Below are 111,049 nucleotides of genomic sequence, written 5' to 3' on the forward strand. Positions count from 1 at the left end.
CCCGATCGCGCGGCCCGCTTCTGGGACTTCCGGCTGCTCGACGAGCCGGGCGAACGCGGCGGCGGCACGGCCCTGCGGTACGCGGTGCACCACGAGCCCGACGGGACGGTGACGGGGTACGCGCTCTACCGGTTCGCGTCGGACGAGGAGGTCCGGGTCGAAGAGCTCGCCGCGACCTCCCGACAGGCGTACGCCGCGCTGTGGCGCTACCTCGCCGGGATCGACCTGGTGTCGACGATCACGTACGAAGGCGCGGTGGACGAGACGCTGCCGCATCTGCTCGTCGACCCGCGGGCGGTGGAGTCGAGCGAAGTGGACCGGCTGTGGGTGCGTCTGGTGGACGTCCGACGGGCGCTGGCGGGGCGACGGTACGCCGTGCCGGCGGGCACGGAACTGGACGTGGTCCTGGACGTGGCGGACGACTTCTGCCCCTGGAACACCGGGCGTTACCGGCTGCGGGCGGACGGGGACGACGTGAGCTGCGAGCGCCTGGCCGGGGGCGCTGGCGCTGCGGACCTGAGCTTGACCGCCGCCGAACTGGGCGCCGCCTTCCTCGGTGGGTCGACCCTCGCCGCGCTCGCCGCCGCCGGCCGCGTGACGGAACTGCGGCCCGGGGCCCTGGCCCGTACGTCCGCGGCGTTCAAGGGAGAACGGGAGCCCCACTACCCCTGCGGCACGGCGTTCCCCGCGTACTGACGTGTGCTGAAAGGGGCGCGCAGACCGTTGCCCCCGGGCGCTTTCGGCGGAATTCACCTGTCGGAAGCGGTAAGGCAAGTCAAGTCTTACTTCTCCGGGACCTCTTCCCTACCGTGAAGTTCGAGAGGAGCGTGAAATGCAGCAGCAGAAGGTGAGCTGGAAAACCCTCCCATTCCCTCGGTGTGGGAATGTGCGCGAAGCGCCGCGCGGCCGGTGCTGGCGGTGAGGCCGCCCCGCGTCACGGAAGGCCGGATCGCGGTGCCGGGCGGCGCCGTCTGGTACCGCAGGGCGGGCGGCGGCGGAGTGCCGCTGCTCCTCGTCCACGGCGGGCCCGGCTATCCGAGCGACCCGCTCTTCGAGGCGTTCGAACCGCTCGCCGGGGAGCGCGAGGTCATCTGGTACGACCAACTCGGCGTGGGTCGTTCGGACCCGGTCCACGACACCTCGCTGCTGACCGTGGACCGCTTCCTCGACGAACTCGGTGCGGTGCAAGAAGCGCTCGGCCTGGAACGGCCGCACGTGTACGGCCACTCCTGGGGAGCGATGCTCGGCCTCCAGTACGCGGCGGAACGCGCACCGCGGTGGACCAGCCTCGTCTGCGCCAGCGGGCTGGCGAGCGTGCCGCGCTTCCAGACCGAGGTCCGGGCCCTGCTGGCGGCGCTCCCGGGCGACGTGCTGGACCGCACGTACGGGCGCGAACTGCGGGGCGAGACGGCTGACCCCGACTACCTCGTCGCCCAGGACGAGTACCTGCGGGCGTGCGTCCTGCGCACGTCCTCGGCCCGACTCGCGCCGGAGCTGATGGACGGGACGACGTTCCGGACGATGGTCGGGCAGGCCGACTACCACGTGACCGGAAACCTCAAGGATTGGGACGTCTTCGACCGGCTGGAGCGCATCCGCGTCCCCACGCTCGTGCTCGGCGGGGAATTCGACGAATGCACCCCCGCGCACCTCGCCGACATCGCCGCCCGCATTCCCGACGCCGAGCACGTGACGCAGCCGGGGGCGGCGCACATGGGATATCTGGAGGCGGAACCGTTGCGTCGCCAATACGTCGACATCGTCCGCGACTTCCTGAAACGCGTCGAAGGCCGCCCGCCGTCCGCCGCCCGCGCAGGACGGTAATTGGCTGGTCGCCACGGGGCCCGGACGGGCACTGTGAAGGCCATGCCCGACAGTCGAAGCCCCTGGCGCGTCCCCGACTTCCGCATTCTGTACACCTCGCTGATCTTCAGTCATTTCGCGAGCAATGTCGGAATCGTTGCGATCCCGCTGGTGGCGGTCGTCGCGCTCGACGCCGGGCCGGGGGCGGTGGGGCTGCTCACCACCCTCGGCACGGGCGCGTTCCTGCTGATCGGACTTCCCGCGGGAGCGTGGGTGGACCGGCTCGACAAGCGGCGGGTGCTGATCTGGGCGGACTTCGCGCGGACCGCGATGTTCCTGTCCGTACCGCTCGCCTGGGCGCTGGACGGGCTCACGCTCGCCCATCTGTACGCGGTGACGCTGCTGACCGGCTGCGCCGCGGTCTTCTTCGACGTCGGCTCACAGAGCGTGCTGCCGGGCATCCTCAACACGGGTCAACTGACCAGGGCGAACGCCTCGGTGATCAGCTTGCAGGCGGCGGGGCAGGTCGCCGGGCGGGGCGCGGGCGGACTGGCGATCCAGGCGCTCTCCGCGCCGATCGCGGTGGTGGCGATGGGGGTGCTGTACCTGGGGTCGGCGCTGCGGCTGCTCGGCATGCGGGCGGAGTCGGGCCCGACGAAGAAGGCGCGGGCGGGGGCGGAGGCGGAGCCGGGGGCAGCGGGGGCGGACCCGGGGGAGGTCGCCCGTCCCAAGCTCTCCGCCGAGATCAGGGAAGGGCTGCGACACGTCCTCGGGACCCGGGAACTGCGGGTCCTCGTGCTCGCCGGCGTCCTCACCAACCTCGGCATCCAGTTCGTGAACACGCTGCTCCCGGTGCTCTTCACCCGGCACCTGGGCCTGTCGGCCGGCGTCCTCGGGCTGTACTGGTCGGTGTCCGGCATCGGGATCTTCCTCGGGGCGCGCTGCGCCCGCCCGTTGGCTGAGCGGTTCGGGCTCGGGCGCACCGTCGTCGGGATGGGGACGTGCCTGGCGCCCGCCGCGCTCGTCGTGCCGTTCGTCGACCGCGGGGCGTGGCTGTGGATCGCGATGGCGGGGTGGTTCCTCGTCATGACCCGGCTCGGCTGCGACAACGTGCTCGTCGTCACCCTGCGCCAACACCTCACGCCGCCTGAGCTGCTCGGCCGCATGAACGCCACGTTCCGCTTCCTGCTGTACGGGTCGATCGCCGTGGGGTCCCTGCTGGCGGGCCTCGTCGGGCAGTACGCCGGGATCCGGACGTCGATGTGGGTGGGCGCGGTGTGCGTGGCGCTGGTGGCGGTGCCGGCGACCGTCGGCCTGCGGAACGGGCCGTGGTGGCGCGGGATGCCGGGCAAGGAGCCGTCCCGACCGGCCGTGCCCGAACCGGATCCGGTGGCGCTCGGAACGGGCCCGGTCGTGCCCGAACCGGATCCGGCGGTGCTCGGAACGGGCCCGGTGGCTTCCGAACCGGATCCGGTGGCGCCTGAGTCCACGGCTGCTTCGGCGGACCCTCGCCCGGGCTCCGGAGGGGCTACCACCGGCTCGCGGGATTAAACCGGCGGGGGACACGTTGTCGACTACATGCCCTCTTCACGACCAGGAAACGGAAACCCGTTCTCGCGCTCGTATGCTCGAAACATGACAGCTGACCAGGGACGAACCGCTGCTGAGCGCCCCACTGCGAATGCGATGCGCCGCGCTCTGAAGCGAGCCCGCGACGGAGTCGCCCTCGACGTCACCGAGGCGGCCGTGTTGCTCCAGGCGCGCGGCGAGGACCTGGAGGACCTGTGCGCGTCCGCGTCCCGGGTGCGGGACGCGGGCCTCGAAGCCGCCGGCCGCCCGGGCGTGATCACGTACTCGAAGAGCGTCTTCATCCCCCTGACCCGCCTGTGTCGGGACAAGTGTCACTACTGCACCTTCGTCACCGTCCCCGGCAAGCTCCGCCGCGCCGGCCACGGGATGTTCATGTCCCCCGACGAGGTGCTGGAGATCGCCCGCCGGGGCGCGGAGCTGGGCTGCAAGGAAGCCCTCATCACCCTGGGCGACAAGCCGGAGGACCGCTGGCCCGAGGCCCGGGAGTGGCTGGAGGCCGAGGGGTACGACTCCACCATCGCGTACGTCCGCGCGATCTCCATCCGCATCCTTGAGGAGACGGGCCTGCTGCCCCACCTCAATCCCGGAGTGATGAGCTGGACGGACTTCCAGCGGCTCAAGCCCGTCGCCCCCTCCATGGGCATGATGCTGGAGACCACCGCGACCCGGCTGTGGAGCGAGCCCGGCGGCCCGCACCACGGCTCGCCGGACAAGGAGCCCGCCGTCCGGCTGCGGGTGCTGGAGGACGCGGGCCGCAGCTCCGTGCCGTTCACCAGCGGCCTGCTGATCGGCATCGGCGAGACGTACGAGGAGCGCGCCGACTCGCTGTTCGCGCTGCGCCGCATCTCCCGGACGTACCACGGCATCCAGGAACTCATCCTGCAGAACTTCCGGGCGAAGCCCGACACCGCCATGCGCGGCATGCCGGACGCCGAGTTGGACGAGCTGGTGGCCACGGTCGCCGTCGCCCGGCATCTCCTCGGCCCCTCCGCCTGCCTCCAGGCCCCGCCGAATCTGGTCGACGGCGAGTTCGCCCGCCTCATCGCCGCCGGCATCGACGACTGGGGCGGCGTCTCCCCGCTCACCCCCGACCACGTCAACCCCGAGCGCCCCTGGCCCCAGATCGACGCCCTCGCGGAGCACTCCGCCGCGGCCGGCTTCCGTCTCGCCGAGCGCCTCTGCGTCTACCCCGAGTTCGTCCAGCGCGGCGAGCCCTGGCTCGACCCCCGACTGCTGCCGCACGTGCGCGCCCTCGCCGACCCGGACACCGGTCTCGCCGCCCCCGGCGCGATGCCGGTGGGCCTGCCCTGGCAGGAGCCCGACGAGTCCTTCACCGCCGCCTCTTCCGGCCGCACCGACCTGCACCGCACCATCGACACCGAAGGCCGCACCACCGACCGCCGGGACGACTTCGACGTGGTCTACGGGGACTGGGAGGCGCTGCGCGAGGCCGCGGTGCCCGGCATGGCCCCCGAGCGCATCGACACCGACGTCCGCGCCGCCCTGCGCACCGCCGCCGACGACCCCACCAAGCTCACCGACGACGAGGCCCTTGCCCTGCTGCACGCGGACGGCCCCGCCCTCGACGCGCTCACCCGCATCGCCGACGAACTGCGCGCCGACGTCGTCGGCGACGACGTCACCTACATCGTCACCCGCAACATCAACTTCACCAACGTCTGCTACACCGGCTGCCGCTTCTGCGCCTTCGCCCAGCGCCGCACCGACGCCGACGCCTACACCCTCTCCCTCGACCAGGTCGCCGACCGGGCCGCCCAGGCGTGGGACGTCGGCGCGGTCGAGGTCTGCATGCAGGGCGGCATCCACCCCGACCTGCCCGGCACGGCGTACTTCGACATCGCCCGCGCCGTGAAGGAACGCGTCCCCGGCATGCACGTGCACGCCTTCTCCCCGATGGAGGTCGTCAACGGCGCGACGCGCACCGGCATGTCCATCCGGGACTGGCTGACCGCCGCGAAGGAAGCGGGACTCGACTCCGTCCCCGGCACCGCCGCGGAGATCCTGGACGACGAGGTCCGCTGGATCCTCACCAAGGGCAAGCTCCCCGCCGCCACCTGGATCGAGGTCATCACCACCGCGCACCAGCTCGGCATCCGCTCCTCCTCCACGATGATGTACGGCCACGTCGACCAACCCCGCCACTGGCTGGGCCATCTGCGCACCCTGGCCCGCATCCAGCAGGAGACCGGCGGCTTCACCGAGTTCGTCACCCTCCCCTTCATCCACACCAACGCCCCCGTCTACCTCGCCGGCATCGCCCGCCCCGGCCCCACCATTCGGGACAACCGCGCGGTCACCGCCATGGCCCGACTGTTGCTCCACCCCCACATCACCAACATCCAGACGAGCTGGGTGAAGCTCGGTGCGGAGGGCGCCGCGGAAATGCTCCGCTCCGGCGCGAACGACCTCGGCGGCACCCTGATGGAGGAGACCATCTCCCGCATGGCGGGCTCCCGCTACGGCTCCTACCGCTCCATCAAGGACCTGATCTCCATCGCGGACCTCGCGGGCCGCCCCGCGAAGCCCCGGACGACGCTCTACGGCGACGTCCCCGAGGAGCGCCAGCTCAAGGCCCAGTCGTCGGACGGCCACCTGCCGGCGCTGTTGCCGCTGGTGACGGAGTGAGGGGTGACAGGTGACGGAGCGAGCGGGTGCGGAGGTGACGGGGTGACGGAGCAAGGGAGGGAGTGACGGGGCGAGGGCCGTCGGGGGCCGGGTGAAGACGCGCTCCGCGGTGTTCGCCACGGCGCGGTGGATGCCGCCGGCGGTCCGGTAGCCGGCGACGGTCAGGGTGCGGCCGTGGCGCTGCTGCCACGTGGCGCGCAGCGCGTGCGCCAACTGCGGCAGCCGCCCCGCCTCGTACCCGGGCCGCTCGCCCTGCTGCCCGCTCCCTACGTCGGCGCCGGGCGTCGGCACGCCGAGGTTCCGCAGCAGGACCTCGACCAACCCCGGCTCGATCCGCAACCCGACCGCCTCGGCCGGGAACGCGATCGCCGCCCGCAGCTCCGCCTCGGTCATGGGCCCGAGCAGGACCTGCCGGGCCTGTGACGCCGCCCGCAGCCAAGGGTGGTCGACGCACGTGGTGCAGAAGTCCGAGCGCAGCCGCCTGAGTGCCTGCGCGGAAACGGACGGGGCACGTTGCGTGCGTTGCTCGGAGCTGTCTGCTGCCGGAGGAAACCCAGTGGCCTCTGCGCACCATCTGGGTAGAGTCGGGCGATGCCCGAGTTGCAGCGGCTGCATGCCGGCCATGCCCCGGCGGTCCTGGCCTTGGAACGGGAGAACCGCGCCTACTTCGCTGCCTCGGTCCCCGACCGTGGCGACGACTTCTTCGACCGGTTCACCGGCCGGTACGACGCATTGCTGGCCGAGCAGGAGGCCGGCATCTGCGCCTTCCACGCGCTCGTCGCCGAGGACGGCTCGGTGATCGGCAGGTTCAACCTGGTCGACATCGAAGACCACGCTGCGGAACTCGGCTACCGGGTCGCGCAGCACGTCGCCGGCCGGGGCGTGGCGACCGCAACCGTCCGGGAGCTCTGCCACCTGGCGGCGGACCGGTACCGGTTGCGCACACTGCGGGCGGCCACCGTCCACCAGAACGTCGCATCCCAAAAGGTGCTGACCAAAGCCGGGTTCGCCCCCACCGGCCCTGCCGACCCGGCCCACCTCGGCGGTGAGCCAGGTACCTGGTACCAGCGCGATCTGGTGCACCCGACTTCGCCGGGGGACCGGCTGCGGGAACGCCACGGCCACCGCTGAAGGCGCCCCGCTACGACGACTGGGCCGTCATCGACCTGGCCGCCCTCCCCACCCGTCAGCACCAGTCGCGCTCCAGCGCCCGTTCGTCCCGCTCGTCGTCGGGCCGATTCACGACGCAGTCCACTGGCCCAGATGGTCCGACTGGCGACGCAGCCAACATGCTCGGTCCCGCGCCAGCCATTTACCGGTGACAGGCCGCAGCCCGGACATGGAGCTCACGACCCACAGCCGGCGTATTAGGGGCACGTGCTCTTGTGTCAGCCGTTCCGTGGTGGTATGGATTTCGGATTTTTCTGTGAGGAATTTCCCCTCATGTTTGGCATCGTGGAACTCCGCTGCGTTAGCCTCGCCCGGTGTCGGTCACTTTTTGGCTCGTGACCCAGGGGGGCCTTTTTAAAGATGCCGGAATTCAATGCACAGCGATGGCAAGAAATGTTCGGTATCCCGACGGCGGACGAGTCCGCTCCCGCAGTGGAAGACCCGCGCATGAACCTTGCGTCGACGGCGCCGCTCGGCCCGGTCGCGCCCGGCTCGCCAGCCGGTACGGACGGCAACGTCGGCGGCTTAGGACGTCTGCTGCACGGCAGCGGCCCGTGGCGCAACGCTGCGAAGACGGCCGGCGAGCTGCGTACCCGCGCCGCCAGCAGTCATCGAGCGCTGGAGACCGGCCACCAGGGCGTCGCCCGGGGCGGTGCCGGTCTGACCAGCGTGCCCGCGTTGCAGGCCGTCCTCACGTCCTGGCAGGAGCGACTGGCCTCCTTGCGTGACGAGTGCGCCTACTTGGACGGCGCGCTCTTGAAGGTCGCACAGGACCTGCCGGGCGTGGACGGGGACGTCGGCGCTTCCGTCAGGTCCTCCGCGCGCACCGCGGACGGTGCCTGATGGCGACGGACTCCCTGACCTGGCAGGAGTTGCGGGACGTCAAACGCTTCGAGTTCGACGACGCGGCACGCGCCTGGCGAGAAGTCTCCAGCCGCTCCGCAGCCGATCGCGACACCGTCCGCAGGGGCATGAACAAGCTCATCGAGACCCAGGAGAGCGAGGCGTCCCACAGCGCGGTCAAGCGCTTGGACCGGCTGATCCGCAATTACGAGTACGTGTATCGAGAATGCGGCTTGATTCGGTCGGCTCTTTCCGGTCTCTCCGCCGATCTGGCCGAACCGCAACGGCGATTGAACGAAGCGCTGGAGGAGGCTGCGTCCCTTTCCCTCACCGTCAACCCGGACGGATCGGTCAGCTACCCTTCCGCGATCGTCGGTTCGCACGGCGGCGGGGGCTGCGTCTCGGGCGGTACGGCGCGGGCGGGCTTCCCCAACCCGCTGACACCGCCCGTCGCGGGCGACGGCAAACCTCCGCGGATCGTCCCCGACGTCCCCGACGGCGATCGGTTCCGGGTGGACTTCCACCTGAACCCCAAGGCGACGCAGGCGCAGGACATCGCAGATCGCATCGCCGGCGCCGTGCGCGCCGCGGCGGGTGTCGACCACCGCTACGCCCAGACGTTCGCCCGGCTGAAGGCCGCCAAGGGTCTGGACGTGACGGAAGCGATGATGAAGGACGTCCTCCACGACACCGCCGACGTGGGCGCCGCCGCCACCGGCCGCCTCGCCGCCACGGTCCCCGACGGCGCACCTCCCGCGGAGGTCCGGAAGTGGTGGGAGGAGCTGAGCGACGCGCAGCGCCGGGAGTTCATGGAGGTCGCACCCGACATGATCGGGATGCTGGACGGCATCCCCGCCGCCACCCGAGACGAGGCGAACCGTGCGCACCTGCCCGTCCTCATCGCCCAGTTGGAACGCCAGGGCGGCGAACAGGACATGGTGGCCGGACTGCGGAAGATCGAAGGCAAGCTGCGGGACTACAACCCCATCCCGATGTACCTGCTCGGCATCGGCGCCGAGGGCAATGGCCGGGCGATCATCTCCTACGGGAACCCGGACACCTCGCGGAACGTGTCCGCGTACGTTCCCGGGTTGCAGACGAGGCTGGACGAGAAATTCGCCGGGGGGACGGTGGAGCGTGCTTACGACACAGCCCAGGGTGCACAGGAGTTCGACAAGTCCACTGCGTCGATTATCTGGCTCGGGTACGACGCCCCGCAGAGCCTCGATGTCATGAGCACTGGGGACGCCGAGCGCGGGGCGCCGGCCTACAACCGCTTCATGGCCGGGCTGGCCGCGACGAGCCAGGTCGACGATCCGCACGTGACGGCCATCGGTCACTCCTACGGCTCGCTGACGGTGGGTACCGCGGCCAAGCAGTCAGGAGGCATCCCGGGTGTCGACGACGTCATCTTGGTAGGCAGTCCGGGTGTGGGCGTCGACAAGGCGGCTGATCTCGGAGTTCCGGCGGAGCGGGTGTACGTGGGGGCTGCGGACAACGACATCGTGACCAAGCTGCCATCGAAGGGGGAGGCTGCCACATGGCCGAGTCCCCCTCCACTCGCGGGCGCAGCTCTCGTGGGCTTTGTCGATGACGACATCTACTTCGGCAAGGATCCCGCCAGCGAGGCGTTCGGAGCGCAGCGCTTCGCGGTCGAGGACGGACCGAGTCCGCTGACCACGGGCAAGCTGTTCGCCGCCCACTCAGAGTATTTCTCTCCAGGAAAGGACCCGGTGTCAGCAGAGAACATCGCCCGGATAGTTTCGGGCGCGTACGACATCAAGAGGGAGGAACCTCGGTGAGGCACGTGCGTCGTGCCGTTCGCATGGCACTGGTGACGACGCTGGCCGGAGCGCTGGTCAGTGGTTGTGGACTACTGAAGGACGAGAGCGAGCCGAGGGGGCCAGTCATGGACATCACCATGAAGGAAGCGGCTGAGAAGGCCGACGCGATGCTGGACGCGACGCTGGCTCAGTACGTCCCGGAGGTCGAGTGGACCCACAGCAGGACGAGCCAGAGGGATTGTGACCTGTCCCGCTACCGCACGGTGATGACGATCATCTCGGAGGAGCGGAGGGGTAATTTCCTCGGTGTGACGGAACGGTTCTGGAAGAAGAGCGGCTACAAGATCATCTCTGTCAATCCGAGCAAGGAACACCCCTCCGTCATCGCCCGCTCCAGCGAGGGGTATGCCATCCGACTGACCATCGGGGACAAGGGGCAGGCGTTCTTCGAAGCCATCACTCCCTGCGTCAAGCCGTCCGACGTCCCGCCCCCCGCCTCCGACTCCAACGGCGAGGACTACTCGCACAACGGCGCGCCCTATCCCAACGTCCGCTCCGACTTCTGGTCCGCCGGTGCGCCGTCGTCGGGGAATGACTGGTCACCGCCTCCGCCGCTGTTCTCGTCGCAGTCGCCGTCGACCTGACGCCCGCCACGTCGGCTGAGACACTGGTCACATGAGTGGTGCGGTCGGTGGCGGGCGGCGGAGCGGGCGCGGGCAGGGGCGGGTGCGCGGGGGGTTCGTTGGGCGGGAAGGGGAGTTGCGGGCGTTCGCGGCGAACCTGGACGCGGGGGCCGACGCACCCGGGGCTCGCTTCCTGTTTCACGTGCACGGCAACGCCGGTGTCGGCAAGTCGTCCCTCGTGCGGAGGTTCGCGCAGCTCGCGCAGGAGCGCGGGGCGCTGACCGCCGTGCTCGACGAGTCGGCGGGCGGCGTGCCGGAGGTGCTGGCGGGGATCTGTGCGCAGTTCGGGGCGCAGGGGCAGCAGCTCAAGCCGGTGGAGAAGCTGTTGGCGACGTATCGGCAGCGGCGGTACGAGGCGGAGTCGGCGGCTGCCGCGCTGTACGCGCCGGACGCCGGGGCGCCCGCCGGGCCCAACCCCTGGGCGGTGCTCGTGGCGCAGGCGTCGCTGGTCGGGGTCGGGGCGGTGGTGCCCGGGGTCGGGGGAGCGGTGGATCCGGTGCGGCTCGTGGAGGGGGCGGAGCAGCTACGCGGGGTGCTGATGCGGCAGTTCGGCAGGGCTGAGGACGTCCAGCTCGTGCTGGACCCGGTGCGGGTGATCAGCCCGGTGTTCGCGGCAGAGGTGAACCGCGTCGCGGCCAAGGCGCCCTGGGTGGCGCTCTTCTTCGACACGTACGAGCGCACCGGGCCCCTCCTCGACCCCTGGCTGCGCGGGCTGCTGGTGGGGACGGGGCTGGGGCCGGGGACGGCACCGGGGCCGTACGGGCAGCTCCCGGAGAACGTCGTCGTCACCACCTGCGGGCAGCGCCCGCCCGCCCCGGCCGTCTGGGGCGACCACGCCGGGCTGGTCACCGAGGTGCCGCTGGCGCCGTTCACCGACGCGGAGGCCCGCGAGCTGCTGGCGGCCAAGGAGGTGCGGGACGAGGACGTCGTACGGGACGTGCTGCGGTTGTCGGGCCGGCTGCCGGTGCTGGTGTCGATGCTCGCCGAGAACGCCGCGCGGCCCGGCGGCTTCGACGACCCCAGCGCCACCGCCGTCGAGCGCTTCCTGAAGTGGGAGCACGACGCCCGGCGCAGGTCCGCGGCGCTGCACGGCGCGCTGCCGCGCCACCTCGACGAGGACGTCCTCGCCGTGGCAACACGGCAAGAGCACGAGGCGCACGAGGCGCACGAGGCGCACGAGGCGCAGGACGCCCTGGACGCGGCGGGGCTGTTCGACTGGCTGCTCGGGCTGCCGTTCGTCAGCGACCGCGGCGGCCGGGCCCGCTACCACGACGTCGTACGCGACCCCATGCTGCGGCTCCAGCGCAACCGTTCCCCCAAGCGTTGGCGCGCCGCCCACACCCGGCTCGCGCAGGCGTACGCGGACTGGGCGGCGGAAGAAGCGGACGGAGAGGACGCGGGCAGGGAGGACGCGGGCAGGGAGGAAGCGGGCTGGGAAGCGGAGTCCGAGCTGTGGGCGGTGGACGCCTGGCGGGCCGCGCGCGTCGAGGAGGTGTACCACCGGCTGTGCGCCCGACCGCGCACCGCGCTGCCCGCCGCCCTGCGGGACGGCGTCTGCGCCGCCCACGCGTCCCCGGCCGCGGCGCGCCAGTGGGCCGCGGCGGTCGCCGACGCCGGCACGGACGCCGACAGCGACGCCCTGCGCGCCCTGGGCGCCGCCTGCCTGGCGGCCGTCGCCGACGACTCCCGCCGTTCGACCGTGCTGCTCGGCGTCGTCGTCGAGCGCGCCGAGACGGACGACGCGACCCGCTGTCGCGCCCTGCTGGTGCGCGCCCGCGACCACCACCGGCTGGGCGCGTTCGACGAGGCCGCGGCCGACTGCCGGGCCGCGATCGCGCTCGGCGCGGACACCGTCGTCGCCCACCACGAACTCGGCGAGCACCTGCGCCTGGGCCGTAGGTACGAGGAGGCGCTCGCCGCGTACGACGAGGCCCTGGCGCGTGACCCGGACGCGCTGCGGACCTCCGCCAGCAGGGGCCTGGTCAAGCACCGGCTCGGCCGGCACGAGGAGGCGCTGGCCGACCTGGACCGGGCCGTCGACGCCGACCCCCGTTACGCGTGGGCCTTGGTGGCGCGCTCCGATGTGAAACGGGCGCTCGGGGACCGGGCCGGCGCCATCGCCGACGTGTCCGCCGCCAGCGGGATCGAGCCGGATCACGCCTCGGTCCTCGCGTCGTACGCCGAGACCCTGCGCCACTTCGAGCAGTACGAGGAGGCCGTCGCCCTCTTCGACCGCGCCCTGCTCCTGAACCCCGACTACACCTGGGCGCTGGGCAGTCGGGCCATGGCCCACCACCGCCTCGGCCGGGTCGACGCGGCCCTCGCGGACCTGGGGGAGGCGCTGGCGCGCAACCCCGGGTACGGGTGGGCGCTGCTGCGGCGGGCGGAGATCCACCGGGAACGCGGCGACGCGGAAGCCGAGTTCGTCGACCTGGACCGGTTGGTGGAGATCAACCCGGACCCCGCGCCCGCCCTGGCGCGCCGGGCCGCGGCGCACCTGCACCACGGCCGCACCGGCGCGGCCCTCGCGGACGTGCGCCGGATGGTGGAACTGGGGGAGGTGGCGGGGGCGCTGGCGGTCTTGGCGGAGCCGGCGTTCGCGGAGGTACGGGAGGCGCGGGAACTGGCCCAGGCGCTGGCGCCCACGCCCGCGTGCGACCCCGGCCCTGACGCCTGACGTCCGGGGACCCCCAACGTGACATGACGCTGCGGGGCGCCGCGGGACGTGACACCACGGAACGGGATGCCGCAGGACGCCGCGGGACGTGACGCTCGCGCGGTCGAGGTGCGGAGGAAAGCGTGAGGTGTCTCGCACTGAGGGTGGGGTTCCGCCTCGTTCGATTACAGTGCTGCGCCGGGCACGCAAACAGGTGGGTGCGCGTACGGGCACATCCGCACACGGGCTCGCAGCACGATCGGACGGGCACACGTCGAGGGAGGCGCACGGTGAGCACAGCGGTCACGGGCGTCTGGGGGCGTGCCGAACAGCAGGACTTCCGCTCCCGGGCGCGCGGCGGGCTCCTCGGCGCCGCCATCGGTGACGCACTCGGCGCCGGCGTGGCGGCGCTGACCTGGGAGGAGATCCAGCAGGCGCACGGCCAGGACGGCGTCACCGACCTCGTGCCGGCGTACGGCCGCCGCGGCGCGATCACCGCGGCGACCCAGCTCACGCTCTTCACCGTGGACGGGCTGATCCGCGCCCAGGTCCGCCGGGACACCGGCGCCTGGCACCCGCCGACCGACGTCCACCGCGCGTATCTGCGCTGGGCCGCGACCCAGCGCGACTGGGGCCCCGACGAGCGCCGCAAGGACAACGGCTGGCTGGCCCGCGAGGAGTGGCTGTACGCCTGCCGGGACGCCCCCAAGGCCAGCCTCCTCGGCCTCGGCGACGACACCTTGGGCACCTTGGAGACCCCGAAGAACCCCACCGCCCGTGACGCCGGGGCGCTCGCCCGCTCGGCGCCGTTCGGGCTGCTGGTGGGCTGGGAGCCGCAGTTGGTGTGCCAGTTGGCGGTGGAGTGCGCGGCGCAGACCCACGGCCACCCGGCGGCATACTTGTCGGCGGGCGCGTACGCCGTGGTCGTGCACGGCCTGGCACGCGGGGAGACCCTGGACGCCGCCGTCCAGCGGGCCCTGGCGCAGATCGGCTCCCGCCCCGGCCACCAGCCCGTCACGGACGGCCTGAAGCACGCGCTCGGCGCCGTGCGCCAGGGCATCCCGAGCCCGTCCCGCGTCGCGGAACTCGGCGAGGGCCACCACGCGGAGGACGCGCTGTCGATCGCGGTGTACTGCGCGCTGGTCGCCGAAGACGTCCGCCACGGCCTGCGCCTGGCGGTGAACCACGACGGCCCGTCCCAGGTCACCGGCGCCCTCACCGGCGCGCTGCTGGGCGCGTTGCACGGCGAGACGGCGCTGCCGCCCGCCTGGCTCGCGGAGTTGGAGGGCCGCCCCACGGTCCTGGAGCTGGCCGACGACTTCGCGATGGAGATGACCCAGGGCCCGGCGCTGCACAACCCCACGGTCACGTCACCGGGGTGGCTGGCCCGCTACCCGCGTACGTGACGCCCTTGCGTGACGCGCGACCCCCGTACGCGCGACCCCCGTACGCGCATCACGCCGTGCACGCCGCCGCGACCGAGAGGCTGTTCTCGTAGAGGTGGTGCCGGGTGATCCGGCCGTCCTCGACGGTCAGGCGCAGCGCGAACGGCCCTTCGAAGGTCTTGCCCGTCGCGCGTACGGTGCCGGACAGGTGGCCCATCAGGACGGCGTCGGTGCCGTCGACGAGGAACGCGTCGAGCGTGGTGCGGGCGTCCTCGGGGACGGTGTGCTCCGCCAGTTCCGCGGCCTGGGCCGCGCACTCCGCGGCGCTGGAACGGGGCCGGATCCACGGCACGGCCGGATTCTCCGCCAACAGCCAGTCGACCTCGTCGGCGAAGAGCGCGGTCAACCGCTCGGCGTCCCCGTCGAGCCGGGCCCGGATGAACTCCTGGACGACGGCGCGGGTGTGCTCGGCGACGGACTGGGCGGCGACGGACTGGGCGGTGCCGGTGGAACTCGTGGCCATGGTGTTCTCCCTCTGAACCCTTGAAACCCTCTGAACTCTTCGACGTGCCCGATCCTGCCAAGACGACGGCGAGCGGGCGATTACGCCGGAGGTAAGGGGCCGCCGGTCAGGACGTACGCCTGCGCAGTCGCCGTACGTCCCGCACCAGCGCGTACCCGGACACGAGCAGGATCGCGCTGCCCGCCACGACCCACAGGGGCGACGCCCCGGAGCGGTACTGGTCGATGGACCCGAGGAGCAGGAATACGCTGGCGAATGCGCCGAAGGCCGAGGCCAGGGCGCTGATGCGGTCGCTCATGCAGACATGGTCAACGGCGGCCCCGACCAACGGGCGTGCTCCAGATGAACAGTTGGCGACGGACTCAGTCGGACCGTCGAGCCGTCGCACGGCCCAACATCGTTGCCCCCGCCGCCCCGAGCAGCGGGAAGACCGCCAGCACCAGCACGATCCGGTCCGCGGCCAGCGACGTGGCGAGCGCGCCCGCGACCGCCGAGCCGATGCCGCCGCCGACGAAGAACGTCAGGTTCAGCAGGGCCAGCGCACCGCCGCGCCGCTCGGGTGCCAGCCGGGCCGACAGCACCCCCGTGGCCACGACCTGCGTCACGGACATCGCGGCGAACCCGAACGACGCCCCCGCCACCGCGACCCCGGGCCGGCCGTCGACGACACCGATCAGGGCGAGGAGTACGGCTCCGGTCAGCGACGCCGCCGCCAACAGCGCGGTGCCGCGGCCGACGTTGCCCCGCGCCAGCCCGGACCCCGCGTAGCGGGACAGCACCGCACCCAGCACCGCGCCCGGCAGCAGCCAGCCGCCGACCGCCAGTACGCTCCAGCCGAAGTCGCCGACCAGCAGCCGCGGCACCGCGTACATGGCGCCGAACAGGCCCGCGTACACCCCCGCGCCGGTGATCGCGGCCCGGACGAACAGCGGGTCGGCGACGGTCGCCCGCGGCACGAATCCGTCCGGCCGCGCCACGATCCGCCGCCCGAGCAACAGCGCGGCGACGACCAGCAGGGCCGCGGTCGTCGCCACCGCGACCGCGGACAGCGACAGCGCCGACGACTGGACGAGGACGAGCAGGGACCCCGCGGTCACGGTCAACAGGGCCGCCCCGAACCCGTCGACGGAGCTGACGGACCTCCCGCCCGCCGCCGCGACCCCCGTGCGCGGCACCAGCGGCAGGACGAACGGCAGGGCGAGGAGGGAGAGCACCGGCAGCACCAGGGTGAGCCGCCACGTCAGCCACTCCGTCACCACGCCGCCCGCGAGCGTGGCGCCCGCGGAGAAGACGGCCATCGTCGCGCCGAACACGACGAGCACCGGACCCCGCCGTTCGGGCGCGGACGCCGCGGTGAGCGCGAGCGCCGCCGCCGACAGCGCACCGGACCCGGCGGCGAGCAGGCCGCGCCCGGTGACGAGGGCGCCGATGCCGGGCGCGGCCAGGCAGACCGCGGTTCCCGCGGTGAGCAGCAGCACGCCCGCGAGCAGCACGTGACGCACGCCGCGGACGTCCGCGAGCCGCCCGGCGAGTGCGGTGCCGACGCCGAGCGCGAGGGCGTGCACGGTGAGCACCCAGGCCGTGGCGGACGGGCTCGTGCCGAGGGCCCGGCCGACGTCGGGCAGCGCGATCCCGGCTGCGGTCACACCGAAGACGGCGGGACCGAACAGCGCCCCGAGGCGTACGCCGACGGACACTGCGCTCGGACCGGAACGCGAACCGGACCCGGAACTCACCCTGTCGGGTTCGGGCGGATCGTGGGGCTGCGGTTGCGACGTGCGGGAGGATGCATCGACGGACATGAGCGGTGGACTCCGTTCCCTCAACTACGAGGCCGGTGGCTGGACACGGAGGAGTCTGCGGAGCGCACGTCGGCGTTCCCATCCCCCAATTGAGGGGTCGGGAAGGGCCGGTGCGGGGAATACCCGCCGCCGTGACCCTGTTGCGCCGGGAACACCGCCGACGGCCGGGAGGCTGCATGCGCCCGCACCCGCCACCGCACGGAGCGCCGCGTTCCGCCCGTCGACCGCTCGCCACCGTGCCCGCGGCCCGCACCGCCCGTACCTCGCGCTCCCGACCCGCGACCGCCGCCGCCCGCGCCGAACTGCTCCGACGCGTCGAACGCGCCCCGCACCCCCTCGCCCTCTTCGTCGCGGCGTCCACCCGGCTGCGCCGCCTCATGCCGTACGACGCGGCCGTGTGGCGGGCCACCGACCCGGAGACCGGCCTGATGACCGCCCCCGTCCACGCCGAGCACGCCGACGCCCACGGCTGCGCCGCGTACTGGGACATCGAGCTGTCCACGGAGCGGATCAACCGCTACGGCGAGCTGGCGCGGCGCGCCGTGCCCGTCGCCGGACTGCACCACACCACCGGTGGAGCACTCGAACGCAGCCCCCTGTACCGGCACTTCCTGCGCGCCCGCGGGCTCCACGACGAACTGCGCATCGTGCTGGCGCTCGACGGCCGGCCCCACGGCACCGTCAGCCTCTTCCGCGCCGAGGGCCACCGGCCCTTCGACGCCGCGGACACCGCGCTCGCCGCCTCGCTCGTCACCCCGCTGGCGCGCCGACTGCGCTCGTACGCCGCCCAGCGCCCCGAAACGACCCCGGACCCAGCCCCCTCCGGCCCCGGCCTGTTGGTCTTCGACGGCTCCGGCGCCCTCGTCTCCGCCAACGACGCCGCCCACCACCACCTCGACCGCCTCCCCGACGGCCCCCGCGAACCCGCGGCGACGCCGTCCCCGCCCGTCCCCGCCTGGCTGCGCGCACTCACCCTCCGGGCCCGCGCCGGCACGACCGACCCCGTACGCCTGCGGCTGCGCACCCGCGACGGCACCTGGCTGGTGTGCCACGCCACCGCACTGCGCCCGGCCGGCACCGCCGTCGTCCTGGAGCCGGCCAAGCCGTCCGACGTGCTGCCCCTGCTCGCCGACGCCTTCGACCTGTCGGAGCGGGAGTTGGAGGTCTGCGCCCGGATCGCCCGCGGCCTGCCCACCGCCGGCATCGCCGCCGAGCTGCTGCTGTCCCCGCACACCGTCCGCGACCACGTGAAGGCCGTGTTCGAGAAGACGGGCGTGACGTCGCGGGGCGAACTCGTCAGCCTGCTGTACCTCGATCGCACCACCGCCGGCCCGCCAACCGGCCTGCCAGCCGCGGAGGTTGGCTAGCATCCCGTCATGGATGCCTCCACCCTCGCCGTCCGCCTCGCGTCCAGCGCCCTGGCCCCGTTGATCAGGAAGCTGTTCGTACCGGGCCAGCCCGGCGCCGGGCTGGCGGACCGACCCGTGCGGCTGGCCGCCCTGGTGTCCTTCCGCGGCGAACAGCGCACCCTCGACGAGGCCGGCCTGCGCAAGCTCGCCGACGTGCTCGTCGCCCGCGCCGCCGACGCGTACGGCCCGCACGAAGCGCCCTCCGCGCGGATACGCGACGAGCTCGCCGACGCCCTGACGACCGCCCTGCACAGCCTCGGCGACCTCGACATGGACGACGTGCAGGCCGTACGACTCGGGCCGCAGGCGTTCGCCGCGCGCCTGGCCCGCCCCGCGGACCTGTCGGCCGACGCCGCCGCGTACTTCGACCCCCTGCTGCACACCGCCTGCCTGCACGTCCTGGACTTCTTCACCACCCGCTCCACCTTCGTCGCCCGCACCCTCGTCGAGCAGTCCCGCGCCGTCGAACGGCTCGTCGCCGCCACCGATCTGCTGCTGGAACGCAACCCGTCCCCGCTCGCCGAGGACACCCGCTTCGAGCAGCGCTACGCCGAGCACGTACAGCGCAAGCACGGCGAGCTGACGATCTACGGGCTCGACCTCAACCACGCCCGCGAGTGGCCGTTGGACGCCGCGTACGTCTCCCTGGAGGTCACGGCGGACGGCGCCGTCGAAGCCCCCGTGGCGCTGCCGGCCGAACACGCCCTCGCCGGCCAGGGCCGCGTCCTGCTGCGCGGCGCCGCGGGCTCCGGCAAGACGACCCTCGTGCAGTGGCTCGCGGTCGTCACCGCCCGCCAGGACCTCGCCGTACTCGGCGGGCACCTGTCGCACCTGATCGGCCGGGTGCCGTTCGTGCTGCCGATGCGCCGGGTGCTGCGCGACGGGCAGCCGCCGACGCCGGACGAGTTCCTGCACGCCGTGCGCTCCGCCATCGCCGGCTCCCAGCCGAAGGGTTGGGTGGACCGCGTGCTGCGCGCCGGCCGCGCGCTGCTCCTCGTCGACGGCGTGGACGAGATCCCGCAGCGCGAACGGGACGCCACCCGCCGCTGGATGCGCGAGCTGATGGCGGAGTTCCCCGGCAACCTGTGGCTGGTCACCACCCGCCCGCTCTCCGTCGCCGACGACTGGCTGACCGGCGAACGCTTCACGAGCCTCACCCTCGCCCCCATGCAGCGCACGGAGGTCGAACGCTTCGTCCGCCGCTGGCACGCCGCGGCCGGCGCGGACGACGCCCTCGCCACCGCCCTCGTCGACGCCGTCCACACCAACGACGACCTCGGCCGCCTCGCCGTCAACCCGCTGCTGTGCGGCCTGTTGTGCGCCCTGCACCGCGAGCGCCGCGGCTTCCTCCCGCACGGCCGCAAGGAGTTGTACGAGGCGGCGCTACGGATGCTGCTGGAGCGGCGGGACGTGGAACGCGGCGTCGCGACCGACGGCGAACTGCGCCTCTCCTCCGACACCAGCATCGCCCTCCTCCAGAAGCTCGCGCACTGGCTGGTCCGCAACGGCCGCTCGGAGATGACCCGCGAGGACGCCCTCGTCCAGCTCACCCGCGCCCTCACGTACATGAGCCACGTCCCCGAGCCCCCGGAACGCGTCCTGCGCCACCTCGTCGAGCGCTCCGGTCTGCTACGGGAGCCGGCCGCGGGCCGCCTGGACTTCGTCCACCGCACCTTCCAGGACTACCTGGCGGCGAAGGCCCTGGTGGAGGAGGGCGACTTCCCGCTGCTGCTGGACCGCGCGCACGACGACCTGTGGGAGGACGTCGTACGGATGGCGGTCGCGCTGGGCCGCCCGGCGGAGCGCAAGCGGATCGTGAACGGCCTCCTGGACCGCAGCGTCCCGACGGAGAACGCCCTGCGCCGCATCCTCCTCGCCGCGTCCTGCCTGGACCAGGCGCTGGAGATCGACCCCGCGGTGGTGGACCGGGCGCAGGGGCTGGTCGCCGACCTCATTCCCCCGTTGAACAGGATGATGGCGCAGAAGCTGGCCGAGGCCGGCGGATCCCTGGTGGTCCGGCTGCTGCCGGGCCCCGCGGGGCTGACGGACGAAGAGGCCCTGCACGTCGTGGTGACCGCCACCCGCATCGGCACGGACGCGGCGCTCGCCGTGCTCGTCCAGTACCGCGACCACCCGTCCCTGAACGTGCGCCGTCAGCTCGCCTGGTCGTGGGTCCGGTTCGACACCGAGCGGTACGCGGCGCTGATCCTTGCCCACCTCGACCCGACGGACCTGTACTTCACCGTCGAGTCCGTCGACCACCTCAAGGCGCTGCGGGCGCTCGGTGGCCGGGCCCAGGTCCAGATCTACTACGAGTACGTCGCCCGTGAACTGGTCGACCACCTCGACCCCGAACTCCTCACCCACCTCTGGCTGCCGTCCGGCTACGCCGACACGGGCGAGACCTGGCTGACGGCGTTCCCGAAGCTGCACACCCTGCTGCTGCCGGAGCACGGCACGCTCAGGGACGTACTGCCGGCAGGCGTCACCGTTAAGCACACGTGAACACGCTCCACTGGGCGGCGCTGGAAGAAGCCCTGGAGCGAGCGGAGTCGGAGGCCACGTAGCCACCCGCGTCAGCGCATCAGCTCGCCGGCGTTCACCAGCAGGGACTGACCGGTGATCGCCCGGGCGCGGTCGGAGGCCAGGAAGACCGCGGCGTCCGCCACGTCCCCGTCCGTCGCGAGCGCGGGCAGCGCCATCCGTTCCGTGAGCCGGTCCAGCACCGCGGACTCCGGCACGCCCTCCGCCTGCGCCGCGTACCGTACGTACGCCTGCACGGGCGGCCCCCACATCCACCCCGGCACGACCGTGTTCACTCGGATCCGGTCCGGCCCGAGTTCGTGCGCGAGCGAGTACATCGCCGAGGTGAGCGCGCCTTTGGACGCGGCGTACGCCGTCTGCCGCACCTGCGTCGGCGCGGCCACCGCCGACTGCGTCCCGATGAAGACGACCGCGCCGCCCCCCGCCTTCTTGAGCGCGGGCAGGCAGGCGCGGGTCATCCGCAGGGTGCCGAGCAGATTGACGTCCACGGCCTGCCGCCAGTCGGCGAAGTCCTCGTCGGCGTCGGCCAGTCCGCCGAGGAGGGTGTCCAGCGCGGCGACGTGCACGACGGCGTCGATCCCGCCGAACGTCTCGACGGCGAGCGCGACGAGTGCGTTGCACTGGGTCTGGTCCGTGATGTCCGTGCGCCGGTACGCGGTGCGGCCCCCCTCCGGGTCGATCTCCCGCGCCGCCGAGGCGAGGTTCGCCTCCGTACGTGCCCCGAGCACGGCCCGTCCCCCGTCCCGCACGACGGCCGCGGCGATTCGCTGCCCGAGCCCGGGACCGACGCCGGACACGACCACGGTCTTCCCCTGCAACAGCATCGGACACCTCCGGGCTCGGGAGCTGACCTGACGGCCCATCAGAGTAGAGCGTCCCGCTCGCAGAAGGAACCCACGAGCCCGCCCGGTCGCGGCCCTTGCCCTGGCGCGACCGAACGGGCGTCGTGGTGCCCGCCCCCGGGGCCGGGGCAGTGCCCTCGGGGGCGGGCGGGTCCGCCCGAGCCCTTTGGGGCGAAGGGCACGGACGGAGTCAGGGGGCGGTGAGGTTCAGGGATAGTCGATCTCGAAGGAGCACCGGCCGGTGTGGCCGAGGGGGAGGAAGCAGGTGTCGTCCTGGCCGGGGGGTGCGCCGTTCGGCGTGTTGCAGTCGGCGAGCATCACCAGCTCTTCCGGCTGGTCCTCACCGCGCCAACGGGCCCACAGGCTGCCGGGGTGGGGTATCGGCAACGGCCGTACGAGCGCGGCGTGCGCGTCGCCCGCGTGCTCGGCCTGTTCGGAGTGTTCGCCGAGTTCGCAGACGAGCACGGTGGCGACCTCCTCACTCCCGCCCGGCCCCCGCACTTCGAGCGCGTCCAGCATCAACTCGGCCGGCAGCGCGACGACCGCGGCGCAGTTCCGCTGCCGGGTCGGGCGCCGGGGCCTCACAGCCCCTGCCTGCTGTTGGCGTTCCGCTCGGCGAGAGCGGGCGCGATCTGATCGACGACCGTGGCGGGCCGGATGGCATCGCGCGGGGCGTCCCACTCGATCCCGCCGCGGGGTGGGCGGAGTGCGTAGTAGTTGCGGTACGCCTCCATGACGACGCCGAGCGCTTTGATCTCGGTGTCGTAGGCGAGCGCGCCGACCGGGAGTTCGGCGCTGGGGTCAGACATGACCGCTCCTCTCTGTAGCGAAACGACTACCAAGGGCTGTCAGCGTGACCTAGGCTGGGCTCACTCTTCAACGGAACCTCGGTGGGAGGGCACCTTGGTCAATCGCAAGGAGCTGAATCCGAATGCTTCGCCGCAGGCGGCGTTCGGGGCGCGGTTACGCAGTTTGCGTGAGGCGCGGGGATTGAGGCAGGACGAACTCGGGGCGCTGATGGGCTACTCGGGCAAGCACATCTCGGCGATCGAAACCGGACGCAAGACTCCAAGTCTCCCCTTTTCGCGTGCTACTGACGTCGCCTTCGGTCTCGAAGGAACCGGGGACACTTTCGAACGCGCGTGGCGCGAACTGAAGCACGGTGCGTTGCTGGAGGGGTTTCCCGAGTACGTGGGGTACGAGAGCCGGGCGGTTGAGATCCGGCTCTACGAAGTCGGTATCGTCCCGGGACTGCTCCAGACGCCTGAGTACGCTTCGGCGCTCGCGGAGGAGCAGATCAAGCGAGGTGCGATCACGCCTGCCCAGGCGCACGAGCGGGTGTCGCTCGTCGCGGAACGTCAGGTGGTCCTTGCCCGAACTCCACCGCCGCTGATCCTCGTGGTGCTCGATGAGAGTTGCATCCGTCGACCGGTCGGCGAACCAGAGGTCATGCGGGAGCAGTTGTCACGACTGCTTGAGTTCGCCGAACGCCCGAACACCGCGCTTCAGGTCGCAGACTTTGCGATGGGGGCTCGGCGACCATTCGACCTGCCCGTCACGGTTGCCACGCTGCCGGACCGCTCCCTGGTCTTCTACGCTGAGTCCGCTGCCCGAGGGCATGTGGAACGTGACGGAAGGTTCATCACGCCGATACTCACGGACTACCATCACATGCAGAAGTACGCACTTCCCCAGGCGCAATCCCTGACCATGATCGATCAGGTACGAAAGGGCACCCCGTAATGACCGAGTCCCACCGTTGGGTTAAGTCCTCCTACAGCAACAACGGCGGTCAGTGCATCGAGTGGGCCCCGTCGCACACGTCCTCCACCGGCGTCGTCCCGGTCCGCGACAGCAAGCGCCCCACGGGTCCGGTTCTGCTCGTCTCGGCCGACGCCTTCGCGGGCCTCGTCGCCATCGCCAAGACGGTCGAGGTGTAAGACACCAAGAAGGGGAACGTGATGACCAAGTCTCTCCGTTGGGTCAAGTCCTCCTACAGCAACAACGGCGGATCCTGCGTCGAATGGGCCCCTGACCACGCGTCCACCACCGGCGTCGTCCCGCTCCGCGACAGCAAGCGCCCCACGGGCCCGGTGCTACTGGTCTCCGCCGACGCCTTCGCGGGCCTCGTCGCCCTCGCCCGGTCCGCCGACGCATAGACCGTGGCAACGCTGAGCCCCGTACAGACGATTCCGTACGGGGCTCGGGCGCGCTGGGCTCAGTCATGCTGGTCTGGCGCCGACGGTGAGCACCTTCACCGCGATGCGGTTTCCGTCGATCTCGTACGTGGCGCGAAAGTTGCCGATCCGCAGTCGCCGCACGTTAGTTCCACCGAGTTTGCTGCTGGTAGGCGGTTCGGGATCGTTACTGAGGGCGTTCACTGCTCGAACAAATGGCTTGACGCTCTCCCCGTACTTGGCCCGCAGCCTCTTGAGCCCCTCGGCGGCTGCGTGCTCCCAGATGACCGTATGGCTCATGAGACCACCTTCTTGATCATCTGCTCGACCTCGGTCGAGGTATACGTCGGTCCGCCCTTGGCACGTACGTGGAGGGAGATCGCGAGGTCGGCAAAATCGATGGCATGTTCACGCGCATCCTCGGTCGGCGCGACGTCGGCGAGGGCCTGCGTCCACCAGTGGTCGAGGAACGCATCGAAGGCACCACCACCGTCGAGGGCACCGAGCTCTTGGTCGAACTCGGCATGACGTGCAGCAGATACCGCCTTGCGTACGGCTTCAACGGTGCGGACGACGACCTCTCCGCGAAAGCCCGTGGCTTCCTGTGCTTCGCGCACCGCGCCGGCCCAGTCCAGTGCAGTCATATCCATGTGCTCCTCTCGCAACGACCTCACGCTAGTGCTCGGCCCAGCGCTGGGGCAGGAACTCCGGCGGGGCGCAAAGGAGGCGCCCGAGGCGTGCGCGCGAAGGCGCGCGGCGCTGCGTACGCACCAAGCGCGGACCGTCGAGGTCCTGCGGGGCAACGGGCTCGTCGGGGACGATGAGCCGTGGGCCCCGGGCGCCGCGGAGCCCGCTCCGACAGCCACTGGCGCCGCCACCCCGTACGAGCCGACCGTGGAACCGAGGACGAACGTTGCCCGCTCGACACGACATCGCTTCCGAACGCGAACTCCGGGACACCTACGCCGAGAGCACGAAGGACAAGGCCCTGGAAGCCGACCCGGTGTTCTGCTGGACGCAGTACACCGGGCACGGCCCGGGCCCGGCTGAGCCCCCGGTGTTGAGCTTCACCTCGTCGAGATGACCGGCATCGGGTCAGGCCACCGGATTCTCCATCAGTGTGATCCGGTTGCCGTCCGGGTCGTGCAGCGCAGCGAACCGCGTGCGGATACCCCCGCTCTGTACCTGACCGGCATGCAGACCCCGCTGCTTGAGTTCCGCCAGTGCCGCATCCAGATCGGGCACCTCCAGATTGAGTAGTGACGATCCAGCGCGCTCGGCGTCCTCGAAGACATGGAGCCAGCCGCTTGCGGTGAGATGCCAGTCGGCCAGGGACGGCATCGGCCGGACATCCGCCGGACGCCCGAGCAGCCGCTCGTACCAGGCCACCGCAGTCTCCACGCTTTTCACAGGCGCAACCATCAGTACGCGCGCAATCTCCATCGGTCTCGCGTCCTCCCTCATAGATGCTTCATGACACCTGTGATAGACGGCTTGAGGCGACGGAACTCATCGCACGTCGCCCAAAGAGGGCACCAAGGCGCGACTCCTCTTCGTGGCTTCCAGCCCTCGGTTCCGTCCGTCATCCGGAGGGTGGGAGGATGCCTTTCATGACGTGCATCCGAAGGGGCCGTGCCGCGTAGGACACCGGGTTCCCTCCGGCCGCGGGATCGCGGCTGGAAAAGCCCCTGGGTGCGGTATCGCGCTGTCCCCGGCCTGTCGGGGGCGGCGAATGCCGCCGTCCGCGTACTTGAACGGGAGCGATTGTCGCCGGGCGTCGTGGCCGTGGCACTGAGCGTGTGGTCTGTGCGCGTTCACGGCACCGAGCGCCGGTGGAGGCCGTGGGAAGCCGAGTTCACCTGCCCGTGCTGCGGCGAGGGGTGGGCCCGGGACAAATTGCAGGACGCCCTGTTCATGCTGCCGCCGAGGGCCGCCGGCGAACTCCGGGTGCAGGTGGATCGCCTGGACCGGGTGCTGCTGAGGCGGACGCACCACGAACCCATGGCGGACCCGGAGTTGGCGTGGTGGCATCGCAGATGCTGACCGCACTCGTCTCCCGGGCCGACGAGTACGCGACGCGTCAGGGCGAGCCGGGTGCGCCGAGGCGCGTCCAGTGGGTGCCGTTGTTGGTCCAGCGGTGCACGGTGGTGCCGTCGGGGCTGAGGCGGTACAGGTGCTTGTCGCCGACGGTGAAGGTCCTGCCGGGGCCGCCGGTCAAGTGCCAGGTGCGGCGTGCGGAGTCGTAGCGGTAGAGCTGGCCGGTGTCCGGGTTGGTCGCGAAGAGGCCCGCGGCCCCGCCGTACAGGGTGCCGGCCGGGCCGCCGACCTTGGTCCAGGTGGCGGCGCGGCCGGTCCACTGGTAGACGCCGGAGCCGTCGGGGCTCAGGCCGTACAGGTGCTTCGCGTCGGTGGTGAAGGTCTTGCCGGGGCCCCCGGTCAGGGCCCAGCTACCGGAGCCGGGCAGGTAGCGGTAGACGTTCTTCGTCCGGGGGTGGACGGCCAGCAGACCGGCGGGGCCGCCGTGGATGGCGTGGGCGTCGTCCCAGATGCGCGTCCACTGGCGGGGCCGGTTGGTCCACTGGTAGATCCCGGAGCCGTCGGGGCTCAGGCCGTACAGCCGCTGCCCGTCCATGACGAAGGTCTTGCCCGGGCCGCCGATCATGCTCCAGGAACGAGCCTCGGGGTCGTAGCGGTGGATGTCGCCGGACTTCGCGTCCGTGGCGAACAGGCCCGCGCCGCCGCCGTACAACTGCTTGGTCCGGCCCCAGACCTTGGTCCACTTCTTGCCGCGCTCCGACCATTGGTAGACGCCGCGGCCGTCGGCGGAGCGTGCGTACAGACCGTTCTGGGCCGTGACGATCGTCGACAGACGCAGCGTCCTGGACTGCGCGCTGGGTGCTGGTGCCGGTGCCGGGGCGGTCGTCTTCGGCGTCGTCTTCGGTATCGGCTTGGGCTTGGGCTTGGGCGCCGGCTTCGGAGGGACGGCGGCGGGCGGCGCGGCGTCGACGACGTTCTTGTAGCGCAGAGCCGTGTAGCTGGAGGTGGGGTGGCCGGCCAGGCGTGCTTCGTGGATGCTCCCGGTGGCCTTGTGGGCGGGACGGCCCGGGCGGCTCTCCTGGTAGTACGTGAACGTGCCCTTGGCGGAGTCGACCCAGGCTCCGAACAGCAACGCGTGCTGGGTGGAGTTGAGCAGGTCGCCGGGCTTGAGGTCCTTCTTGTCGATGCGGTGCGCGCGGCCGGGAAGGGTGTGGGTGGTCTCGCTGGTGGGGAGCTGCCAGGCCATCGAGACGAAGCCGGAGCAGTCCTGGCGGTACGGGCCGCCGGTCGTGGGGTGGGTCCACCACTTGCTCTGGCTGTACATCACTTCTTGGTCCACCCACGCTTGAGCGCGCTTGATGACCTGCTCGCGGGTGACGGGCCCGCCGGGGCGGGCGTGCGCCCCGAGCGTTCCGGTCCCCGTGACCTGCGAAACCGCAGCTTCGGCGGTGTCGGGGCCGGTCGTGGAAGGCGGACTCGGGGCGGCGGTGAGACCAGCGGCGAGCACGCCGCCCAGGGTGAGCGTCACTCCCAGGGCGGCGAGGGTGCGCATGTGGAACAACGGAACCTCCGGCTGTGGACTGAGGCGGTCGGTAACGTGGGCTGTGGCGCCCGGTGTTGGCGCTTCACAGCGCTGCGCGACGCCGTACGCGAGGCGTCGCTCGATCACGTTCGTCCGACCACGTTGCTCCGAGGCCGAGTTGGCCGAGCGCGGTGGACAACGAAAGCACAGGTCAGGTGGGTGCCATCCGGTGGACAACGCGGGTTGTCCGCGGACACTTCGAAGGGGGCGGGGCGTGGCCGTTGGGGGACGTCCGCAAGGAGCGCCGAAGGGACCGACCGAGGAGGCGAACGCGGTCGTACAGCTCCTGCGGGAGCTGACCGCGGGGATGGGAGTCCGGGAGCTGGCCGAGCGCTACGAGGGCAGCAAGACCCTGTGGGGCGAGTACCGCTCCGGGACCCGGCTCATTCCCATGACCAAGCTGTACGGAGTGATCAAGGACCGCGTCCGTGATCACCGCGGCAGGGACATGATGTTGGCCAAGGCGCGCCGTCTGCACGAGGCCGCCGTGGCGGCCGAAGCCGAAGCGCAGCCGGCGCCGGGCGTCGAAGCGGCGCTGCGCCAGGCCGAACTGGACGTCGAGCAGATGAACCGCGTGATCAGCCAGCTCCTCGCCAAGATCGACGCACTGGAGCAGGCGGCCGCCGCTTCCGCGGCGGGGGCCGCCGACGGGGCAGGCGCACCCGTTGACGTACAGCTTGAGGAGTTACGCAGTCGGGTGACCGCGGCCCGGGAGATCCAGCTCGCGACCCGGCAGGCGTACGCCGACGCGCAGCAAGGCGGCCGGCCCGCGCCCGAACCGGCTGCCGAGGGGGAGGGGGACGGCGGCGGAGGTACGAGCCAGACCAGCGAGGCACTGGTGGAGGGCCTCGCGCGACTGCACGACCAAGTGGCCCGCCACCAGGGCGTACTGCGTGACGACGAGAACCCTGCTGGAGCGTCCCACGAGCCGGATGCGGAGACCTCACCGCGGGTGGTCGGGCCCCCGCCTGCCGACGAGCTCACGGACCCTGCCCCCGCCGCCCCCGCGAAGACCAGCGGCGAAGACCACGACCAGGAAGGCAAGAGCGGAGACAGGGAAGGGGACGGAGACGGAGACGGAGAAGGGAACGGAGACAGGGACGAGGGCGCCGGCACGGACACCGAACGGCGCCCGCTGCACGTGCGGCTGGCCACCCCGGGCGCCCTGCTCGGGGCCGCCGCCTGCGTGATCGGCGGCATCGTGATCGGGCTCAACCACGTCGCCGCGGACAAGGGGGCCGACCGGTCCCTGCGGCTGCCGACCACCTCGCCGTCCTCCGTGACCGGGCCCGACCTCCCCGTACTCCCCGGCCTCGCCAGCCCCAGCCCCTCCGTCAGCGCCAAGCCGACCCCGGGCGCGGGGGAGCAGGCGGCGAGGACCCCCTCGCCCTCCGGGGGCGCCGCCGCCCCCGCGCGCAAGCAGCCGCCGGGCACCCTCTACACCGTCTCCGCCGACCGCAAGTAGGTCCTGCAGTGGACCGCGAACCAGGGATGGACCACGGTCGGGGGCAAGGCCAAACAGGTCTTCGGCGGTCCTGCGGGCCTCTTCATGACCCACCCCGACAGCGGCGACATCTTCGCGCGCGAGCCCTCCGGGGTCTGGCGGCGGATCGGCGATCCCGGCGCGCAGTTCCTCGTCAACGGACCGTCGCTGTACGCGCTGACCCCGTCCAAGGACGCCGTCGCCCGCTTCAACGGCGTCACGTGGGACAACATCGGCGACGCGGCGAACGGGCTCTACGCGGGCGGCGCCGGCCTGTTCGCCACCTTCCCCGGCAAGGGCGACGACCTGTACCGGTACAACGGCGCGGGCCGGGAGTGGACCCTCGCCGGCGGCCCCGGAGCGGAGTTCGCCGTCGGCCCGGACTTCGTCGCCGGCCTGGCACCCGACTACAGCCAGGTGTGGATGGCCGACGGCAAGGGTGCGGGCTGGCACAAGATCAGCGGTCCGACCAAGCACATCTTCGGCGGTGGCGCGGGTCTGTTCGCCACCTCCCCCATCAACAACATCCTGTGGAAGTACACCGGCACCCCGCACTCGTGGGTCTCGATCGGGGAAGCGGGCTCGGCGCACCAGGTCGACGACCGGTCCGTATACCGCATCTCCAAGAAGAGCGGCGCGGTCGAACGCTGGACGGGCGGCACCACCTGGACCCCGCTCGGCAAGACTGCCAGCGCCCTCGACGCCCACTGACCCAGTCACTCCGGCCGGTTCGCACGCGGCCTGCCGTCCGCGGACAACCACCCCTTGTCCACCCCGTCACCTGGGCCTTCGCTCCGGTGGACAGTGGACATCCACGACGCTCGGCAGCGTGGGCCCCGTAGTCGAAACCGACGAGGGGAACCACGATGAAAGCGATGGAGAGGCTTTCCCGGTGGGGAAGCGCACGAGCCGCGGGCGGTACGCTCACCGCCCGGCGCGGCCGGCAGGCAGCGGCCCTGGCCGTGGTGAGCGCCCTGTGCGTGGGCGGTCTGGCCTGGGCGGGCGCCAACGGCGGGCTGCCCTCCGCCGGCGGTGCCGGGCAGCGTCCCGACACCGTGTCCCACGCGAACGCCACCGGCTCGACCGACCGGGTCGGGGCGCTGGTCGCCGCGGGCCCTGCGGTGTACGCGCTGGCCGCGGACGGGTCCGGGATCTACGAGGCTGCCGAGCGCGGCGTGTGGAAGAAGGTGGGCGACGGAGCCCGGGCCCTGTACGGCGGTGGAGCGGGACTGTTCAGGACGACGAAGGGCGACGGCAGCGTCGAGCGCTACGTGCCCGGCGCCGACGGGTCCCCGGGCACCTGGGCGTACGTCGGCGGGCCCGGCCTCGGATTCGCCGTCGGTCGGGACCGGCTGTACGCGGTCGGTCTCGAGGCCTCGGTGAACGAGTGGAGCGCTGAGGGCGGCTGGCGACGGATCGGAGAGGGGGCCAAGGAGGTGCACGCGGGCGGAGCCGGGCTGTTCAAGACCGCCACCGACGGGAAGATCCACGAGTACGACCAGGGAACGTGGCGCGAGATCGGCACGGCCGGCGCCGAAGTCGTCGTCACCGACCACCGCCTGTACCGGCTGGCTCCCGACCGCTCCGACCTCCACGAGTGGACACCCGGACGCGATTGGCGGCGCATCGGCGGGCCCTTCGAGCACGTCTACGGCGGCGAGGGCCGGCTGCTGGCCGTCGAGAAGGGCACCGGCGACGTGCTGTCCTACGGCTTCAAGGTCAGTTCGAACCGTCGCCAGGACCCCTACTACTGGCGGAAGATCGGCGGCCCCGGTGCCACCTTCGTCAGCTCCTCCACCCGCACCTACGGCGTCTCGCCCGATGGCTCCGCGGTCTTCAAGTACCTCTCGCCCCTCCGGTGGGAGAAGACCGCAGGGACCGCGACGTCCGCATCCGTGAACAGGGAACAGAAGCTCGCCAAGCTGCGCAGCTTCGTGCAACTGGGCAATCAGGCGTCGTACGACCTGGGTAAAGCCGCCGACGACCGGTCCCAAGGAATCCCTGACATCTACGCCTTCAACTGGACCAACGACGGCTGCAACTCGCCCGCCGTGGACGCCCCCGCCGGGTTCGACTTCAAGGGCGCCTGCAACCGGCACGACTTCGGCTATCGCAACTACCGCGAGATCTTGGGCGAGGAGGGCTTCCGCAAGGGGGTCATCGGCGTCACCGGCGTCGGGGCCGACAGCCCGAAGGCCCAGGCCGACCAGGTGTTCCTCCAGGACATGAAGAAGGAGTGCAACCGCCCGTTCGGCTCCGGCGTGCACGTCCAGGCCCGGCCGCCTTTGATGATCGCGATGTGCGAGAAGGCCGCCTGGCGGTACTACAGCGCCGTCGCCACCATGGGATGACCCGTCCCGCCCTGCCCACGGCCGAGTCCCGTCCTCCGCGGAGGACGGGACTTCGCCGCGGCCCCTGGCGCCCTAGCTGACGGACAGTCAGAGTAGGGCAGTCGACGACGGTGCACGGAGGGGCGGTCGCATGGGCGAGGGCACGCACAACGAGACGTACGCGGAGCTGGCGTCGGTGGGGCCGTACGGGACGCGGCCCGGGCATGCGCTCATCACCATGGTGGAGCCGGCGCCGGGGCACGAGTACGCGTACAACCGGTGGTACGAGGACGATCACTACTACGCCGGTGCCATGGCGATGCCCTGGATGTACGCCGGACGGCGCTGGGTCGCCACCCGTGACCTGCAACTGCTGCGGTATCCGACGGCCTCCGCCGTCGCCCAGCCGGTGACGAAGGGGTGCTATCTCTCCGTCTACTGGATAACCGAGGGACGCTACGACGAGCACATGAAGTGGACCGTCGGCATCAACAAGCGGCTGAACCGCGACGGGCGCGTCTACCACGAGCGGGAGCACGTCTTCACCTCCTTCCAGGACCACGAGGCGACGGTGTACCGCGACGGAGCCGCCGGGCCGCGGGACCGGCACGCGTTGGACCATCCGTACGCCGGGCTGGTCCTCGAAGTCATCGATGCCGAGGGACCGCAGCAGCGGGGCGAGTTGGTGGAGTGGCTGCGCGACCGACACCTGCCGAAGCGGCTCGCCGGGTCGGACGCGGCGATGGTGACGGTCTTCCGGCCGACGCCGCTGCCGGGGGACCGGATGACGTACGTCAAGCAGGTGGAGGGGGTGGGCACCCGGCTCACGCTGCTCTGGTTCCTGGCGGAGGACCCGCGGGTGCGCTGGCAGGAGCGGTACGGCGGGTTGGACGGCGAGGTGGCGGAGTCCGGGCTCGGCAGGGTCGAGCTGGTGGCGCCGTTCATCCCCACGGTGCCGGGGACCGATCGGTACGTGGACGAGCTGCGTTAGCCGACGCAGGCGCTCAATCCGCCGCAAGGCGGCGACAGTTGAGCGCGGTGATCGCGTCCGAACCCTGGCTTGGTCTAGACCATGCGGGGTACGCTGCCGTCGCTGCCCATGGCAGTCACTAAGGCCATGGAACCGCGGCGCGAGACGCACCCGTCCGCCACGCCTTGAGGTGGGCGGGCACGAACCCCCACACAGGAGCCCCGCGAGACCCCCGCTCAGGAGGTTCGGCCACGAGGGCGCTGTCGACGGCGACCACCCCGTCAGGTCCCCCGGCAGCCCGCCAGCAGGCCGACCCATCCCCCCACATCGAGATGAGGTCCCATGAACCGCCACAAAGTCACCTCCCGCGCCGTCGCCGTGACGCTGCTCGCCACCGGACTGGCCGCCGGCCTCGCCGCAGCTCCGGCCGCCGCGGCCGCGCCCGCGGCCGGCGGGAAGGCCCGCGTCGGCGCCGACTGGAAGAAGCAGTCGATCACCTTCACCGCGGCCCCCGGGCAGGCCAACAATCTCCACGTGATCTCCAGGGACACCGGCGCCGGCGTCCGGATGATCGGCTTCCGCGACTCGGTCCCGCTCGAACCCGGCGACCACTGTGCGTACCTCACGCCCGGCGACGAGACCTACGTGGTCTGCGAACTGCCCACCGACAGCACCCGGCCGGACCGGATCGACGTCTTCCTCGGCGACGGCAACGACAAGATCGCCACCAGCGACCCCGGCGTGGCCACCGTCCGCGGCGGCCCCGGCAACGACGAAGTGCACGCCCACAGCGCGCACACGGTGTTCGGCGACGAGGGCGACGACATGGTGATGGGCCGCGTGGTCATGCACGGCGGCGACGGCAACGACCACCTCATGGGCGACGACACCAACCAGCGCTTCTGGGGCGGCCGGGGCGACGACATGATCGAGGGCTACGGCGGCAAGGACTTCGTGCACGCCGGCTCGGGCAACGACCACGTCATGGGCGGGGACGGCAACGACGTCCTCTTCGGCGGCTCCGGCGACGACATGCTGCACGGCGAGGCCGGCGACGACTTCGTCAGCGGCGGCCCCGGCAAGGACACCGTCGACGGCGGCCCCGGCCGCAACGTCGTCCTCAAGTAGCCCGAGGGCGTACGGCGGGCAGGACGCGCTGCACCGCACCGATCAGGACGCGGCGGAGCCCCCTCGGCCAGGACGGCGGACCAGTCGAGAGGGCTCTGTCAGCGCAGGGCGCGGACGTCAGTCGGTGCCGAAACCGCCGCGGCCGGTCTCGGTCACGAACGCGTTCCACGCGTCGGACGCGAAAGCGATGCGCGCACCGGCCGGGACTTTCGAGTCGCGGACGGAAATCTCCGCGGTGACGGGGGACTTGACCTCGACGCAGGCGCCATTTCCTCCGGAGTAAGAGGACTTCGTCCAGGTGTCCGTGGCGCCCTGAATGATTGCCATGTTCGCTCCGTTTCGGCAGTACTCGCAGTGGGGGATTTTGCACCGACATTGCATTGATGCGCTTTGTTGGTGCTTTGTTGGTACGCCATTGACGCTACTCGCCGCTGCCGGTGCGCGTGGCACGCAATCACCCGGTCGGGTGATCTATCCCGCCGCCCTCTTCCTCATGTTCCTGGCCAGGGTGTACCTTGCCCGGTTTCACTTCAGGACCTCTCCGCGTACTGCTTCGCGATCTCCTCGATGAAGCACTTCGTCTGCTCCACATTCAGGGCCTGCGCCCGGAGGTGTTCGTACATCATCGTGTACTTGTGCACGTCGTGCGACTTCTCCAGATACAGGTCGCTCGTGACGCCCTCGATGTAGACGACGCTGGAGTCGGTGGCGTCGGGGAATTCCAAGATGGCGTACTGGCCGTTGATGCCCGGATGCGCGCCCATCTCGAACGGCAGCACCTGCACGGTGACGTGCGGCAGTTGCGCCACCTCGACCAGGTACTCCAACTGCTCCCGCATCAGCCGGGGGCTGCCGATCACCCGGCGGAGCGCCGCCTCGTCGATCACCGCCCACAGCCGCAGCGGCTGGTCGGACTCCTTCACCCGGCCCTGTCGGCGCAGCCGCACCGTCACGCGCTTCTCGATCTCGGCCGGGCTGCTCTCCGGCAGGGCGCCCGCGATCACGGCCTCCGCGTACCCCTGGGTCTGCAACAGGCCCGGCACCACCTGCGGTTCGTACACCCGCAGGTTCGCCGCGTCGGTCTCCAGGCCGATGTAGACGCTGTACGGGATGTCGCCGAACGCGTGCCACCAGCCCTGCTGGCGGGAGTCCTTGGCCATCTGCATCAGCGAGTCCACGACCCGCTGGTCCTCGACCTCGTACACCCCGCACAGATCGCGCACGTCGCGCTGGCTGATGGAGCGGCGGCCGTTCTCCAGTCGGCTGATCTTCGACTGGGAGACCAGGAGGCGGTCGGCGACCTCCTCGGCCGTCATGCCCTTGACCTCCCGGAGCCGGCGCAGCTCCTGGCCCAATCGGCGTCGCCTGACGGTGGGGTTGACACTGGACGCCACGGAAACTGCACCTCCGACAGAAGTAGCGGGAAGTAGCTGAGCGTATCTACTGCTCAGCAGACTGCCACCAAACGTCCGGGGCGCGCTGCGAAACGACTCACACTGATCGCCCGTTCGGCGAACTCCCGGCCACCGCTCCCTCGTTCCTCGCGCTGGCGTTCCCGGAGGCGTACGCACACGGATGCGCGGGGCAGCGTCTCGGCTGCCCCGCGCATCGCTGTGCGGCTCCCGATCCGGGTCAGTTCCGGGTCAGTGGGGGGTCGACTCGGAATGCTCGGGCGGATCTTCGTCGGAACCGGTGGTTCGCTGGACCGGTGGTTCGTTGGATCGATGGGTGGGTGGGTCGGTCAGTCGGTTCTGTTTGTTCGGTTGCCTTCGTTGGTTCGGTTGGAGTCGTGCGGCTGCGTGGTCGTCAGTGCGCGGCGACGCGGGCCATGCCCGAACGGCGCTGCTGCATCGAGACGCCGGCGCTCTGCCGACCGGCGCCGGCGGCGCCCGGGTTGCGGCGCGGCTGGGCGGCCACGCCGTTCTGGACGTCCATCACGGCGTGCGCCACGAGTCCGCCCATGGGGTCGTGTCGGATCAGGTCACGAAGCCTGGACCGTGAGGAACGGCCTTCGTTGCCCGGATAGAGGTGCTTGCCGAGGCCGACCGCGTGGGCCAGCGCGGCGAGCGCCGCGGTCCGCGGGTCCGGCGGCACGCCGGTGCGGATCGCGCTGTCCAGTCGGGCCCTGATGTCCCGGCTGATCGCCGTGTCCGTCGCCTGGTAGCGAGTCGTCGGCAGTACGCCGCACATCTGGCCGACCACGGCGTGGACCATGCCGCACCGCTCCAGGTGTGCGAGATAGATCTGACGCAGCCCCAGTCGGGGCCCGCCGATCCAGTGGACCGCGCGAACCGGGCTGCCGCGTCTGCGCAGCAGCTCCAGTGCGGAGTCCAGGGTTGGATCTCCTGTCGGCCGTGGCATCACCACGGCGATACGATCCCCGTCTGGGGCTATCCGCCCGGCCAGAGCCAGCTCCACTAGCTGAGCTCCGGCAAGGCCGAGGTCGAGCGACTGCGGCTGAGCTGTGGTACCCGTGGTCGGGTCCAGAGCTAGCAGCAGCAGCTCCTCCGGAAGTGTTCTGCGGCTCCTGCCCATCCATGCCTCCCCGCGTGGATGAATGACAGGGTGACGCCTCTCACATTGGTCTGTCGAGAGTGCCTGGGTGCTTTGTATGGGAACCGTTAGGTATGTCGTTCTCGTCTAGGCACGCGGGGCGCGTGCTCACACAGGACACTGGGAGATGGTTCGGACAACACGGGCCCCGTTCGGACGTGCGTCGCCACCCCCGTACTCGGACGCGGGACAGCCGCGTGCGGTTCTAGAAGTTCACGGTTCAAGATCATGGTTCATGGTTCATCGAGGAGGCACGGTGGCGGGCGAGTCCCCCGAGAAGTCGGAGCAGCGGAAGTCGTCGGGGGAGGCGGGTCCGGGGGAGCGTGACCCCCGACTGGCGCTGGCCGACCGCTCCGATCAGGCGACGGCCGTCTTCACCCTTCCGCCCGACCCGGACGCGTCCGACACCCCGGAAGAGTCCGTGAAGTCGAAGAAGGCAGAGGAAGCAGAAGTAGCGGAGGGCGCGACCGAAGAGTCGGAAAGGCCCGAAAGGTCCGAGGAGTCCGAGAAGTCCGAGGGGTCGGGGGAGGGCGACGAGCCGGCTGCTGCCGACGCCGATGACGCCGATGGCGACGACAACGGCGCCGATGGCGACGCCGACGACGCTGGTGACGATGAGGGTGAGGCCGACGACGCCGGAGTCGACACCGCGACCGCCGTGTACCGGCGTACGCCCGTCTCCATCGCGGACGACCCGACCGCCGAGACGACCGCGGTGATCCCCGAGCCGCCCCTGAGCGCCGCTCAGAAGCGCCAGGAGGCCGCGGACGTCCCTGCCCCCGGCTCCGCCCCGGAAGCGGCGCCGGAGCGCCGTACAGCCGGCTCCGGCCCGCGTTCCGCCGGAGCGTCGAAGGGCGAAGCGGAATCGGAAGCGGAATCCGGTGACGGCGACGGTTCCGTGGAGGACGCCGAGCCGACGGCGCAGTCCGGCTCGACCGACACCTCGACCACCGTCATCCGCAAGGAGACCGCGGAGGCCGCCCGCCGTACGGACACCGCCACCACCACCCTCCGCAAGGACGGGCCGTCCTGGGCGAAGGGCAAGTCCGCCCCCGCGAAGGACGCCGACGCCACCGACGCCGCTGACAGCGCCGACGCCGCCGATGCAGATGCGAAGGGTGAGTCCGCCGCCGAAACCGCCTCGAAGGGCGACGGTGGCGACGGTCCCGTGGACCAGGCCACGGCCGTCTTCGCCGCCCCGCGCAAGGCGCCGATCGACAGCCCGACCACCGCGCTCAAGCTGCCCCCGGCCCGGTCGGAGTCCGACGCCGAAAAGGACGCCAAGGGCGCCAAGGGCGCCAAGAAGGCCGCCGAGGCGGAGACCAAGGAAGCCGCCAAGAAGGACGGCGACGAGAAGGGCGGCGACGAGTCCGCGCAGGACGACGCCACCAAGGCGATCGCCAAGCCGGACGTGGACCCCGAGGTCAAGCCCGGTGCCAAGGCGGCGAAGAAGGCCAGCACCTTCGTTCCGCTGCGCGACACCGACGAGCCCAAGCCGACGCCCAAGTCGACGCCCAAGCCGGCGGCCGACGTCTCGGCCCCCGCCGCGGCGGCCTCCGTCGCCACTCCGGCCGCCGCGCCCGCCGACCTCCCCGAGGCCGAGCGGACCACGCAGCAGCCGATGCCGCCGCGCCCGCCCCTGGACCTGCTCGCCGAGCTCACCAACACCCCGGAGACCCCGGCCCGTGCCGCCCTGCGGCGCGTCAAGATCTGGACCCCGCTGGTCCTGCTCCTCTTGATCGCCTTTGCGGTCGCACAGATATTGCGCCCGCTGCCCGAGTCGAAGCTCGAACTCTCGGGCAAGCCGACCTTCACCATCCCCGGCAGCAAGCTCACCCTCCCCTTCCCGTCCGACGACGGTCAGGGCGCGGTCGCCGTCGAGGGCGTGGGCGTCATCGGCACGTACGGCCCGCAGAAGCCGGCGCCCACCGCGAGCGTCGGCAAGGTGATGACCGCCTACGTCATCCTGCGCGACCGCCCGCTGAAGGAGGGCGAGGACGGTCCGAAGATCACGGTCGACAAGCAGGCCGAGGAGGAGTCGAAGCGGACCGACACCGAGTCCGTGGCGAAGATGAGGGAGGGGCAGGAGTTCACGCAGAAGCAGATGATCCAGATGATGATGATCCCCTCCGGGAACAACGCCGCCCGGCTCCTCGCCCGCTGGGACGCCGGCTCCGAGGAGGCGTTCCTCAAGAAGATGAACGACGCCGCCAAGAGCCTCGGCATGACCAACACCAACTACACCGACCCCAGCGGCTTCAAGAAGACCAACACCTCCACACCGCTGGACCAGCTGAAGCTGGCCGAGGCCGCCATGAAGAACAAGGTGCTGGTGTCGATCACCGACAGCACGAGCGTCGACGTTCCGGGCAGCGACAAGTACCGCAACGGCAACGACAAGGCGCTGCTCAAGGACGGCGTGGACGGCATCAAGACCGGCTCGACCACCCCGGCCGGCGGCAATCTGCTCTGGTCCTTCCGCACCGAGATCGACGGCAAGCTGCACCGCGTCAACGGCATCACGATGAACGTCCAGGGCGCCGACGCGCTCTACAAGAAGACCGAGAAGGCGGTGGACAAGAGCATCGAGGTGATCACGGCGGCCCGTGCCGGCGTGGACTCCACCGCGGTCGTCAAGAAGGGCCAGGTCGTCGGCTACCTCGACAACGGCTTCGGCACCCGCGCCCCCGTCGTGGCCACGCAGGAGCTCAAGGCCGTCGGCTGGGCCGGCCTGACCATCGACCTCACGCTGACCGGCCCCGCGGACGGCGAGCTGCCGAACAAGGGAGTCGCGGGCGAGGTCGTCGGCGAGGTCTCCATAGGCACCGGCCCGGGCAAGACGTCCGCCCCCGTCGCGCTCCAGTCGGACCTGGCCGAGCCCGGCTTCGGCGACAAGCTGACCCGCCTGGGCTGACGCGGACCGGCACCCACCAGGAAGCCCCGGGAACCCCGGGGCTTCCTCGTGTTAGCGTCCGGAAAGCCCGGAAGGGCTCGGGAAGGCAACTCTCCCCAGGTGGCACGGCGTCTTTGTCACACGGGGACGGTCCGTCGAAGACCCGACGGACATCCGCAACGGACGAGACTGGGGGAAGAGCCGCAGTGACCACCGCAAAGCCGGCCAGCACGGACGGTGGCGGCCCTCGGACGGGGCCGCGAATACAGCAGTCGTCACCGGGCTCGACCAGAGAAGCCGGCTCGGGGGCCGAAGGCGCGGACCCGGGCTCCGGCTCGGGCCGGTCGGGCCCCGGAGTGCTCGCCGACGTCTGGGACCGGCTGAGCCGTCGCCCGGTCCTCGTCACCACGGTCGTCGCGGCGATCGGTCACCTGCTCTGGTTCTTCTTCTTCGCCAACACCGGCGGCGACATCGCGGCGCAGGACGCCTGGGCCGAGTTCGCCGGCCGCCACCCCGACTCCGCGTACAACCTCGCCTGGTACGGCGGGATGCACCCGGTGTCGTACAGCGTCGTCTCGCCGTACCTGATGTCCGTCATCGGCGTACGGCCCACGATGATGGTCGCCGGCACGATCTCCGCCGCCCTGACCGCGCTGATCCTGGTGCGGCTGCGGGCGGTGCGCAATCCGCTGCCGTGCGCCCTCGCCGGCGCCTTCGCCTTCCTCTGCAACGCGATGTCGGGCCGGGTCACCTTCGGTCTCGGCATGATGTTCGCGATCGGCGCGGTGGCCGCGGTCTTCTGCTGGCCGCACCGCTGGCGCACCAAGCGCTGGGCGAAGGCGGCCGTGGCCGCGCCGCTGGCGGCGCTGGCCACCGCGTCCAGCCCGGTCGCCGGCCTCTATCTGGGCGTCGTCGCCGCGGCGCTGTTCCTCAACAAGCGGCGCCCGGGGGCGTACGCGCTCGGGCTCGCGCCCGTCGCCGTCGTCGGCCTGTCCACCTGGCTGTTCCCCTTCTCCGGCACCCAGCCGATGTCGCTGGGGTCCACCTCGCTGCCCTTCGCGTTCGGAGTGCTGGTCTTCCTCCTCGTCCCGAAGGACTGGCGCACGGTCCGCACCGCCGCGGCGGTCTACGCCGTCGGCACCCTGCTGACCTGGGTGATCGACTCGCAGATCGGGTCGAACGTGTCCCGGATGGCGATGCTGTTCGCCGGGGTGGCGCTGCTGGCCGCGCTGCCGTACGCGGTGCCGCGCTCGCGCAGGTGGTACGCGCTGGTGGTGGCCTTCGCCGGGCTGAACTTCTGGATCGGCTTCAAGGGCGTCGACGACGTGCTCCGCACCGCGCCGACGGCCTCGTGGAACTTCGAAGTGGCCCCGCTGATCGACAAGCTCGAAGACCTGGACGCCGGGCGCGCCCGGGTCGAGGTCGTGCCCGCCAGCAGCCACCGGGAGGCGTCCGCGCTCGCGCCGTACGTCAACCTGGCCCGCGGCTGGAACCGGCAGGCCGACATGAAGCGCAACCCGATCTTCTACGACAAGGACAAGACGCTGACCGCGGCGGACTACCGGGCCTGGCTGGACCGGTGGGCGGTGCACTACGTCGTCCTGCCCAAGGGCAAGCCGGACTCCGGCGCGGAGCAGGAAGCGAAGCTGGTCGAGGCCGGGCTGCCGTATCTGAACCGGGTCTGGCGCGACGCGAACTGGCAGGTCTTCGAGGTCAAGGACCCGGTGCCGCTGGCCGACTCCTCCGCGACGGTGGAGACCGCGGACGCCAGCGAACTGCGGATCAAGGTCACGGACCCGGGCCGGGTGCTGATCCGGGTGCCGTACTCGCCGTGGCTGAGCATCGTCGACGAGCACGGCAAGCGGGTGAAGGGGCCGGAGGAGACGGAGGAGTCGAAGCGACGGGACGACGGGGAGCCGAAGTCCTACGTCAACCTGAACGGTTGCCTGATCAAGGCGGAGAAGGACGCGGAGGGTGACGAGTGGACGGAGCTGCTGGCCCCGCACGCCGGCACCTACCGGATCGCGGGCCCGTACGACGTCCCCCGGGGCACGCCGTGCCCGGACGAGCTCCGGTAGCGCCGCCGCGCCCCTAAATGCCCACGCCCTGCGGGCGTAGGGAACCCGCCGCATACGACCCGCAGATGACCGACGGGCAGAGCGAAACAGGGGCGCGGGGGGTCCCCCCACGCCCTGCGGGCGTAGGGGGCGGAACTGCGCGACAAGCCACCGACGGGCCGCAGAGACCAACGCACCGAGGGGCCGACGGCGAGATCGTCCACGGGCGTGGGCCGCAGTCGCCAAGGCAGCTTCAGTAGCACCGCGGCGCCGCGACCGCAGGTCAGGGCGTGAGGTCGGCCACTTCGCCGGCGACCAGGCCGAACAGGTCGGCGATCGTCGTGAGCGCCGCGGTGTGGAGGGTCGCCGCCGGGAGGACCGTGCCGTCCGGCGCGGTCAGGGCGCGCGTCGCGGTCGCTTCTGCGACGACCGTGGGGCGGTAGCCGCGGTGGAAGGCGCCCTGTGCGGTGGAGGCGATGCACATGTGCGTCATCAGACCGGCCAGCACCAGGTCCGGGCCCGAGCCCAGGTCCCTCAGGACCTGCTCAAGGTCGGTGCCGACGAAGGAGTCGGGGAGCTTCTTGACGATCACGGGCTCCCCGTCGACGGGGGCGACCTCGGGGCTGATGGCGCCGATCTCGGCGCGGACGTCGTACGGGGTGCCCTCGCCGCCGTCGTTGACGACGTGCACCACGGGCGTCCCCTGGACACGCGCCGCGGCCAGCAGGCGGGCGCCGGCGGCGAGGGCCTCGTCCACGCCCTCCAGCGCCATCACGCCGGTGCGGTAGGTGTTCTGGAAGTCGATCAGGACGAGGGTCGCGTCGGCGAGCGCGGGCAGCCGGCCGTCCAGGCCGACGACCTCGCGGAGCGTGGTGGAAGCGGACATGGTGAACCTCCTGAGGGAGTACGAGGGAGCGAGAGGGAGTGAGAGGGAGGGAAAGGGTGGACGGGCTCAGGGCGTCGCCGTGCGGAAGCGGCGCCGGTACGCCCCCGGGCTCGTCGCGATCTGCCGCTGGAACGCCCGATGCAGCGTCTCCACCGAGCGCAGCCCGGTGGATCGGGCGACCAGTTCGAGCGGCTGGTCGGTGGTCTCCAGGAGCCGCCGCGCCGCCTCCACGCGCAGGGCTTCGACGTACGCCGCGGGCGTCGTCCCGGTCTCCTGGGTGAAGACCCGGGCGAAGTGCCGCTCGCTCAGGCACATCCGGGCCGCCAGCGCGGGCGCCGACAGGTCCCGGTCGAGGTGGTCGGCGGCGTAACGGCGCAGTTCGTCGATGTCCCGGCGGGCCGCCGGGGGTCGGCTCATCGGCACGCTGAACTGGCTCTGGCCGCCCTGCCGCTTGAGGTACACGACCAACTGCCGGGCGACGGCGAGCGCCAGTTCCTCGCCGTGGTCCTCGGCGACCAGTGCGAGCGCGAGGTCCAGGCAGGCGCTGATGCCCGCGCCCGTCCACACGCGCCCGGAGCGGATGAAGATCGGGTCCGGGTCGACGGTGACCTCGGGGTGGTCGGCGGCGAGCCGGTCGGTCGTGGACCAGTGCGTGGTGGCCGTCCTACCGTCCAGCAGCCCGGCCGCGGCCAGCAGGTGCGCGCCGACGCAGACCGAGGCGATCCGGTGCGCGTGCGGCGCGGTGGTCCTGACCCACTCCACGACGTCGTCGTCGACCCGGGGCAGCGGCCCGTCCGGGTGCCAGTCCACCGCGCCCGGGACGAGCAGCGTGTCCACCGCGGACCCGACGTCGGCGAACCCGAGGTCGGTGACCACGCGCACCCCCGCCGACGTGGGCACCTGCTCCCCGGCCGGCCCGGGGCCGGCGAGGCTGACCCGGTAGCGGGCGCGACCGCGGGACTCCCGGTTGGCCAGCGCGAACACCTCGGCCGGCCCCGTGACGTCGAGCAGGTCGACATCGGGGAAGACCGCGATCACGACGCGGTGGCTGTGGTCGGACATGGCTCCATCGTCGGCCGCGGCGCGGACGACGGCAATGACGGGCTGGTGTCACATCCGGACACGGGAGAGGGGGCGCCCGGCTCCCAGGCTCACCCGAGGAGCCGGGCGCGGACCGGGCACCGGCTCCAAGGGGGTTCGGAGCCGGCGCCCGGGGTCTTCGTCAGACACGGCCTAGAACAGCGTCCAGCCGCCGTGTTGCAGGGCCACCGCCAACGCGCCCGCGAGAAGCGCCACCGTCCAGCAGAGCGCCAAGATCCGGGTGCGGCGCGCAGCGAAGGCGCGGTCCCAGGCGGAGGCGTCGCCCGAGTGGACCGCGGAGCGGACCATGAGGGAGCGGCCGAAGGCGAAGGCGAGGCCGCCGAGTGGTGTCGCCCACCACGGGCCCCCGAAGAGCAGGACCGCGATCGCCGCGTACGGCAGGTGCGAGGGGACGAAGGTCCGCAGGCCCGTGCCCATCTCGAAGCCGAACTGGAGCGCCCCGCTGCCGTCCGTGCGCACCACGATGTCGCTCGGCACCAGCCGGGCGTTCTGCGGCATGCGGAAGGGCAGCAGCCCCGACTCGATGGCGAGGAAGAGCACCGTCGCGAGCGCCAGCGCCGCGGTCAGCGCCGGCAGCGGCACCACGGTCTGCAACAGCACCGCGGGCAGCATGAGGAGCAGCCCGGTCGTCGCGCCCCCGAAGAAGAGTCCCCGGACGAAGTACTGCACGTTCTGTGTTCCCCGCCAGACCGACGAGGTCAGCAAGCCTGCTGAGTTGTGGCTTCAAACGGAGCCCGAGAGCGAGTAGCCGGCCAGGACGGCGACCGCGCAGGCCGCGAAGGCGGAGAACACCCCGTACAGCGAGGGCGGGCCCCATGCGGCGCCCGCCGCGGCCACCGCGGTGAGCAGCAGGGCGGCGCCCGCGGCGGTCAGGGCGGAGGCCCCCGGCGAGCGGGGGCGGCGCGCTTGGATGCGCTGGGCCAGGGCCATGCGGTGGTCCTTTGGGTGACGGCACGGGTGGTCCGGTGGCCGCCGCCGACGGGGGGCGGCGACGGCCACCGGCGTCTAGAGGGGCAGCGCCCCGGTCACTTGCTCTTGCAGCTCGTGGTGTGACGGGTCGTGCGGCCGTTCTTCTTCAGGTCGAAGTAGCCGTCCCAGCAGTGCACGGTGCGGCCGTCGCGGGTCTTCCAGTACCAACCGGCGTAGCCGTCGCACGCGGCCTCCCAGTTGTACTTGTGGGTGTAGGTGCCGAAGTTCTTGGTGTCGGTGCGGTGGTAGCCGTCCGCGGCGCAGTACTTGGCGGCGATGTAGTCCCGACCCCAACACGGCGTGTCCCCGGGCACGTTCACGTTCATGCAGTGCGCGGGGTGGCGGGACTTGCGGCCCACCGCGGCGTGCGCGGTGCCGCCGCCGCTGAGCCAGCCGAGGCCGGTGAAGGCGAGGGTGGCGGCGCCCGCCATCGTCGTACGGAGGAAGGAACGCCGGCCGAAGCCCCCGCCGGAGCTTGCGGAGCGTACGGGTGCGGGCTCCGCCGTCGCCGTGGCGCGGCTCGCGCCCGAGTCCGGGTTGACGGCCACTTCCGGGATGGACTGGAGGAAGGCACTGGTCATGATGCGACTCCCGTGGTGAGGGAAGGGTTGGTGGACTGCGCGGCGCCGGTGTGCGCCTCGGCGGCCGCGGCGAGCGTGTCGACGGAGCCGATGGGCTCCGCGGACAGCAGCGTCCCGTCGCCGTCGAGGACCAGCAGCGCCGGCTGGTAGGCCAGCAGCAGCGGCGCGGACAGCTCGCTGCCGCGGACGACTTCGCCGGCGCCGGCGCCGTGCCAGCGGCCGGAGTCGTCGATGTCGATCAGTACCGGGCGGTGGCCGGCGTCGCTGAGCGGTCCGCTCACCGCGGGCCAGGCCGGGACGACCTCTTCGCAGGTGGGGCAGGACGAGGAGACGACCAGCGCCAGGGTGCGCCCGCCGGTGCCGGCCGGCGCCAGCTCGGGCCACTGCCGCGACGGGCTCCCGGCCTGCGCGGCGCCCCCGGACTCCAGCGCCCGCACCTTGGCGACGAGTGCGGCGTATCCGAAGGTCAGGAACGCGATGGCCGCCCAGGCGAGGACGAGCAGCACCGTGAGGACGCTCAACACGGCCGGCTCACGCTCCCCAGCGCACGTCGAGGGTCTGGAGCAGCTCCTCCTGGTCGGCGGCGCCGACGCCGGTGTCCGAGGTCAGCTCGTCGTCGACCAGGCAGACCGCCTTGGGCCCGGAGTGCAGGAACTTGCGCCCCCGCTCCACGCCCGCGATCCCCATCGTCTTCACCCACACTTCCCCGTGGTCCACGGACTTGCCCGCGGAGCCCTCGGGGACGAGGCGGGCGGCGTCGGCCGCGGGGTAGATCGTCACGGAGCCGCCGGAGGTGAACTTCACCCCGTACAGGCTCCAGGAGGAGACTTCGGAGGAGCGGGGCTTGACGACGAGCCCGGCCGCGGTGTCGGTGAGGACGAGTTGGTCGAGCACGCCCGTGACGGCGCCCGCGTCGACCCGGTCGCCGGGGAACGCCATGATCAGGCAGTGGTGCGGGCCGGTCCAGATGCCCTGCCAGCCGTCGCCGTCGGGGTTGGCCAGCAGTTGCAGCGGCTGGTTGTCGTAGGTGAGTTGTTGGACGGGGCGATTGCCGAGCTGCTCTATGAGGACGCTCGGGTAGCCGCGGTCGGTGACGCTGACGCCGACGCCCATGGACCGGCTGGTCAGGCGGAAGTGCCAGTACCAGTCGTCCTGGACGGAGCGGGCGCGGCAGGCGAAGGACACCCAGCGCCCGTCGGGTGCCAGGGCCTTCGCGGAGTGTGCCGTGGCCTGCATGGGACCTCCAGGGGTGGAGCGAGCGACGTGGTCGGCGCGCCGGCGGCGTGCCCGGAACACACCGTAGGAGACGCTTCTGTCCTGAATCTGTCCTTTGTCTTTCGGTGGGCTGTGCACACACTGCGGGCCGGCTCCCCGCGCACTCGCCGCGAGCTGGCCGGGTGCTCACGAACACCTCGCGGACGCCTTACGGGTTCCTCCCGGATGCCTTATGCCCGGCCGCGCCGCTCCTTCCCGTCCGCTCTCGTTCCGCTGTCACCCCTCTCACCTGCCGCTTTCACCTTGCTCACGCCAACTGCCCAGGAGGCGAGGTTTCGTTGACAGACGGGAGTCCGGCTTGGAAGATCTTGTCCGGAGGTGTCCGTCGGCCGGTGCCGGCCCCGGTCTTCAAAACCGGTGGACGTTGTTTCCCTTACGCGTCAGCGGGTTCGACTCCCGTCCACCTCCGTCTCAACCTTCCGCTCGCCGACCCCGTCTCCACCGGCACCAGGCGAGCGCCGCACCACCGCCTCCGGGACACTGTCAGGAGTGACATGGGGAAGACCGACGTCCCCGGTCGGATACCGTCCGTCCGCATACCGTCCGTTCGCGAGATCATGGACGATCCGCGCCTGCGGGCCGCCGCGGTCCGCATCGGTCCCGACGAGGTGCGCGAGGCGGCCCGGGGCGTCCAGCGCTCCTTACGGGCGGGCGGCCGCAGCGTCGCCGAAGCCGTCGCGGACGCCGTCGTACGGCTGCCGCCCGCGCCCACCCGGCACCGCCGGGTGCTGAACGCCACCGGCGTGCTCGTCCACACCAACCTCGGCCGGGTGCCGCTGTCCCGGGCCGCCGTCGACGCGGTCGCCCACCTCGCCGGCACCTCCGACCTGGAACTCGACCTGGCGGCGAACCGCCGCGGGCAGCGCGGGCGGGGCGCGCTCGACGCGCTGCGGGCCGCGGTGCCGGCGGCCGGGGACGTCCACGTCGTCAACAACAACGCCGCGGCCCTCGTCCTCGCCGCCACCGCGCTCGCCCAAGGCGCGGAGATCGTCGTCAGCCGCGGCGAACTCGTCGAGATCGGCGACGGGTTCCGGCTGCCGGAGCTGCTGGAGAGCACCGGCGCGCGGCTCCGCGAGGTCGGCACGACCAACCGCACCACGGTCGCGGACTACGCCCGCGCCATCGGTGACCGCACCGCGATGCTGCTGCGCGTGCACCCCTCCAACTTCGCCATGACCGGCTACGTCAGCTCGCCCCCGGTCCGCGAACTCGCCGCGCTGGGCCGCCCCCTGGTCGTGGACGTCGGCTCCGGGCTGCTCACCCCGAACCCCCTCCTGCCCGACGAGCCGGACGTCTCCACCACCCTCGCCCAGGGTGCGCACCTGGTCACCGCGAGCGGCGACAAACTGCTCGGCGGCCCCCAGGCCGGCCTGCTCTTCGGCAGCCCCGAACTGGTGGAACGGCTCCGCCGCCATCCGCTCGCCCGCGCCCTGCGGACGGGCAAGCTGACCCTCGCCGCGCTGGAGGCGACGCTACGGGGCCCGGCCGCACCGGTGCAGACGGCCCTGGCCCGTACGCCCGAGGAGCTGCGGCGACGCGCGGAGACCACGGCGCGCCGGCTGCGGGGCGCGGACGTGGACGCGGCAGCCGTCGCCACCGAGTCGGTCGTCGGCGGCGGCGGTGCGCCCGGCCTCTCCTTGCCGTCCGCCGGCGTCACCCTTCCCTCGTCCCTCGCCGAACCCCTGCGCACCGGCCGCCGCCCGGTGTTGGGCCGGGTGCGCAAGGGCCGGCTGGTGCTGGACCTGCGCACGGTCGACGAGTCCGACGACGAACTCCTGATCGGCGCGGTGCTCACGGCGTGGGCGGGGCTGCGAGGGACGCCACCGGTCCCGTCGGAGCCGACGCCGCGCCCCGCGGATCGCGCCGCTGGGCACGACGCGGCGCCGGAGCCGGGCGCGCACGTCGGCACCGGCGCGGGCGTGGGGGCCGGGCCGTGATGGTCGTGGTGACGGCGGGCCACGTCGACCACGGGAAGTCGAGCCTGCTGCGGGCGCTGACCGGGATGGAACCGGACCGCACCGAGGAGGAGCAGCGCAGGGGGCTGACGATCGACCTCGGGTTCGTGTGGACCGACGTGCCCGCCACCGGGGGCGCGGACGGGGACGAAGACGGGGACGAGCGGGTCGCGTTCGTCGACGTGCCCGGACACGAACGGTTCCTCGGCACCGCGCTGGCCGGCGCCGGGCCCGCGCCGGCCGTGCTGTTCGCCGTCGCCGCCGACGGCGGCTGGATGCCGCAGTCCCGGGAGCACGCCGCCGCGCTCGACGCATTGGGCGTACGGGACGGGGTGCTCGCCGTGACGCGGTGCGACCTCGCCGACCCCGGCCCCGCCCTCGCGCAGGCCCGGGCCGCCCTCGCCGGCACCGGGCTCGCCGGACTGCCCGCCGTCGCCGTCAGCGCCCGCACCGGCGCGGGCCTGCCCGAACTGACCACGGAACTCGCAGCGTTACGCGACCGGACCCCGCCGGGCCGACCGCGGGCGCCCGTACGCCTGTGGATGGACCGGGCCTTCGCCCGTACCGGACACGGACTCGTCGTCACCGGCACCCTGCGCGAAGGGACGCTCAGCAAGGGCGACGTCCTGGAAGTGGCGCCCGACCAGCCGCCGTTGACCGTACGCGCCCTGCACGAGCTGGGGCGGTCGGTCGAGCGCTGCACCGGGCCCGCCCGGGTCGCGGTGAACCTCCGCGGCCCCGCCCCCGCCGAAGGGTTGCGCGGGCGGGCGCTGTGCAGCCCCGGCACGTACGCGCTCTGCGACACCGTCGACGTACGGCTGTACGGTCCGCTGCTCGCCCGCATCCCGGCCCGCTGCACCGTGCACATCGGGTCCGCCGCCGTGCCCGCGCGCGTCCGGCGCTTCGGGCGGGGCACGGCGCGGCTCACCCTGGCGAGGGCGCTGCCGCTGCGCGTCGGTGACCGCGCGGTGGTCACCGAGCAACGGCGCGTCGTCGGCAGCGCGTTGGTGCTCGACCCCGCACCGCCGCCCGTGGGCCCCCGCAGCGCCGGTGCGCTGCGTGCCGACGTCCTCGCGCGCCACCCCGGCACGCCCGACGCCGGGTACGAGACGGCCGCGCGCCGCTTCGTGCGCGCCGCCGCGCTGCGCCGCATCGGCGTGGACTGCGACGCGGAGACGCCCGTCGCCGGCGACTGGCTGGTGGCGCCCGACGAGCGGCGCCGGGTCGCCGCCGAAGCCTTGGCGGCCATGGGCGGCGAACCGGTCGACGCGGCCGCGCTCGCGCGCCGCCTGGAGTTGCCGGACCGCGCGCTGCTCGCCCCGCTGCTCCCCGCCGAACTCGCGCTGCGCGCCGGCCGGGTCGTACCCGCGGCGGCGGCGGACCCCCTGCCGAAGGCCGCCCGGCAGCTCGTCGAATCGCTCGAAGGGGCGCTGGCCCGCGGCGAGTTCCTGGCGCCGACCGCTGCGGAGCTGGCCGCGCTCGGCGTCGACCGGCGCGCCCTCGCGCTGGCCGTGCAGACCGGACGGCTCGTCAGGCTCTCCGACGTCGTCCACGTGGCCGCGCAGGTGCCCGCCGCGGCGGCCCGCGCCCTCGCGCCGCTCGCCGGGGGACCGTTCACCGTGTCGCAAGCCCGTCAGATGTGGAACGTACCCCGTCGAATCGCCCTCCCACTTATCGAGCACCTGGACCGCACCGGGGTCACCCGGCGCGGCCCCGACGACCTGCGCACTGTGCACCCCACAGGAGAAGAGACGAGGGAGAGACGCGCGTGAACGTGCCGAGGATGACCCGATTCGGCCAGGGCGGCGGCTGCGCCTGCAAGATCCCGCCCGGCGAGTTGGAGACCTTGCTCAGCGGTCTCACCGATCGGGCCGCCACGGACGGTGACACGCGGGCGGACGCCGACGGCGATTGCCCGGGGGCCCTGCTGGTGGGCCCCGAGCACGGCGACGACGCGGCCGTGGTGCGCCTGCGCCCCGACCTCGCCGCCATCTCCACCGCCGACTTCTTCACGCCGGTCGTGGACGACCCGTACACCTGGGGGCGGATCGCGGCCACCAACGCGCTCTCCGACGTGTACGCCATGGGCGGCACCCCCGCCATGGCGATCAACCTGCTCGCCTGGCCGCGGGCCGCGCTCCCGATGGAGCTGGCCCGCGAGGTGCTGCGCGGCGGGCTGGACGCGGCGCGCGGCGCCGGGTGCCCGGTCGCCGGCGGGCACAGCGTCGACTCGCCGGAGCCGCTGTACGGCATGTCCGTCACCGGCACCGTCCACCCGGACCGGCTGATCACCCTCGACGGGGCGGCCGTCGGCCGTCCGCTCACCCTCACCAAGCCGCTCGGCGTGGGCGTGCTGAACACCGCGCACAAGGCGACCGGCGAGGTCTTCCCCGAGGCCGTCGAGGTGATGACGACGCTCAACCGGGACGCGGCGGCCGCGGCCACCGCCGCCGGGGTCCGGGGCGGTACGGACGTCACCGGCTTCGGGCTCCTCGGGCACGCCCAGCGGATGGCGCGGGCCTCGGGGGTGACGCTCGCGATCGACGCCGAGCGGGTGCCGGTGCTCGCGGCGGCCCGCACCGCGGCTGCGGCCGGGCACATCAGCGGCGGCACCCGGCGCAACCTCGCCTGGGTCGCGCCGCACTCCGACCTGACCGCCGCGGACGAACTCACCGCCCTGCTCCTCGCCGACGCCCAGACCTCGGGCGGCCTCCTCGTCGCCGGCGAACTGCCCGGCCACCCGGTGATCGGGGAGGTCCTGCCGTACCAGGGCCACACCCTGGTGCTCCGTTGAGCAAGGGCGCCGAGCTGAAGGGTCGGGCCGAGCTGAAGTGTCGGGCGGAGACGAAGGGTTGGGCGGAATCGAGGGGTTGGGCTGAGCCGAAGCGCTGAACCGAGCCGAAGGACTGGACCGACGTACGAGACAGAAGAACCACAGGACCCATTAGTCACATGACCAACGACGAAACGGGGTCAACCATGCAGATCGCCGGCGACATCGACCAGGGGCTCGCTGACCACGGCCCCGGACAGCCGGACACCTTCGGGGAGGACACCTTCGGGGACGCGTTCGGGGAACCCCCGACCACGGCTCTGCCGGTGCACAGCGTCGGCATCCTGGGCCCCGTCGTCCTCCTCGGCCCCACCGGACACACGGCCCCCTCGGGGGCGGTCGTCCGCGCCCTGCTCGGCTCGCTCGCCCTGGCGCACCCGCTGCCGGTGAACGCCGACGACTTCGCCGCCCGGCTGTGGCCCGACCGTTCGACGTCCCAGGCCAAGCAGCGACTGCACACCGGGGCCCACCGGCTGCGGTCCTGGCTGCTGAACGCCACGGACGGCGGGCTCGGGGTGGTGACCCAGCCGTCCGGCTACGCGCTGACCGACTGCGCCGCCGCCGGTGCGGGGGCGGTCGTGGGCGCGGGCGGGCTCGGCGGGTTCGCGGGGCCCGTGGGCCACCCGGCCCGGCCGACCGCGGGCGGTGCCATGCTCACCGACCTGGCGAGGTTCCGGCACGCCGTCGAACGCGCCCGGCACCTCACCGACCCGCTGCACCGACTGCGGCACCTCCAGGGCGCCCTGGCGCTGTGGCGCGGCCGGCTGCTGGAGGGGGTGCCGGCGGAGTGCGTGGACCACCACACCCACCAGTCCCTGATGTTGGAGCACACGGGCCACCTCCAGGAACTGGCCCGCGCGGCGCTCGACGCCCGCCGCCCCCAGGAGGCCGTCGTCGCGGCGCGCCGCGCTTGCGAGGAGGACCACTTCAACGAGTCCTCGCACGCGATCCTGATGGACGCGCTGACGGCGGCGGGCATGCGGGTGGCCGCGCTCGACGTCTACGAGCACATGCGCAACCGGCTGAACAGGTCCCTGGGCATCGCGCCGGGCGAAATCCTGATGCAGGCACGGGGGCGCGCGATCGGCCGCTGAAGCGGGGGCGCGCGGGGCGCGGGGCTTGGGCCGGGGGTGCTCCGGCCCAAGCCGGTGTCAGGTGTCAGGCGTATGGGTGTCCGGGTGTCCGGGTGTCAGGCGTACGGTCGCAGGACCATCAGCGAGTCCTCCACGGCCGCCACCATGGCGAAGGGAAACCGGTCGAGTTCCAGGCAGAGCGCGACGTCGTCGGGGTGGGCTCCCTCGCGCACGCCCTGCGCCAACTCTTCGGCGGCACGCGACGCACCGGCGCGCCGCAGGTACTCGCCCGCGACCGCCTCCCCGTCCCAGGCGGCCCTGCGGGCGATGTACTGGGCGCACGCGAGGTCTTCGTCGGCCCGCCCGTCCTCCCCGGTGACGACGTACGTCACGCTGTCGCACCCCCGGGCCCGCAGGAGCTCCGCCGTCGCCTCCGCCACCACGAAGCCGGCGCACAGCACGAGCGGCGCGTCCTTCACCGCGAGGGCGCCGACCGTCCCGGCGGTGGTCTTCTGCACGACGGTCCGACCGCCCAGGTCCGCGGAGCGCAGCAGGCCCGGTGAGTTGACGGCGTCGAACCCGGGCGCGGGCGGGCCGTCCTTGAGGGCCACCCACTCCGGGTGGTCCTCCTTGAGCGCCAGGGCCTCGTCCAACGATGCGGCGAGCACGATCTTCTCCGCGCCCCGGGCGAAGGCCCAGGCGGCGACGGTGAAGGCGCGCATGACGTCGACGACGACCGCCGCGGACGGGGTCTCGACCAGTTCGGCGGTGCCGAGGAAGCGAGCGTCCATCCGGTCATGATCACCCACGCCCGCCCGCGGGGCACGGGAGTTTCCGCCCCTACCCGGGAGCGGGGGCGAAGAGCATGCGGAGCAGCGCCGCGGCGACCATCAGCGCCGGTACCGCGTACCACCAGGCCCGCAGCACGCCCCACCGCACGCAGCCGAAGGTCACCGCGGTGGCCGTCAGTTCCACCGTGGCGGAGGTGCCGGCGATGACGCGCACCGTGGTCGTGACCGAGTCGTCCCAGGGGCCCTCGGAGCGGGTCATGAGGGCGAGCAGCAGCAGATAGCCGCCGAGGGCGTGGAGCAGCAGCAGTACGCATCCCCAGGCGGTCGCGAGGTCCCGCCGCCGCGGGGGCGGTGCGGCCCAGGAGGGCACGGAGCGGGCGCCGGACGGGCTCGCGGGCGGTGCGGGCGGCGGGCCCGTCCCCGGGGGTGGCTCACGGTCCATGCAGTGCTCGCCTCGCCTCGTCCGGGGTTCTCGCGAACCGTCTTCCGTACGCCAGATTGTGCGGGCCGCGCCCTCGGACGTCCGCGAAACGCCGGATCTGGCTCCGCACCTCCGCAGCCCCTGGGACCTTCCCGGAGCGCGTACCGGAGCGCGTCCCTGATCCGCCCCTGACGCCGACCCTGACCTGACCCGGAAAGGCCCGGGCGGGACTGCCACGTGGGCCGTTGCGCACCTAACGTGAAGACGGTGCCCCGGCCGGCCCCGCACGCTCACACGCCCCAACTGGCCTGTTCACGAGGAGGATCCATGCCGTTACGAGGGAGGTCCGCTCTGCGGCGCGTCTTCGCGCGGGCCGCGACCTTGGCCGTCGTCGCCGGGCTCGCCGGCCCCGCCGTCGCCCCCGTGGCCCACGCGTCGCCGTCCGCTGCGGGCCCCCTGCGGTGGGTGGCGTGCGGCGACCCGGCGCGGCCGGGCGCCGAGTGCGCCGAGTTGTCCGTCCCGGTCGACTGGGCCCGCCCGGACGGGCCGAGGCTGGACCTGGCCGTGGCCCGGCGCAAGGCAGCCGATCCCGACGCGCGCGTCGGCTCGCTGGTGTTCGGGCCCGGCGGTCCGGGCGACTCGGGCGTGGCGACGGTGGTGGACCGCGCCCACCGCTTCAGCACCGAGGTCCGCCGCAGGTTCGACGTCGTGAGCTTCGACCCGCGCGGCGTGGGCGGCAGCAGCCCGATCACCTGCTCCCGCGACCTGCTCGCCGCGCGGCCCTCGCCGGAGCTGAAGAGCCAGGCGGACTTCGACGCGACCACGGCGTACAACAGCCGGCTCCGGGCGGACTGCCGCGCCCGCACCGGCCCGGTGTTCGACCACCTGGACAGCGCCCAGACCGTCCGGGACCTGGACGCCCTCCGGGCCGCGCTCGGCGAGCGGAAGCTGACCTTCCACGGCAGTTCGTACGGGACGCTGCTCGGCGCGCAGTACGCCGAGACGTACCCGCGGCGCGTGCGCGCGATGCTGCTGGAGAGCGTCATGGACCACAGCGTCCCGACCGCCCGCGACTTCCTGCGGTCCCAGGCGACCGCGGCACAGGACTCGTTCCGGGAGTTCGTGAAGTGGTGCGAGGACGCCGCGCAGTGCGCGTTGCACGACCGCGACGTGCGCGCCGTCTGGCAGGACCTGCTGGCCCGCGCCGAACGGGGCGAGTTGGCGGACCCGTCGAAGCCGGGCGCCTCGCTGTCCGCGTCTGACCTGGTCAACAAGGTGGCGTTCCGGAAGTTCTACGGTGCCGACTACGCGGGCCTGGCCGCGACGGTCGCGACGATGGACGCGAGCGTCCCGCTGCCCGCGTCACCCACCTCGGTGGAGCCGCTGCCTTCGGCCGCCCCCGTCTTCTGCTCGGACTGGCGTCTGCCGGTGCGCGACCACCGGGAGTACGCCTCACTCGTCGCCACGATGCGGACGACCGCGCCCGACCTGCCGTACCTGCTGCCGGTGCACATGGTCGCGGCCTGCCTGGGCGCGCCGACCGCGAACCCGCAGCACCGCCTGGACGCCCGCGGCGTCCCGCCGGTCCTGCTGACCAACGCGCTGCACGACCCCGCGACGGGCCACCCCGGGGCGGTCTCGGTGGCCCGTCAACTCGGCCGCAGCGGCGCGCTCCTCACCTACGAGGGCCACGGCCACGGCAGCGCGACGAGCGGCCCGTGCATGGAGGGCGCCGTGAACCGCTACCTCACCGACCATGTCGTCCCGCCACGGGGCGCCCGTTGCCCGGCGGCACCGTCCTGACCGCTGGACGTCGGTCGAACCGTTCGTCACCGCTCGAACCGTTCGTCACCGCGTCCACGCCGGTGACGGACGTGCGACGGGACCGTCACCGGGCGCAGGATCCGCCTGCGCACCGGCATCCTCCGCGGCTAAGGTGACCCGTCGGTGAGCGACGGGGGGCAACGGTGAACTGGGCCGCAGAGACAGCGCTGACGGAATTCCAGCGGAACCTGGTCATCGCCCTCGCGGGCGGGCTCGTCGGCGTGCTCGGCACGATGGTGATCGAGTACGTGAAGGCCCGCCGTGAGCCGACCAAACGCCTCTCCTACGAGGCCGAGACGCGGACGGCCGTCGTCTCCGCCGACGAGCAGGTGCGGCCCCGGCTCGGACTCACCTACGACGGCAGGCACGTCGAGGACCTCAGCTCCGTCGAGTTCACCGTGGAGAACACCGGGACCTGCGTCGTCCAACAGCAGCAACTGCGGTTCCGGTTCGCCGACGGCAGCGAGGTCCTCGACGCCGCCGCGACCTCCGCCCACGAGGCCGAATGGGGTGTGCGGCGGCGCCCGGACCTCGAACAGGGCCCCCGGGAAGCGGTCTTCGCCATCGGCCACCTGGAGCGCGGGCAGCGCGTGACCTTCCGACTGCTCACCTCCGGTCGGGACTCCGGCAGGTGGGAGGTCGTCCCGCACAACCCGCTGGGGGACGTCGATCTGCGCGAGCGGTCGGCCGCCCGCATGAAGGACGACCGCGAGCACATGCCCGCCTTCTTCTGCCTGTCCTTCCTGTTGTTCGCCGTCCCGCCGGTGTTCTCCGCCTTCGGGTTCGTCGGGGAACTGGCAGGGGCGTTCGTGCGGGCGGGCTTCATCGCCGCGGTCGTCCCGCACCTCGCCCCCACGGCCCGGGCGCTGCGCGACGTACTGGTCCGGCCCCATCGGCCCGGGCACACCTACCGTTTCCACGGTGGCGTAAGCGGCACGGCCCTCACCTTCGGGGACGGAGGCACGATCACCTACACCTCCGATGTGACCGGCCCGACCAGGCAGTCCGATCCGGCCGATGCCACCCGGCCGTGAAGCACCCCGGTCCCGCGACGGTGCGCTGCTGCGCCCTGATCGATCGCACCGGTCGGTCCCGGTGAACGTGCGCGGTCACAGACCTCAGCCGGCGAGGGCGGCGAAGTAGTCGCGCTGGGCGGGGTAGTAGTCGTCGAAGGCGGGCTGGTCCGTGCCGTCGTGGGAGGCGCGGAGCAGGTCGAGGTAGTACTCCCAGCCCGGCCCGATCTCACCGATCCCCTTCGCGTCCTTGAGGTGGTGGATCAGTTGCAGCTCCGTCGTGCCGCCCGAGGCGGACAGCCGGAGCTCCAGGTGCCAGTCGCCCGCTTCGTCGGACATGGAGACGACCAGGCGGTGGGGCGGCTCGCACGCTTCGATGCGCAGGTCGCACCAGGGTGCGTCCTCCTCGAAGGACAGCCGGACCTTGACGGTGCGGCCGGGGGCGGCGTCGCCTTCCCAGGGGCCGAACCACCGCGCCGTCCGCTCGGGCTCGGTGACGCTGGCCCAGACGTCGTCGATCGGGGCCCGGAAGGTGCGGGTGAGGGTCAGGTCGTGGCCGTCGGCGGTGGGCGCGAGCCGACCGGTGGGTACGGGAGTCATGCGGTGTCCTCCGTGCGCTCTCGGTGCTGGGTCGGGCGGTGCTCGGCCCGCTCGCGGCGGGTGCGGTGGACCTCGGTCTCCAGGGCGTCCAGCCGGTGGTCCCAGCCGGCCGGGGCGCGCAGGACGGAGATCCATTCGGCGAGTTCCGTCAGGGCTGCCGGGTCGAGCCGGTAGAGCCGCCGGGTGCCGGTGACCTCGTCGTGCACCAGGCCGCTCTCGCGCAGTACGCGCAGGTGCCGGCTGATCGCCGGGCGGCTGATGGGGAAGCGACGGGCGATCTCGCCGGCGGTGAGGGTGGTCCCGCGCAGCATGACGAGGATGTCCCGGCGTACGGGATCCGCGATGGCGTTGGTCACCTCATCCATGAGGGAAGTGTAACCCACAGGTTACGAATGAGGCCGAGCGCCTGGCGGCCGTCGCCCCTAATGCCTGGCGAAGCGTTCCTTGAGGGCGTCCAGGCCGGTGGCGTAAATGGTGTCGCCGAAGTGCTTCTCGATCTCGGGGACGAGTTCGTCGGCGGCCTCGTACGTCGCGGCCCAGCGGATCTCGGTGCCCGCGTCGTGCGGCTGCGCGGACAGTGTGGCGACGTAGTCGGAGACGGGAACGGCGGATTTGTGGATGGCGTACCGGAGGATCCTGCGCGCGTCGTCCTTCTCCAGGAGCCGTTCCCGGATGACCACGCGGCCGTTGACGGAGAACGCCTGGATCGCCCCGGGCGTCTCGGGATCGGCGTCGTCCTCGATCACCGACGGCGGCAGCAGGGGGTGCCAGTCGGCGAGGCCGCCGAAGGCGCCGATGACCTGCCAGACGTCATCGGGGTCGGCGGTGACGACGACGGCGCGGGTGAGCACGTGCACGGACGGGCCTTCGGATGCCGCGGCGCGTTCCTGGCCGTCCGCCGCTTCCCTCGACGGGCTCACCACGTGCCGTCGCCGCGCAGCACGGCGTCGGCGCCGCCGTCGATGAAGACGACCTGGCCGGTGACCAGGTGGTTCTCGGGGGAGGTGAGCCAGTCCAGGAGGGGAGCTATCTGCGCCGGCCGGGCGTGGCCGTGGAGCGGCATGGGGATCGCCTCGTCCACGATCTTGCGCAGGTCGGGGCTGGTCAGCATGGGTTCCGTCATGGGGGTGGCGACGGTTCCGGGGGCGATGGCGTTGAGGGGGATGCCGGCGCCCGCCCAGTCGGCGGTCACGGCGGTGCGGCGTACCCAGCGGGCGACGGCGGCCTTGGTCGATCCGTAGATCGCATAGCCCTCCCCCCGGTCGACCGCCGCCCGGGCGGCGGCCAGCGCCGCTTCCTCGTCGCCGGTGAGCGCCGCTTCGGCGACGGCCGTGTCGTGGGGGTGGACGGAGGCGACCGAGCTGATGACGACGGCGCGCGGGTCCGTACCGGCGGCCAGCAGGGGGCGCAGCCCTTCCAGGGTGGCGACCGCGCCGAAGTAGTTGACGCTCACCACGCGCGGTGCGAAACCGGCGAGACCGGCGCTCGCGATCACGGCGTCGAGCCGCCCGCCGCTCAACTCGCCCGCGCGCTCGACGAGATGGGCCCGGCCGTCGGCGGTGGCGAGGTCCGCGACGATGTCGGCGTCCTTGAGGTCGGCGCCGATGACCGTGTGCCCCTGTTCCTTGAGCCGGGTGGCGGTGGCCTTGCCGATGCCGGAGGCGGCTCCGGTGATGAGGTAGGTGCGGGACATGGTCGGCTCCTTCGCTGAGGTTGCTGCTGACGCTGTTCGTTCACCGGTCGGTGCGCGGACGGAGGGCGCTCATGCGCATGCCTGGATGAATCGGATGCAGGTGCGCCGACCGTTGGCGCCCCGCTGCCGATCGGTCGTGATCAGCATACGATTTTCTGGCATGTCGTGCCAGAAAATGCGTCTGTGACAATGGAGCCCGAGGCGAAGCGCGGCGAGGAGCACACCATGGCGGCAGCACGGGGCCGTCCGTCCCTGACGGAACAGCGGCGCCTCCAGACTCGACTGGAGATCGCGGAGGCCGCGGCGACCCTGTTCGCCGACCGCGGTTACGACGCGACGACGGTGGAGGACATCGCCGCAGCCGCGGGCATCTCGCTGCGCACCTTCTACCGCTACTGCCCGGCGAAGGAGGACGCCCTCACCCCCCTCTTCGCCGACAGCGTCGGCCAACTCGTGGACGTCCTCGCGGCGCATCCGGCCGAAGCCCCGCTCAGCGCCGTCGTCGAGGCGTCCTTCGTGACGGCGACGGCCGAGCGGCGACTGGCGGACGCGGCGCGGGCCCGTCGACTGGTCCGCGTCCTCGGTACCGTCCCCGCCCTGAGGGCGCGTTGGCTCGCCGCGGGGCAGGAGACGCAGGAGCGGCTAGCGCCGGCGCTGGCGTCCCGCACGGGCGCCCCCGTCGACAGCCTCGAAGTGCGTCTGCTGACCGCCGCGGTGCTGAACGCCTTCACCGTCACCATGGAGTACTGGGCCTGGCGGGACGAGCCCGAGGACTTCGCCGATCTGATGCGCCGCGCGCTGACGTTCCTGCGGCTCGACGAACTCCGGGCGTGAACGGGCGTGAACGGGCGAGAGCGAGGGGCGACGCAGTAAGGGTTGACGATCGGTCCAAAGCTGGAAAAGCTGTCCAGCGTGCCTGATCAAGTAGCTCACTACGTCGACGAACGCTCCGGCCGCACCTACCCCCTCACCGACCCCCTGCGCTGGCGCGGCGACGACGGAGCACCGCTCTGCGTCGCCCCGCTGCCCGGCATCACCCGCGACGACGTGGACACCGCCCGCCGCTCGCTGTGGCGCTACCGCGCCGCCCTGCCCGCGCCGCTCGACGAGGCGGCGCCCGTCTCGCTGGGCGAGGGCTGCACCCCGCTGCTGGACGGCGAGTGGAGCGGCCACCCGGTCTCCTTCAAGACCGAGTGGTCCAACCCCACCGGCAGCTTCAAGGACCGCGGCACCAGCGTCCTGATCTCCTTCCTCGCCCACCACGGCGTCACCGACGTCATCGAAGACAGCTCCGGCAACGGCGGCTCGTCCGTCGCCGCGTACTGCGCCGCCGCCGGCATCCGCGCCCGGATCCTCGTCCCCGAGGCCACCTCGCCCGCGAAGGTCCTCCAGGCCCGCGCGTACGGCGCCGAGGTCGAGCTGGTCCCCGGCGACCGCGAGGCCACCGCGGCCGAAGCGCTGCGCCGCGCCGCCACCACCCCCTACGCCAGCCACAACTGGCACCCCTTCTTCCTCCAGGGCGTCAAGACCCTCGCGTACGAGATCTGGGAGGACCTCGGCTTCCGCGCCCCGGACGCCGTCGTCACCGTCGCCGGCGCGGGCAGCACCGTCCTCGGCTGCGACCTCGGCTTCGGCGAGCTGCTGGCCGCCGGCCAGATCGACCGACTGCCGCGGCTGCTGGTGGCCCAACCCGCCAACTGCGCGCCGATCCACGCGAGTCACCGTGCCGGGGTGGAGACGCCCGTGCCGTACGAAGCGGCCCCCACCGTCGCCGAAGGCACCGCCATCCGGCACCCCGTACGCCTCCCCGAGGTGCTGCGTGCCGTCCGCCGCTCGGGCGGCGAGATGACCGCGGTCCCGGAGGCCGCGATCGAGGACGCGGTGCGCCGCCTCGCCGCGAAGGGGCTGTACGCGGAGCCCACCAGCGCCACCGCGGCGGCGGCCGTCGACGCCTTCGCCGCCCGCGGACTCATCGTGCCCGGCGAACGCACCGTCGTCGTCCTCACCGGCTCCGGCCTCAAGGCGGCGGGCGCGATGCAGCGCATCGTGAGCGGAGGGCGCGCGTCGTGAGCGACGAGGACGAACTCCTGCTGCGCGAGGCGGAGAAGATCGCCGGCGCGGTGGGGAAGATGTTCCCCGGCCTGTGCGAAGTGGTCCTCCACGACCTGCGGGACCCGGACCACGCCGTACGCGCGGTGGAGAACCCGCTCTCCGGCCGCCGCCCCGGCGACCCGGCGACCGAACTCGGCCTCGCCCGCCTGGCCGACCCCGACTTCCCCGACGTCGTCCAGAACTACCCGGGCCGCCTCCCCGACGGCCGCGCGGTGAAGAGCACGTCCATCGGCATCCGCAACGCCGACGGCGCGTACGTCGGCGCGCTCTGCCTCAACCTGGACGTGTCCCTCCTGACCGAACTCGCCGCCGTCGCCACCCGCCTGACCCGCACCGACGACCCCGGCCCCACCCCGCCGGAGACCCTGCGCCCCCCGGCGTCCGCCCTCCACGAAGCGGCCCGGGAGTACGCGGCACTCCGCGGCTGCACGCCCCGCGAACTCCCCACCCGCGACCGCACCGACCTGGTCCGTGCCCTGCGCGCACAGGGCCACCTGGACGTGAAGCACGCGACGCGCGTGCTGGCGGGCGTCCTCGGCGTCTCCCGCGCGACGGTCTACAACGACCTGCGGACGCAGGACGCGCCATAGGCGAACCGGGGGACGCTTCCAGCAGCGTCCCCCGGCCGCGGACCTAGGAGGTCACCTCACGGGAGGTCGCCCCCCCCAGGAGGTCAACAGGGCTTGGTGGAGCCGTTGTCCCGCAGATTGCCGTCCCAGATCCAGCCTTGGATGTCGGTGCCCTGGATCCGGGCGTGGGTCCAGGTGTTCCCCACCCCGTTCGTCATGTAGCAGTGGTAGGCGAGCAGCGAGGTGGTGTAGACCTGCGCGACGCTGCCACAAGCCTCGTGCGGGCCCTGGCGCAGCGGGGAGGTCTGCTTGACGCGCCCGGTGTCCCCGTCCTTGTTGGACCAGGAGTGGGAGCACGAGGCCGGACCCGCGTCGGCCGAGACCGCGGGCGTCGCCGCGGTCACGAGTCCTGCCATCGCGACCAGCGGCAGAACGGCGGCGAACAGGCGTTTGCGATTCTTCTGCATGGCTTCCTCCAGACGTCGAACCGATTCCCAGCAGGACGGCCCGGCCTCATGCGAAAAGCGACGCAAGGCCCTTGAGCGCCTTCACCGCCCCGACTGGCGGGCCTACGTTAAGAGCTCCCGTGGACTGGAGGTTCAAGGCCATGCGCGAGGGTGTGACGCGGAACACGTCCCGGAGCGGACGGGGCGGGTGGAGCATCGGCGAGCTGGCCGCACACGCCGGGCTGCCGGTGAAGACCGTGCGCTACTACTCCGACATCGCGCTGCTGCCCGCAACGCACCGGAGCGACGGGGGCCATCGACGCTACGAACCCGAAGCGCTCGACCACCTCCGGCTGATACGGCGATTACGGAGCCTCGGAGTCTCCCTCGCGGACATCTCGGAGGTCCTGCGCAACGGGACGTCGCTGGGCGAACTCGCGGCGTCCGAACAGGAGAAGGTCCGGGTGCGCCAGCGCGAACTGGCCTGGCGCGACGCCATCTGGCAGGCTCTCGGCGCCTCCCCGGGCCCCCAGCGCCCGCGCCTGCTGGACCGCCTCACCCGGGTGGAGTCCCCGCAGCGGGCGCACGCGGACCTGACGCGCGGCTGGCGGCAGTTGCTCCCCCCGACGCCACCGGGCTCCCCGATCGAGGCGATCGTCTCGTACGCCGCCCCCGCGCCTCCGGTGCGCCCGTCCGTCCGACAGGTCCTCGCCTACGCCGAAATGCACGCGCTCGTCTCCGGCCTCGAACCGGGAAGGGCCCCGACCCGGCCGCCCGACGACGGACGCGGCGGGCCCGCCGCGGTGTGGCCGAGCTGGGTCCGGGAGGTCTTCAGCAGGGCGCCGGACGTCGCGACCGCGACGAGGTGGTTGCTGCTGGGGCTCTCCCGTCACCACCTCCGCCAGCGGGAGGCGGCCGGCGGTGCGCCGGGGGAGTGGCACCCGGCGATCGAGCGCCAATTCGTCATCGGCCGCATCAGTCGGTACTCGCGGTGCGTCGTCGTCATGGCCGGTGGTCGCTGACCGTCGACCGCGCGTGGGGAGCCCCGGTCAGGCTCCCGCACGGCTCAGGCTCCCGCACGGCTCAGGCTCCCGCACGGCCGGTGGCGTCCAGAGCCCCCTCGACGTTCTCGATCACCCTGCGCAGCACCTTCAGCGCCGCCACGTACTCATCGTTCCCGATCCCTTCGTGCACCACTGCGCGCACCTCCGTCGCCAGCGCCCGCACCCGCAGCCGGGCGGCCTCGCCGGCGTCGGTGAGGTGGAGGCGCTGCCCGGCGTCGCTGCGGAGCCAACCGCGGTGCAGCAGTTGGTCCACGGCCCGCGCGATCTCGTGCGGCCCGTCGGCCAGCGGCGTGAGCTGCCCGACCACCTCTTCGACGCTCGGCGCCACCGGTCCGCCGTCCACCCGGTTGAGGACCCAGTACTGCGGCTGCGTGACGTCGATCCGCGCCATCGCGTCGCGCAGCTGCCGCGTGACGAGCGCATGGACGCGCCCGCTCCAGTAGCCGATGGGCTGGCTCGCCAACTCCTCATCGGTGGCAGCAGGGTTGGCGGGAGCCTGGTCGGTGGCGGAACTCGTCTGGTTCATGATCACCAAGCTAATCGGGGGAGCGGGCGGATGGCCACGGGGCATCGCGTGATCCCCGACCGGTCGCCGGTCAGACGCGTTTTTGCTACGCACTTGCCCGACCAGGTATCTTGCATCGCATGGAACCAGGTGATTCGACCAAGCAGGCCCGGGCAGCCGCCCAGCTGCGCAAGGGCGTGCTGGAGTACTGCGTACTCGCCCTGATGCGGGACCGCCCCCGCTACGGCGTGGAACTCCTCCACGCCCTGGAGGGCTCCGGCGCCCTGGCCACCAGCCAGGGCACGGTCTACCCGCTGCTCTCCCGGCTCCGCCGGGACGACCTGGTCACCACCACCTGGCAGGAGTCCACCGCCGGGCCGCCCCGTCGCTACTACGCGCTCACCGACAGCGGCCGGGCCGCGCTCGACGAGTTCACCCGCGTCTGGCCCGGCTTCCGCGACGCCGTCGACGCCTTCCTGACCACCCCCCACGCCTCCACCGGAGACCTCGTATGAAGACCCCTGCCACCACCGCCACCGACCCCGTACGCGACTACCTCTCCGCCGTCGAGCGCGAGACCTCCGTGCTCCCCGCCGACCGTCGCCAGGAACTCCTCGCGGACCTCGCCGAACACATCGAGGTGACGCGCGCCGAGCGCCCCGACGCCGCGATGGGCGAGGTCCTGGCGGAGCTGGGGGACCCGCGCACGATCGCGGCGACGGCGCTGGCCGAGGCGGGGAGCGGGAGCGGCGAGCCCGCTCCGGCCCCGGCCCGGCGCGGCAAGGTGCACCCCCTGGTCCCGCTCCTGATGCTCCCGCTCTCGCTGGCCTTCATCGTGGTCTTCCCCGACCAGCCCGGGCCGCTGTTCGGCGTCCTGTTCCGCATCGTCGGCGCGGTGCTCCTGTGCACCTCGGTGCACTGGACCGCCGTCCAGAAGACCACCGGCGTACTGCTCACCGCGGTCCTGCCGACCGTCGTCATCGTCACCTGGAACCTCTCCAGCGGCGGCCCGACGGGCGACGGCCCGGCGCTCCTGGCCAACGTGACGATGCTCGCCCTGCTGACCGGGGTGTCGGCGTGGCTCTGGCGGGTCCGCCGCGCCTGAGCCGCGGCCCAGCTCAGGCGTACCGCGTTACCGCCTCTCCGGACCACGCGGAACGGAGCCCGCCTCGCTCACGTGAGACTCCCGGCCGACGGCCAGGAGTGGGGTGCCGGCGGGGTGGGGTGAGCCTTCGGCTGCGGGTGGCAGCTCGGTGTGGCTCCGGGTGAACCGGCTGGTGCGAGGACCGCGCGTCATGGGCGAGTTCCCCGGGTATCCCGGGCCCGGACCCGTCGTCCTGGCGCAAGGTCCAGTGGAATCGGTTGGGCCCAGGCACCCCCATATCCTCGACACCGACGCACTCGCCACTCCGGAGGTATCCCGATGGCCAGCTCAGACATACCGGCCCGAGTCGAACCGCAGGCCGACCCGGCCGCAGCCTTGATGGAACGACTGACCGAGCAACTCGGCAGGGCCTCGGTGTCAGCCGTTTTCGGGGAACCCGTCACCAGCGACGGAGTCACCGTCATCCCGGTCGCCGAAGTCGGCTTCGGTTTCGCCGGGGGCACGGGTCCCGAGGCGGGAGCTGCCAACAACTGCGGGGGAGGAGCCGGCGCCCGCGCCCGCGGCTACATCGAGATCAGGGACGGCATCGCCACGTACAAACCCCTCCGGGCCCCCTGGGTGAACGTCGCCGTACCGCTCGCGGCCCTCCTGGCAGGTGCCGTCGCGCCCCTGCTCGTTCGCCGCCTCGCGAAACGCCGTGCTCGCTGACGGGCACGGTCTGGACGCGTTCTTGGGTGAAGACCGGGCCCCGTACGGCAGGTGGCGTACGGGGCCCGGGCGGTGCTTCGGGGGTTACAGCTGGGTGTCGCGGGCGAGGGTGATGAGGCCGGCGAAGGCGGTGGGGGAGAGCATCAGGACGGGGCCGTGGGGGCGCTTGCTGTCGCGGACGGGGACCGTGCCGGTGGCGGTCGCGTGGTCCGGTGCCCATTCGACGCAGGAGCCGCCGTTGTCGCTGTAGGAGGACTTGATCCAACGGGTGGCCGTCATGGGTGTCCTTTCGCTACAGCTGGGTGTCGCGGGCGAGGGTGATGAGGCCCGCGAAGGCGGTGGGGGAGACCATCAGGACGGGGCCGTGGGGGCGCTTGCTGTCGCGGACGGGGACCGTGCCGGTGGTGGTCGCGTGGTCCGGTGCCCATTCGACGCAGGAGCCGCCGTTGTCCGTGCTGTAGGACGACTTGACCCAACGGGTGGTCGGGAGGGGTGCGCTGGTCACGGGGTGCCCTTTCGTAGCTGCTTGATCACGGCGACGGATTCAGCTTGGGAGAGCGCATCGGTCTGCAACTGATGGTAAGACCTCACCAGCGGTAGGACAGAGGACAGTTCGCGGTCCAGGTGCCCCTGAGTCTGTGACTCGACGTACGAAACGACGGAGCGGTCATCCTGCGTGAGCAGGTTCACCAGCCGGTTGAACGGCCTCCGCGAACCCATCGCGAATGGTGCGATGTGCAGGGCCGTGTTGGACTGGTTCGCGAACTCGATCAGCCGATCCAGTTGCTGGTACATCACAGTCGGGCTGCCGATGGGGCGACGGATGCAACTCTCGTCGAGCACCGCGATGACCAGTGGCGAGGGCGTCCGTACGAGCGCTTCTTGGCGCTCTATCAAGTACTCGACCCGCTCTTCCGCCTTCTCTGGCTTGATGTCGCCGCGCCGGACCGCGCTGTTGATCAGGTCCGCCGCGTACTCCCGCGTCTGGAGCGGTCCTGGGATCAATCCGACTTCGAACAGTCTGACTTCCGCCGCCTTCGCCTCCAGCGACAGATACTCCGGGTAACCCTCCAGCAAGCTGCCGTTCTTGATCTCCCGGTACGCCCGCTCGAACGACTGCCTCGTGTCGGCGAGTTCGAACACCTTGTCGGCGTTCACCGAGCTTCGAAGGGTTGGAGGCTTGCGGCCAGTTTCCATCGCTGAGATGTGCTGGCTGGAGTAGCCCATCTGTTCGCCCAGGTACTCCTGCGTCCAGCCGCGCTCCTCGCGTGACGTGCGTAAGCGCGCGCCGAACGCTTCTACGGGGCCTGCTTCAGGGTTCAACTGCTTTCGGTTCACCACAGCGCATCAGATCCTTCATTCGCTGTTGCCCAGTTGAATGGTTCTCCGACCCTAGGCCAACCTGATGGCGCTTGGTAGTGGTTTCGCTACAGAGAGGAGCACCTGTGTCCGGGTTGCCCCAAGATGCCCTGGCCAAGGGGGCAGTTGTTCATGACCGCGTCACCAAAAAGACAGGTGTCGTGATGGCCCACGACGGCGCCCGGTACTACCTCCGGCCCCGCAAGGGCGGCATCGAATGGACCGCGCGGCGTGAGGACTTGAGCGCCGCGCTCTCCGACGTGCTGCGGCCGGCCGTCGCCGCGCTGAACGCCGACAGTCGAACGGGGGCGGCCCCGTGATCGGACGCGAGCCCCGCGCGAGGTGGCGCCGCGCGCACCACGTCGTGCAGCCGCAGAGCTGGAGCCCGCGCCCCGTCCCCTCCGAGGGCGTGGACGTGACCGTCAGGTGCGTGTCCGGCCACCCGGAGTGCGGCGTGCGGATGCCCGACGCAGGGGGTCTCGCGGAGAACGACCACGAGTACGCCGGCGACTGGATGGCGTACCACCTCACGACGACGGGCCACGCGCTCTACTCCCGCACCGTCCACGACACGGTCCAACTGCGCCCCGGCGACACCGCCGCCTAGCGCCGCCCCGGGCCACCCCAACTCCCGCTATCGCTAAGGCAAGGGGAAAACGAAGCGACAGCGGGTCCAGCCCCTCCTGACCGGAACTGCCCCGTCCGGCCAAGAGGAAGAGGAGGCGCGCCCTGTTACCCGCCTCCTGGCCCCAGCCGTCACAACCTCCCGCACCCAGACGGCTGGGGCCGCCCCCGATTCACCAGCCGATCCCTGGAGGCCCGGCCGACCGCCGTCCTGACCGCAACTCGTCCCGCATGGGTTCGATCGGGCCCGAGGAAGACGTTCATCACGGTCTCAGCTCAGGGGTTCAGCCAGCTCCGGGATGTACCGGACGTCCTTGAGGGGCGCGGTGGGCTGTGCACCGAACTTTTCCACGACGGTGCCGCTGGTGCCGGCGTGCACGACCTGGAGGGCGACACGGGTGTCCTGTTCGCGCAGGTCGATCCGCACGCGGGGGGAACCGCCTTCGGGCTTCATGTCCACGATCCGCTCGTCGGGGTATCCGGCGCGCTTGAGTGCGGTTCGCACCTCGGCGGTGTTCTCGCCCGTGCCCTTGAGAGCGGTGGTGACGTGCGCGGCGAACTTGTCCGCGTAGCAGATCTCGGGCTTGGTGAGCGTGACCGGCTTCAGGAGGTTCCCGTCGGGCATGGGCGGCACGGGGTCGTCGGTGGCGGGCGGATCGGCGGGGTCGGGGTCGGCGGGCAAGGGGACGCGGTCGCCGGGCTTGCCGGCGGGCAGCCGTCGGTGATCTCAAGGGACAGCTTCATGAAGTCGAGCTGCGGATCGTTGGCGTCCCGGCCCTCGGGTACGGAGGCGACATTGTTCATCTCGATGGTGGTGGCCGGGCGGGTGCTGGAGCAGGCGGTGAGGGTGAGCGCGCCCAGAGCGAGGGCGGCTGCGGTGTGTGCTATTCGGGGCATGACGTCAACTTACGGTCGCGCACAGGCATGGCCCTGAGTACGCGTACTCATCTCGAAGCGGAAGAGTTGACTCGCGTCCCAAGGTGCCCAACTCGCCACTGAGCAGCAGACGTTCAACAAGGTGATCCGTGGCATCCACGGTGTCGCCGAGCGTGCCAACGCCCTGCTCAAGGTCACCTTCAAGGCCCTGCTGCCGGGTCAGCCTCGACCCCGGCAGCATCACCCGGATCACCCGGGCCGCCCTCGTCCTGCTCCAGCTGGAGCACGGCCGCACCACCTGACCGAAGACCACGAACCGTCACGAGACGTTACCGAGAAGGGCTCGCTGCCCCCGCCGACGGCGTGAGCGGGAGCCGTCCGGCCGCACCGCCGCCCTCGTCACGGCCACGATGTGCGGCCGACGTTGCGGCGGTGCAGCCGTTGACGGTCACGTGCACGAGCGCCGATTGCGGTGGTGCGCAGCGGCGAGACGTTCCCTGTTGCGGGTGATGGTGGAGTAGGAGGTGGGTTCGGCGGCCCGCTTGCGGGGGCCTTGGCCGTTGGGGCCGACCGGTGGGCGGGTGGTGCCGTAGAGCCAGGGCCGGAAGACGTCGTCCAAAGGACGCGAGTGGAGGCGCTCGGCGTACGCGGTGAAGGCGGCCGTGGTCGCTTCCGTATCCGGTTTCTGTGCCGTGACCCACCCGCGCAGGATGCGGAAGAAGGTGTCGTCGCCGACTTTGGTGCGGAGCGCCTGGAGGGTGAGTGCACCGCGGGCGTAGACGGGGAACGAGAGGAAGCTGTCCGGGTTCGGTATGGCCGGAGCCTCCTTCCAAACGGGGTCGTCCTGGGGATATTGGTCGTATTCGTGCTGAGCCAGTTCCGCTGCGGTGCCCAGCCCTGCGTGTTCCGACCACAGGAATTCCGCGTACGTCGCGAATCCCTCGGACAGCCACGCGGCGTCCTCGGCGGGGGCGACCGCGTTTCCGTACCAGTGGTGCGCGGTCTCGTGCGCGACCATGGAGGGGTTCGCGCCGTCTGCGAAGTAACTGCCGCCGTAGATCGGTCGGGTCGCGGTCGCGACCACGTTGTTGAATGCCTTGTCGACCACGCCGCCCACGGCTTCGTACGGATAAGGGCCGAACCATCGTGACAGCGTCTGCGCGGCTTCGGCCGTGCGCTCCACCGAGGCACGGGCCGGGGCTTCCAGCGCGCCGAGGTCCTTGCCGTACGCGTTGAACATGGGTGTCCCATCCGGTCCCCGGGACTTCGTGAGGCTGTAGTCGCCGATGGCGAGCAGCGCCGTTTCCGTCGGCAGGGGCGTCTTGCTGTCCCAGGACCACCGGTCGCCGTCGGACGTGACGGTGGGACTGCCGCGGTGCAGCGTGCCGTTGGACATGGCCGTCAGGCCCTTGGGGACGAGCACGGACACGGACCGGGTCGCCCTGGCGGCCGGGGTGAGGGCCGCGGGATGCCACCAGGCGGCACTGACCACCGCCACTGCGCCGGACGGCGTGCGCATCCAGCCCCAGCCGCCGTCGCCCGCCGGGTACGCGGCGGGAGTGTCCCGGTAGCGCACCTGGACGAGCAGTTCGTCACCGGCGTTCGCGGGAGTCTTCGGAGTGACGGTGAGGACGCCGTTGTCGGAAGCGAACGCCGCGGGCGTGCCGTTCACCCGGACCGAGGAAACCCTTAGCCGGAACCGCAGCCGGAACGAAGTCAACGTGCCGACCGCAACGCCCCGTATGCGGGTCGAGCCGGTCAGGACGCCGGAATCGGGTTCGTAGGCGAGATTGATGTCGTAGTGCTCGACGGAAAGGCCCAGGCTCGGCAGCGTGCCGGATTCCTGGGCGAACGCATGGGGAGTCGAAAGGGACAGCAGTGGAGGTGAGGCCAGGGCCAGTTGGGTGAAACGCCGCCGTGAAAGCACAACGATCTCCTGCTCAGTGGGCCAAGCGTCGGCACTTGCCGAAGCTACTGTTCAGGGACTCGGGGTCCGGTAAACAAGCACCCTAGGGAGAACGTTCAGCGCGTAGCGGCCTCCAAGAACATGTTGATCAAAAACTCATCCGGCTCTCAGTTGATGAGGGCGTAGCGGACGCGCCGATCGTCGAACGGCACACGCGGCAGCGGGCGTTGCCCTATGAAGTGCCCCCGATGCGTCAGGAAGGCGCGGCGTAGCAGCGGACCTGCACGGTCTGGTTCGGCCACTGTCGGTCGACCGTGGCCAGGAGTTCCCAGCCCAGGCGCTCGTACAACGCTGCGGAGGGATGGGAGGCGATGACGTCGAGGACGGGGTGGAGGCCGTGGCGCCGGGCCTCCGCCACGACGTGGTCCACCAGGAGCGTGCCGATGCCGTGGCCGCGTGCCTCGGGGGCGACGAAGAGGCGGCTGACGACGGCGGTCGCGCTCTGCGAGCCGTGGCGCTCGGTCCACACGTCCGGGGCCGCGTCGCCGCCGTCGCCCCGCGACAGGTTGACGTGGCCGACGATGCGACCGTCCAACTCGGCGACCCAGGAGCCCAGCAGGGGCCCGTCGGACAACCAAGCCGCAGGCTGGGCGGGCCAGTTCATCGGGTAGGCGTCGGCTCGATGGATCTCGGCGAGAACGCGTACGCACGCCTCGACATCCTCGTCGGTCCGCCGCCGAACCTGCCGGCCCGGCTCCCCGTCATGCGCCCCGTACGCTTCGCTGTTCATCCCGGCATGGAAACACAGCCACAAGGGCACCTCCAGTCACTTTCACCGCTTCACCGAGAGGCACCGGAACTGTGCCGTAGCTGGTACTTCAACCTGGTCCTGGACGCTCCGCTCACCGAGGAACAGCGGAACACCTTGGACCGTCTCGACCGCGCGGTGAGCGTGGAGTCAGCCGGCCCCGGGCGAGCACATGGCGCTGCTGGCGGCGGCGCACGGGTTCACGCCCCGGGAACGGGACGTCACCGCGCTGGTGCTGCGCGGCCACTCCACCGTGGAGATCGGAGGGCTGGCCCGGCTCTCCCCGCACACGGTGCAGGAGCATCTGAAGTCGGTCTTCGAGAAGACGGGGGTGCGCAGCCGCCGGGACCTGGTGGCAACGGTCTTCGCGCGCCACTTCGAACCGGCGCTGCTGTGCCCGCCGAACGCCCGGGACTCCCCGTGATCCCGCGACACCGGACCACCGGACGCGGACCACCGGACGCGGACCGTCGGACCCAGACCATCGGACGCTGAACTGCGCGGACAACCGCCCACGGGCCGGTGGAGGCCAACGGCCCCGCGGGGGCCACTTCGGCTGCGTCCCCCATGCCGCAGCGGAACTGCAACGGCCCTTGTGGTGGGCCGTTGCAGCATCCAGAGGGCGGGCCGCTCAGTACGTGTCGAGGTGGAACCGCTGGTAGTTGGCGTACGGGCCGTTCTGGTCCTGGCAGCCGAAGTGGCGCAGGCCGAAGCCGTGGCTGTCGTCCACGCACAGGCCCGTCGCGACGTTGCGCGCGACGGCCGTGCCGCCGGGCGCCGCGATCAGGAGGAAGCGCTGGTAGTTGGCGTAGGGGCCGTTCTGGTCCTGGCAACCGAAGTGGCGCAGTCCGTAGGCGTGGCTGGAGTCCACGCACTGCCCGGTGGCACGGTTGCGCAGCACGTACGTGTACGGCGCGACCGTGATGAAGTCGAACTTCTGGTAGTCGGCGTAGGGGCCGTACTGGTTCTGGCAGCCGAAGTGGCGCAGGCCGAAGGGGTTGCTGTCGTCCACGCACAGGCCGGTCGCGACGTTCCGCATCCGGACGGTGTAGGTCGTCGCCGCGCCGGAGACCTTCGCCGTCGCGTCTCCGGAGACGACGGGCCCGTTCGCCGCCGGCGGTGCGGGCCGGGCCGAAGAGGGAGCAGACCCCGCGGTGGAGCTGCCTGCCGAGACCAGTACGAGTCCGATCGCCGCGAGGAGTGCGGCCGTGCCGCGAAGGGCCCGGCCCACCAAACCACGTCTGTTGTTCAATGCTCCTCCTGCCGTCAGGGGTGGTGCGCGAGTGGGGCAGCGACGAGTATCCGGGCGGCACCGACCGGACCGCTCTAGCAGCGCGTGCAGGGAACGTTGGCCTGGAGCGCACGCGGAACCCTGACCGGAGATGTGCTTTACGGCTCCGGCGGGGAGTGCCGAGCATGGGTGCGGGCCGGCCGCGGGCGAACTCGGGGGTGGGACGGTGACGGGGAAGGTGACCCGGGTCCAGGTGGACGGCGTCCCCCCGGAGGACCGGTTCGGCCGGTGGACCGCGCTGCTGGCCGAGTCGATCATGCCGATGACCGTGGACAGCCAGTACGCCGACCGGTTCACCGGCCGGGTCACCTCGCTCCAACAGGGCCGCACGGACCTCATGATGTTCGCCTCGCTGCCGCTGTCGGGCGAGCGGACCCTGACCCACATCCGGCGGGCGGACTCCGAGGCGTACTTCCTCGGCATGGTGCACGGCAGTCCGATCGGACTCGAACAGCGCCGCAACAACGCCTTCCTCCAGGCCGGCGACATGGCGCTGTTCGACACCCGGAACCCGCTCGTCTACGCGTTCCAGGACCAGGGGCGACAGAGCCGGCTCACGCTGATCCGACTGCCGCGCTCCGCGGTGCCCCTGCCGGACCGGCGGACGAACGCACTGCTGGGCACCCGCCTGCCCACCGGCACCGCGACCGGCGCGCTGCTCACCTCGTACCTCTCCGGGCTGCGCGCCAACGCGTCGCGCTGCGGCGACGAAGAGCTGCTACGGCTGGGGGCCGTGGGGTTCGACCTCGTCTCCGCCTTCCTGGCCGCCCAGACCGACAGCCCGGCCGTGCTGTCGGCCGAGACCCGGCACCAGGTCCTGCTGGCCCGCGTCCTGGTGCACATCGACCACCAACTCGCCGATCCCGAACTGGGGCCGGTGAGCATCGCCGAGCGCCACCACATCTCGGTGCGTCTGCTGCACCAGTTGTTCCGGCGCCGACCGAGGTCGGTGAGCGCCACCATCCGTTGGCGCCGGCTGGAACGCACCCGGGCCGACCTGAGCGACCCCCGGCTGCGGCACCTGACCATCGGGGAGATCGCCTTCCGGCAGGGGTTCAGGCACCCGGCGGACTTCAGCCGCGCCTTCCGCGCCGCCTACGGCCTGCCCCCGAGCGAGTACCGGCGCACGGCCCCGGACCCGACCTCGACCCTGACCCCGGACGCGGACCCGACTCAGGCTCCTTGAGCGCACCCCGTCGTGCTCAGTCGAGGCAGAACTCGTTGCCCTCGACGTCCAGCATCACGATGCACGAGTCCGTCCCGTCGTACAGGAGGCGTTCGCGCACCGCGCCCAGCGGGAGCAGGCGGGCGCACTCGGCTTCGAGGGCGGCGAGGCGCTCCTCGCCGGTGAGGCCGGTGCCGACGCGGACGTCCAGGTGGATCTTGTTCTTGGCGACCTTGCCCTCGGGGACGCGCTGGAAGAAGAGGCGCGGGCCCGCGCCCGAGGGGTCGACGCAGGCGAGCCAGGAGCCCTCGTCGTCGGGGAAGTGGGAACGGTTGAAGTCGGCCCAGGTGTCGAAGCCCGACGGTGACGGCGCCACCTCGTAACCCAGCACCTCGCACCAGAAGTCGGCGACGCGCTCGGTGTCCGCGCAGTCGAAGGTGACTTGGAACTCCCTGATCTTTGGCATCGGCGCACCCTAACAGCGCGGGCCCGTGGCGCTCACCTCCCTTTCCGCCGTGGCCCCGGGCCCGTACGGGCCTCAGCGCGGGAGGACCGGGAGGAGCGCCGCCGTACCCAGGCAGACCAGGCCGAGCACGGAGATCCGCAGGGAGTGGGCGACCAGGCGGTGCTTGCGCCAGGCGATGCGGGACATGGCCACCAGTTGCTCGCTCAGGGACTCCAGCGCGTCCGCGTTCCGCAGCGCCGTCCGTAACTCGCCCGCGTCCCAGTGCCGGAGCGCGCCGAAGTAGAGGAGCTCGCCGGGGGGTACGGGCTCCGGCAGACGGGGAACCACCGCGGAGAGGGCGAACAGCGAGGCCAGCATGAGCAGTACGGCACCGGCGCACAGCAGCGCCTGGGACAGGACGGTGTCGTGGCGCGGCGGGCTGTCGAGGCGGGCGACCGCGACCGCGGCGAGGGCCAGTTCCGCGCTGAGGGCGATGGACGCCTTCGCGTCGCCGCGGGCGGTGACCTCGACGACGGACGCATGGACGTTCCAGGCCGTGGCGAGCGCCCTGTCCAGGGACGCGTCACCCGCCGACGGAGACGGAGAGGGGTCAGGGGAAGGTGCAGGTGAGGGAGCGGGGGAGGAAGGGGGAGAGGGAGTCGGGGAGTGGCTGGACGTGGACGAGGACCGCCGCTGAGCGTTCGTGACCATCTGAATTCCCCTCGGGCTCATTTCTTTGCACGGCGCGACTGCCTTTCGTGTGCGTTCCTTTGTGCGCCAATGCGACCGGGTTTTGTAGGTCAACTGCCGCACAAACGCTGTGATCCCGCTCTACAGTGGGGACCTTTCAGGGGGAAGTCCATGTTCGACGGATTCACACCGGAACACCTCGCCCTGCTCCGCGGTGCCGGAGTCCCCGCGGCCTGGCCGCGCGGCGGGGTCCTGATGAGACAGGGCGAGCCCGCCGACCGCGCCGTGCTGATCGAGACGGGCGTGGTGAAGATCGTCTCGGAGTCCGCCAACGGCTACGTCAGCCTGCTGGCGCTGCGCGGCGTGCACGACCTGATCGGCGAGTTCGGCTGCCTGGACGACACCGTCCGCTCGGCCTCGGTCGTCGCGATGCGGCCGGTGCACGGGTTCGTCATCGCCGCGCCCCGGTTCTGCGCGCTGATGGAGGAGAACGGCCCCCTCGCCCTCGCCATCCTGCGCAGCGTCATCAACAGGCTCAGACACGCGGACGACCAGCGCGCGGCCCTCGGATCGAGCACCGCGGTGGTGCGGGTGGCGCAGGTGTTGCTGGAGTTATCCGAGCGGCACGGGACGCCGGCTCCGCGCTGGGCGCCGAAGGCCCGGCACCTCAAGCTCACCCAACAGGAGTTGGCCTCCGCCGCCGGCACCTCGCGGGAGTCGGTGGTGCGCACCCTGCGGGAGTTGCACCAGCGCGAACTGGTCGAGACGGCCCGGGGCGCGATCGTCGTGCTGGACCCCGAGGGCCTCGAATGGTGGGAACCGGAAGGGGATTGAGCGCTTTTCTGCCACATCTGTGGCAGAACGAGCCGCCCCTTCCCCGGTATTCATTGGGGCACGGCAGTCGTCGCCGGTGAATTCGGGGGCGCCGCGACGACTGCCGCTCAGCGAGAAGGGAACAGGACGAGAACATGGGTGCCCGACCCCTCCACTATTCGATCATGGTGCTGGACCTGGAGCGATTCGGCAGCCGCACGAATCCGGAACAGGAACGGGCGCGCAGCGCCCTGTTCTCCGTGGTCGAGGAGGCTCTGAAGGACGCGGACGTGATGCCGCAGCACGTCGCAGGCGTGGGTGACCGGGGCGACGGCGGGTTCTGGCTGTTCCCGTCCGGCGTCTCCAAGGTGGACCTCACCGGCGACGTGGTGGAGCGGCTCCAGATGCGGCTGCGGGCGTACGCGGCCGAGCCCGGCGCCGAGCCGCTGCGGCTGCGGCTCGCGCTGCACGCGGGTGAAGTGGCCCGGGACGAACGCGGCTGGGTGGGCGCGGACCTGAACACCGCCTGCCGGCTGGTGGACCTGGACGACCTACGGCGCGCACTGGCCGCGGCGGAACGGTCGGCGCTGGCGCTCGCGGTGTCGCAGACCTGGCACGACGCGGTGGTGCGGCACGACTACCCCGGGTTGGACTCCTCGGCCTTCCGACCGGTGGCCTTCCAGGAGAAGGAGGTCGACTCCCGGGCGTGGATCAGGGTGCCCGGGTACGACGCGCCGCCCGGGCTCGGGCCCGTACTCGTCAAGCCCCCGGAGGACGGCGAAGAGTTCGGCGGGTCCGCGTCCGAACCCGATCCCGGGCCGGGCTCCGGGCCGGCGCCGTCGGCCGAGCAGGGCAGTCGGTTCGCCGGTGCGGTCTTCCACCGCGTGGGGCGGCTGTACGGCGGGGACCACCACGAGACCGTCAGGGGTGACGGGACCGGGAGGGCCGAGCGGTGATCGTGAACCAGGTCCGGGACCAGGGCGGGAACGAGAACCCGCGGGGTAGGGAGAACCAGCGGGCGCGGGCGGCCGGTCGGGAGCGGGAGGGCAGGGCCCCCGCCGACCGCGGCGAGGCGGCCCCGCCCCAGGCACCCGTCCGCCCGGCCGCCGCTGGCGCCGGCGGCGGGAGGGACGACGTCCCCCGCGACCGCGACGTCCCCCGCGACCGGGACCGGGATCGCGCCAGGGACCGCGATCGCGATCGGGAACGCGACCAGGACCGGGGCCGGGACCGTGATCGGGACGGCCGGGACCGGGACAGGGACCGCGACGGCGGCAGAGATCGCGACCGGGACCGGGACAGGGACCGCGACGGCGGCAGAGATCGCGACCGGGACAGGGACCGGGACAGGGACCGGGATCGAGACAGGGACCGCGATCGGGAGCGTCAACCCGACGGCACCTCCGACGACTCCGACGACGACGGCTCCGCCGAGCCCGCCCCCGACGCCCGCCCCGACCGCGCCGAGCGCACCGCCGAGCGCGACATGGCCGACTTCCGCCGCGGTCTCGCCGCCATCGCCGCCTCCCCCGGCACCACCGAGGAACGCCTCGGCGCCGAACGCGAGGCCCGCGCCCTCCTCTCCCGGATCTCCCGCCTCTCGCGGCCGTCCGCGGAACCGGGCGCCGACCCCCGTACCGACATCCGCGCCGAACGCGTCTACGGCGGCGACCACATCGAGGTCGTCATCGGCCAGGGCGAACGCGCGGTCCGCGCCCACCAACTCACCGAAGAGGCGCTGGACCAGTTCCGGGCCACGTACGTGCCCCCGCGCCGGAGCACCGACGGCGGCCCGTTCGCCGGCCCGGACCCCTGGCGGCTCGTCCTGCTCGCCGGCCGCCAGGGCAGCGGCAAGTACGCCACCGCCTGCCGTCGGCTGCTGGACCTCGGCCACCGCCGGCTGCACCGCCTGGAGTCCGGCGCCGACCTCACCCGGCTCGACGTCTCCGCGCTCACCCGCGGCGACGGCTACCTGCTGCCGGACCTGCCGGAGGCCGTGGCGCAGCGCACCCTGTCCGCGTTCGAACTGCAACGCGTGGCACGGGCCCTGGCCGCGCACGACTGCCGACTCGTCGTGACCCTGCGCGAGGAGGCCGTGCCCGCGGACCTCGACCTCGCCGCGTACGTCCAATGGGCCGACGCGCCCCCGGACCCCTGGGACGTCTTCGTGGCGCACCTGCACTGGCGGCTGGGGCCCGTCCGCGCGGACCGCGCCCGGGAGCTGCTGGCCAGCCCGGAGGTACGGGAACTCGTCAACGCCCGGGCCACCGCAGTCCCCGGCCGCAGCCTCAGCAGCGCCGCCGAAGCGGCCCGGGTGCTCGCCGGCACGGACGGCGACCCGGCGCGCGCCGCGGCCGACGCCGCCGCCCGGCTCGACCCGCGCCAGGGCTTCGAGGAGTGGTTCACCGGCCTGGCCGACCTGCACACGCAGTGCCTGGCCGTGTCCGTCGCCGCCTTCGCCGGCGAGGCGTACGAGACCGCCGACGCGCTCGCCCGCTCCCTCAAGGAACTCCTGCAACTGCCGGAGACCCCGGACCACCCCGACCGGCCGCGCAACCACGTCGTCGGCGCCACCCGCGCGGTGCGGCTGCGCCGGCTGCACGCCACCCTGATCGACACCGAGGTCGAAGGGCGGTACGGCGAGACGCCGGCGAAGGCGGTCCACTACCTGGACCCCGACGTGCCGCCGCGGGTGCTCCAGACGGCCTGGGAGGAGTACGACGACATCCGCGCCGCGCTCCCCGGCTGGCTCCAGACCTGCGCCGGCCACGAACTGCCCACGGTGCGCGCCCGCGCCGCGGTCGTCGCCGGCTTCCTCGCCGGGCTCTCCTTCGACACCCTGCGCTCCGGGACGCTGACGCCCTGGGCCGCCAGCACCTCGCCGCAACTGCGCGAGGCCGCCGCCACCGCGCTGCGCACCGCGGCCGAACACCCCGGGCTCGTCGTGCCGGTGCGGGACCTGGTGCGGGCGTGGGCGGCGGAGCCCGTCGGCACCCCGTACCGGGCGTCCGCGGCCCGCGGCTTCTTCGCGCTGCTGCGGGAGGAGGACCGCGGCGGCGGGGAGGCCGTCGCCCTGCTGCACGAACTCGCCGGCGAGCCGACCGCGTCCGTGGTGGAGGCGATCTGCGTCAGCCTCGCCGAGTACCTGTCGCTCGGCGGCTCCCGGCACGAGCGCAACGCGCTGGCGCTGCTGCGGCACTGGGTCGCGCTGCGCGACGTGGACCGGCGCACCGCGGGCGAGTTGGCGTTCCTCTTCGCCGCGGCCGACCTGCGGCAGGAGATGCCGGCGGCCCGCGGCCGGCCGCGGGGCCGCAAGTGGCCCCGGCTGCTGGCCCTCGCCGCCGCGGACCCGGTGCGGCAGCGGGACGTCGCCGGGCTGTGGGAGACGGTGCTGCTGTCGCCGGAGCCCGAAGCGGTGGCCGCGGCGGTGCTGCGGGAGTGGGCCCGCGCGGTGAACGACGATCCGCTCGGCCGGCGTTCGCTGGCGCGGCTGCTGCGGGTGGCCGCGTCCTCACCGCGCGCCGCCCGCGTCATCCGCCACCACGTGCGCAGTTGGGGGTACGAGGACGACAAGGCCGCCCTCACCGCCGCGCAGGTGGAACACGTCCTGGACCAGGTCCCGTACGACCTCGGAAGCGAGGAAGCGCTGTGAGCAGCAACGAAGCGGACCCGAAGAGGGCCCGCGCCAACACGTCCCGCGACGAGGCGGGAAGGACGCTCGTCAACGGGCCCCTGGAGCCGCGCTCGGGCGGGCGGAACGCCGTGCCGCGGCCCGGACTCGCCCAGGTGTACTCGCTCGACAACGGCGAAGCGGTCCTCCTGGACCGCCGGCCGACCCTGTGGGAGTCGGGGCGCTACCACTACCGCTACGAGGTCGACGTCACCGACCGCAGCAGCCAGTGGTGCGAGCAGATGCCCAGCGGCACCGCCGGCTTCGACTTCACCGTCGCGATCAACGCCATGTGGCGGGTGACCGCGCCGCAGGAGGTCGTACGGCGCGGCATCGTCAGCGTCGAGGACGGCGCCCGGCTGGTGCGCGGGGCGGTCGCCGCGCTGGCGCGGGCCCGGGTCAAGCAGTTCGACCTGGAGGACTTCTCCGCGGCGGAGGAAGCCGCCGGCCACGTGCTGCGCACCCAGGCACCGGTGCTCCCGAGCGGCATCACCGTCCTGGGGTGCCGGGTGCAGGTCACGCCCGGCGAGCAGGAGACGGCGACCATCCGCGGGCGCCGGGAGGACGTCTGGCGGCACGACCGGGACGTGCGGGCGGTGGGGCACGAGCGGCGGGTGACGGAGCTGCGCGCGGACGCGCTGCGGGCGGCGGCGCGCGGCGACGGCGGGATGATGCTGCACCTGATCGCCCAGGACCCCACGCAACTGCGGGACATCCTGCGGGAGATGGCCGAGCGCGAGGACGTCTCGCTGGAGCACCGGGTGCGCACCATCCAGGCGTGCGTGGACAGCGGAGTGCTGCTGCCGGCGGAGGGGTCCGAGTTCCTGTCGCGGCTGTTCGACCGGCAGATGTCGCCGGGGGCCGACACCACGCTGACCGCGCGGGACGGGCGGCTGCCGCTGCCGGGGGCGGCCGACGGGCGGACGGCCCGCGGCGCGGCACCGATCCCGCCGCCCCCGCCCCCGCCGCCCCCTCCGCTGCCGCCGCCCGTTGCGGCGCCGTACGGGACGCCGGCCGGGCAGCCGCACGGGTCGTCCCCATCCGGGCAGTCGTACGGGCAGGGGCAGTCGTACGGGCCGTCTTCTTCAGCTCCGCCTGCCGTGCCGTCCCAAGGCCAAGCCCAAGCCCAGGGCCATGCTCAGCGCCGGGCGTCGGACCCGGTGCGGGACGCGGACGACGCGGCGGCGGACGAGTTCCCCGGGGCCGGGCCGGGGGCCGTGCCCGGTCCCGGGCCGAGGGCCGGAGCCGGACCCGGGGCTGCGTCCGGGTCCGGCTCCGGCCCGGGCGACGGCGTGGTCGGGTGGCGGGCGGTGGGTCGGCCGAACCGTTCCGGCACCGGAGCCGACGAGGGGGACGACGAGGCCGTATGACACACGGATTCAGCGGACCCGGCGCCTTCGACGCCGACCGCGAACCGGCCCCGCGGGCACAACTCCCGCGGGGCGAGGGCCTGCGGGCCGGCCAGTTCTCGGGCGACGGGCCTCCCGGCGACGGTCCCTTCAGCACCGGTCCGAGCGGCGATGGCCTGTGGGGCGACGTTCTGAAGGGGGACGGCCCGAAGGGGGACGGTCTGCGCGGCGGGGGCTTCCCGGGCGACGGACCACGGGGCGACGGCTTTCCGGGCGAGGGGCTGAAGGGGGACGGGTTGAAGGGCGACGGCTCACGGGGCGGCGGGGCGCCCGCCCGTCCCCCCGTCCCGGCGCACGCGGCCGGCCCCGACCGCGCGCTGCGCGCCGCGCGCCGCCGACGGGCGGGGCGCTGGCTCGGCGTGACGCTCCTCTGCCTGGTCCTCATCACCGTGGCCACCGTGCGCTGGCGCGCGCCCGGTCTGGTGGCCGGGGCCTTCGCCTCGATGGCCGTGATGGCCGTGTACCTGCTGATCGAGGAGTTCCAGCGCAAAGACGTTCCGCCCGCCGCGGACCGAGCACCGGGGAGGCCCGCGGAGATGTGGCCGGCGCACGTCGACCCGTACCCCCAACGGCCGGTGCACGGCCCCGGACCGCACCCGTCGCACCCGCAGCACCAACCGAGCGCGGCCTACGGCGGCCCGCACCACCCCGCTCACCGCGCACCCGCCCCCGTACCGGCGCAGGTCGCCCCGCCGCCCCCGCCCCCGCCGTCTCCGTCGACGTCTCCGCCTCCGTCTGCGCAGCCGTCCCAAGCCGCCCCGCCGTCGGTCCCGGAGCGTCCGGCGCAGGGCCCCGCCTGGCCGCTGCCCGGGGTGCGCCTGCCGGCGCCGCTGCCGCCGTCACCGCCCCCGCCGAAACTGCACCGCACGTCGAAGACGTCCGCGCTGCCCTGGCGGCTGCCGGCCGCCCCCGCCCCGCCCGCGATGACCGCGGACGCCGCGACCGTCGGCGACCTGGAGGTGCGCGCCGCGTCCCTGGTCGGACCGGGCCACCGCAGCGACCCCACGCACGCCGGGCCGCGCCAGGACGCGTACCGCCTCGGCCGCGACGGGCGCTCCGCGCACCTGATCGTCGCCGTCGCGGACGGGATGTCCGACAGCGCGCACGCCGACGTGGCCGCGGCCGTCGCCGTGTCGGCCCTGGTCAACACCTTGCGCCAGCGCCTCGACGAGGGCGCAGGGCCCCGCACGCTCGACGCCGGACAGGTCTTCCTGGAAGCGGCGCAGCAGGTGTACGCCGCCGCCGAACAGCGCGGCTGGAGCGACGAGGACGTGCGCACGGTCGCACTCGCCGCGGTCCTGCCCACCCGCCCGGACGCCGACGGCGGGCGGACGCTCTGGCTGGCCCGGGTCGGCGACCCCTCCGGCTGGTTCCGGGGCACCGACCGCTGGAAGCCCCTCTTCGGAGGGAAGGAAGGCGGCTTCGACCGCGGGAAACTGCGGCACTTCCTGCCGCACACGCCCCAGCAGGCCGAGAGCCGCCGCATCGACGTGGGGCGCGGCGGCGCGCTCGCCCTGACCACCGACGGCGTCGGCGACGCCCTGGCGCAACTCCCGGTCGCGGCCCGCTGGTTCCACCGCCAGTGGGCCCGCCCGGTGACGGCGCACGACCTGCTGCTCCACATCGGCTACGAGGCACAGCAGCGCAACGACGACCGGACGGCGGTCCTGGTGTGGTGGCGGCCGGCGGGGGGACCGCGATGAGCCGTGCACACGAAGCGAACGAAGCGAGCAGCGCAACCGGAGCGGACGACGCGAACGAAGTGAGGAGGGGCAAGGGCGGCAAGCGCGGGACCGGTTGGTCGATGAGCCCGTTCGCGCCGGACACCGCCCGCTCCGGGCTGCGCCTCGCGGACGCCAGCCTCGGCGAGGGCGGCGAGTCCACCGGCGTGCGGGAGGTGGTCGGCCACCCCGGCTGGGTCACCAAGCTCTACAAGGAGCCCCTCGCGCCCGACGAGGCGGACACCCTGGCCCGGCTGATCGAGCTGCCGGGCAAGATGAGCTGGGCGGACATGTGCCTGGTGGACCGTCACTCCGCGTGGCCCGTCGCCCGCGTCACGGACCGCGGCGAGACCGTCGGCGTGATCATGCCCCGCATCCCGGACTCCTTCTACGTGCGGTTCGCCTACGGCGAGGGCGGCCGGACCGAGCCGAAGGAACTCCTCCTGGACCACCTCGTCCTCCAGGACGCCAAGTTCACCGCGCTCGGCCTGGACCCGCCGTCCGCCGCCCGCCGCCGCTCGACCGCGGTCCGCTTCCTGAGCCTGGGCGCGCTGATGGAGCGGTACGACGTGGTGTACGGGGACTGGTCGTACCGCAACGCCCTGTGGAGCCAGCAGAACGGCGACGTCTTCCTGATCGACCTGGACTCCTGCGGCATCGAGAGCCGCAGGTGGATCAGGTCGCACCACTGGGAGGACCCGCTCTTCCCCCAGGGGACCCGGCTCACCACCCACACCGACCGCTACCGGATGGCCGTGCTGACGCTGCGGGTGCTCACCGGGACGCGCGGCGATCCGCGCCGGGCGCTGGAGGGACTGGCGGAGCAACGGGCCGGCGACGCCGAACTCGTACTGCTGCTGCGCCGTGCGGTCACCACGGCGCAGCCGAGCGAACGCCCCAGCGTGGCCGGTCTGTTGGCGGCGATGGAAGTCCGGCCGGCCGCGCCGGAGACGCCGGTCGCGCCGTCGAGGCCGGTCGCAGCGGGGGGCGCGGGCGCGGGGGCCGGGAGCGCCACGAACGGCAGCCCGAACGTCAGCGGCTGGCGCGAGGTGCAGCCGCCGCCCCCGGCCGCCAGGCGCCCGAAGCCCGTACGCCCTCCTGCGCCGACCGCCGGCGCCGGGCCGATGGATGCGGACTCCGCAGCCACGACGGGCCCGGGGGCCGACACCGCAACCGGGGCGACCCCACCCGCCCCGCTGCCCCGCTCCGTCGGCTGCTCGATCGCCTTCTGGGCCGTCGGGCTGCTCTTCTTCCTCCTCGGCGTGCTCGTCGCCGTCCGCTGAACGCCACTCACCACCGCGTCACCCAGAGGGAACCCACCATGAACACCCCGCTCAGCAATCCGCTCGACGAGACGCCGCAGTACACGGAGTCCGGACTTCCGGTCTACGTGGTGCTGGACACCTCGCTGTCCATGAAGGACTTCGAGCCGCTGCTCAACGACACCCTGGAGTCCATCCACCAGACGATCGTGACGTCACCGCAGGTGCAGGAGTTCGTGCACCTGTCCGTGCTGTCCTTCAACAGCCGGGCGCACGTCGTCACGGCCATGACCGAGATCGACGACGTCCAGCGCCTGCCCGTCGTCACCTGCTCGGGCCGCACCAACTTCGGCCCCATGATCCGCCTGGTGCGCAGCCGCATCGAGCACGACGTGCCCGTGCTCGGCAGCCGCGGCATCCAGGTGCTGCGCCCGCTGGTCTTCGTCCTCACCGACGGCGCCCCCACCGACGAGCAGGACCTGCCCGGCGAGAACTGGCACGACGACCTGGACGAACTCCTCGACCCCGGGTGGAAGCCGCACCCGAACGTGATCACGTACGGCTTCGGCCGCGCCCGGGAGTCCGTACTGCGCCGGCTGTCCACGGTGGCCGCGTTCGTCGCCGAGGAGGGCGGGGACAACCGGGAGGCGCTGCGCGCCGCGATGACGAGCCTGCTCAACTCCATGGTGGCGTCGGCCGAGTCCCACTCCCTGGAGGTCCCCACCGAGGTGCGCGGCTACCGCTCGGTCCCCCTCGACGTCATCTTCGACTGACGCACCCCGTAGGCCACGGCGGGCCAGCCCCTACCCCTCGGCTTCGCCGAGCACCTCGGCGTACAGCCGGAACAACCGTGGCGAGGGCTCGTCGCCGGCCGCCAGCAGTACCGCCCAGCACCGCGCGGCGAGTTCCCGCGCCCGGGCGCCGACCCAGGGGCGCGGCAGCAACTCCGGCGGCAGCAGCGGGTCAGGGGTCATGGCCCGGGTGAACTCCGCGGCGAGTTCCACCGCCAGGACGAGCCGGTGCGCCCCGTCGGCGTGCTCGGCGCGGGCGAGGCAGCGCTCGGCGAAGTCGGCCAGCCGCTCGTGCCGCTCGGCGATCCGGGCCAGCGGCCACAGCGCGGCGGCCAGCGCCACGGGGTCGGTCACCTCGCCCACCCGTAGGTCGGTGCTGGTGAGGAAGGTGACGGAGGACAGCACACCGAGGTGGCGGGCGTGGGTCTCGACGAGTTCGTCGACGTCGTTGGCGCAGGCGTACAGACCGCCGTGGACCGGCGCCGCGCCCAGGTGGACGATGGCGTCGCGCAAACCGTCCCGGGCGGCGCGCCGGGACTCGGGCACGGCGAAGCCGTAGAGGTGCCAGACGCCGTCCCAGGGCGCGAGCCCGGCGTCCTGGAGATAGGCGTGGCGCACGTACGCGGCGTCCGGGGCGAGTGCTCCGGTCGGGTCGGCGACGGCCCGCAGCACGGCCTTGCGCCCCCGCCCGTCCTGCGTGAACCGCCCTTCCTCGACCAGCCGCCGCACGCACAGGCGCACCTGCTGGTCGCTCATCCCCATCAGCGCGGCGACGGCGTACAGCTCGCCGGCGTCCACCGTGCCGTCCTCCCGCACGAGGGCGTGCACCAGCAGTCGCGTGGGGACCTCCGGTCGGCGGTCGGCCGGGGGTGCGTCGTCGCGGTGGTCCGTGGGGGCGCTGGTCATCGCCGGCCAGCATAGCCGAGTTGCGCGATCGCATCGTGTACGTTCATGCTCGAAACGAGCGTTTATAAAATGAACGAAACGATCGAACGAGTGGAGAGGGGGCGGGCGTGCTCGATTCCCGTGTGAAGGGGACCCGCGGACGGTGCGGCGGACGGGTCGGGGAGGTGACGTCATGACGTCGACGGTGGACGCGTCGCTCGGCGCGGCCGGCGACAAGAGCGACAAGGGTGAGGCGGGCGACCGGGGCGGCGCGGACGGCCGGCTGGCCGCGGTCGACGTGCTGCGCGGCTTCGCCCTCTTCGGCATCCTCGTGGTGAACATCGGCTTCCTGGCCTCCGCGTACCACGGCACCGGAGCGGAGCAGCCGGGCGCCGACGGCCCGCTGGACACCGCGGTCTCCGCGCTGACCTCGGTGTTCTTCGAGGCCAAGTTCTTCCTGCTGTTCTCCTTCCTCTTCGGCTACAGCTTCACCCTGCAACTGGCCTCCGCCGAACGCCGCGGCGCCCGGTTCGCCCCGCGCTTCCTGCGTCGGCTGCTCGGCCTCTTCGTCCTGGGCGCTCTGCACGCGGTGCTGTTGTTCCCCGGCGACATCCTGACGACGTACGCCCTCCTCGGGCTGGTCCTGCTGGCCCTGCACCGCATCCGGCCGCGGGTCGCGGTGCGGATCGGCGTGGGCCTGCTCGCGGTCACCGCGATCGGGTACCTGCTGCTGGGTGCGGTGGCTGCGGCGGCGGGCACCGGGAGCGTCGACGAGACGGCGGCCGCCGCCGACGCGGCCCGGGCCACCGAGGCGCTGCGCGGCGACGCCGCCTCCGTCATCGGCGCACACCTGGACCAACTGCCCTCCGTGGCCTTCCTGTTGGTCTTCTTCCAGGCGCCCGCGGCGCTGGCCGCGTTCCTGTTCGGCCTGGCCGCCGGCCGGCACCGGGCCATCGGCCGCATCGCCGACTTCACGCCGCTGCTGCGCCGGCTCCAGTGGACCGGCTTCACCGTCGGTCTCGCGGGGGCGGTCGCCTACGCGTACGCCAGCACCACCAGCACGACGGACGCCGGCCAACTGCTCGCGCTCGGCATCGACGTGCTGACCGCGCCGCTGCTCTCGGCGGCGTACGCGGCGACGGTGCTGCGCGCGGCCACCGGCCGGCACGCCGACCGGCTGGCCGCGGCCCTGGCGCCGGCCGGCCGGATGGCGCTGACGGTGTACCTGTCCCAGTCGCTGTTCTGCGCCCTGCTCTTCACCGGGTACGGCGCCGGGCTCTCCGGCCGGGTGCCGCCGTCGGGCGTCGCCGCGGTCGCCGTCGCGCTCTTCGCCGTACAACTGGCGGCCAGCCGCTGGTGGCTGCGGCGGCATCCGTACGGCCCGGTGGAATGGCTGCTGCGGGCCTGGACCAACCTCGCGCGGCCGCGCTGGAAGGGGCCCGCCGCTTGAGGGGCCCGCGGTGCCAGGGGGCGCGGGGCGGGGCTTCTCGGCCGTTCCTCTGACGTAGCAGTGGTCTCTGCGCCATCCTTGAACCCTGGCGCAACCGACGTTCCGCGCCGCGTCACCCCGATTGGGCCGGCAAACCTGCCGGGCCCGCGGGAAACGGCCCACATCAGCGCGCCGGCAAGGGTATTGCAAGGGTCCTGCAAGGAAAGTGCCCGGTGCGCCGGGCATCCCCTCGTCGAAGTTGGACGCAGCGACGAGCGATGGGGGATCGCGTGTCTGTCACAACGACGAAGTCCGCACTGATCGAACAGGGCCACTGGCTCACGGTGCGGGACTGCAAGAGGGTCCTCGTGGTCGTGCACACGGTGACCTTCGCGCAGCGGCTGCGGGAGGTCTTCGACCTGCTGGAGGCGGATCTCCGCGTCCAGTTGGTCTTCACGACCGCACCGCACGCCTTCGGTGCCGGAGTCACCCAGTTCTTACAGGACCTGGGCATCGCCACGGTGCCCTGGGACGAGGCCCTGCGGGCCGAGTTCGACCTGGCGCTGGTCGCCGGCTCCCGCGGAGTGCACGAGCTGCGCGCCCCCGTGGTGCGCATCTCGCACGGGGCCGGCCACAACAAACTGCTCACCGACGTCTCCAGGCTGGCACCGGGCGAGCGCCGCTCGCCCGGGATGCTGAGCCCGCAACACCTGCTGCACGAGGGCCGGGTGCTGCACGCGGCGATCATCTACAGCCACACCCGGGCGCTGGAGGAGCTGGCGGTCTCCTGCCCGGAGGCGCTGCCGGTGGCCCACGTGGTGGGCGACCCGTGCGTCGACCGGATCACGGCGGGCGCGCCCCGGCGCGCCGACTACCGCCGGGCCCTCGGCATCGAGCCCGGACAGAAGCTCGTGGTCGTCTCCTCCACCTGGGGGCGCGCCTCGACCTTCGAACGGCTCGACTCCCTGCTGCCGCAGCTGCTCGGCCAACTGCCGGGCGAGGGTCACCGGGTCGCGATCATGCTGCACCCGAACGTCTTCGCCGGGCACGGCGCCTGGCAGGTGCGGGGCTGGCTGGCCGCCTGCCGCGGCCGGGGGATCGCGGTCGTGCCTCCGGAGGCCGACTGGCAACCGCTGCTGATCGCCGCGGACTGGATCATCGGTGACCACGGGTCGCTGACCGCCTACGGAACGTTGACGGAGGCGACGATCCTGCTGACCGCCGGTCCGCGGCGCGAGGTGTCGGACCGCTCGCCGGCGGCGCTGCTGAGCGCGGTGGCACCGGTGCTCCTGCCGGGACACCCGCTGGCCGAGCAGTTGGAGTACGCGGCACGGCTGCGCGGCCCGGGGCAGTACGACCAGGTGGCGCAGACGCTGTCGTCGGCGCCCGGGGAGTTCCACCGTCGGATGAGGTCGGTGCTGTACCGGCTGCTGGACTTGGGCGAGCCCGCCTTCCCACCGCTGGTCGCGGCACCGCCGCTGCCGCCGGCGCTGACGCGGTGGGAGGCCCGCGCGGGGGAGGGGGCGGCCCGGTGAGCGGTCTGCTGCGGTGCGTCTCGGACTTGCCGGCCCGGCCGCCCCGGCCGGAGGCGGAGGCGCGACCGGGACTGGCGGAGTGGCCCGAAGCGGAGGCGGGGTCGGGACCGGAGGTGTGGCCGGGGCCGACAGGCGAACCGGCCGCTGCGTGGACCACGGTCTGCTTCCACCTGGCGCGTTCGCGCGGCCGGGCCGGCGGTCGACCGGTCTCCCTCGTCTGGCGCTCCGACGCCGCGCGCGGGCCCGTGCTCGTCCGTACGACTGCGGTGCCGGACCCTGCGGGACAAGGGGCCGGGGTCGCGGGCGGATGCCCGGATCCGCGCGGTGGCCGGCCGCCGTGCGACGTGCACTTGCGGGCGGACCCGGACGGCTCGGAACTGGCGCACCACGCCGACGTGCTCGTGGCCCGTACGCCGCTGCCGCCCGCGGCGGCCCGCCGACGGGCGCGGGAACTGCTGGCGGCGCACCCGGGCTGCCTCGTCGTCGCCGTGCCCGACATCACCGCGGGATGCGTCGTCGGGGTGCGGGACGGCGCGGGCGGCGCCCGGTGCGTGCGGTCGCGGCCGGACGGCCCCCGGGCCGCGGTCCCGACGCCGTTGTTCGCGTCGGTCGTGCACGCCTGGGTCGTGGCCGGCAGCCCGCTGCAAGAGCTGCGTTCCGTGAGCTGCGGCCCGGCCCGCTCCTGAGCCGGTGACGCGGCGCTGAAGGGGTCACGGCCCCACGGACCCGGTGACGTCGCGGGCGCACCCACGACGTCACCGGCGCACCGACGACGTCGCCGGTACGCTCACGGCGTCACCGGCGCACGTGCGGCGGCTGGTACGCCCACGGCGTCACCGGTGCGCCCCGGCCGCGGTGGCTCCCCGGCGCGGGTGCCGAGGCTCACGCCTGCCGCAGCTCCCGCAGCCGGTCGTCCAACCGCTCCGCGTCCGCGGGGTGCAGCCGTTGGAAGAGTTCCCGCCCGGCCTCGTAGCAACGGGCCGCCTCCGCCGGGTCCCCGCGGGACTCGGCGGCCAGGCCGAGCCACTCCAGACAGCGCGCCTCCCAGTGCTCCGACCGGCTTTCGCCGGCCCGGAAGCGCGCCAGGGCCGCCAGCAGCAGCCGGGTGGCCACCTCGACGTCGCCCGCGCGGTCCAGGACGTGCCCGAGCAGGGCCCGTACCCGGTCCGCCTCGTACGACTCGCCCAGCGCCACCAACTCGGCCTCCGCCAGCCGCAGGTGCTCGGCCGCCGCCGCCAGGTCGCCGGCGGCGAGCGCGGTCTGGCCCAGGCGCCGTCGGGAGAGCGCCACCCCGCGTGCGTAACCGATCGACTCGCGCAGCCGCAGCGCGTGCTCGAAGTGCCCGCGCGCCGCGTCGAGCCGGTCGGCCAGCAACTCGACGTGCCCGAGCCCGTTCACCGCCTGCGCCTGCTGCCGTACGTTCCCGTCCTCGACGGCCAGCTCCAGGGCCTCCCGGTACCAGACCGCCGCCTCCTCGTAACGGGCGGCGTTGCGCAGTCCGATCGCGCCGGAGGTGAGCATCCGGCCGACGCCCGGCCGCGAACCGCTCCGACGGGCCGCTTCGAGCCCGAGCCGATGCGCCTCGATCCAGAGATCCGACGGCCTGAAGCGGAGGAAGAGTGGCCAAATCGCATCAACGAGCCGCCAACAGGACGTGTGCCAACCCGCCTCGGCGCAGTGGCGCACCGCGCCCATCAGCCCGTTGCGGTGGGTGTCCAGCCAGGCCAGCGCATCCGTCGCGCCGTCGAGCGGGGTCGGCGCCACGGCGGGCTCGGGGGCGTCCGGCACGGACAGGCGGTGGCTCGGGGTGAGGATGCCCTCCGCCACGACGGCGGTGGACAGGCACCAGTCGACGAAGCGCCGTAGCGCGCGCTCCCGCTGCTCGCGGTCCTCCAACTCTTCGCCGAGCCGCCGTGCGTGCGGACGGACGAGGTCGTGGAAGCGGTACGTGCTCGGCCCGGTCTCCTCCAGGAGGTTCGCCTCCACGAGGGCGTGCACGGCGTAGTCGGCCTCGTCGTCGTCCTCGGTGCCGGACGTGTCGTCGCCCCTCGGCTCGACGGCCGCGAAGCCGGCGAGCATCGACAGGTCGTGCCGGTCCGTCGGCAGCAGCCCCATGCGCCGGTAGAGCGCGGCGCTCCGCCCCGGCAGCACGTCGTACGACATGTCCAGCGCCGTACGCATCACGGCCTCCCCGTCGACCCGCAGCGCGTCGATCGCGCCCCGCCCCCGGGAGAGCAACTCCACCAGTGCCGACACCGTTCGGTGCGGTCGGACGGCGAGTTGGGCGGAGGCCAGCGCGACGGCCAGCGGCAGCCGCCCGCACAACCGGACCACCTCCCGCGCGGCGGCCGGCTCCCGGGCCACCCGGGTCCCGCCGCCGGCCGCGGCCAGCAGCGCCACGGCGGACTCGGCCGGCAGCCCCTCCAGCCGCCGGAAGGCCGCGCCGTCGACCTGGAGCCCGGTCAGATGGCTGCGGCTGGTCACCACGGTGAGCCCGGTGGGCGTGCTGAGCAGCAGCGGGCGCACCTGCGCCGCGGTGAAGGCGTTGTCGAGGAGGACGGCGATGCGCAGGTTCGACGTCATCGACCGCCACAGCGCGTTGCGCTGCGCGACCCCGGCCGGCACGGCGGGCGCCCCGAGCGCGATCAGGAAGGCTTCCAGGACGGTGGCCGGGGAGACGGGCCCGCTGCTCCCGTCGGCGGCGGGGGCGCCCAGGTCGGCGTAGAGCAGCCCGTCGGGGAAGCTGTCCTCGTGCTCGGAGAGCCAGTGCGCGGCGAAGGTGGTCTTGCCGACGCCCGCGAGCCCGCTGATGACCAGGACCTGGGGCGCGTGGGCGGGCCGCTGGTCGCGCAGGGCGTCGAGGGCGGTGCGGTCGGCGACGCGGTCGACGAAGCGGGGCGTGACGGGCGGGAGTTGGCGCGGCACCGGCATGGCGGGGGGCGGGGCCGGGGCGGGCGCGGGGGAGGGGTGGAAGTGGATGCCGCCGTGGACGTCGCGGGCTTGGATGCTGGGCCCGTGGAGGACGGCGTCTCCGCCGATGGTGTTGCTGGTGGCGGGTTGGTCGGGGTGGTTCGCAACGGAGCGGTTCGGGACCGGTGGGTCCGGGTGGTTGGGTTCGCTCGTTTCGTCTGGGGGCGGGGCGGAGCCAGGGACCAGGGCGGAGTGAGGGGCCGGGGCGGAGTCCGGGGCCGGGGCGGAGTCCGGGGCCGGGGCGACGCCTGGGCCACCTGCGACGCCAGCACCAGCACCGGGGCCTAAGTCCACACCGTAGCTCCGTAACCACTCCGCAAGGAGACTGCTCGTCGCCGGATCCCGAAGGGCCGCTCCGCCCAGTGCCTGGGCGAGTTCTCGCCAGAACGACGCTTCGGGCGGCGGTCTCCGCCCGCCCTGCGGCGGCCACAGCCGACCCACCGCCGGATCCGCCAGCGCGGCGGTGCCCACGACCCGTACCAGGCCGTGCCACGCAGGGGATTCCGGGGCGGCGCCACAGGCGACCAGTGCCGACAGCAACGCGTCCCGCTCGCCCGAGGAGGAGGCTCGCATGCGCACCACTCCTTTCACTGCCTCGTTTTTCACTCCCCGTCTCAGACCAGAAGTGAACAAGTACCGTCCTGCAATCGGCCAATTCGGGTTCGTGATGCCACGCTGTGGACGCCCGCGCCGAGCCCGTGAAACCCTCGAATGCTCGAAATTTCAGCAGATGCAACCGCCGGGGGTGGTCGCTGGTGGACTTCGAGATCCGACTCTCGGGCTCGGTCGAGGTCAGGGCGGCCGGCCTGCGCTGTGACCTGCGTTCGACCAAGACGCGCCTCGCACTGGCCGCGCTCGCGTGGGACGCGGGCCGCACGGTCAGCGTGGACACCCTGATCCACCGCATCTGGGACGAGCACCCGCCCGAGAAGGTGCGGAAGGCGCTGCACGCCCACATCTCCCGGATCCGGTCCGCCCTGCGCAGCGCCGACGGGGACGCGCCCGAGGTCGTCAGCCGTACGAACTCGTACGTGCTGCACGTCGATCCGGACCTGGTGGACCTGCGCTGCTACACCAGCTGCGTCGAACAGGCCCGGGCGCTGCGGGACAGCGACGACCGGGACGGCGCGCTGGCCCTGCTGGAGCGGGCGGACGCGCTGTGGCGCGGCGAACCGCTGGCGGGCATCGCCGGCTCGTGGGCCGAGCACCTGCGCGCGTCCGTCGACGAGACCCGGCTCGCCGCCGCCATGACCCGGGCCGAGATCCTCCTCGGCGACGGCAAGTTCGCCGACGCCGTTCCCGTACTGCTGCCCCTGGTCGAGACGCACCCGGTGGACGAGGCGCTGGCCGAGCGCCTCGCCATCGCCCTGTACGGGGGCAACCGCACGGCGGAGGCCACGCGGCTGCTCCAGCGGACGCGTCAGCGCGTGGTCCGCGACATCGGCCTGGACGCCGGCCGCGGACTGCACCGCGTCCACCAGGGAATCCTCTCCGGCACCCCGGCTCAGGCCCTGTTCAGCCGGGCCGGCGGCGGGAAGGCCCCCGCCCGCCCGGCCCGCCGCGCCCCGGACAACCTGCCGCGCGACGTCCCGTGGGTCGGCCGCCACGACGAACTGCGCCGGCTCGGCGCGGCGCTCTGCGAGGGCGGCGGCACGTCGAACGTGGTCACCGTGGAGGCCATCGACGGCATGGGCGGCGTCGGCAAGACCGCCCTGGCCGTGCACCTCGGCCATCGACTGCGGGAACGCTTCCCCGACGGCAGCGTCTTCCTCCACCTGGGCGGACGCACCCCCGACCGCACGGCCCCCACCCCGACCCGGGCCCTGACCGAACTGCTCCGGCTGATCGGCCTGGACGCCAAGGAACTCCCGCACGGCATCGACGAACTCACCGCCATGTGGCGCTCCATGGCCCGCGACCGCCGCATGCTGGTCATCCTCGACGACGCGGCCGACTCCGATCAGGTCCGCCCGCTGCTCCCGGGCGCCTCCCCGACGGCCGTCGTCGTCACCAGCCGCCGAAGGCTCCCCGGCCTGCCCGGAGTCCGCCCCTTCTTCCTCGACGCCCTACCGCCCGAGGACGCCGCGCACCTCTTCACCCAACGCCTGGGCCCCGGGCGCCCCGCCGACCCGGCAGAGGTCGCGGAGATCGTCTCCATCTGCGCACACCTCCCCTTGGCGGTCGAGATCGCCGCGAGCCGCCTCCTCGCCCGCCCGTCCTGGACGACGGCGGACCTGCTGCGCCAGTTCCCCGCGGGAAGCGGTCGACTGTCGCAACTCCGGGACGGCGAACGCGACCTGTCGCACGTGTTCGCCCTGTCGTACCACGCACTCAACCACGAGCAGCAGTTGGTCTTCCGCCGCATGAGCCTGCACGTCGGCGTCGAGTTCGGCCCGCCGGCGGTGGCCGCGCTCACGGGCCTCTCCGTGGACACCGCGAGCCGGGTCCTGGAGGAACTCCTCACCCACCACTTGGTGTCCGAACCCGCCCCATTTCGCTTCACTATGCATGATTTGTTACGGGAGTACGCCCGCACGCTCATCGACTCCGGCGACTTCGAGTCCCCGGCGGAGTCCCGCATCGCGGTCCACGCCCTGGTGAACCACTACGTCCACACCGCCGACCACGCAGACCGCCTGGCCTACCCGTTCCGCTCGCGCACCGACCTGGACCCCGAAGAACGCCCCGCAACACCGATCCAGGACATGGCGAACGCGCACGAGGCGGAGCAATGGCTCCTCGCCGAGGCGGCGAACCTCCGCGACACCCTGGACTGGCTCTCCCACCACGGCACGGACCACCAACTCTCCCTCGCCGTCCACGTCCTGGCCGGCTTCCTCGACATGGAAGGCCCCCTGACCACGGCCGAACCCCTACTGCGCCGCGCGGTCACCCACTGGACCACGGCCCACGACGGCCCATCCCACGCCCGCGCCCTGCTGGACCTGGGGGCGGTCCAGACGCACGCTTCACTGGTCACCGAGGGGATCGCGACCCTGCGCCAGGCGTTGGAAGTGGCGCGTGCGCTGGACGATCGTGACCTGGAGAGCGAGTCCGTCCACCGGCTATCCATCTTGCTGTGGCAGACCGGTGAATACACCACCGCGCGATCGCTCCAGAAGAAGTCCTTGACTTTCCTAGCCGGGACCGGGAGCACGCTACGTCTGGCCAGATCTCGAAACATGCTGGGGATTACCCACCTGCACTTGGCTGAGAACAGTGAAGCGCTGCAGTGCTTTACGTCTGCGCTTTCCGATTTCACTAGAATTGGTGATCGGCGAGGGATATACACAGCTTTGAATAATTTAGGCAAGTTGCATCAGCGTGTTGGGGACACTGAGGCGGCTGAAAATGCCTACAGGGGGGCGATGAGCGCGGCGCAGGGGCTTGGCAACAAGCGGGACAGGGCGATGATGCAGGTGAATTTCGCCAGTGTGCTCGAAACGCTAGGGAAGGCCGATGAAGCCCTTGGGCTTTATGAATCCGCCTTGCCTGTCTTCCGGGCGGCGGACGACCGTCGCGGGGAGGTCATCGCCCTTAACGGACTGGGCCGAGCGTGCCGCGCCGTGGGGCGCGGAGAAGAGGCCCTCGGTCGCCATGTTGCCGCACTCGCCGTGGCTCGGGGTATCCATGCGGTCGGCGAAGAGTGCGACGTCCTGTATGACTTGGCGATGACGGAACGAGCCACTGGCCGAATCGCGCAAGCAATGGCCCACTTGACTGGCAGTTTGGCTCTCGGGCGGACCATGAAGGCCCCTGTGGAGGAGGAGCGCGCGGAGCGTGCCCTTGGTGAACTGCAGGCGGCGCTGAATCACCCCGCGCAATAATCTGTAGCGCACATCTAAAAGCGCAGAAAGTTACTGGCGAGGAAAGGTGTCGGCGGAGTCCGGGGGGACCGTGCGCGCGCACCAGGGGCAAGTTCTGGAGGCTTCCTTCGGATTGGACGCTAGCACTGGCGTGCGAGTAGGATCTTGGTGGCGGTGACGGCCTCGCCGTCACGTGACGGCAAGGCCGTCCATTCGCATCACGGTGTCCATTGCGCACGGAATTGAACGGTGAATGAAGCACATCAAGATAGCGATGTACTTGTCCTTCTCATGCATCGCCTACATCGTGACGAACGAAGCCTTTTCTGATTACTTGAGTTCATGATGGGAAGCTGCCCGGATTCAGGCAGTTGCCTTTGCGTGAACTGCAGGTGCTAGAAGAATCGTTCGCCCGCGGTGCCCCGATGCCATCGGGGCCCGTCAAAGCCGCAGGCCAGGAGTTCTCCCGCCCTTCACGGGCGGAAGGGATCCTGGCCTGCGGCTTTCCTGCTGCTGACCTCATCGAGGTGACTACACCACCTCGATGCCGTACTCCTGGATCAACTCCTCCAGCCCGCCTTCGTACCCCTTCCCGCCCGCCACGAAGTCCCAGTCTCCGTTGCGGCGCCGGCGGAAGGATCCCAGCACGAGCGCGGTCTCGCCGCGACGGCCGTCGGAGACCGTCAGTTGATCGAGCGGCGTCCCCTCCGCGTCCAGCAGTCGGATGCCCGCGTTCGTGAAGCCCGCCAGGTCCGCCGTGGGGTTCGCTTCCGGATCGACCGCGGCGACGATGACGAGACGGTCGGCCCGCGCCGGCAACGCGTCGAAGGAGACCTGGATCGCCGCCCGGTCCGGGGCGACGGGTATCAGCGCCCGCACCGAGCCATCAGGCGTCCGCGGGTTGTTGAAGAAGACGAAGTGGTCGTCGGACAGCACCCGGTTCCCCTGGCACACGAGCGCGCACACGTCCAGCGCGACGCTCCCCGACCAGTACATGCCCAACACGTTGTGGTCGTCCGAACCGGTCTCCTCCACCAGCGGCGCGGTCCGCTGCGCCGGCACAGAGCCGCCGCCCGTAGCACGACCGCCGCCGCCACCCAACCGCCCCCGCAGCCCGTGCCGGTGCAGCAGGTCGACCAACTCCGCACCCGCCACCAACTCCAACGGCTTGCCGTTGGCGAACGCGTGCGAGCCGGGGCCGAACCCGGACGTCGTCACCAGTACGCCCTTGTTCGCGCCGGCGTCCTGGACCGTCCCGTACAGGTCGCGCACGGCCGTCGGCGGCACCGTGTTGCGGTAGCGCTTCACCTGCACCACGATCTTCCCGCCCCGAATCGGCGCCGGGTCGAGCGCATCGACGTCCACCCCGCCGTCGTTCGAGCGCTGCGTGGTCACGGCCTGCATCCCCATCGCCCGGAACAGCTCGGCGACCAGCGACTCGAAGGCGAGGGGATCCATCTCGTACAGATCCGGCTCCTCGTCGCCCCCGTGCGTGACGACGCCGCTGCCGACGTCCTCGGGCACCCGGCCGGGCCGTACGGCCACGTACTGGTCGGGCCGCGCCGACAACTGTCCCCGCAAGCCGTCCACCAGGCAGTTGACGGCGTTCACCTGCTCCAGGTGCAGTTCGGCGAAGGTCGCGCGGGGCGCCATGACCGTGCCCAGGAAGATGGACGCGCGCCGCCCCGTGGTCGGGTCGTGGTCATCCACGAAGCCGTTCAAAGCGACCGACTCCAGCGCGCCGAACTCGTCCGCCGCGAACAGATCGCGCAGCACGAGCAGCAGGCACTGAGCCAGTACGTCCCGGTAGAGCGCGCGCCGCTGCGTGACCGGCCGCGGCGCCTCCTTCTCCTGGTCCGCGTTGATCATGTAGCGGACGGCCTTCGCCTCGGGAACGACGTCGTACCGGGGAAGTTCCCAGTTCATGACCAACTGCCGCGCGCCCGGATCGTACGCGGCCGACACCTGACGGGGCAGCTCCTCCGGCCAGCCGGTCGACGCGTACAGGGCCGCGGAGAAGTACTCCACCGTGGCCTCCGGATCCCCGTTCCGCAGCCCCGCCGTCATCTCGGCGATGCCCGCGTTGTGCCGACGCACCTCACTCAACTGACCGTCCGCCCACTGCTGGTACTGCCGTTGGTACGCGGCCAACTGCTCCTGCCGCTGCGCCTCCGCGGACTGCGCCGCCTGCCAGTCCCGCTCGAACTGGGCCCGCGCCTCCGCCTGCGCCTGCGCCCGCCGCGACGCGGTCCAACCGCCCCGCGGCTGGTACTGGTTCGGGTCCGGCATCCGTACGGGCTGCGCGAGCTGCCCCGGTGCGAACGGCTCGATCTGCTCCACCCGCGCCAACGCCCCGGCCCGGAACGCCGGCGCTCGACACCCGGTGGCCAGCAGCCCCTGCAACGCCTCGACCCGCGCCTCGATCTCCTGCGTACGCCGCCGCGCCTCCGCCTCCCGCATCCCCCGATACGCCGCCCGCTGCTCCCGCTGCCGCCGCGCCATCTCCCGCTGGTAGGCCCGCTGCTGCCGCTCCTGATCCCGCTGGTACCGGGCTTGCGCCTCCATTTGACGTTGCTGCTGCCGCTGCGCTTCAGCCCAGATCCCGACCAACCCATTGGAGCGACGGCTCATGCTCGACAGGCCCTCCCCACCAGGACCTCGACGCACACACACCGAGCCCCGGCCCCATAACCACCAGTGATGTCACGACTTTAATGCGCAAAGCCCCGCGGCCCCATGCACTTGCCGCAGATGGCCCCGCACAGCACAAACCTGAGTAGGGCCACGGCGCAGGTGCCGTGGTTGCCACACCCGCGACTCCTGCGACATTGTTGCCCTACGGGCCGGATGGGCGGCCTGTCCCGGCACCGTGCTGCCCCGCCTGCGGTGTCCGCCAGGGGACGAAGAAGCCAGCGCTCCACCTGTCGTCGTCGAAGCCTGCTTCTACGCCTACGTCTGGGCGTACCAGCCAGTTTTCGGATGCTCTGGGGCAGCAGCATTCGGGGACGGATCGAACTATGGCTGCTGGTGGTCGTCTCGCCCGCCTTGCTCGCACCCGAGGGTCCTTCTCGGGAGAACCATTCCAGTACGCCGCAAACTCACTGCGGGACCATCGTCAGGTACCGCTCCTCCCTGATGCCCATGGCGAACAAGCCCTGCTCGAATCTCAGGTGATGAAGGAACTCGGCCGCGGAGGGGAGTGGTGGGCACACCCGGTCGGAATCGCCGGTGTTCGTCTGGGCTCCTGCCCACCCGTCGTAGTCCTTGACAGCCACAGTGGGACCCTTCGTGGCCAGAAGTTCCCCATGGCCGACTACGCGCTGGCGCACCTGCTTCCGTCCGCGGAGCCGGGTGTCCAAGTCGGCGGTGTGATGCGGCTTCGGGTGGCCGCTGTCCGCAACACGGAGCTGCACCTCAACCTGGTGGACACTGACAGCCGATTGGTACTGAGAGGATCGCCGGGCACCCGTTGGCGCTCCTTGCTCGTGCGGCGAAGGAGAGACCTGGAGGAGCGTGGCTACGTTCCTCTGTGGGACGAGACCGAGCCGTCGCCTCACGAGCTGGAAGACGAACGTGAGTTCGCCTCACTCGTGCAGGTCGACCGAGATCTTGCATGGCTCGGCTCAAAACTCCTCCGACGGATTGCGATCTTCCAGAACTTCAGCTCTGCCTACTCGACGCGATCCTGGATCGCTGGCAGCAGGTGGATCTTCGAGCTGGACACACATCGCGACGTCCCCCTCGCGCACGACGCATTTCTTGACCGTCTCGTGGACGCCACCTGGGGTTTGCCTCTGCGGACCACACGCAGTCACTGCGAATGCACCATGCAATGGGCGCGGCGTGGCTATCAGTGCACGTTCCATCTGAAGCACGAGCGTTCCGAAGTGCCAGGAACTCTGCAGATCCGCTTCAGGTGGGGGGACCCTGTGTACGGCGACGATGCTCGGCAGAGACTGGAAGACCTCAATGCCGACCGAGACTGGCTCGACCGGGTCCTCCCACGCCGAACCAGCCGACCCCACGGCGCCGTCGTCCGCGAAGTGAGGGCCAGATGAACTGGGATGGCCTTGCGTTGTTGATCCTGGCTCTTTCGGGCGCGCTGAGTCTGCTGCTGTCCCAAGTACGTGACGTCTTGACGAAGGCAGCGGAGGTCATCCACGCATGGCGCGACATTCGACAGAGCCTGCAGACTGAGGAATCACGGCAGGGCCAGAGTCAGCAGGGCCCCTGACCTGCAACTTTGCTGTGCCCCGGCAGGATTCGACCCTGCGACACCCGCTGTAGGAATGGGGTTGGATCTTCGCCAGGCGCTGCTCGGCACTGCCGCGTGGCACTGTTTCGCCTGATCAGCGCCACGCGGCTTCGTGCCTGATCCAGCTCGTGACACCTCGTACCGGACTGTCCGCTCACGCATCGCTCACGCGTCGGGGTGCCTCGCGCCCACGGTGGAGCGGGCACTGGTGCGCGCGATCCCAGCAAGATCTACAAGGAGCTGACTAATGGCGCTGACGCAGCTGTTGGACTACCGGCACCACCGCCAGACAGAGCAGCGCGGTTCCTCCGAACGCTCCACCTGCCGAGAGCAGGGCCCCCGAAGCCGGGGTGCCGTCGAGGGCCTTGAGGAATCCGACGCATACCGCGACAAGGGCAGAGAACAGCACCATCACCAGGAGCCAGGGAATCCAGGCACTGTTGGCGGGCTCGGAGTCCGAGGTGGAAGGGGCCGTCGGAGCGGACGATCGGTGCCGGGTGTTCACAGCGAGTGGCCGGGGTGAGCCGCGGACGGCTTCTCGTCAGACCTTCTCGACTCGCACGGAGTGTCCCGCGAGGAGTTGATTCATGTCGTCGGTGTCGGAGGTGAAGACGGTTGCCTGGGCTCCCTGCGCGGCTTCCCGTCCGGCCACGGCTGCCAGGACGGCGTCGATGGCGTACTTGTGCCCATGCAGGCCGGCCGCCTTCAGCATGTCGCGCGCCATGGCGATCACCTGGTCGTCCGTGTGCGCGATGCGGATCCGGGACAGCGTCCAGTTCCACAGTGCCTGCCTCGACGCTTCGCGAGGGTCCCATGCCTCCAAGGTCGTGAGCGCCGAGGTGACGATCGGGATGTCGAGCCGTGGAGCCGTCTTGATCAGCGCAGCCATCTCCCGATCGCCCTGAACCGCCTTGGACAGAGCCTCGGAGTCGAGCACGAAGACGCGCTGCCGCGGCCGGTGCAGCTTCGCTCGGGTGGTGCGGCTCACGCGGCCTCGTCCGAATGTGATCGCTGCTCGTCATGCCAGCCGTCGATGGCGGCGATGCGATCCAGCGCTGCTTGCTGCTCGTCGTCTGTTACGGCGCCGTGCTCTTCTTCGAGGCGTTCGGCCAACTCGCGCAGTCGGTCCATGGCGTCCTGATGGGCGGCGGCGGCCGCGATGTAGCCGGACACGCCGCGCGCGTCGACGCGTTCCCTGATCGATTCCACCAGCTCTTCCGGCACGGTGATGGTGATCTTCCGGGTTGCCATACTTTAAGTATGCCACGCGCGGTGTGGTGTGACCCGCTCTTCTCGGAGAGGTTGCCGCGGGGGTGCGGGAGGGTGGGAGATGCTCGTCCGATGCTGATCCGGTGGGTGACGTTCGGGAGATCAGCCCCACCCGCTCACGCAAACGGCCCCGGACGAGAAATCCGAGGCCGAATAGAACCCCTCCCTGGGGGAGAAGCCCCAGGTCAGAGCGGTAACGCGTTGTGCCCCCGGCAGGATTCGAACCTGCGACACCCGCTTTAGGAGAGCGGTGCTCTATCCCCTGAGCTACGAAGGCGAAGGCGTAGTACTGCCGGACAGTGTAGCGGGTGGTCCTTCCAGGGCTGAGGCTGTTGATCAGTCACCCGCACCGCGCACCGGCACCGCGCCTTGACGGTGGCGGTGGGGGGTCCTAGCGTCGCCGGCTGGCTAGGTTTGGTGCTGGTGGGAGAGGGGTGGGCAGTGGGGGAAGGGCTGACTGGGGGCGGGGCGCCGTTTGAGGTGGAGAGGGGGGAGGGCGGGGGGCTTGCGTACGTCGGTGGGGTGCGGACGCTGACGGAGTTCGTGGAGGCCACCTGGGGGTACGGGGACCGGGTCTTCCTGGTGGGGGAGGGGAGGGCGTACACGTACCGGGAGTTCTTCGCTGCTGCCAGTGCGCTCGCGCGGCGGCTCGTCGACGGGTACGGGGTGCGGTCGGGGGAGCGCGTCGGGATCGTCATGCGGAATCATCCGGAGTGGGTGATCGGCTTCTGGGGGGTGCAGCTCGCGGGGCTCGTCGCGGTGCCGTTGAACGCGTGGTGGACGGAGGGGGAGCTGGCGTACGCGCTCGACGACTGCGAGCCGGCCGTGCTGCTCGTCGACGGGGAGCGGCTGGGGAGCGTGCAGGCGTGGGCCGGGGCCCGTGGGGCGCGCGTGGTGGTGTTCCACGGGGACGGCGGGGGCGCCGGAAGCGCGGGAGCGCGGATCGAGCGGTACGAGGACTGGGAGGCGCCCGATCCGTACGGTGCGCCGCCCGCCGTTGACGTACGGGGCGAGGACGACGCCACCATCATCTACACGTCGGGCACGACGGGCCGGCCCAAGGGCGCCGTGGCCACGCAGCTCGCGCAGGTGGGGGCCGCCGTGCACGCGCGGTACCAGGCCGCTGCTGCCACCTTGGCGCGCGGTGGGGTGCCGGGGGTGGGGGCGGCGCCGGTGGCGCTGATGACGTTTCCCCTCTTCCACGTCGCCGCCTTCACCACCCTGTATCCGGTGATGGCCACCGGCGGCACGCTCGTGCTGATGCGCAAGTGGGACGCGGCGCAGGCGGTGCGGCTGATCGACGAGCACCGGGTCAGCCACTTCTCGGGGGTGCCGACGACCGCGCTGGAACTGCTGGACGCGGCCGGGGGCGCGGGCGGCGGGCTCGCGTCGTTGACCAACCTCAGCACCGGTGGTGCCGCGGCGCCGCCCGAGTTGGTGGCTCGGCTGACCGCGCGGTACGGGACGCGGATCGAGCCGCGCACGGGGTACGGGCTGACGGAGACCTCCGGTGGCGTACTGGCGAGCTTCGGGGACGCCTACCGTGCCGACCCGCTGGGCGTGGGGCTGCCCGCGCCCGCCGTCGAGGTGCGGATCGACGAGGGCGGCGAGCTGTTGCTGCGCGGGCAGTCGCTCGTCCGCGGCTACTGGCGGGACCCGGAGGCGACCGCCGCCGCCTTCACCCCGGACGGGTGGCTGCGCACCGGGGACCTCGCCGTCGAGGTGGACGGGCGGATCAGGATCGTCGACCGGATCAAGGACGTGGTGATCCGCGGCGGGGAGAACGTGTACGGAGTCGAGGTCGAGGCGGTGCTGCACGAGCACCCGGCGGTCGCCGACGCCGCGGTCGTCGGGGTGCCGCACCCCGTACTGGGGGAGGAGGTCGCGGCGGTGGTGCAAGTGCGGGCCGGTGCGGCGGTGACGGGTGAGGAGGTGCGGGAGCACGTACGGGGGCGGCTCGCCGCGTTCAAGGTGCCCGCGCACGTCGTCTTCGGGGAGGTGCCCCGCAGCCTCACCGGGAAGATCCTCAAGCGGGAGCTGCGGGGTGCGGTCCACCGGCAGGTCAGGGGCGGGTGACCCGTACCTTGTAGACGCCCTGCTCCTCGGAGAGCACCGCGATCTCCACCCCGTTCGCCTCGTCCGTGAACTTCTGGCCCGGCCGGTACGGAGCGTCGGAGAGTTCGGCGTGCACGTTGGGGCGCCGGGTGCAGCCGCCGCTGTCCGCGCGGCTGTCGGAGACGGTCACCGGGCCGTTGCCGGTGTCGACGTTGGAGCGCACCCGGTAGATGAGGACGCCGGGGCGGCACACGGCTTCGTCGTTGCCCTCCCGGGTGCGCACCTCGACCGCGTATCCGGTGTCCGCGGAGACCGGCACGAACGTCATCTTCGCGCCGCCCGCCGTGGCGAGCGGGGTGAGGGCGTACTCGCTGCTGCCGGACGCCGAGGCGCAGTGGACCTGTTCGGGGTCGAGCCAGCCGAGCTTCCACTTGTGCCAGCCGAGCATGTCGTTGTTGGCCCCCCAGTCCTCGGACATGATGTCCCAGTGGCCGACCTCGGCCCCGCCGTCCGCGGTGTAGAGGTCGGGCAGGCCGAACACGTGGCCGTTCTCGTGCGGCAGGACCCGGTATCCGGTCTCGGAGTACGAGCCCGATCCGTCGTCCTGGCGGCTGTAGACGAAGGACGTGTTGGCGAGCGGCACTCCGTCGGCGACGGGTGCATCGGCGTTGCCGGAGAAGGTCACGGAGAGCACGGTGTCCAGCGCCGAGGGGCCGGCGTTGGGCGTCACCAATATGTTGACCAGGTCGTACTCGCTGAAGTCGACCTTCGGATCGGCGACCGTCACGACGTCCTCGACCAGCTTGCGGTAGGCCGGGTCGTACGGTGCGCCGCGTTCTATGCCGTACGAGGTGAACGGCATCGGCATCCGCAGCCAACTCTTCACCGGGGTCTTCGCGAGGTAGTCGAGCCGGCCGTACGAACTGGTCCGGAACCACTCCGCGGTCTGCGGGAAGAACTCGCCGAGCCGGTCCACGGCATCGCCGGGGCCGACGGCGTCCGGGAAGTCGACCAACAGGTTGAGGGCGCGGACCTCGCCGGTGGAAGGGGAGTAGCCGGGCGGGGTCGGCAGGCCCTCGGACATCTGGACGCCGAGGGGGGCGGGAAGGCGACAGGGGCCGAGGCCGGTGGCGTCGGGGGTGCCGGCGGCGGGGCCCGTGGACGCCCGGGTGGGGACGGTGAGGGTGCTGCTCGCGGTGGTCAGCGCGGCCAGGGTGACGGCGGTGACGGCGGCCAGGCCGCCGATGCGACGGGTCCGGCGGGTGCGACGGTGCGTGCCCGGTGAATGGTGCCCGTGGTCTTGGGGGTGCGCGCGTACGCGGTCGAGCGCGGCGCGGAAGGGGCCCGGGGCGCCGGCTATCCGATCGGCTCGGCGTATCCGGTGGGACCGCTGGGACCGGCGTGCCCGGTGGCGCGCGTGCAGCATGCAACCGCCTTCGGCTGAGGTCGGCAGCCGGCCGGATTCCGGCTGCTCCGTGTCCGTTCAGCCTCCGGTCGGCGGGGGTGGGGCGCGCGCGGAGCGGGGCCGTTCGTGTGACCCGTCGGATGCGGAGCGCAGCCGGCGGAGGTGTGGCGCACGTCACGTTAGAACGGGGAAATAAGCGGGGGGCGGCTCCCCGTTTGAACCTGTGTTCCGCAAAGCGGGGAGGGAGTCCCCGCTTTGTGACGAACATGACAGAGACGCTTCACGGGCAGCCGGAAGCCGGTCGGAAGAAGTGCACGGAGGAGGGAGCGGGGCCGTGATCCCAGTCGCCGGGGCCGTCGGTACGGACGTCGCCGCCGCGGACGCCGTCGGTGCGGACATCGCCGCAACGTCGGACGTCCGGGAGTCGGGCGGGACCGCCCGTGCGGACGCGGACCCGGACGCGGTTCAGGGGAAGGACGGCGGTGCTTCAAGCGGCCGTGCGTCAAGCGACCGTGCGTCAAGCGGCCGTGCATCAAACGGCGGCGCTTCGAGCAGCGGCGCTTCGAGCGGTCGTACGTCCGGTACGGAGTGCGCGCACGCCGTCGGCCGACGCACGCCGCGCCCCCGCGCCGACGCCCTGCGCAACCGCGAGCGGATCATCCGGGCCGCCCGCGAACTGCTGGTGGCGTACGGCCCCGACGTGCCGCTCGACGAGATCGCGCGCCGCGCCGGCGTCGGCAACGCCACGCTGTACCGGCACTTCCCCGACCGTGCCGACCTCCTGCACGAGGTCGTCGTCTTCGTCCTGGACCGGATGTACGACCAGGCGGAGCGGGCCCAGGCAGAAGAAGTCGACCCCTTCGACGCCGTGCGCCGCTTCGCGCACCGTGCGGCGGAGGAGCGCACCGGCGCCCTGTGTCCGGTCGTCTCCAGCACCTTCGACCGGGAGCACCCGGACCTCGTGAGCCGGCGGACCAGGCTCGAAGGCGCCGTGGCGGCGCTGATCGAGCGGGCCCAGGCGGCGGGTCGGATGCGGCCGGACGTGGGCGTGGGGGACTTGATGGTCGTCGTGTCGCTGCTCACCCGTCCCCTGCCGGGCACGGGCTGCGTCGACAACGACAGCTTCGTCCACCGCCATCTCCAGTTGTTCCTGGACGGTCTCGAAGCGCCGGCGCGCTCCGAGCTGTCGGGGCGGGCGATCACCTTGGAGGACCTGCGCAACCACTGACCACCGACCACTCAGCACCACCGACCACTCAGCACCACCGATGACTCGGCACCACTGACCGATCACCACTGGCTCGAAGGGCCGAACAGGCCGTACAGGCCGTAGATCTTGAAGATCCAGAGCACCCAAGGAAATCCAGAGCACCCAGAGAACCTCCGGAGCACTGACGGCGGAGTCCCGCCGATACGCCGCTACGACTACGACGTGTCGCTGACCCGCCCGCGCGTCACCGAAGCGACCGCGAGGGCCGGGGCCGAGCAAGCTCGACCGCGCCCGTAAGGCCGTCTCGTAACCCTGTGAACCGCCGGTTCCCTACCCCCGCACGCCCAGAACCGGATCGATGCACCCCAAGGTGGACTCCTCCATGGCACAAACAGCCCAAGCCCTCCCGGACGCCTCGCGTCCCGATCCCCAGCGCTGGAAGGCGCTGATCTTCATCGCGCTCGCCCAGCTGATGGTGGTGCTGGACGCGACGATCGTGAACATCGCGCTGCCCACCGCCCAGGAGGACCTGGGCATATCCGACGGCAACCGCCAGTGGGTCATCACGGCCTACGCGCTCGCCTTCGGCGGACTCCTCCTCTTCGGCGGCCGGGTCGCCGACATGTGGGGCCGCAAGCGCGCCTTCGTCATCGGCCTCGCCGGCTTCGCCGCGGCCTCCGCACTCGGCGGTGCCGCCACGAACGAGGCGATGATGCTGGGCGCCCGCGCCCTCCAGGGCGCCTTCGGCGCGCTGCTCGCGCCCGCCGCGCTCTCCCTGCTCTCGGTGATGTTCACCGACGCCAAGGAGCGCGCCAAGGCGTTCGGCATCTACGGTGCGATCGCCGGTGGCGGCGGCGCCGTCGGCCTGCTGCTCGGCGGCTTCCTCACCGAGTACCTGAACTGGCGCTGGACGTTCTACGTCAACATCCCCTTCGCGATCGTCGCGGCCGTCGGCGCCTACCTGGTGATCCGCGAGTCCGACGCCGCCCGCAACCGCTCCGCGCTCGACGTCCCCGGCGTCGTCCTGTCCACCCTCGGCCTGGTGGCCCTGGTGTACGGCTTCGCGCGCGCCGAGCACTCCGGTTGGTCGGACGGCGTGACGATCGGCATGTTCGTCGCCGCCGTGGTGCTGCTGGCCGCCTTCGTGGTCACCGAGGCCAAGGTGAAGGCGCCGCTGCTGCCGCTGCGGGTGCTCACCGAGCGCAACCGCGGTGGGGTGTACCTCTCCCTCGGCCTCGCCGTCATCGGCATGTTCGGCCTGTTCCTCTTCCTCACCTTCTACCTCCAGCTCGTGAAGGGGTACTCGCCGGTCAAGACCGGTTTCGCCTTCATGCCGATGGTCATCGGCATGATCGTGGGCTCGACCCAGATCGGCACCCGCCTGATGACCCGGGTCCCGGCCCGGATGCTGATGGGCCCCGGGTTCCTGGCGGCGGCGCTCGGCATGCTGATGCTGACGCAGCTCGACGTCGACAGCTCGTTCACCACCCTGATCCTGCCGGCGCAGCTGCTGCTGGGCCTCGGCATGGGCACGGCGTTCATGCCGGCGATGGCGCTGGCCACGACCGGCGTGGCGCCGACGGACGCGGGCGTGGCCTCCGCGATGGTCAACACCTCGCAGCAGGTCGGCGGTGCGATCGGCACGGCCCTGCTGAACACCATCGCCTCCTCGGCGACCACCTCGTTCGTCGCCGACCGGGCGGCGGGCGCGACGAATCCGCAGCTCCTGGAGCTCCAGGGCATGGTGCACGGCTTCACGTCGGCGATCTGGTGGGCGGTGGGCATCCTGGTCGTCTCCGCGGCGATCGCGATCTTCATGATCAACGCGGGGCGTCCGGGGTCGGGTGCGCCGAGTGCCGCGTCGGGCGACGGCGCGGAGGCGGAGGCGGAGGTCAAGATCCCCGTCGTCATGCACTGAGGTCGACCCGAAGTCCGAAGGGGCCCTGCCGGATCGCTCCGGCGGGGCCCCTCGGGCCATCCGCTTCCCGGACCCGCCGGCTTCCGGACCCTTGCGTGCGGACCCGCTTGCTCCCGGGACTTCCGCCGGCTCCCGGACCTGTTGGCTTCAACGGCTCCCGGACCCTTGCGGCGGGACTTGCGGCGGGCTTTCCGGCGGCTCCCGACCCCTTGCGGCCGGTCGGTGGTCGTCAGCGCAGCCAGGGCAGGTCCGCGCCGGAGTCCTGCGGCTGCAACCCCTCCGCGATCGTCCGCATGATCGCCCCGAGCTGGTCCACCTGCTCCGGCGTGAGCCGGTCGAAGATCGCCTGGCGCACCGCCTCGACGTGTCCGGGCGCGGCGTCGCGCAGGACCTCGTAGCCCGCGTCCGTCAGTACGGCGTTCTGGCCTCGCTTGTCGGAGGGGCAGTCCTCGCGGCGCACCCAGCCGTAGTGCTCCAGCCGGGCCACCGCGTGCGAGAGCCGGGAGCGGGTGATCTTGGCGTCGATGGCGAGCTGGGTCATCCGCTTGCGGCGCTGCGGCGCCTGGGAGAGCTGGACCAGCAGGCCGTAGTAGATGTGCGGCATCCCGGCGTCACGTTGCAGTTGGCGATCGACGTGGTCGTCGAAGAGCCTGGTGGCGTGGAGGTACCAACGCCAGACGTGCTGCTCGTGATCGCTGAGCCAACGGGGTTCGAGTCCGTCGCCGGCGCCTTTGCCGGACGCTGCCGTGGATGCCGTGTTCATACTTCTACTGTACGACCATTTCTTGAAAGTTAAACTAAGTCGGGCTAGGGTTCGACTGTGTGCTTGAAGGTTCAAGCGAATGGTTCCGTGAGCGGGAGCGTGCGTCGAACGCATCGAACGCATCGAACGCATCGAACGCGTCGGGCGTGCATGGCGTCCAGGGCGTGCGTGGCTCGCGGTCCCGGATCGGACCTCGTAGTTCGGACATCGGAGTTCCCATGACTACCACCCCCGCAACGCCCCCGCCGGGACCGCCCTCGGCGGAGCGCATGCCCGCCGTCTACCTCTCCCACGGTGCGCCCCCGCTCGCCGACGACCCGGTCTGGCCCGGCCAGCTCGCCGGCTGGGCCGCCGACCTGCCGCGCCCCAAGGCGGTCCTCGTCGTCTCCGCCCACTGGGAGGAGGCGCCGCTCGCGCTCGGCGCGACCCGGACCGTTCCCCTCGTCTACGACTTCTGGGGGTTCCCCCAGCGTTACTACGGGGTCCAGTACGCGGCGCCCGGCGCGCCCGAGCTGGCCGACTCCGTGCGGAAGCTGCTGCGCCGCGCCGGCACGCCGGTGCAGGACGTGCCGGACCGCGGCCTCGACCACGGTGCGTACGTACCGCTGGTGGAGATGTACCCGGACGCCGACGTCCCGGTCCTCCAGATCTCGCTGCCGACCCTCGACCCGCAGAAGCTGCTGGAGGTGGGCCGCAGGCTCGCGCCGCTGCGCGACGAGGGCGTGCTGATCGTCGGCAGCGGGTTCTTCACCCACAACCTGGCCGCGCTGCGGCACGACGGCGTCCCCGGCTGGTCCGTCGAGTTCGACGACTGGGGGCGGCGGGCGCTCGCCGCGGCCGACGTGGACGCGCTGCTCGACTTCGAGCACAAGGCGCCGGCCGGGCGACTGGCCCACCCCCGCACCGAGCACTTCGCGCCCCTCTTCGTCACCCTCGGGGCGTCCGAGGGCGAGCTGGAGCGCGGTCGCAGTGTGATCGACGGCTTCTGGATGGGGCTCGCGAAGCGCTCGGTGCAGTACGGCTGAGTCGTGCGGGCGGGGCGGCGCCGTGCGGGTGGGGCAACGCCGTGCGGGTGGGGCCGTGTCCTTGCCGCGCGCCGTCGCCGTCGCTATGCGTCGTCGCCGAGCCGCTTCTCGTACCAGGTGATGTCCCAGTAGCGGCCGAACTTCCGCCCGACCTCCTCGTACGTCCCGATCGGCCGGAAGTCGAAGCGGGCGTGCAGCCGCACCGACGCGTCGTTCGGCTGGGTGATCCCGGCGTACGCCCGGTGCACGTCCTCGTCCGCCAGCGCCTTGAAGAGCGCCTCGTACAGCGCCGTGCCGACGCCGCGGCCGGCCGCTTCGGGTGCGCAGTAGATGCTGACCTCGACGGAGGTGGAGTACGCCGCCTTGGGGCGGAGCGTGCTGCTGGTGACGTAGCCGAGCAGCGTCCCCGTTGCGTCCCGAGCAACCAGAAGGCGGTGCGGGCCGTCTTCAGGGTGAGAGAGCAGCCACGGAAGTCGCTGCTCGGGGGTGAAGGGCTCGGTGTCGAAGGTGATCGGCGTCTCGACGACGTAGTGGTTGTAGAGCTCGGTCAGGTCCGCAAGATCGGCCTCGACCCCAGGGCTGACCAGCACTTCCGTACGTTCCCCGGTCGACTGACCCATCGATCCTCCTCGTGTGGCCGGACAGGGTACTGCAAGATCATAAAAAATGTCGGGCGCCATGGGAATTCTGTCCGGATTGCAATCGTTGTTTCCATCGGAAGCAGGGCACCCGGCAGGGTGTCGCGACCTACTCAGCAAGGGAGCTCGCATGGCCACCCGTGCCGTCGCCCGTCGCCAGTCCGATAAGCAGGGGACCACCGACCGGGCCAGCAGTGTTCGCGCCGTGGGCGGGGAGATCGCCGACCGCGACCTGGTCGGCATGTACCTCGATGAAATCGCGCGTACGCCGCTGCTGGACGCCGCCAAGGAAGTGGAGCTGTCACAGACCATCGAGGCCGGGGTGTACGCCCGGCAGATCCTCGACGGCGAGGTGGAGAGCGAAGCCCGCGGCGCCGCGCGCGAGGAGTTGGAGGCGCTGGCCGCCGAGGGAGAGCGGGCCAAGGACGTCTTCATCAGGTCCAACCTACGACTGGTGGTGGCCGTGGCCCGGCGCTATCCGCGCAGCGGACTGCCGCTGCTGGACCTGATCCAGGAGGGCAATGCCGGTCTGGTCCGCGCGGTGGAGAAGTTCGACTACGCCAAGGGCTTCAAGTTCTCGACGTACGCGACGTGGTGGATCCGGCAGGCCATCACCCGCTCCATAGCCGACCAGTCCCGCACCATCCGGCTCCCCGTCCACCTGGTGGAGGAGCTCGGCCGGATCCGTCGCGTCCAGCGCGAGTTCAACCGCGAGAAGGGCCGTGAGCCGGAGGCCGTCGAGATCGCGGAGGAGCTGGGCTCCACCCCCGCGCGCGTGACGGACGTGCTCGACTGGGCCCGCGACCCCGTCAGCTTGAACATGTCGGTGGACGACGCCGGCGAGACCCAGTTCGGCGACCTCCTGGAGGACACCTCGGCGGTCTCCCCCGAGCAGTCCGTGCTGACGCTGCTGCGCAGCGAGGGCCTGGACGATCTGATCGGCCAGCTCGACCAGCGCACCGCGTCCATCATCCGCATGCGGTACGGCATCGTGGACGGCCGCGAGCGCACGCTCACCGAGGTCGGCAAGGAGCACGGACTGACCCGCGAGCGGATCCGCCAGATCGAGAAGCACGCGCTGCTGGAGCTGAAGCGCATGGCACGGGACACCGGCTTCGACGCGGCCGCGTGACCCACCGGGCGCACGCAGCCGCGTGAGCCCCCTGGGCGCATCCGCGAGGAGCGCCCACCCAGAGCGGACCCCGAGGCCCACCCCCCCTGGCCTCGGGGTCCTTCCCTTTGCGGGGTCCGTGTGCCGGTTGGCTGCGTCAGGCCGGGGGCGGCGGCACCGGGGCGTCAGGCCGGGGGTGGCGGCACCGAACGGGTCAGCCGGGCGCCCAGTTCGCTCATGTACGAGACGAGGGCGTCGGGTCCGTGCACGGTGAACTCGCAGTCCACCAGCGCCAGCCGCAGCCCCAGCCACTCGATGGAGTCCTGGGAGCGGGTGCGCAGCCGACAGCGGCCGTTGCCGTCGCCGCCTTCGGCCCCGTCGTCGTCGGTGGCGACGGGTACGCCGAGGTACGAGGGCAGCCGCGCCGCCACGAAGGAGGCGGGCGCCTCGAACTCCACGTCGACCTCGTGCTCCTGCCCGTTCGCCCGCGACATCGTCGACTTCAGCAGCTCCGCGCCGCTGTCCGCCGCCAACTCCCGGGGCGTGAAGCGCGCCCCGGTCGCGAACGGCTCCGAGACCCGGTCCACCCGGAACGTCCGCCAGTCCTCCCGTTCCAGGTCGTACGCCACCAGGTACCAGCGCCAGCCCGTCGACACCAGCCGGTGCGGCTCCACGAGCCGGTTCGTCTCGGTGCCGTCGCCGGCGCGGTAGCCGAAGCGCAGCCGCTCCCGCCCGCTCGCCGCGCCCGCGATGGCGGTGAGCGTGCGCGGATCGATGCTCGCACCGTCGCCCCTGGTCAGCGGAATGGTCGCGGCCTGCAAGGTGGTCACCCGGTGCCGCAGCCGGGAGGGCAGCACCTGCTCCAGTTTCGCCAGGGCCCGTACGGAAGCCTCCTCCATGCCTTCGATGGCGTGGCCCGCCCCGGCGCGCAGGCCGACCGCGATGGCGACGGCCTCCTCGTCGTCCAGCAGGAGCGGGGGCATCGCGCTGCCGGCGACCAGGCGGTAGCCGCCGACCGCGCCCCGGCTCGCCTCGACCGGATAGCCCAGGTCACGCAGTCGGTCGATGTCCCGGCGGATCGTGCGCGGGCTGACGTTCAGGCGCTCGGCCAGTTCGCTGCCCGGCCACTCGCGCGGAGTCTGGAGCAGGGAGAGCAGATTCAGGAGTCGTGCCGGAGTGTCCGTCATGGCTCCAGGATGCCCGTCAACTAGGCCGTGTTCTGACCTATACGAACCCTAACGTTCGGCTCATGACCTCACAGCAATCCGTGTCGTCCGCCACCGCCACGGGGAACGCACCAGCCGCTCCAGCAGCATCAGCCGCACCAGGCACGCTGGCAACGGACAACGCAGAGCACACCGATCGACGTCGCTGGATCGCCCTGGCGATCGTGATGACCGCGGCCTTCATGGACCTGGTCGACGTCACGATCGTCAACATCGCCATCCCCAGCATCGAGCGGACCCTGGACGCCTCCTTCGGCTCCATCCAGTGGATCACCGCCGGCTATGCGCTCGCCTTCGCCGCCGGC

General features: G+C 72.1%; 104 protein-coding genes, 2 tRNA genes and 3 pseudogenes (2 of these 109 cut by a window edge). 60 read left to right on the plus strand and 49 right to left on the minus strand.

Features of this window, described 5'->3' with window-relative positions; all coding sequences use genetic code 11:
• The 4 genes from ACH4E8_RS07920 to ACH4E8_RS07935 all read left to right on the plus strand — a co-directional run.
• Window positions 1–696, plus strand: the 3' portion of a protein-coding gene (locus tag ACH4E8_RS07920; protein WP_398445441.1) for a GNAT family N-acetyltransferase. Its footprint begins 591 nt before the window's first position; only the last 696 of its 1,287 coding nucleotides appear in the window; its start codon lies off the left edge, out of view; it ends in the stop codon at window positions 694–696.
• Window positions 697–918: 222 nt separating this feature from the next.
• The gene (locus ACH4E8_RS07925) at window positions 919–1,824 is read left to right on the plus strand and encodes a proline iminopeptidase-family hydrolase (RefSeq protein ID WP_398445445.1); all 906 of its coding nucleotides are present in this window, start codon (window positions 919–921) and stop codon (window positions 1,822–1,824) included.
• 42 nt (window positions 1,825–1,866) lie between these two features.
• Complete coding sequence (locus ACH4E8_RS07930; protein WP_398445447.1) at window positions 1,867–3,354, plus strand: MFS transporter; 1,488 nt, start codon at window positions 1,867–1,869, stop codon at window positions 3,352–3,354.
• 84 nt (window positions 3,355–3,438) lie between these two features.
• Entirely contained in the window at window positions 3,439–6,039 is a 2,601-nt protein-coding gene (locus ACH4E8_RS07935; RefSeq protein WP_398445449.1) for a bifunctional FO biosynthesis protein CofGH, read from the plus strand.
• 90 nt (window positions 6,040–6,129) lie between these two features.
• Here the strand turns inward: ACH4E8_RS07935 and ACH4E8_RS07940 are convergent.
• A pseudogene (locus tag ACH4E8_RS07940) lies at window positions 6,130–6,663 on the minus strand (hypothetical protein); the annotation flags it as partial.
• Here ACH4E8_RS07940 and ACH4E8_RS07945 point away from each other — a divergent pair.
• The 6 genes from ACH4E8_RS07945 to ACH4E8_RS07970 all read left to right on the plus strand — a co-directional run bounded on the left by ACH4E8_RS07945 (window position 6,631) and on the right by ACH4E8_RS07970 (window position 14,581).
• Window positions 6,631–7,170: a GNAT family N-acetyltransferase gene (locus tag ACH4E8_RS07945; protein ID WP_398445451.1), complete on the plus strand. Its 540-nt coding sequence runs from the start codon at window positions 6,631–6,633 to the stop codon at window positions 7,168–7,170. The pseudogene ACH4E8_RS07940 and the gene ACH4E8_RS07945 overlap by 33 nt on opposite strands.
• A gap of 486 nt (window positions 7,171–7,656) precedes the next feature.
• Window positions 7,657–8,052: a hypothetical protein gene (locus tag ACH4E8_RS07950; protein ID WP_398445452.1), complete on the plus strand. Its 396-nt coding sequence runs from the start codon at window positions 7,657–7,659 to the stop codon at window positions 8,050–8,052.
• Complete coding sequence (locus ACH4E8_RS07955; protein WP_398445454.1) at window positions 8,052–9,854, plus strand: alpha/beta hydrolase; 1,803 nt, start codon at window positions 8,052–8,054, stop codon at window positions 9,852–9,854. Before ACH4E8_RS07950 ends, ACH4E8_RS07955 begins: the two co-directional genes overlap by 1 nt.
• A gap of 107 nt (window positions 9,855–9,961) precedes the next feature.
• Entirely contained in the window at window positions 9,962–10,480 is a 519-nt protein-coding gene (locus ACH4E8_RS07960; RefSeq protein WP_398445456.1) for a hypothetical protein, read from the plus strand.
• Window positions 10,481–10,511: 31 nt separating this feature from the next.
• Window positions 10,512–13,196, plus strand: coding sequence for a tetratricopeptide repeat protein (locus ACH4E8_RS07965; RefSeq protein WP_398445458.1), 2,685 nt, complete (start codon window positions 10,512–10,514; stop codon window positions 13,194–13,196).
• Between the two features lie 269 nt (window positions 13,197–13,465).
• On the plus strand, window positions 13,466–14,581 hold the full coding sequence (locus ACH4E8_RS07970) for an ADP-ribosylglycohydrolase family protein (RefSeq protein ID WP_398445460.1): 1,116 nt from the start codon (window positions 13,466–13,468) through the stop codon (window positions 14,579–14,581).
• A 49-nt stretch (window positions 14,582–14,630) separates the two neighbouring features.
• Here ACH4E8_RS07970 and ACH4E8_RS07975 read toward each other — a convergent pair whose 3' ends face one another.
• The 3 genes from ACH4E8_RS07975 to ACH4E8_RS07985 form a co-directional block, all read right to left on the minus strand.
• Window positions 14,631–15,083: a nuclear transport factor 2 family protein gene (locus ACH4E8_RS07975; protein ID WP_398445462.1), complete on the minus strand. Its 453-nt coding sequence runs from the start codon at window positions 15,081–15,083 to the stop codon at window positions 14,631–14,633.
• Window positions 15,084–15,189: 106 nt separating this feature from the next.
• Complete coding sequence (locus tag ACH4E8_RS07980) at window positions 15,190–15,381, minus strand: hypothetical protein (RefSeq protein WP_398445464.1); 192 nt, start codon at window positions 15,379–15,381, stop codon at window positions 15,190–15,192.
• Window positions 15,382–15,445: 64 nt separating this feature from the next.
• Window positions 15,446–16,780, minus strand: coding sequence for an MFS transporter (locus ACH4E8_RS07985; protein ID WP_398445466.1), 1,335 nt, complete (start codon window positions 16,778–16,780; stop codon window positions 15,446–15,448).
• Between the two features lie 281 nt (window positions 16,781–17,061).
• Between ACH4E8_RS07985 and ACH4E8_RS07990 the strand changes: the two genes are divergently transcribed.
• Together ACH4E8_RS07990 and ACH4E8_RS07995 are read left to right on the plus strand one after the other, a co-directional pair.
• Window positions 17,062–18,252, plus strand: coding sequence for a LuxR C-terminal-related transcriptional regulator (locus tag ACH4E8_RS07990; protein WP_398445468.1), 1,191 nt, complete (start codon window positions 17,062–17,064; stop codon window positions 18,250–18,252).
• 9 nt (window positions 18,253–18,261) lie between these two features.
• Window positions 18,262–20,799, plus strand: a complete 2,538-nt coding sequence (locus ACH4E8_RS07995) for an NACHT domain-containing protein (RefSeq protein ID WP_398445470.1) — start codon at window positions 18,262–18,264, stop codon at window positions 20,797–20,799.
• A gap of 71 nt (window positions 20,800–20,870) precedes the next feature.
• Here the strand turns inward: ACH4E8_RS07995 and ACH4E8_RS08000 are convergent, their stop codons facing one another.
• The 3 genes from ACH4E8_RS08000 to ACH4E8_RS08010 all read right to left on the minus strand — a co-directional run bounded on the left by ACH4E8_RS08000 (window position 20,871) and on the right by ACH4E8_RS08010 (window position 22,489).
• The gene (locus ACH4E8_RS08000; protein ID WP_398445472.1) at window positions 20,871–21,662 is read right to left on the minus strand and encodes an SDR family oxidoreductase; all 792 of its coding nucleotides are present in this window, start codon (window positions 21,660–21,662) and stop codon (window positions 20,871–20,873) included.
• A 225-nt stretch (window positions 21,663–21,887) separates the two neighbouring features.
• Window positions 21,888–22,265, minus strand: coding sequence for a hypothetical protein (locus ACH4E8_RS08005; RefSeq protein ID WP_398445474.1), 378 nt, complete (start codon window positions 22,263–22,265; stop codon window positions 21,888–21,890).
• The gene (locus ACH4E8_RS08010; RefSeq protein ID WP_398445476.1) at window positions 22,262–22,489 is read right to left on the minus strand and encodes a hypothetical protein; all 228 of its coding nucleotides are present in this window, start codon (window positions 22,487–22,489) and stop codon (window positions 22,262–22,264) included. Before ACH4E8_RS08010 ends, ACH4E8_RS08005 begins: the two co-directional genes overlap by 4 nt.
• 94 nt (window positions 22,490–22,583) lie before the next feature.
• On the opposite strand from ACH4E8_RS08010, the gene ACH4E8_RS08015 reads away from it, so the two are divergent.
• From ACH4E8_RS08015 to ACH4E8_RS08025, 3 genes are read left to right on the plus strand one after another with little or no spacing between them, the layout of a single operon-like run.
• Window positions 22,584–23,423, plus strand: coding sequence for a helix-turn-helix domain-containing protein (locus ACH4E8_RS08015; protein WP_398445478.1), 840 nt, complete (start codon window positions 22,584–22,586; stop codon window positions 23,421–23,423).
• Entirely contained in the window at window positions 23,423–23,620 is a 198-nt protein-coding gene (locus ACH4E8_RS08020; protein WP_398445480.1) for a DUF397 domain-containing protein, read from the plus strand. The genes ACH4E8_RS08015 and ACH4E8_RS08020 overlap by 1 nt, the downstream gene beginning before the upstream one ends.
• 21 nt (window positions 23,621–23,641) lie before the next feature.
• Window positions 23,642–23,839 (plus strand): DUF397 domain-containing protein, encoded by a 198-nt coding sequence (locus ACH4E8_RS08025; protein WP_398445482.1) that lies wholly within the window; start codon window positions 23,642–23,644, stop codon window positions 23,837–23,839.
• Window positions 23,840–23,902: 63 nt separating this feature from the next.
• Here ACH4E8_RS08025 and ACH4E8_RS08030 read toward each other — a convergent pair whose 3' ends face one another.
• Together ACH4E8_RS08030 and ACH4E8_RS08035 are read right to left on the minus strand one after the other, a co-directional pair.
• Window positions 23,903–24,157: a type II toxin-antitoxin system RelE/ParE family toxin gene (locus tag ACH4E8_RS08030; protein ID WP_398445484.1), complete on the minus strand. Its 255-nt coding sequence runs from the start codon at window positions 24,155–24,157 to the stop codon at window positions 23,903–23,905.
• Window positions 24,154–24,501 carry a hypothetical protein gene (locus ACH4E8_RS08035; protein ID WP_398445486.1) on the minus strand — a complete coding sequence of 116 codons (348 nt, stop codon included), beginning with the start codon at window positions 24,499–24,501 and terminating at the stop codon, window positions 24,154–24,156. Before ACH4E8_RS08035 ends, ACH4E8_RS08030 begins: the two co-directional genes overlap by 4 nt.
• Before the next feature lie 269 nt (window positions 24,502–24,770).
• On the opposite strand from ACH4E8_RS08035, the pseudogene ACH4E8_RS08040 reads away from it, so the two are divergent.
• Window positions 24,771–24,902 (plus strand): annotated as a pseudogene (locus ACH4E8_RS08040) (SAM-dependent methyltransferase); the annotation flags it as partial.
• 50 nt (window positions 24,903–24,952) lie between these two features.
• Here ACH4E8_RS08040 and ACH4E8_RS08045 read toward each other — a convergent pair.
• A complete protein-coding gene (locus ACH4E8_RS08045) occupies window positions 24,953–25,300 on the minus strand; it encodes a VOC family protein (RefSeq protein ID WP_398445488.1) in 348 nt (115 codons plus the stop codon).
• Window positions 25,301–25,937: 637 nt separating this feature from the next.
• On the minus strand, window positions 25,938–27,446 hold the full coding sequence (locus ACH4E8_RS08050) for a hypothetical protein (protein ID WP_398445490.1): 1,509 nt from the start codon (window positions 27,444–27,446) through the stop codon (window positions 25,938–25,940).
• 244 nt (window positions 27,447–27,690) lie between these two features.
• On the opposite strand from ACH4E8_RS08050, the gene ACH4E8_RS08055 reads away from it, so the two are divergent.
• The 5 genes from ACH4E8_RS08055 (at window position 27,691) to ACH4E8_RS08075 (ending at window position 33,387) form a co-directional block, all read left to right on the plus strand.
• Window positions 27,691–28,941, plus strand: a complete 1,251-nt coding sequence (locus ACH4E8_RS08055; protein WP_398445492.1) for a hypothetical protein — start codon at window positions 27,691–27,693, stop codon at window positions 28,939–28,941.
• A gap of 84 nt (window positions 28,942–29,025) precedes the next feature.
• The gene (locus ACH4E8_RS08060) at window positions 29,026–29,670 is read left to right on the plus strand and encodes a hypothetical protein (protein WP_398445494.1); all 645 of its coding nucleotides are present in this window, start codon (window positions 29,026–29,028) and stop codon (window positions 29,668–29,670) included.
• 164 nt (window positions 29,671–29,834) lie between these two features.
• Complete coding sequence (locus tag ACH4E8_RS08065; protein ID WP_398445496.1) at window positions 29,835–31,310, plus strand: phospholipase A2; 1,476 nt, start codon at window positions 29,835–29,837, stop codon at window positions 31,308–31,310.
• Between the two features lie 130 nt (window positions 31,311–31,440).
• Window positions 31,441–32,280: a hypothetical protein gene (locus ACH4E8_RS08070; protein ID WP_398445498.1), complete on the plus strand. Its 840-nt coding sequence runs from the start codon at window positions 31,441–31,443 to the stop codon at window positions 32,278–32,280.
• A gap of 321 nt (window positions 32,281–32,601) precedes the next feature.
• Window positions 32,602–33,387, plus strand: a complete 786-nt coding sequence (locus ACH4E8_RS08075; protein ID WP_398445500.1) for a calcium-binding protein — start codon at window positions 32,602–32,604, stop codon at window positions 33,385–33,387.
• Window positions 33,388–33,504: 117 nt separating this feature from the next.
• Here ACH4E8_RS08075 and ACH4E8_RS08080 read toward each other — a convergent pair whose 3' ends face one another.
• The 3 genes from ACH4E8_RS08080 to ACH4E8_RS08090 form a co-directional block, all read right to left on the minus strand.
• A complete protein-coding gene (locus ACH4E8_RS08080) occupies window positions 33,505–33,714 on the minus strand; it encodes a DUF397 domain-containing protein (RefSeq protein WP_398445502.1) in 210 nt (69 codons plus the stop codon).
• 203 nt (window positions 33,715–33,917) lie between these two features.
• Window positions 33,918–34,781, minus strand: a complete 864-nt coding sequence (locus ACH4E8_RS08085; RefSeq protein ID WP_398445504.1) for a helix-turn-helix domain-containing protein — start codon at window positions 34,779–34,781, stop codon at window positions 33,918–33,920.
• Window positions 34,782–35,193: 412 nt separating this feature from the next.
• Window positions 35,194–35,922, minus strand: a complete 729-nt coding sequence (locus tag ACH4E8_RS08090; RefSeq protein ID WP_398445506.1) for a GPP34 family phosphoprotein — start codon at window positions 35,920–35,922, stop codon at window positions 35,194–35,196.
• A gap of 253 nt (window positions 35,923–36,175) precedes the next feature.
• On the opposite strand from ACH4E8_RS08090, the gene ACH4E8_RS08095 reads away from it, so the two are divergent.
• Window positions 36,176–38,854: a D-alanyl-D-alanine carboxypeptidase family protein gene (locus ACH4E8_RS08095; protein WP_398445508.1), complete on the plus strand. Its 2,679-nt coding sequence runs from the start codon at window positions 36,176–36,178 to the stop codon at window positions 38,852–38,854.
• Window positions 38,855–39,189: 335 nt separating this feature from the next.
• Window positions 39,190–40,911, plus strand: a complete 1,722-nt coding sequence (locus tag ACH4E8_RS08100) for an MFS transporter (protein WP_398446090.1) — start codon at window positions 39,190–39,192, stop codon at window positions 40,909–40,911.
• 262 nt (window positions 40,912–41,173) lie between these two features.
• Here the strand turns inward: ACH4E8_RS08100 and ACH4E8_RS08105 are convergent, their stop codons facing one another.
• The 7 genes from ACH4E8_RS08105 to ACH4E8_RS08135 all read right to left on the minus strand — a co-directional run bounded on the left by ACH4E8_RS08105 (window position 41,174) and on the right by ACH4E8_RS08135 (window position 45,663).
• Window positions 41,174–41,776: an isochorismatase family protein gene (locus tag ACH4E8_RS08105; protein ID WP_398445509.1), complete on the minus strand. Its 603-nt coding sequence runs from the start codon at window positions 41,774–41,776 to the stop codon at window positions 41,174–41,176.
• Between the two features lie 66 nt (window positions 41,777–41,842).
• Window positions 41,843–42,838, minus strand: coding sequence for a GlxA family transcriptional regulator (locus tag ACH4E8_RS08110; protein WP_398445511.1), 996 nt, complete (start codon window positions 42,836–42,838; stop codon window positions 41,843–41,845).
• Between the two features lie 171 nt (window positions 42,839–43,009).
• Window positions 43,010–43,546, minus strand: a complete 537-nt coding sequence (locus ACH4E8_RS08115; RefSeq protein WP_398445513.1) for a hypothetical protein — start codon at window positions 43,544–43,546, stop codon at window positions 43,010–43,012.
• A gap of 54 nt (window positions 43,547–43,600) precedes the next feature.
• The gene (locus ACH4E8_RS08120) at window positions 43,601–43,807 is read right to left on the minus strand and encodes a hypothetical protein (RefSeq protein ID WP_398445515.1); all 207 of its coding nucleotides are present in this window, start codon (window positions 43,805–43,807) and stop codon (window positions 43,601–43,603) included.
• A 95-nt stretch (window positions 43,808–43,902) separates the two neighbouring features.
• A complete protein-coding gene (locus ACH4E8_RS08125) occupies window positions 43,903–44,427 on the minus strand; it encodes a hypothetical protein (protein WP_398445517.1) in 525 nt (174 codons plus the stop codon).
• Window positions 44,424–44,951: a hypothetical protein gene (locus ACH4E8_RS08130; RefSeq protein ID WP_398445518.1), complete on the minus strand. Its 528-nt coding sequence runs from the start codon at window positions 44,949–44,951 to the stop codon at window positions 44,424–44,426. The genes ACH4E8_RS08125 and ACH4E8_RS08130 overlap by 4 nt, the downstream gene beginning before the upstream one ends.
• A 7-nt stretch (window positions 44,952–44,958) precedes the next feature.
• Window positions 44,959–45,663, minus strand: coding sequence for a hypothetical protein (locus ACH4E8_RS08135; protein WP_398445520.1), 705 nt, complete (start codon window positions 45,661–45,663; stop codon window positions 44,959–44,961).
• A 353-nt stretch (window positions 45,664–46,016) separates the two neighbouring features.
• Between ACH4E8_RS08135 and ACH4E8_RS08140 the strand changes: the two genes are divergently transcribed.
• From ACH4E8_RS08140 to ACH4E8_RS08160, 5 genes are all read left to right on the plus strand, one after another.
• Window positions 46,017–46,111, plus strand: a tRNA-Sec gene (locus ACH4E8_RS08140).
• 85 nt (window positions 46,112–46,196) lie between these two features.
• Window positions 46,197–47,639 carry an L-seryl-tRNA(Sec) selenium transferase gene (selA, locus tag ACH4E8_RS08145; protein WP_398445522.1) on the plus strand — a complete coding sequence of 481 codons (1,443 nt, stop codon included), beginning with the start codon at window positions 46,197–46,199 and terminating at the stop codon, window positions 47,637–47,639.
• On the plus strand, window positions 47,639–49,429 hold the full coding sequence (locus ACH4E8_RS08150) for a SelB C-terminal domain-containing protein (protein ID WP_398445524.1): 1,791 nt from the start codon (window positions 47,639–47,641) through the stop codon (window positions 49,427–49,429). The genes selA and ACH4E8_RS08150 overlap by 1 nt, the downstream gene beginning before the upstream one ends.
• An 11-nt stretch (window positions 49,430–49,440) precedes the next feature.
• On the plus strand, window positions 49,441–50,451 hold the full coding sequence (gene selD, locus ACH4E8_RS08155) for a selenide, water dikinase SelD (RefSeq protein WP_398445526.1): 1,011 nt from the start codon (window positions 49,441–49,443) through the stop codon (window positions 50,449–50,451).
• 158 nt (window positions 50,452–50,609) lie between these two features.
• On the plus strand, window positions 50,610–51,584 hold the full coding sequence (locus ACH4E8_RS08160; RefSeq protein ID WP_398445528.1) for a BTAD domain-containing putative transcriptional regulator: 975 nt from the start codon (window positions 50,610–50,612) through the stop codon (window positions 51,582–51,584).
• 95 nt (window positions 51,585–51,679) lie between these two features.
• Here ACH4E8_RS08160 and ACH4E8_RS08165 read toward each other — a convergent pair whose 3' ends face one another.
• Together ACH4E8_RS08165 and ACH4E8_RS08170 are read right to left on the minus strand one after the other, a co-directional pair.
• Window positions 51,680–52,354 carry a 2-phosphosulfolactate phosphatase gene (locus tag ACH4E8_RS08165; protein ID WP_398445530.1) on the minus strand — a complete coding sequence of 225 codons (675 nt, stop codon included), beginning with the start codon at window positions 52,352–52,354 and terminating at the stop codon, window positions 51,680–51,682.
• Between the two features lie 49 nt (window positions 52,355–52,403).
• A complete protein-coding gene (locus tag ACH4E8_RS08170) occupies window positions 52,404–52,796 on the minus strand; it encodes a hypothetical protein (RefSeq protein WP_398445531.1) in 393 nt (130 codons plus the stop codon).
• A gap of 306 nt (window positions 52,797–53,102) precedes the next feature.
• Between ACH4E8_RS08170 and ACH4E8_RS08175 the strand changes: the two genes are divergently transcribed.
• Complete coding sequence (locus tag ACH4E8_RS08175; protein ID WP_398445533.1) at window positions 53,103–54,578, plus strand: alpha/beta fold hydrolase; 1,476 nt, start codon at window positions 53,103–53,105, stop codon at window positions 54,576–54,578.
• 164 nt (window positions 54,579–54,742) lie between these two features.
• Complete coding sequence (locus ACH4E8_RS08180; RefSeq protein WP_398445535.1) at window positions 54,743–55,633, plus strand: hypothetical protein; 891 nt, start codon at window positions 54,743–54,745, stop codon at window positions 55,631–55,633.
• A gap of 84 nt (window positions 55,634–55,717) precedes the next feature.
• Here ACH4E8_RS08180 and ACH4E8_RS08185 read toward each other — a convergent pair whose 3' ends face one another.
• Genes ACH4E8_RS08185 through ACH4E8_RS08200 form a run of 4 tightly spaced genes read right to left on the minus strand, consistent with a single transcriptional unit; the run spans window position 55,718 to window position 57,905 of the window.
• Window positions 55,718–56,212: an SRPBCC family protein gene (locus tag ACH4E8_RS08185; protein WP_398445537.1), complete on the minus strand. Its 495-nt coding sequence runs from the start codon at window positions 56,210–56,212 to the stop codon at window positions 55,718–55,720.
• The gene (locus ACH4E8_RS08190) at window positions 56,209–56,577 is read right to left on the minus strand and encodes a metalloregulator ArsR/SmtB family transcription factor (RefSeq protein ID WP_398445539.1); all 369 of its coding nucleotides are present in this window, start codon (window positions 56,575–56,577) and stop codon (window positions 56,209–56,211) included. Before ACH4E8_RS08190 ends, ACH4E8_RS08185 begins: the two co-directional genes overlap by 4 nt.
• Window positions 56,578–56,634: 57 nt before the next feature.
• A complete protein-coding gene (locus ACH4E8_RS08195) occupies window positions 56,635–57,135 on the minus strand; it encodes an SRPBCC family protein (protein WP_398445541.1) in 501 nt (166 codons plus the stop codon).
• Window positions 57,129–57,905 carry an SDR family oxidoreductase gene (locus ACH4E8_RS08200; RefSeq protein ID WP_398445542.1) on the minus strand — a complete coding sequence of 259 codons (777 nt, stop codon included), beginning with the start codon at window positions 57,903–57,905 and terminating at the stop codon, window positions 57,129–57,131. The genes ACH4E8_RS08195 and ACH4E8_RS08200 overlap by 7 nt, the downstream gene beginning before the upstream one ends.
• A gap of 189 nt (window positions 57,906–58,094) precedes the next feature.
• Between ACH4E8_RS08200 and ACH4E8_RS08205 the strand changes: the two genes are divergently transcribed.
• The 3 genes from ACH4E8_RS08205 (at window position 58,095) to ACH4E8_RS08215 (ending at window position 60,607) form a co-directional block, all read left to right on the plus strand.
• Window positions 58,095–58,739 (plus strand): TetR family transcriptional regulator, encoded by a 645-nt coding sequence (locus ACH4E8_RS08205; RefSeq protein ID WP_398446092.1) that lies wholly within the window; start codon window positions 58,095–58,097, stop codon window positions 58,737–58,739.
• A 78-nt stretch (window positions 58,740–58,817) separates the two neighbouring features.
• A complete protein-coding gene (locus ACH4E8_RS08210; protein ID WP_398445544.1) occupies window positions 58,818–59,975 on the plus strand; it encodes a pyridoxal-phosphate dependent enzyme in 1,158 nt (385 codons plus the stop codon).
• On the plus strand, window positions 59,972–60,607 hold the full coding sequence (locus ACH4E8_RS08215) for a transcriptional regulator (protein ID WP_398445546.1): 636 nt from the start codon (window positions 59,972–59,974) through the stop codon (window positions 60,605–60,607). Before ACH4E8_RS08210 ends, ACH4E8_RS08215 begins: the two co-directional genes overlap by 4 nt.
• Window positions 60,608–60,690: 83 nt before the next feature.
• Here the strand turns inward: ACH4E8_RS08215 and ACH4E8_RS08220 are convergent, their stop codons facing one another.
• Window positions 60,691–61,053: an SH3 domain-containing protein gene (locus tag ACH4E8_RS08220; protein ID WP_361969775.1), complete on the minus strand. Its 363-nt coding sequence runs from the start codon at window positions 61,051–61,053 to the stop codon at window positions 60,691–60,693.
• Between the two features lie 140 nt (window positions 61,054–61,193).
• Here ACH4E8_RS08220 and ACH4E8_RS08225 point away from each other — a divergent pair, with 140 nt between their 5' ends.
• Entirely contained in the window at window positions 61,194–62,054 is an 861-nt protein-coding gene (locus ACH4E8_RS08225; RefSeq protein WP_398445548.1) for a MerR family transcriptional regulator, read from the plus strand.
• Between the two features lie 61 nt (window positions 62,055–62,115).
• Here the strand turns inward: ACH4E8_RS08225 and ACH4E8_RS08230 are convergent, their stop codons facing one another.
• Window positions 62,116–62,622 carry a MarR family winged helix-turn-helix transcriptional regulator gene (locus tag ACH4E8_RS08230; RefSeq protein WP_398445550.1) on the minus strand — a complete coding sequence of 169 codons (507 nt, stop codon included), beginning with the start codon at window positions 62,620–62,622 and terminating at the stop codon, window positions 62,116–62,118.
• A gap of 119 nt (window positions 62,623–62,741) precedes the next feature.
• Between ACH4E8_RS08230 and ACH4E8_RS08235 the strand changes: the two genes are divergently transcribed.
• The 3 genes from ACH4E8_RS08235 to ACH4E8_RS08245 all read left to right on the plus strand — a co-directional run bounded on the left by ACH4E8_RS08235 (window position 62,742) and on the right by ACH4E8_RS08245 (window position 64,414).
• Window positions 62,742–63,116: a PadR family transcriptional regulator gene (locus tag ACH4E8_RS08235; RefSeq protein WP_398445552.1), complete on the plus strand. Its 375-nt coding sequence runs from the start codon at window positions 62,742–62,744 to the stop codon at window positions 63,114–63,116.
• Window positions 63,113–63,706, plus strand: a complete 594-nt coding sequence (locus ACH4E8_RS08240) for an HAAS signaling domain-containing protein (RefSeq protein ID WP_398445554.1) — start codon at window positions 63,113–63,115, stop codon at window positions 63,704–63,706. The genes ACH4E8_RS08235 and ACH4E8_RS08240 overlap by 4 nt, the downstream gene beginning before the upstream one ends.
• 318 nt (window positions 63,707–64,024) lie before the next feature.
• Complete coding sequence (locus tag ACH4E8_RS08245) at window positions 64,025–64,414, plus strand: sporulation protein (protein ID WP_361969790.1); 390 nt, start codon at window positions 64,025–64,027, stop codon at window positions 64,412–64,414.
• Window positions 64,415–64,498: 84 nt separating this feature from the next.
• Here ACH4E8_RS08245 and ACH4E8_RS08250 read toward each other — a convergent pair whose 3' ends face one another.
• Genes ACH4E8_RS08250 through ACH4E8_RS08260 form a run of 3 tightly spaced genes read right to left on the minus strand, consistent with a single transcriptional unit; the run spans window position 64,499 to window position 65,755 of the window.
• Window positions 64,499–64,693 carry a DUF397 domain-containing protein gene (locus tag ACH4E8_RS08250; protein WP_398445556.1) on the minus strand — a complete coding sequence of 65 codons (195 nt, stop codon included), beginning with the start codon at window positions 64,691–64,693 and terminating at the stop codon, window positions 64,499–64,501.
• 13 nt (window positions 64,694–64,706) lie between these two features.
• Window positions 64,707–64,919 carry a DUF397 domain-containing protein gene (locus ACH4E8_RS08255; protein WP_398445558.1) on the minus strand — a complete coding sequence of 71 codons (213 nt, stop codon included), beginning with the start codon at window positions 64,917–64,919 and terminating at the stop codon, window positions 64,707–64,709.
• A complete protein-coding gene (locus tag ACH4E8_RS08260) occupies window positions 64,916–65,755 on the minus strand; it encodes a helix-turn-helix domain-containing protein (RefSeq protein WP_398445560.1) in 840 nt (279 codons plus the stop codon). Before ACH4E8_RS08260 ends, ACH4E8_RS08255 begins: the two co-directional genes overlap by 4 nt.
• A gap of 182 nt (window positions 65,756–65,937) precedes the next feature.
• Here ACH4E8_RS08260 and ACH4E8_RS08265 point away from each other — a divergent pair, with 182 nt between their 5' ends.
• Window positions 65,938–66,093, plus strand: coding sequence for a hypothetical protein (locus ACH4E8_RS08265; protein WP_398445561.1), 156 nt, complete (start codon window positions 65,938–65,940; stop codon window positions 66,091–66,093).
• A gap of 110 nt (window positions 66,094–66,203) precedes the next feature.
• Complete coding sequence (locus ACH4E8_RS08270) at window positions 66,204–66,380, plus strand: hypothetical protein (protein ID WP_398445563.1); 177 nt, start codon at window positions 66,204–66,206, stop codon at window positions 66,378–66,380.
• Window positions 66,381–66,668: 288 nt separating this feature from the next.
• On the opposite strand, the gene ACH4E8_RS08275 is transcribed toward ACH4E8_RS08270, so the two are convergent.
• Together ACH4E8_RS08275 and ACH4E8_RS08280 are read right to left on the minus strand one after the other, a co-directional pair.
• Complete coding sequence (locus ACH4E8_RS08275; protein WP_398445564.1) at window positions 66,669–67,022, minus strand: hypothetical protein; 354 nt, start codon at window positions 67,020–67,022, stop codon at window positions 66,669–66,671.
• A complete protein-coding gene (locus tag ACH4E8_RS08280; RefSeq protein ID WP_398445566.1) occupies window positions 67,001–67,294 on the minus strand; it encodes a hypothetical protein in 294 nt (97 codons plus the stop codon). The genes ACH4E8_RS08275 and ACH4E8_RS08280 overlap by 22 nt, the downstream gene beginning before the upstream one ends.
• A gap of 82 nt (window positions 67,295–67,376) precedes the next feature.
• Here ACH4E8_RS08280 and ACH4E8_RS08285 point away from each other — a divergent pair.
• A pseudogene (locus tag ACH4E8_RS08285) lies at window positions 67,377–67,575 on the plus strand (transposase family protein); the annotation flags it as partial.
• A gap of 146 nt (window positions 67,576–67,721) precedes the next feature.
• On the opposite strand, the gene ACH4E8_RS08290 reads toward ACH4E8_RS08285, so the two are convergent.
• Window positions 67,722–69,200, minus strand: coding sequence for a M1 family aminopeptidase (locus tag ACH4E8_RS08290; protein WP_398445568.1), 1,479 nt, complete (start codon window positions 69,198–69,200; stop codon window positions 67,722–67,724).
• 232 nt (window positions 69,201–69,432) lie between these two features.
• A complete protein-coding gene (locus tag ACH4E8_RS08295) occupies window positions 69,433–69,969 on the minus strand; it encodes a GNAT family N-acetyltransferase (RefSeq protein ID WP_398445570.1) in 537 nt (178 codons plus the stop codon).
• A gap of 190 nt (window positions 69,970–70,159) precedes the next feature.
• Between ACH4E8_RS08295 and ACH4E8_RS08300 the strand changes: the two genes are divergently transcribed.
• Window positions 70,160–70,411 carry a helix-turn-helix transcriptional regulator gene (locus ACH4E8_RS08300; RefSeq protein ID WP_398445572.1) on the plus strand — a complete coding sequence of 84 codons (252 nt, stop codon included), beginning with the start codon at window positions 70,160–70,162 and terminating at the stop codon, window positions 70,409–70,411.
• A gap of 207 nt (window positions 70,412–70,618) precedes the next feature.
• Here ACH4E8_RS08300 and ACH4E8_RS08305 read toward each other — a convergent pair whose 3' ends face one another.
• The gene (locus ACH4E8_RS08305; protein WP_398445574.1) at window positions 70,619–71,239 is read right to left on the minus strand and encodes an RICIN domain-containing protein; all 621 of its coding nucleotides are present in this window, start codon (window positions 71,237–71,239) and stop codon (window positions 70,619–70,621) included.
• A gap of 205 nt (window positions 71,240–71,444) precedes the next feature.
• Here ACH4E8_RS08305 and ACH4E8_RS08310 point away from each other — a divergent pair, with 205 nt between their 5' ends.
• Window positions 71,445–72,464 carry a helix-turn-helix domain-containing protein gene (locus ACH4E8_RS08310; protein WP_398445576.1) on the plus strand — a complete coding sequence of 340 codons (1,020 nt, stop codon included), beginning with the start codon at window positions 71,445–71,447 and terminating at the stop codon, window positions 72,462–72,464.
• Between the two features lie 16 nt (window positions 72,465–72,480).
• On the opposite strand, the gene ACH4E8_RS08315 is transcribed toward ACH4E8_RS08310, so the two are convergent.
• Together ACH4E8_RS08315 and ACH4E8_RS08320 are read right to left on the minus strand one after the other, a co-directional pair.
• Entirely contained in the window at window positions 72,481–72,909 is a 429-nt protein-coding gene (locus ACH4E8_RS08315; RefSeq protein ID WP_398445578.1) for a VOC family protein, read from the minus strand.
• 72 nt (window positions 72,910–72,981) lie between these two features.
• Window positions 72,982–73,599, minus strand: a complete 618-nt coding sequence (locus ACH4E8_RS08320) for a Pycsar system effector family protein (RefSeq protein WP_398445580.1) — start codon at window positions 73,597–73,599, stop codon at window positions 72,982–72,984.
• Between the two features lie 150 nt (window positions 73,600–73,749).
• Between ACH4E8_RS08320 and ACH4E8_RS08325 the strand changes: the two genes are divergently transcribed.
• From ACH4E8_RS08325 to ACH4E8_RS08355, 7 genes are all read left to right on the plus strand, one after another.
• A complete protein-coding gene (locus ACH4E8_RS08325; protein WP_398445582.1) occupies window positions 73,750–74,412 on the plus strand; it encodes a Crp/Fnr family transcriptional regulator in 663 nt (220 codons plus the stop codon).
• Window positions 74,413–74,546: 134 nt separating this feature from the next.
• Window positions 74,547–75,347, plus strand: coding sequence for a hypothetical protein (locus ACH4E8_RS08330; RefSeq protein ID WP_398445584.1), 801 nt, complete (start codon window positions 74,547–74,549; stop codon window positions 75,345–75,347).
• Window positions 75,344–78,043 (plus strand): hypothetical protein, encoded by a 2,700-nt coding sequence (locus ACH4E8_RS08335; protein ID WP_398445586.1) that lies wholly within the window; start codon window positions 75,344–75,346, stop codon window positions 78,041–78,043. Before ACH4E8_RS08330 ends, ACH4E8_RS08335 begins: the two co-directional genes overlap by 4 nt.
• Window positions 78,040–79,431, plus strand: a complete 1,392-nt coding sequence (locus tag ACH4E8_RS08340; protein ID WP_398445588.1) for a hypothetical protein — start codon at window positions 78,040–78,042, stop codon at window positions 79,429–79,431. Before ACH4E8_RS08335 ends, ACH4E8_RS08340 begins: the two co-directional genes overlap by 4 nt.
• Window positions 79,428–81,173 (plus strand): protein phosphatase 2C domain-containing protein, encoded by a 1,746-nt coding sequence (locus ACH4E8_RS08345; protein ID WP_398445590.1) that lies wholly within the window; start codon window positions 79,428–79,430, stop codon window positions 81,171–81,173. The genes ACH4E8_RS08340 and ACH4E8_RS08345 overlap by 4 nt, the downstream gene beginning before the upstream one ends.
• Window positions 81,170–82,474 (plus strand): hypothetical protein, encoded by a 1,305-nt coding sequence (locus ACH4E8_RS08350; RefSeq protein ID WP_398445592.1) that lies wholly within the window; start codon window positions 81,170–81,172, stop codon window positions 82,472–82,474. The genes ACH4E8_RS08345 and ACH4E8_RS08350 overlap by 4 nt, the downstream gene beginning before the upstream one ends.
• 38 nt (window positions 82,475–82,512) lie before the next feature.
• On the plus strand, window positions 82,513–83,226 hold the full coding sequence (locus ACH4E8_RS08355; protein ID WP_398445594.1) for a hypothetical protein: 714 nt from the start codon (window positions 82,513–82,515) through the stop codon (window positions 83,224–83,226).
• Between the two features lie 30 nt (window positions 83,227–83,256).
• Here ACH4E8_RS08355 and ACH4E8_RS08360 read toward each other — a convergent pair whose 3' ends face one another.
• Window positions 83,257–84,150: a PaaX family transcriptional regulator C-terminal domain-containing protein gene (locus tag ACH4E8_RS08360; protein WP_398445595.1), complete on the minus strand. Its 894-nt coding sequence runs from the start codon at window positions 84,148–84,150 to the stop codon at window positions 83,257–83,259.
• A 172-nt stretch (window positions 84,151–84,322) separates the two neighbouring features.
• On the opposite strand from ACH4E8_RS08360, the gene ACH4E8_RS08365 reads away from it, so the two are divergent.
• The 3 genes from ACH4E8_RS08365 to ACH4E8_RS08375 all read left to right on the plus strand — a co-directional run bounded on the left by ACH4E8_RS08365 (window position 84,323) and on the right by ACH4E8_RS08375 (window position 87,779).
• Entirely contained in the window at window positions 84,323–85,579 is a 1,257-nt protein-coding gene (locus ACH4E8_RS08365) for a DUF418 domain-containing protein (protein WP_398445597.1), read from the plus strand.
• Window positions 85,580–85,836: 257 nt separating this feature from the next.
• A complete protein-coding gene (locus tag ACH4E8_RS08370; protein WP_398445599.1) occupies window positions 85,837–87,093 on the plus strand; it encodes a hypothetical protein in 1,257 nt (418 codons plus the stop codon).
• Window positions 87,090–87,779 (plus strand): hypothetical protein, encoded by a 690-nt coding sequence (locus tag ACH4E8_RS08375; RefSeq protein ID WP_398445601.1) that lies wholly within the window; start codon window positions 87,090–87,092, stop codon window positions 87,777–87,779. The genes ACH4E8_RS08370 and ACH4E8_RS08375 overlap by 4 nt, the downstream gene beginning before the upstream one ends.
• Window positions 87,780–87,975: 196 nt before the next feature.
• Here the strand turns inward: ACH4E8_RS08375 and ACH4E8_RS08380 are convergent, their stop codons facing one another.
• Complete coding sequence (locus ACH4E8_RS08380) at window positions 87,976–90,636, minus strand: hypothetical protein (protein ID WP_398445603.1); 2,661 nt, start codon at window positions 90,634–90,636, stop codon at window positions 87,976–87,978.
• Window positions 90,637–90,818: 182 nt separating this feature from the next.
• On the opposite strand from ACH4E8_RS08380, the gene ACH4E8_RS08385 reads away from it, so the two are divergent.
• Window positions 90,819–93,890 (plus strand): AfsR/SARP family transcriptional regulator, encoded by a 3,072-nt coding sequence (locus ACH4E8_RS08385; protein ID WP_398445605.1) that lies wholly within the window; start codon window positions 90,819–90,821, stop codon window positions 93,888–93,890.
• Window positions 93,891–94,400: 510 nt separating this feature from the next.
• On the opposite strand, the gene ACH4E8_RS08390 is transcribed toward ACH4E8_RS08385, so the two are convergent.
• Window positions 94,401–96,500, minus strand: coding sequence for a restriction endonuclease (locus tag ACH4E8_RS08390; protein WP_398445606.1), 2,100 nt, complete (start codon window positions 96,498–96,500; stop codon window positions 94,401–94,403).
• Between the two features lie 674 nt (window positions 96,501–97,174).
• On the opposite strand from ACH4E8_RS08390, the gene ACH4E8_RS08395 reads away from it, so the two are divergent.
• Window positions 97,175–97,927: a hypothetical protein gene (locus tag ACH4E8_RS08395; protein ID WP_398445608.1), complete on the plus strand. Its 753-nt coding sequence runs from the start codon at window positions 97,175–97,177 to the stop codon at window positions 97,925–97,927.
• A gap of 738 nt (window positions 97,928–98,665) precedes the next feature.
• Here ACH4E8_RS08395 and ACH4E8_RS08400 read toward each other — a convergent pair.
• From ACH4E8_RS08400 to ACH4E8_RS08410, 3 genes are all read right to left on the minus strand, one after another.
• Entirely contained in the window at window positions 98,666–99,112 is a 447-nt protein-coding gene (locus ACH4E8_RS08400; RefSeq protein ID WP_398445610.1) for a hypothetical protein, read from the minus strand.
• Window positions 99,109–99,375, minus strand: a complete 267-nt coding sequence (locus ACH4E8_RS08405; RefSeq protein WP_362331694.1) for a hypothetical protein — start codon at window positions 99,373–99,375, stop codon at window positions 99,109–99,111. Before ACH4E8_RS08405 ends, ACH4E8_RS08400 begins: the two co-directional genes overlap by 4 nt.
• Before the next feature lie 222 nt (window positions 99,376–99,597).
• A tRNA-Arg gene (locus tag ACH4E8_RS08410) sits at window positions 99,598–99,670 on the minus strand.
• A gap of 146 nt (window positions 99,671–99,816) precedes the next feature.
• Here ACH4E8_RS08410 and ACH4E8_RS08415 point away from each other — a divergent pair.
• Window positions 99,817–101,469, plus strand: coding sequence for a class I adenylate-forming enzyme family protein (locus tag ACH4E8_RS08415; protein WP_398445612.1), 1,653 nt, complete (start codon window positions 99,817–99,819; stop codon window positions 101,467–101,469).
• Here ACH4E8_RS08415 and ACH4E8_RS08420 read toward each other — a convergent pair.
• Window positions 101,456–102,874 (minus strand): M6 family metalloprotease domain-containing protein, encoded by a 1,419-nt coding sequence (locus ACH4E8_RS08420; protein WP_398445614.1) that lies wholly within the window; start codon window positions 102,872–102,874, stop codon window positions 101,456–101,458. The genes ACH4E8_RS08415 and ACH4E8_RS08420 overlap by 14 nt on opposite strands.
• A 616-nt stretch (window positions 102,875–103,490) precedes the next feature.
• Here ACH4E8_RS08420 and ACH4E8_RS08425 point away from each other — a divergent pair.
• Together ACH4E8_RS08425 and ACH4E8_RS08430 are read left to right on the plus strand one after the other, a co-directional pair.
• The gene (locus ACH4E8_RS08425; protein ID WP_398446094.1) at window positions 103,491–104,081 is read left to right on the plus strand and encodes a TetR/AcrR family transcriptional regulator; all 591 of its coding nucleotides are present in this window, start codon (window positions 103,491–103,493) and stop codon (window positions 104,079–104,081) included.
• A 364-nt stretch (window positions 104,082–104,445) separates the two neighbouring features.
• Window positions 104,446–105,981, plus strand: a complete 1,536-nt coding sequence (locus ACH4E8_RS08430) for an MFS transporter (RefSeq protein WP_398445616.1) — start codon at window positions 104,446–104,448, stop codon at window positions 105,979–105,981.
• 229 nt (window positions 105,982–106,210) lie between these two features.
• Here the strand turns inward: ACH4E8_RS08430 and ACH4E8_RS08435 are convergent, their stop codons facing one another.
• Window positions 106,211–106,744: a MarR family winged helix-turn-helix transcriptional regulator gene (locus tag ACH4E8_RS08435; RefSeq protein WP_398445618.1), complete on the minus strand. Its 534-nt coding sequence runs from the start codon at window positions 106,742–106,744 to the stop codon at window positions 106,211–106,213.
• 218 nt (window positions 106,745–106,962) lie between these two features.
• Here ACH4E8_RS08435 and ACH4E8_RS08440 point away from each other — a divergent pair, with 218 nt between their 5' ends.
• Window positions 106,963–107,769, plus strand: a complete 807-nt coding sequence (locus tag ACH4E8_RS08440) for a dioxygenase (RefSeq protein WP_398445620.1) — start codon at window positions 106,963–106,965, stop codon at window positions 107,767–107,769.
• Window positions 107,770–107,852: 83 nt separating this feature from the next.
• Here the strand turns inward: ACH4E8_RS08440 and ACH4E8_RS08445 are convergent, their stop codons facing one another.
• The gene (locus ACH4E8_RS08445) at window positions 107,853–108,389 is read right to left on the minus strand and encodes a GNAT family N-acetyltransferase (protein ID WP_398445622.1); all 537 of its coding nucleotides are present in this window, start codon (window positions 108,387–108,389) and stop codon (window positions 107,853–107,855) included.
• A gap of 148 nt (window positions 108,390–108,537) precedes the next feature.
• On the opposite strand from ACH4E8_RS08445, the gene ACH4E8_RS08450 reads away from it, so the two are divergent.
• Window positions 108,538–109,539 (plus strand): RNA polymerase sigma factor RpoD/SigA, encoded by a 1,002-nt coding sequence (locus ACH4E8_RS08450; protein ID WP_398445624.1) that lies wholly within the window; start codon window positions 108,538–108,540, stop codon window positions 109,537–109,539.
• A gap of 164 nt (window positions 109,540–109,703) precedes the next feature.
• On the opposite strand, the gene ACH4E8_RS08455 is transcribed toward ACH4E8_RS08450, so the two are convergent.
• The gene (locus ACH4E8_RS08455; RefSeq protein ID WP_398445626.1) at window positions 109,704–110,705 is read right to left on the minus strand and encodes a helix-turn-helix transcriptional regulator; all 1,002 of its coding nucleotides are present in this window, start codon (window positions 110,703–110,705) and stop codon (window positions 109,704–109,706) included.
• A 62-nt stretch (window positions 110,706–110,767) separates the two neighbouring features.
• Here ACH4E8_RS08455 and ACH4E8_RS08460 point away from each other — a divergent pair, with 62 nt between their 5' ends.
• Window positions 110,768–111,049: the 5' portion of an MFS transporter gene (locus ACH4E8_RS08460; protein ID WP_398445627.1), read on the plus strand. It continues 1,365 nt past the right edge of the window; 282 of the gene's 1,647 nt are visible here — the first part of the coding sequence; the start codon lies at window positions 110,768–110,770; its stop codon lies beyond the right edge, outside the window.

This window comes from Streptomyces sp. NPDC017979 (assembly GCF_044328175.1).
Lineage (GTDB): Bacteria > Actinomycetota > Actinomycetes > Streptomycetales > Streptomycetaceae > Streptomyces.

Coding starts and splice junctions, on each gene's coding strand:
- ACH4E8_RS08405 (WP_362331694.1), bottom strand. CDS start 99,375: ATGGCAACCCGGAAGATCACCATCACCGTGCCGGAAGAGCTGGTGGAA.
- ACH4E8_RS07950 (WP_398445452.1), top strand. CDS start 7,657: ATGAACCTTGCGTCGACGGCGCCGCTCGGCCCGGTCGCGCCCGGCTCG.
- ACH4E8_RS08105 (WP_398445509.1), bottom strand. CDS start 41,776: ATGTCCGCTTCCACCACGCTCCGCGAGGTCGTCGGCCTGGACGGCCGG.
- ACH4E8_RS08135 (WP_398445520.1), bottom strand. CDS start 45,663: ATGCAGGCCACGGCACACTCCGCGAAGGCCCTGGCACCCGACGGGCGC.
- ACH4E8_RS08230 (WP_398445550.1), bottom strand. CDS start 62,622: ATGAACCAGACGAGTTCCGCCACCGACCAGGCTCCCGCCAACCCTGCT.
- ACH4E8_RS08360 (WP_398445595.1), bottom strand. CDS start 84,150: ATGACCAGCGCCCCCACGGACCACCGCGACGACGCACCCCCGGCCGAC.
- ACH4E8_RS08235 (WP_398445552.1), top strand. CDS start 62,742: ATGGAACCAGGTGATTCGACCAAGCAGGCCCGGGCAGCCGCCCAGCTG.
- ACH4E8_RS08390 (WP_398445606.1), bottom strand. CDS start 96,500: ATGAGCCGTCGCTCCAATGGGTTGGTCGGGATCTGGGCTGAAGCGCAG.
- ACH4E8_RS07990 (WP_398445468.1), top strand. CDS start 17,062: ATGCGCCCGCACCCGCCACCGCACGGAGCGCCGCGTTCCGCCCGTCGA.
- ACH4E8_RS08200 (WP_398445542.1), bottom strand. CDS start 57,905: ATGTCCCGCACCTACCTCATCACCGGAGCCGCCTCCGGCATCGGCAAG.
- selD (WP_398445526.1), top strand. CDS start 49,441: ATGACCCGATTCGGCCAGGGCGGCGGCTGCGCCTGCAAGATCCCGCCC.
- ACH4E8_RS08440 (WP_398445620.1), top strand. CDS start 106,963: ATGACTACCACCCCCGCAACGCCCCCGCCGGGACCGCCCTCGGCGGAG.
- ACH4E8_RS08035 (WP_398445486.1), bottom strand. CDS start 24,501: ATGACTGCACTGGACTGGGCCGGCGCGGTGCGCGAAGCACAGGAAGCC.
- ACH4E8_RS08025 (WP_398445482.1), top strand. CDS start 23,642: ATGACCAAGTCTCTCCGTTGGGTCAAGTCCTCCTACAGCAACAACGGC.
- ACH4E8_RS08175 (WP_398445533.1), top strand. CDS start 53,103: ATGCCGTTACGAGGGAGGTCCGCTCTGCGGCGCGTCTTCGCGCGGGCC.
- ACH4E8_RS07960 (WP_398445456.1), top strand. CDS start 9,962: ATGGACATCACCATGAAGGAAGCGGCTGAGAAGGCCGACGCGATGCTG.
- ACH4E8_RS08435 (WP_398445618.1), bottom strand. CDS start 106,744: ATGAACACGGCATCCACGGCAGCGTCCGGCAAAGGCGCCGGCGACGGA.
- ACH4E8_RS08070 (WP_398445498.1), top strand. CDS start 31,441: ATGGGCGAGGGCACGCACAACGAGACGTACGCGGAGCTGGCGTCGGTG.
- ACH4E8_RS08020 (WP_398445480.1), top strand. CDS start 23,423: ATGACCGAGTCCCACCGTTGGGTTAAGTCCTCCTACAGCAACAACGGC.
- ACH4E8_RS08370 (WP_398445599.1), top strand. CDS start 85,837: ATGGGGGATCGCGTGTCTGTCACAACGACGAAGTCCGCACTGATCGAA.
- ACH4E8_RS08265 (WP_398445561.1), top strand. CDS start 65,938: ATGGCCCACGACGGCGCCCGGTACTACCTCCGGCCCCGCAAGGGCGGC.
- ACH4E8_RS08250 (WP_398445556.1), bottom strand. CDS start 64,693: ATGACGGCCACCCGTTGGATCAAGTCCTCCTACAGCGACAACGGCGGC.
- ACH4E8_RS07935 (WP_398445449.1), top strand. CDS start 3,439: ATGACAGCTGACCAGGGACGAACCGCTGCTGAGCGCCCCACTGCGAAT.
- ACH4E8_RS07995 (WP_398445470.1), top strand. CDS start 18,262: ATGGATGCCTCCACCCTCGCCGTCCGCCTCGCGTCCAGCGCCCTGGCC.
- ACH4E8_RS07965 (WP_398445458.1), top strand. CDS start 10,512: ATGAGTGGTGCGGTCGGTGGCGGGCGGCGGAGCGGGCGCGGGCAGGGG.
- ACH4E8_RS08045 (WP_398445488.1), bottom strand. CDS start 25,300: ATGGAGATTGCGCGCGTACTGATGGTTGCGCCTGTGAAAAGCGTGGAG.
- ACH4E8_RS08395 (WP_398445608.1), top strand. CDS start 97,175: ATGGCCGACTACGCGCTGGCGCACCTGCTTCCGTCCGCGGAGCCGGGT.
- ACH4E8_RS08010 (WP_398445476.1), bottom strand. CDS start 22,489: ATGTCTGACCCCAGCGCCGAACTCCCGGTCGGCGCGCTCGCCTACGAC.
- ACH4E8_RS07955 (WP_398445454.1), top strand. CDS start 8,052: ATGGCGACGGACTCCCTGACCTGGCAGGAGTTGCGGGACGTCAAACGC.
- ACH4E8_RS08240 (WP_398445554.1), top strand. CDS start 63,113: ATGAAGACCCCTGCCACCACCGCCACCGACCCCGTACGCGACTACCTC.
- ACH4E8_RS08380 (WP_398445603.1), bottom strand. CDS start 90,636: ATGCGAGCCTCCTCCTCGGGCGAGCGGGACGCGTTGCTGTCGGCACTG.
- ACH4E8_RS08365 (WP_398445597.1), top strand. CDS start 84,323: ATGACGTCGACGGTGGACGCGTCGCTCGGCGCGGCCGGCGACAAGAGC.
- ACH4E8_RS08420 (WP_398445614.1), bottom strand. CDS start 102,874: ATGCTGCACGCGCGCCACCGGGCACGCCGGTCCCAGCGGTCCCACCGG.
- ACH4E8_RS07945 (WP_398445451.1), top strand. CDS start 6,631: ATGCCCGAGTTGCAGCGGCTGCATGCCGGCCATGCCCCGGCGGTCCTG.
- ACH4E8_RS08030 (WP_398445484.1), bottom strand. CDS start 24,157: ATGAGCCATACGGTCATCTGGGAGCACGCAGCCGCCGAGGGGCTCAAG.
- ACH4E8_RS08095 (WP_398445508.1), top strand. CDS start 36,176: ATGGTTCATCGAGGAGGCACGGTGGCGGGCGAGTCCCCCGAGAAGTCG.
- ACH4E8_RS08220 (WP_361969775.1), bottom strand. CDS start 61,053: ATGCAGAAGAATCGCAAACGCCTGTTCGCCGCCGTTCTGCCGCTGGTC.
- selA (WP_398445522.1), top strand. CDS start 46,197: ATGGGGAAGACCGACGTCCCCGGTCGGATACCGTCCGTCCGCATACCG.
- ACH4E8_RS08090 (WP_398445506.1), bottom strand. CDS start 35,922: ATGGGCAGGAGCCGCAGAACACTTCCGGAGGAGCTGCTGCTGCTAGCT.
- ACH4E8_RS08445 (WP_398445622.1), bottom strand. CDS start 108,389: ATGGGTCAGTCGACCGGGGAACGTACGGAAGTGCTGGTCAGCCCTGGG.
- ACH4E8_RS08165 (WP_398445530.1), bottom strand. CDS start 52,354: ATGGACGCTCGCTTCCTCGGCACCGCCGAACTGGTCGAGACCCCGTCC.
- ACH4E8_RS08150 (WP_398445524.1), top strand. CDS start 47,639: ATGGTCGTGGTGACGGCGGGCCACGTCGACCACGGGAAGTCGAGCCTG.
- ACH4E8_RS08320 (WP_398445580.1), bottom strand. CDS start 73,599: ATGGTCACGAACGCTCAGCGGCGGTCCTCGTCCACGTCCAGCCACTCC.
- ACH4E8_RS08160 (WP_398445528.1), top strand. CDS start 50,610: ATGACCAACGACGAAACGGGGTCAACCATGCAGATCGCCGGCGACATC.
- ACH4E8_RS07980 (WP_398445464.1), bottom strand. CDS start 15,381: ATGAGCGACCGCATCAGCGCCCTGGCCTCGGCCTTCGGCGCATTCGCC.
- ACH4E8_RS08205 (WP_398446092.1), top strand. CDS start 58,095: ATGGAGCCCGAGGCGAAGCGCGGCGAGGAGCACACCATGGCGGCAGCA.
- ACH4E8_RS08110 (WP_398445511.1), bottom strand. CDS start 42,838: ATGTCCGACCACAGCCACCGCGTCGTGATCGCGGTCTTCCCCGATGTC.
- ACH4E8_RS08275 (WP_398445564.1), bottom strand. CDS start 67,022: ATGCCCGACGGGAACCTCCTGAAGCCGGTCACGCTCACCAAGCCCGAG.
- ACH4E8_RS07930 (WP_398445447.1), top strand. CDS start 1,867: ATGCCCGACAGTCGAAGCCCCTGGCGCGTCCCCGACTTCCGCATTCTG.
- ACH4E8_RS08000 (WP_398445472.1), bottom strand. CDS start 21,662: ATGCTGTTGCAGGGGAAGACCGTGGTCGTGTCCGGCGTCGGTCCCGGG.
- ACH4E8_RS08170 (WP_398445531.1), bottom strand. CDS start 52,796: ATGGACCGTGAGCCACCCCCGGGGACGGGCCCGCCGCCCGCACCGCCC.
- ACH4E8_RS08300 (WP_398445572.1), top strand. CDS start 70,160: ATGGCGCTGCTGGCGGCGGCGCACGGGTTCACGCCCCGGGAACGGGAC.
- ACH4E8_RS08315 (WP_398445578.1), bottom strand. CDS start 72,909: ATGCCAAAGATCAGGGAGTTCCAAGTCACCTTCGACTGCGCGGACACC.
- ACH4E8_RS08355 (WP_398445594.1), top strand. CDS start 82,513: ATGAACACCCCGCTCAGCAATCCGCTCGACGAGACGCCGCAGTACACG.
- ACH4E8_RS08065 (WP_398445496.1), top strand. CDS start 29,835: ATGGAGAGGCTTTCCCGGTGGGGAAGCGCACGAGCCGCGGGCGGTACG.
- ACH4E8_RS07975 (WP_398445462.1), bottom strand. CDS start 15,083: ATGGCCACGAGTTCCACCGGCACCGCCCAGTCCGTCGCCGCCCAGTCC.
- ACH4E8_RS08280 (WP_398445566.1), bottom strand. CDS start 67,294: ATGCCCCGAATAGCACACACCGCAGCCGCCCTCGCTCTGGGCGCGCTC.
- ACH4E8_RS08075 (WP_398445500.1), top strand. CDS start 32,602: ATGAACCGCCACAAAGTCACCTCCCGCGCCGTCGCCGTGACGCTGCTC.
- ACH4E8_RS08345 (WP_398445590.1), top strand. CDS start 79,428: ATGACACACGGATTCAGCGGACCCGGCGCCTTCGACGCCGACCGCGAA.
- ACH4E8_RS08450 (WP_398445624.1), top strand. CDS start 108,538: ATGGCCACCCGTGCCGTCGCCCGTCGCCAGTCCGATAAGCAGGGGACC.
- ACH4E8_RS08190 (WP_398445539.1), bottom strand. CDS start 56,577: ATGGATGAGGTGACCAACGCCATCGCGGATCCCGTACGCCGGGACATC.
- ACH4E8_RS08120 (WP_398445515.1), bottom strand. CDS start 43,807: ATGGCCCTGGCCCAGCGCATCCAAGCGCGCCGCCCCCGCTCGCCGGGG.
- ACH4E8_RS08455 (WP_398445626.1), bottom strand. CDS start 110,705: ATGACGGACACTCCGGCACGACTCCTGAATCTGCTCTCCCTGCTCCAG.
- ACH4E8_RS08125 (WP_398445517.1), bottom strand. CDS start 44,427: ATGACCAGTGCCTTCCTCCAGTCCATCCCGGAAGTGGCCGTCAACCCG.
- ACH4E8_RS08080 (WP_398445502.1), bottom strand. CDS start 33,714: ATGGCAATCATTCAGGGCGCCACGGACACCTGGACGAAGTCCTCTTAC.
- ACH4E8_RS08295 (WP_398445570.1), bottom strand. CDS start 69,969: ATGAACAGCGAAGCGTACGGGGCGCATGACGGGGAGCCGGGCCGGCAG.
- ACH4E8_RS08060 (WP_398445494.1), top strand. CDS start 29,026: ATGACCCACCCCGACAGCGGCGACATCTTCGCGCGCGAGCCCTCCGGG.
- ACH4E8_RS08330 (WP_398445584.1), top strand. CDS start 74,547: ATGGGTGCCCGACCCCTCCACTATTCGATCATGGTGCTGGACCTGGAG.
- ACH4E8_RS08225 (WP_398445548.1), top strand. CDS start 61,194: ATGCGCGAGGGTGTGACGCGGAACACGTCCCGGAGCGGACGGGGCGGG.
- ACH4E8_RS08050 (WP_398445490.1), bottom strand. CDS start 27,446: ATGCGCACCCTCGCCGCCCTGGGAGTGACGCTCACCCTGGGCGGCGTG.
- ACH4E8_RS08185 (WP_398445537.1), bottom strand. CDS start 56,212: ATGACTCCCGTACCCACCGGTCGGCTCGCGCCCACCGCCGACGGCCAC.
- ACH4E8_RS08350 (WP_398445592.1), top strand. CDS start 81,170: ATGAGCCGTGCACACGAAGCGAACGAAGCGAGCAGCGCAACCGGAGCG.
- ACH4E8_RS08325 (WP_398445582.1), top strand. CDS start 73,750: ATGTTCGACGGATTCACACCGGAACACCTCGCCCTGCTCCGCGGTGCC.
- ACH4E8_RS08245 (WP_361969790.1), top strand. CDS start 64,025: ATGGCCAGCTCAGACATACCGGCCCGAGTCGAACCGCAGGCCGACCCG.
- ACH4E8_RS08430 (WP_398445616.1), top strand. CDS start 104,446: ATGGCACAAACAGCCCAAGCCCTCCCGGACGCCTCGCGTCCCGATCCC.